This is a genomic window from Paenibacillus sp. FSL W8-0194 (genome assembly GCF_037969745.1).
GTDB lineage: Bacteria > Bacillota > Bacilli > Paenibacillales > Paenibacillaceae > Paenibacillus_AQ > Paenibacillus_AQ cookii.
On sequence record NZ_CP150205.1, the window covers coordinates 1,511,200 to 1,626,542 of the forward strand.

The following is a 115,343-nucleotide window of genomic DNA, read 5'->3' on the forward strand; positions in this document are numbered from 1 at the left end:
AGATGATTATCGACCACTGCCTGAACAAAATCGGGGATAAATTAATGCATTACCCGGCCGCCAAAGGCATGCACCATGCTTTTTACGCCGGTCTGGCCTATCACATCGTACGCATGCTGGAGTTAGCCGAGTTTATTTGCAAGCAGCGCCCTTTCCTCAATCGTGATTTGCTTGTGGCGGGCATCATCCTGCATGATATCGCCAAAACGGAGGAATTGACGGCGGAGCTGGGCATCGTCAGCGAATACAGCTTCACCGGCAAACTGCTCGGACATATTCCGCTTGCCGCCAGTTGGGTGACGGAAGCCGCGATGACGATCGGGGCGGACGTGAATTCGGAAAAAATCGTGTTGCTGCAGCATATGATTTTGTCGCATCATAATTTGCCGGAATGGGGCAGCTCCGTTCTGCCGCAAATTCCCGAGGCGCTTGCGCTGCACTTGATCGACCAGATGGATGCCAAGCTGCAGGCGGCGGAGGATGCGATCTCGATGATGCCGTCCACGGATGATTGGTCCGCGCCGGTAAGGGCGCTTGAGAACAAATCGTTTTACCGGGCCAAAGGAAACGAATGATGGGGGGGGAACTTCCGATGCAAAAAGCAGGCTATTCAGCTTCCGAAGGACACGCCGAAAAGGCGTTCATCCCAGACCCCGACGGTGGGGGAAAGCCGGCGCTCCGGGTCATGACGTACAACATTCATCATGGCGAAGGAATGGACGGCGCTTTGGACCTGGGGCGGATTGCCGCCGTGATTCGCGGCACCCGTCCCGATCTTGTGGCGCTGCAGGAGGTGGACCGCCATTTGTCCAGAAGCGGCAGCGTAGACCAGGCCGCGGAACTGGGAAGACTGACGGGCATGGACCACCGGTTCGCGAAGGCGATCGCTTTTGACGGAGGCGAATACGGAATAGCCGTTCTCTCCAAACTTCCGATTGCCTCGGCGCATACGCTGACGCTGCCGAACGAACCGGGAGGAGAGCAGCGCGTGCTGCTTGTCGTTCAGCTGGCTCCGGAACACGGCCTTCCGTCATTCGTGTTTGCTGATACGCATTTGGAATGGCAGGAAAACGCCGAGCTGGCCGAACAGATCCGGTTGGCGCAAGCAAACGCGATCCAAAATGAGCTCAAGGACAAAACGCCGTTGATTCTGGCTGGGGACATGAACGCGCTGCCGGATTCCGCGACGATGCGCGTTTTTGCGGAAAACATGGCGGACGCTACGGCCCACATCGGACCTACCCATGCCGAAGACGGCAAAATCGACTATATCCTGTTCGAGGAAAACAGCGGGTGGAGGCTGGTTGGCGCTCAGGCGATCGAAGAGGATACGGCGTCGGATCACCTTCCCGTTCTCGCTGTATTGGCGTGGGATCCGGTAAAGGCATGACGCAGCAAAAAAACCGAAACAGGTCTCTTGCGGAAAGAGTCCGTTTCGGTTCTATGAAAAAAAGAATGATGATTTGCATAATTTAATGAAACATGTTGCATGTGACATACGTATATGATACTATATAATGTACCCTTAAAATGATACCATATAGTCATTAACATTATAGCATATTTTCTCATTTGCGTCAATATTCATTTGAGGGCCGTCAGTGTCAAGCTAGCGTGGGCAGTCATTTAAGATGCCTGGAACGCGAACCCCGAAGGAACCTCTTCCTTGTAAGCGCTTTGCTTCGTTCTTTCATCAAACACAAGTGATTTGTCAGAATTTTTTGCCGTTATCCGCGAAGTGCTTTGAGTGCCATACCCGTTGTGCTGCTTTGCTTCGGTCCTTGCAGCATGCGAATCATTCCAGCGATACAACCCTTGACCTATTGCGTCACGTTCTTGAGCAATTGCCGCATGTTTATCGACTGCTGCGGCGTTGCCTGCTTACTCGCTTGTCCTTCAACCGTTCTTACCACCGTGCCCGCTTCTTGAATCCTCATCATCGTCCTCAGCATCGCCCTGACGCCTCGCTCACTCCAACTGTACCCGCCACGCTTCGTCCGCTTGGCGAATATACGCATCTGCGATTCCGCGCTTCCCATCGGGCGCATGCCGCTTGTGTCGATCCCCTTCGCCTGGAGTGTTTTTCGGTAGTCGTCCAAATGCTTCTCATGCCGCTTTAGAAATCTTTTATACGGCTTCCAATCCTTCCGGTTCTCTTCCGCTATCTCTTGCTCCGACACGCCTTCCAGGACCGCCATAAGCGCGGCTGCATCCTGTTTGGCCAAAGACCGTCTCACGGTCTCCCACACCTGCGGCAAATGACCAACAAAGCGTTTCAAATCACGCGCCACATGAAAGCGGTCCAGCATGTACAGACATTGGTGAAAGTAGGATGTACATTCCCCGATCCACGCCGCGCCGTCTCCGTTCACCACAAGCCACGTGTTCTCGTCGATTTCGTAACGCTCCACCAGAAAGTCCCCGAACCCTTCCCAGAAGTCGCCGCCGCTCGTATGCAGGTAATGCTGTTTGTTCTTCAGCTGTACCCGCTTGCCGTTCTTCTCCCAGCCTTCGTGTACGACTGCAATTGCGTTCTCCATCCCGCGCTTTTTGCTCCGCTGCAGCTTCGTGTACAGCCCATCCACTTCCACGAACAGCACGCGGGCAGCGCGCCGTTTCACCGCTGGCATCGGCTGTTGCGCACGCTCCATCAGTTTTTCCCTGATCGCTTGGTGGCTCAGCACATTGTAGCCCAAAAGCTGCTCCAGCCGCTTTGCGCTGTCCCGGTACGACGGTCCTTGGCTTGCGAATGCGATTGCTGTCTCTTCCAAATGCGGACTGACTTTCCCGCGCCCTTCGAATTGCAACAGCTGATCCAGCAGATACACGTGTTTGCCGCTTCTACGGTCACAGTACAATCTCCGCTTAAAGCGCACATTCCCGAACACTGTGTTGACGCTTGTTTCACGCTCGTCCTTTACTCGATAACGCTCTCGGTCCCGTTGCTCCAGGATCTGCTGATCCAGCGCCTCCAGCACCTGCTTCATCGCACGAGCGAATTCCTCCTGCATTTTCCGGAAAATCCATTGCTCAATCTCTTTCATCGTCGGCATTATTGTGGTAAAGTGGCTCACAGGAGCTTCCTCCTTCTTGGTGTGTTGTGCGTCAAACATCACTTTACCAAGGGAGAAGCTCTTTTTCTATATCCGCTTTTTCCAATTCCTACACCCACAGAGATTTTACACTATCACGGATCGGTCGGGGGCAACGCGACGTTTCTGCTCAATATTCCGCCGGATACGCGCGGTTTGTTCCATGAAAACGACGTGCAGCGCTTGAAAGAGCTGGGGGATTGGATCCGGGGAACGTTCGGAACGAACCTGGCCGCCGGCGCCCCGGTCCAAGCGAGCGAAGCGATGGCAGGGCATGAAGCCTTATACGCGGTGGACGGCGACCGGGATACGTTCTGGGCTCCGCAAGAGGGTACGGAGCAGGCCGTTCTTACGGTAGATCTCGGCACGGAGCAAACCTTCGACCATGTTGTATTGCAGGAATACCGTTACAGTCAGCGGGTGGAGCGGTTTGCGCTGGAATATATGGAGGACGGCGAGTGGAAAACGGCGTATAACGGCACGGTCATCGGCTACAAGCGGATCTGCCCTTTCCCGGCCGTGACGAGCCGTTATATCCGCCTGTCGATACAGGAATCGAGATGGTGGCCTAACCTTTCCGCATTCGAAGTGTATCACGGCGACCGGAACGCATGATCTGTACCTGCCCGGTATGTTATGATAGAGGGAGAGCTTGAAAGGGAGCAAAGACAAGCCATTTCATTTTCAAGGACGTGAACATAACATGGATTTATTTTCTTTCCAGCAGGAGTCGGACCGGGGCGGAAGGCTGCTGGCCGACCGGATGCGTCCCACCTCTTTGGATGAATATATCGGGCAGGAACATATCATCGGCCCCGGCAAGCTGCTGCGCAGGGCGATCGAAGCGGACCAAGTCACCTCGATCCTCCTGTACGGCCCGCCGGGATGCGGGAAAACGACGCTGGCGCATATCATATCGCAAAAAACGCAGGCGGACTTCGTCCGGCTGAACGCCGTGGACGCCTCCGTCAAAGACGTGCGGGAAGTCATCGACCGCGCCCAAAGCAACAAAGCGATGTACGGCACGAAAACGATCCTGTTCCTCGACGAGGTGCACCGCTTCAACAGCTCGCGGCAGGACGCGCTGCTGCCGGCTGTCGAAAAAGGGACGATCATTTTTATCGGGGCGACGACGGAAAACCCGTTCCATTACGTCAACGGGGCTTTGATGAGCCGCTCCACCCTGTTCCAGCTGCAGCCGTTGACGAAGGACCATTCGCTTGCCGCCATGAAGCGGGCGCTGGCCGATCCTGATAAAGGGCTCGGATATATGAAGCTGAAGGCGGACGAGGAAGCGCTGGACCATATCGCCACGATGGCGAATGGGGATATCCGCCGGGCGCTGACGGCGCTCGAGCTGGCGGCGATGACGACGCCGCCGGAGGACGACGGCACCGTTCACATTACGCTTGGCGTCGCCGAGGAGTCGATCCGCCGTCCGACCGTGCGGGCGGACGAGTCGACGCAATACGACGTGCTCTCCGCCTTTCATAAAAGCATCCGAGGCTCCAGCGATGCCGCTTTGTTCTGGTTTTTGTACGCGGTGGAGAAGCTGGGGATGGACCCGATGGTGTTCATCCGCCGCCTGATCGCCGCCAGCAGCGAAGACATCGGCCTCGCGAATCCGCAGGCCATGGTCCAGGCCGTCAGCGCGTTGGAGGCCTACCGGAACAACGGCTGGCCTGAAGCGAAGCTGAACATCGCCCAGGCCATCTTGTTTGCCGTGGAGAGCCCGAAATCGAATGCGGTGTATACGGCGATTTCGCGGGCGACGTCGGCGATCGAAGAGCTGAAATCGGCGGAGGTGCCGCTGCATTTGCGGGATACGCATTATAAAGGGGCCGTGAAGCTGGGCCATGAAGGTTACAAGTATCCCCATGATTACCCGGGGCATTACGTGAAGCAGGATTATTTGCCGAAGGAGATTGCGCGCCGCGTCTTCTACCAGGCGACGGAGCAGGGCAACGAGGCGAAAATCCAAATCAACCAGCAGCGCAGAAGAAACCAGTTTCTTTCCGGGGAATGATGATCGAATTACGGGGAAATCTTTACCAACGAGAAGGATTCCGCGGGAGTCGTAGAGAATGTTTTGCACAGGCGTCATGAAACGTCCGCCGAGCAGGTTCGGTATTCAGGGCGTTGCATGAAAAAAAGCCACCGCCGCCGGAAACAAGGGGCGGGTGGCTTTAACGTCTGTGCTTTATTTTTTTTGGAGTGCCGGCAGCTTGAACGGAACCTTTTCCACTTTGTCGATGGTGCCGCCGCCAAGGCAAACGTCGCCTTGATAAAACACGACGGCTTGTCCCGGAGTAACCGCTTTTTGTTTCTCGGCGAACCGCACGTGTACGGTCCCGTCTTCAAGCCATTCGAGCGTAACGTCCTGGTCGGGCTGGCGGTAGCGGAACTTGGCGGTGCAGCTGAAAGGCTCTGTGGGCACGTTCCCTTCGCCTGCGATCCAGTTCACGCCTGTGGCAATCAGCCCCGTCGAATACAGGCTCGGATGCTTGTCGCCTTGAACGACGTACAAAATATTTTGCTCCAGATCCTTGTCGGCCACGAACCACGGTTCGCCGTTTCCGGATCCGCCGATGCCGAGCCCTTGACGCTGTCCGAGCGTGTAATACATCAAGCCGTCGTGGCGGCCTTTGATTTCGCCCGTCGCGATATCCACCATATCGCCGGATTGCGCCGGCAAATACTGGCTAAGGAACTCTTTGAAGTTGCGTTCGCCGATGAAGCAGACGCCGGTGCTGTCTTTCTTTTTGGCGGTGTACAATCCCGCCGCTTCGGCAATCTTGCGTACTTCGGGTTTCGGCAGATGGCCGATCGGGAACATCGCTTTCGACAGCTGCTCCTGATTCAGCGCGTTCAGGAAGTAGGTTTGATCCTTGTTGCCGTCGACGCCGCGGAGCAGCTTGAAGACGCCATTCTCTTCGACGACGCGGGCATAATGGCCCGTGGCTACATAATCGGCGCCCAGTCCAAGCGCCTTGTTCAAGAATTCGCCGAATTTGATTTCGCGGTTGCACATGACGTCCGGATTCGGCGTGCGCCCCGACTTATATTCGTCGAGGAAATAGGTAAATACTTTATCGAAATACTCTTTTTCGAAATTGACCGTGTAATAAGGAATATCTATTTGCTCGCAAACGCGCCGGACATCCTCTGCGTCCTGTTCCGCGGTGCAGACTCCGAATTCGTCGGTATCGTCCCAGTTCTTCATGAAAATACCGATGACATCGTAGCCTTGCTCCTTCAGCAGGAGCGCGGTCACCGAGGAATCGACGCCGCCGGACATGCCGACGACCACGCGCGTGTTTTGATTGTTGTTTGCCAAAGTTAACTCACCATTTCTATTTTGAAATTGTGCCCATACCCGTATTTTAACACACAACGGGCCGGAGTTCATACCCGGATGGCCTTTGTCCGCATCAGGAGTACAATTTGCAGTTTTGCCCGAAATTATATATGATGGAGTTTTAGAAGTTTTTGCCGGGGGAAACCGATTTTTGCGCCGTCAAATCCATTGGGGAAAGGCTTGCCTGTCTTCCGTGGAAGTACAACGGTTGACGTTAACATACCAAAAAAACGCCGGATATGTTAACATAAGCAAAGGGTTATGATCGGAATACGCAGATATTATCCTCAGGATCTAAGGTGTCTGCAACGGATCCCGACATATATAAAAGAAAACATGAACTTTTGAAAGAGGTGCCACCTTTGAAGATATCGACAAAAGGGCGTTACGGCCTGACGATCATGATGGAGCTTGCGGCCAAATACGGCGAAGGCCCGATCTCGCTGAAAAGCATCGCCGAAAAAAACCAGCTTTCCGAGCATTATCTGGAGCAGTTGATCGCGCCGCTGCGCAACGCCGGGCTCGTTAAAAGCATTCGCGGCGCGTACGGCGGTTACGTGTTGTCCCGCGAAGCTTCGGAAATTACGGCGGGAGACGTCATCCGCGTGCTGGAAGGCCCGATTTCCCCTGTCGATTTTACGGAAGAAGACGATCCTGCCAAGCGCAACCTGTGGCTTCGCATCCGCGACGGCATCGCGAACGTGCTGGATTCGACCACGCTGCTTGACCTGATCTCCTATCAGGAGCAGGACGCCGCCGATAACTACATGTTTTACATTTAAAAGGAGATGCGAAAATGAACTCCATTTACTTGGATCATGCGGCATCCACGCCCGTCCATCCCGAAGTCGCGCAGGAAATGATGAACGTGATGACGGGGCAATTCGGCAACGCATCCAGCGTTCATGCCTTCGGCCGTTCCGCCAAACGGACGGTGGGCGGGGCTAGGGACAAAATCGCCAAATATTTGGGCTGCCACCCCGATGAGCTCGTGTTCACCGGCGGCGGAACGGAAAGCGACAACCTTGCGTTGTTCGGCGCGTTGGAGGCGATGGAAGGCCGGGATAAGCATGTCATTACTTCGTCCATCGAACACCATGCCGTGCTGCATGCCTGCGAGGAGCTGGAAAGGCAGGGCTACCGCGTCACGTATCTCCCGGTTGACGGGACGGGGCGGGTGCGGGTAAAGGATGTGGAACAAGCGCTGACGGAAAATACGGCGCTGATCAGCATCATGTACGCGAACAATGAAGTCGGCACGGTGCAGCCGATCCGGGAAATCGGCGAGCTCGCCCGAAGCCGCGGTATCCTGTTCCATGTGGACGCCGTTCAGGCATTGGGAGCGATTCCGATATCCTTGCGCGAGCTGCCCGTGGACCTGATGAGCTTTTCGGCCCATAAAATCAACGGCCCACAAGGGATCGGCGCTTTGTACGTGCGCCGCGGCGTCCACCTTGCGCCGAGACTGCACGGGGGGCTTCAAGAGAAAAAACGCCGCGCGGGCACGGAAAACATGGCGGGCATCGCCGGATTCGCCAAAGCCGTCGAAATTGCGGCGGAACAACTAGAGCCGCGCAGAGAGCATGACCTCATGCTCCGGGATACGTTTATCCGTTTGCTGGAACAGGAAATTGGACAAGACGCGTTTGTCGTCAACGGACATCCCTCTGAATTTTTACCTCACATACTGAATATCAGCTTCCCGGAAACAGACACGGAGACGCTCCTGATGAACCTGGACATGGAAGGCGTTGCTGCGGCCAGCGGCTCGGCATGCACCTCCGGTTCCCTTGAGCTGTCCCATGTGCTTCAAGCTATGAAACTTCCACAAAATGTTTTGCGCTCCGCGATTCGTTTTAGCTTCGGTTTGGGTAATACTACGGAAGATATGGAATACACCGCCCAAAAAATTGCAACCATTCTTCGTCGTTTACGTATTAGAAGTTAGGATTCTCTATGTATGGACAAGGAGGGAGGCGTGCTTCCATACCGTCCGGAACAAGGATCGGTGCCCGCAGGGGCATCCGTCCCGCCTCTCGCGGGATGCCTTCGTTTCAATACTCATGACGATAGGTGGGTCCTGGCATGAAGTTTCAAGAATTGATCGGCCTTGCCGTGTTCGATGTGGACGAAGGCAGGCAGATCGGCAAAATCAGCGATGTTTGGGTCAGCGGGGACTGGAGGATCCAAGCTTTGGAGCTTGAAGGCAGAAGCCTGTTTTCCAGTTCGGCCAAGTCCGTATCCTGGGAGGATATCGTGGCTTACGGCGAAGACGCTGTGATGATTCGGAATCAACAGGCTGTTCGAAAGACAAAGGCCGACGATATACAATACACGTTCCTGACGGGCAAAAATAAACTGAAGGACATGGACGTGCTGACCGAGGAAGGCGTTCTGCTCGGAAAAGCGACGGATGTTTATTTTGACCAGGAAATGGGAAATACAATACTAGGTATAGAAATCAGCGACGGTTTCGTCTCGGATTTGCTGGAAGGCCGGAAATGGCTGCCGCTTGCGGAGGGCATGTCCATCGGCAAAAACGCAATCATGGTGCCGCCGATGAGCGAAGAGCGCCTCGGAAAAACCATTCATTCTGTTAACGGATAGGTGATCTATGAATATGAGATGTCCCAACTGCAATTCCAAAGATATCGGTAAAATCGGTTCGCACCAATTTTATTGCTGGGGCTGTTTTATCGAACTGACGGTCAACGGAGATAAAATGTCCGTCTATCAAGTCGAAGAGGACGGCACGCTTAGTTCGCTGGACGATCTGTTTTTCGAGGAAATTCCTCAGGAATTCCCGCATCTGCACGCGTCCAATTGAAAGTGAACTTATGAACATGCTTTTTCGGCAAAAAAGAAACCTATCACTAGCGTTCGCTCGAAAGACGCGCGTTAGTGATGGGTTTCTTTTGCTTTATCGCTTGGCCGGGACGGGCTGGTCTTTCAAGGTTAATTTTTTCCTTTCGTACATATAATAACGTGTACAGCAAGTCCGAAAGGAGGAAAGCTTCCTTGGAGAACATGACCGGAAACAAGTGGTTCCGTCTGCTCATCTGGTTTATTCTCGGCCTGATCGCCCTTTATTTCATTTGGCTGCTTCGCCCGATGTTCATGAATATATACCATTTTTTCAAAGTGATTTTGGCTCCGTTTATCGTGGCGATGATCATCTCGTACGTGCTGAACCCGATCGTTTGCCTGCTGGCCGACCGCAAAGTGCCGAGGGGCATTGCCGTGCTGTTGATTTACGCCGTGTTCATCACCTGCGTGGCGGTCATCCTCATCAATATGATTCCGGTGCTGATCGAGCAAATGGAGGAGCTGAACGAACACCTGCCGGAAATGACGATGCATGCGCAAAGCCTCATGAACCGGCTGGACCAGAAGCTGCTCCCGGACGGGGTGATGGCCGGGGTGGACCGCTGGTTTTTGCAATGGGAAGACCGGCTGGCGGCGGGGATCTCCGATTTTATCGACAACATCGGTACGACGATTAATCTGGTGCTGAACATTTTTATCGTTCCGTTCCTCATTTTTTATATTTTGAAGGACTTCGACGTTTTTGAGCGGGCGATCGTTTCGTATCTTCCCCGTTCCCGGCGCAAAGCGACCGTAAGCGTGCTGAAAGAGATCGACCTGGCGCTCGGCAATTACGTACGGGGGCAGTTTATCGTCTGTTTCATCATCGGCGTGCTGGCGTATATCGGGTATATGATCGTCGGGATGCCGTATGCGCTTTTGATGGCCAGCATCGTCGCCGTGTTTAACATCGTGCCGTATCTCGGCCCCTTTCTGGGGGCGGCTCCCGCGGTCGTCATGGCTTCGACGATTTCATGGAAAATGGTTCTGCTGGTCATCGTCGTCAATTGGATATGCCAAATTTTGGAGAGCAACGTCATTTCTCCGCAGGTGGTCGGCAAAAAGCTGCATCTCCATCCGATCGTCATCATTTTTGCGCTGCTTGTCGGAGGGGAAATGGCGGGCATCGTCGGCCTTATTCTCGCCGTTCCCGTGTTTGCGGTGCTCAAGGTGCTGCTGCAGCATTTTTTCGCCTATTACATCAAGCGCAAAACGACCTGAACCGGATAGTGTAAAATCTCTGTGGGTGTAGGAATTGGAAAAAGCGGATATAGAAAAAGAGCTTCTCCCTTGGTAAAGTGATGTTTGACGCACAACACACCAAGAAGGAGGAAGCTCCTGTGAGCCACTTTACCACAATAATGCCGACGATGAAAGAGATTGAGCAATGGATTTTCCGGAAAATGCAGGAGGAATTCGCTCGTGCGATGAAGCAGGTGCTGGAGGCGCTGGATCAGCAGATCCTGGAGCAACGGGACCGAGAGCGTTATCGAGTAAAGGACGAGCGTGAAACAAGCGTCAACACAGTGTTCGGGAATGTGCGCTTTAAGCGGAGATTGTACTGTGACCGTAGAAGCGGCAAACACGTGTATCTGCTGGATCAGCTGTTGCAATTCGAAGGGCGCGGGAAAGTCAGTCCGCATTTGGAAGAGACAGCAATCGCATTCGCAAGCCAAGGACCGTCGTACCGGGACAGCGCAAAGCGGCTGGAGCAGCTTTTGGGCTACAATGTGCTGAGCCACCAAGCGATCAGGGAAAAACTGATGGAGCGTGCGCAACAGCCGATGCCAGCGGTGAAACGGCGCGCTGCCCGCGTGCTGTTCGTGGAAGTGGATGGGCTGTACACGAAGCTGCAGCGGAGCAAAAAGCGCGGGATGGAGAACGCAATTGCAGTCGTACACGAAGGCTGGGAGAAGAACGGCAAGCGGGTACAGCTGAAGAACAAACAGCATTACCTGCATACGAGCGGCGGCGACTTCTGGGAAGGGTTCGGGGACTTTCTGGTGGAGCGTTACGAAATCGACGAGAACACGTGGCTTGTGGTGAACGGAGACGGCGCGGCGTGGATCGGGGAATGTACATCCTACTTTCACCAATGTCTGTACATGCTGGACCGCTTTCATGTGGCGCGTGATTTGAAACGCTTTGTTGGTCATTTGCCGCAGGTGTGGGAGACCGTGAGACGGTCTTTGGCCAAACAGGATGCAGCCGCGCTTATGGCGGTCCTGGAAGGCGTGTCGGAGCAAGAGATAGCGGAAGAGAACCGGAAGGATTGGAAGCCGTATAAAAGATTTCTAAAGCGGCATGAGAAGCATTTGGACGACTACCGAAAAACACTCCAGGCGAAGGGGATCGACACAAGCGGCATGCGCCCGATGGGAAGCGCGGAATCGCAGATGCGTATATTCGCCAAGCGGACGAAGCGTGGCGGGTACAGTTGGAGTGAGCGAGGCGTCAGGGCGATGCTGAGGACGATGATGAGGATTCAAGAAGCGGGCACGGTGGTAAGAACGGTTGAAGGACAAGCGAGTAAGCAGGCAACGCCGCAGCAGTCGATAAACATGCGGCAATTGCTCAAGAACGTGACGCAACCGGTCAAGGGTTGTATCGCTGGAATGATTCGCATGCTGCAAGGACCGAAGCAAAGCAGCACAACGGGTATGGCACTCAAAGCACTTCGCGGATAACGGCAAAAAATTCTGACAAATCACTTGTGTTTGATGAAAGAACGAAGCAAAGCGCTTACAAGGAAGAGGTTCCTTCGGGGTTCGCGTTCCAGGCATCTTAAATGACTGCCCACGCTAGCTTGACACTGACCCTGAACCGCACTGGATTGACATTCCCCCGCTGCGCCGATATACTTGTGTAGAATATGTTCAAAATGGACAAAACGGCGATGAAATGAAGTACGGCTGAGAGGCTCCTTGGACAGAGAACGGATTCCTTCGCGCTGAAGCGCGGATGGCTGGAAGAATCCGCATGCGGGCGCTGCCGGAAAGCTGATTTCGGAGTGCGGGCAAACCCCGCCGGCTGGCCCCGTTACAGGCTATACGAGGAGATCGCTCCGACGGACGGGCATTCTGCGGAATGCAACAGGACGTTTCGGGCGATAACCAGGGTGGTACCGCGATATGATCGTCCCTGAAATTTTTCAGGGGCGTTTTTATGTTGTTTTCCCATAAATTGAAGCTGGAGGCTGTATAACCATGAAAGCAAGCGAAATACGTTCCAAATGGCTTGAGTTTTTTGCAAGCAAAGGGCATAAAATCGAACCGAGCGCCCCGCTCGTGCCGCATAACGACCCGTCCCTGCTATGGATCAATGCGGGCATGGCGCCGCTCAAACCTTATTTCGACGGACGGATCAGCCCGGAAAATCCGCGCCTGACCAACTCCCAGAAATGCATCCGCACCAACGACATCGAAAACGTCGGCAAAACCCGCCGCCACCATACGTTTTTCGAAATGCTGGGCAACTTCTCGATCGGCGACTACTTCAAGGAAGAAGCCATCACGTGGGCATGGGAGTTCCTGACCGGCAAGGAATGGATCGGCTTCGATCCGGAGCGCCTCTCCGTCACGGTATATCCGGAAGACGAAGAAGCATTTAAGCTGTGGAACGAAAAAATCGGACTGCCTGCCGAGCGCATCGTCAAGCTGGAGGATAACTTCTGGGATATCGGCGAAGGCCCTTGCGGACCTTGTACCGAAATCTTCTACGACCGCGGCGAGGCTTACGGCGACCTGTCCGATCCCGAAATGTATCCCGGCGGGGAAAACGAGCGTTTCCTCGAAGTATGGAACCTCGTATTTTCGCAGTTCAACCATAACAAAGACGGCTCCTATACGCCGCTTCCGAATAAAAACATCGATACCGGCGCCGGCCTGGAACGGTTTGCTTCCATTTTGCAAAATGTGGATTCGAACTTCGACACGGACCTGTTCCAGCCGATCATTCAACAAACGGCCAAGCTTGCCGGCGTGAACTACAATGACAGCGTGGAAAAAGACGTTGCGCTGAAGGTTATCGCCGACCATATCCGTACCGTGACGTTCGCCGTGGGCGACGGCGTGCTGCCGTCCAACGAGGGCCGCGGTTACGTCATCCGCCGTTTGCTCCGCCGCGCCGTCCGTTACGGCAAGGTGCTCGGACTCGACCGTCCGTTCCTTTACACGCTGACCGAAACGGTCGGGGACATCATGGGCGTCTACTATCCGGAAGTCGTCGAGAAACGCGAATTCATCGAAAAGGTGATCCGCACCGAAGAGGAGCGTTTCCATGAAACGTTGTCCGAAGGTTTGGCGATTCTCGAAGACATCAGCAAAAAGGCGCTGGAAAACGGCACGAAAGTCATCGGCGGCCAGGATGCGTTCAAATTGTACGATACTTACGGATTCCCGTTTGACCTGACAGAAGATTTCGCCCTGGAGCATGGCCTTACGGTCGACCGCGAAGGGTTCGACGCTTCCATGCAGGAGCAGCGCGACCGCGCGCGTGCGGCCCGCCAGGAAAGCGGCGGCATGAAGGTGCAGGGAGGCGCGCTCTCCGATTACACGGTTAAAAGCGAATTTGTTGGATATAATGACACCGTAGCGGAGTCCAAAATTTTGGCGATCATCGTGGATGAAGCCATGGTGGAGAGTGCCGGCGAAGGCGCGACCTGCCAGGTCATTCTCGAAAAAACCCCGTTTTATGCCGAAAGCGGCGGCCAGGTCAGCGACCAAGGGCTTCTGCGCGGCGGCAGCGTGACCGCAAAAGTGGAGGGCTTGTACAAGGCGCCTCACGGGCAGCACGTGCATATCGTAACTGTAGAAGCCGGGGAGCTCAAAGTGGGCGAAACGGTAAAAGCCGAAGTGGATCAGGCCAAACGCCGCGATATCGTCAAAAACCATACGGCAACCCACCTTCTGCATAAGGCGCTGAAGGAAGTGCTTGGAGAGCATGTCAACCAGGCCGGCTCTTTGGTGGAGCCGCAGCGTTTGCGCTTCGACTTCTCCCATTTCGGCAGCATCTCGGCCGAGGAGCTTGCGGACATCGAACGCCGCGTCAACGAGCAGATTTGGAACGCCGTGAACGTAAACATCGAATACAAGCCGATCGACGAAGCCAAAGCGATGGGCGCCATGGCCCTGTTCGGCGAAAAATACGGCGACATCGTGCGCGTCGTCCAGGTCGGCGATTACAGCCTGGAGCTTTGCGGCGGCTGTCATGTAGGCAATACGTCGGAGATCGGCATCTTCAAGCTGGTGAGCGAAAGCGGCATCGGTTCCGGCGTGCGCCGGATCGAAGCGGTAACGGGCCGCGCGGCGTACCAATTCGTCGAAAGCCAGCTGGATTTGCTGAAGCAATCCGCCGAAATGCTGAAGTCCAATCTGAACGACGTGCCGAAGCGCATCGAATCCGTTCATGCCCAGCTGAAAGAGCTGAGCCGCGAAAACGAATCGCTGCAAAGCAAGCTGAGCATGATCGAAGCGGGACAACTGACCGACCAGGTAAAAACGGTCGGCGGAAAAGAACTGCTCGCGGTTCGCGTTACGGTCGGCAGCATGGACGGGCTCCGCACCCTTGCCGATGAACTTAAAAACAAATTGCCGTCGGCCGTGCTCGTCCTGGGGGCAGCCATCGAAGACAAAGTGAACTTCGTCGTCTCGGTTCCGCAAGAGCTGACCAAAGCAGGCCTGCACGCAGGCAAGCTCGTGAAAGAAATTGCGGCCGTTTGCGGCGGCGGAGGCGGCGGCCGTCCGGACATGGCCCAAGCGGGTGCCAAAGACGCAAGCAAGCTCGATGATGCTTTGAAGCTGGCGGAGGAATTGGTCGCCAACGCATAAGATGCGTGAAGGTCCTGAAAAGAAAAATTTGTTTAATTTGTCCTTGGAGTTTCCTTACTGCGGGATGATTATGTTATATTAGAAGAAGATATGAAGCCTAAAGAATCAATTCGTCAACAGCGTGCTTCGGCACGCCGTTGAAGAAGCGAGGTGTCACAATATGGACTCCATGGATAAAACGATGAAGTTTAGCGTTAAAGGCGACGAAAAGGAAGCGTCTTCCAAAGACATCCTTTTGATGGTGTATGACGCATTGGTTGAAAAGGAATACAATCCGATCAACCAGATCGTCGGTTACCTCCTATCCGGAGATCCGGCATATATCCCCCGCCATAACAACGCAAGAAGTTTGGTCAGAAAAAAAGAGCGTGATGAGTTGATTGAAGAGCTGGTCCGGTTCTACTTAGCCAATCACCGATAGGAGAGCTTTAATGAGAATCATGGGGTTGGACTACGGCGACCGCAAAATTGGTGTTGCCGTCAGTGATTTATTCGGATGGACCGCGCAGGGACTGGAAGTGGTGGAACGGCGGCGCGACGGTTCCGAAGTATCGCGGATCGCGGAATTGGTCCGCGACTACGAGGTGGAGGAGATCGTCGTCGGACTGCCCAAAAACATGAACGGCAGCATCGGTCCCCGCGGTGAAATCTGTATCGATTTCGCTGACAAGCTAAAAGAAATGCTGAAATTACCCGTCCACCTGTGGGATGAGCGGCTGACAACCGTGTCTGCCGAGCGGACGCTGATCGAGGCTGACGTCAGCCGGAAGAAGCGAAAGCAAGTTGTGGATAAAATGGCTGCAAGCTTGATTTTGCAAAATTATTTAGACTCAAAGACTAAAGGGTGAGGGTGATCACAGATGGCCAATGAGCGTAATCTTTTTGAGGAAGAACCGGATATTATTTATATTCCCGATGACGAAGGCAATGAAGAAGAATTCGAAGTCATCATGAAATTTGAAGTCGATGGCTCGGACAACAAGTATATGATGGTCGTACCTCTGGAAGCGGGAGAAGACGAGGATTCGGACGAGGTGTATGCGTTCCGATACGAAGAGGACGGGGATGACCTCAAGCTCTACATGATCGAAGATGATGCGGAGTGGGAGATCGTCGAGGAAACCTTCAACACCTTGGTTGCTGAACTTGATGGAGGTAATGAGCATGAGTGATTTTTCTGCAGACCAGGCCGTGTGGACTTCCGTGCTGAAGGAAACGTTCGGTCCGACTGTAGAGCTGCAGGACGAAGACGGTTCCACCGAAGTTTACGACCTGGCAGCGGAATTTGAAGTGGGCGGCCAAACCTATGCGGTGCTGCAAAGCCCTGACGACCGAAGCGGCGAATACAACATTTTGAAGGTCGTGAAGTCGCCGGACGGGGATTTGGAGCTGGCCACCATCGATGACGACGACGAATGGGAAAACATTACCGAGCTGTACGACGAGATGACGTTCCCGGAAGACGACGAAAATTGATTCGGAGCATCTACAGCTTCCCTGAGAAGACAAAATTTCAAAATGAATACACAAAGAGGGCGGTGCAGACCGTCCTTTTTGGTTGTGAAGGGTTGGATTTTTTTGAAAGCTGTCAAAGTCGTAATTGTAATTCTGATTATTCTTCTGCTAGGAGCGGGCGGGGGAGCCTATTACGTGTGGAACGGACTCCAGCCGGTTCAAGCGTCGGACGAGCCCGTGAAATTCACGATCGAACCGGGCATGGGCACCTCCAAAATAGCCGATGTGCTTCAACAAAACGGACTGATCAAAAATGCTGCGGTTTTTAAAGGGTACCTGAAGTGGAAACGGGAAGGCTCGCGTTTTCAAGCAGGCATTTACGAAGCCAAGCCGGGCGCGACGTTGGACGAGCTGATCGCCAAGCTGAACAAGGGCGACGTGGTGAAGGAAGAGATGGTGCGGATTACGATTCCGGAAGGTTACACCGTCGAGCAAATCGCCGCAAAGGTCAGCGAAGCGACGGGGGCTCCGGCCGACTCGTTCCTGAAGCTGGCGGATCACCCCGGGAACGAAGCGATTGCGGCGTTTAAGGACGTCCCGGATAACGGCAAGCTGAAGCATGCGGCGGAAGGGTATTTGTTCCCGGATACGTACGATTTTAAAAAGGGAACGACCGAACCCGAAATGTTCCGGCGGATGATGGAGCAAACGCAAAGCAAGCTGGACGGTATCCCGAACCTGCAGGAAAAGCTGCGCGACCGCGGCCTTACGCTGCATGACATGCTGACGATCGCGTCGCTCGTGGAGCGCGAGGTTGTCGTGGATAAGGAGCGGCCGCTTGTGGCCGGGGTCATATATAACCGTCTCGACAAAAACATGAAGCTGGAAATCGACGCGACGGTGCAATACGCGCTGCCGGAGCCGAAAGAGCGGCTTCTGTATAAGGATTTGAAAGTCGAAAGTCCTTACAATACCTATTTGCATGAAGGGCTTCCGCCGGGGCCGATTTGCAGCCCCAGCTTGGCCTCGATCGAAGCGGCGCTGAATCCCGAGGCATCGGATTACCTGTATTACGTCACGAAAAAAGACGGCTCCCATGAGCACTTGTTTGCGAAGACGTACCAGGAGCATCTGAAAAACATCCAAAAAAGCAAAAGCGGCGCCAATAAAGGCTGAGCCCGGCAAGGGAATGCGATCGACCGGGGCACCAAAAATATTGGCAAGCTTCAAGCAAAAACCGCCCGTTGGGCGGTTTTTTTCATGGCATGGCATTCGGCTACTCGTTTTGAATGCTGTTCAAAGCGGCAAAGGCCATCGGGCCAAATCCTTCGGAGGCCTCTCCTTGCGGCATGGCGACGTGGAACACAAAACCGCTGCCGTCAAGCTCCTTTACGATGTACTCATAGGTTCCCGACGTACCGGAAGCGAGCAGGAACAGTTCGGCGTCTTTCATCGGGCCGGCCAAATCGTCGGAATGAAGCTGCCGGATGTTGCCGTGTTTTTTCAATGCTTCCTTTCCTTCGCGAAGCAGCTCGTCTTGGTTGTAATCGGAAGGCAATTTTTCGATCCGGACCGAATAGCGGGGATCGATGTTCATGTAGATCAGATGTTTCGCAGGATCAAAGGAAAGATGCTCCGGCACATAAAGCGAGTAACCTTCGGCCTGGGCCAGCTTGGCCGGCCGTTGTTCTTTCGAGCCTTCGACGGTGACCTCGAGCATGGTATCGCCGGGTCTTGCGGCCGCGCCGCCCTCGGAAGCCGCAGATTTGGAATCGCCCGATGACGGTTGGCCCTTCACTTGAGGGGACCTTTGCGGCTTGGATGCCACCTGCTCCGAGTTCGGATCGGTGGATGGAGGCTTTACGCCTTCTCCATCTGTCCCCGCATCGTCTTCATTTTGGCGTTGGCCGGCGTCGGCGTTATGTCCCGCTCCTTCTTTCAGATCGGTTTCAGGAATTATTCCGATTTCCGGCGGGTTATTTTGATCCTTCTGTTCGCCGGATTTTCCCGGCGCAATCGTTTGGGCTTCCTGCTTGCTTCCGCAACCGCTTAGGGAAACGGCAACCGCGAGGGCCAGCACGATGGAACTGATTTTGACGGTATGTTTCATGTTGCACCTCCGTTTATCGTCATAGACGAACCGAAGCGTCCGCAAGTTTCAATGCAATGCAGTCATCAACGCGTTCCATATTCGGGCTGGTTTCGGCATCTTATGAAGAACAATGGGCCAAATAGGCTGCTGGGCGGTTGCCAATCGTCCTTTTTAGTAGCACAGGAACGAAAAAATTATGAACTTTAGGAAAATAGTTATAAAGAATTTTGAAAAAAGCCAAAGGATAATGGTGGAAAATGTCGAAGAATAAAGTAGAAGTTTCTTTTACATAAGCCGTAAGGTATGAAAACATAATGGTAGGTGAGGAAATGGAAGAGGGTAAGCAAAAGAAAAACGAAGAAAGCAAAAACAAACGCCGGGGTTTCCCGCGCAAGAAAGAGAAGCAGGGGGAATCGGGCGTTGCGGTGCAGCCGCAAACGGACAAGCCTAAATTCGACATCCGCAGCGCGGGAGCGCAGCTGGGCAGAATGAATCCGGCCAAATCCGTCGGGGTCAAGCTATTTTTGATCTTTTTCACGGCCATCGTCGCCTTTGTCCTGATTTTAGGCCTTATGTCGTATAACAAGGCCCGGAGCACCATTCAGGCGAATGCTGCGAATTCGAACAAACAAACGATCATCCAAACGTCCGAGAAGCTGGATATCATCCTGAAGCAATACGAGGACATCGCGCTGCAGATCTTTTTCGATCCGGAAACGCAAAATCTGTTGACCGATTTGTCTGCCGGCCAAGCGAGCGCTTACGACCTGTTCGTGCTGAACGAAAAAATCGGCAAAAAACTGAGCAATCAGGTTAACAGCAACAATACCATTAAAGCGCTTTACCTGATCCCGCCGGAAGAAGGCCACAATCCGATCGTCAGCGGAAGCCCGGGCACGGACTCGACTCAAATCCGCGAAACGGCCTGGTATAAAAAAGTCCTGAACGAAAATAAATCGACGTGGGTGACGTCCGAAAAAGGAAAAGACGGCGGCATGAACTTTAAATTGGTTCGTCCGCTGCAAAGCCTGAGCCGCGGCGGAAAGCCGTACGTCGTTGTCGTCGAGCTGAAAACGTCGACGATCGAGGAGCAATTCAAAGCGATCAACATGGGCGAAGGCAGCAAGCTGCAGCTGATTTCGGGCGATAACAAAGTGGTTGCTTCCAACCAGGACGGGGAAGCAGGCCTGGATTCCGTGTTTACGTTCATGAAGGAACAAAAGGATGCGGCGAAAAGCCTCGATACCAAAGACGACAAGGGCCATAAAATGCTGGCCGTATACAACACGCTGGAAGTCAACGGCTGGAGGCTCGTAGGAACCGTTCCAACCGAGCTGCTGGTCAAAGATGCGCGGGGCATTTTGCTGATGACGCTCGGATTTGTGGTCGGGGTCGTGATCATTGCGATTCTCATCGGCTGGTGGATGGTTCTGATGATCGCCAAACCTCTCAGCGGCCTGAAAGACCTCATGATCGAGGGATCCAAGGGCAACCTGAAGGTTCGCACCAGCCATAAATCCTCGGACGAGATCGGCGAGCTTGGAGCCAGCTTCAACCTGATGATGGACCAAATCACGAAGCTCGTGGAACAGACGAACACGACGGCCAGAGCCGTTCTGGAGACGGCGGGCGAACTGACGGATGCCTCCCGCAAAACCGCGATCTCGGCCAAGGAAATCGCCATCGCCACGGAGGAAATCGCCAACGGCGCCAGCAGTTTGGCCACCGAAGCCGAACGCGGCAACGAGTTGACCGAAAATATTTCGCGGCAAATGCAAATCGTCGTCTCCGCCAATGAAGAAATGAGCAGCGCCGCCCATCATGTCGAGCAGTCGAGCCAGCGGGGAACCAGCCATCTCGGCGAATTGATGGAAAAAACGCATCAGACGGAGGATATGACCCGTTCGTTGATGGCGAAAGTCGATAATCTGAAGCAATCGACCCAATCGATCAACAAGGTGCTTGACGTGCTGCAAAACATTACGAAACAGACGAACATTTTGTCCCTTAACGCTACAATCGAAGCCGCCCGGGCAGGAGCCGCAGGCAAAGGTTTCATGGTCGTGGCCGATGAAATCCGCCAGCTTGCGGACCAATCGAGGCAGTCCATTAACATGGTCGGCCAGATCACCGGCAAAATCATGGACGAAATGAACGAAACGGTCCTGGCCCTGCAGGAAGCCCGTCCGTTATTCCAGCAGCAGATGGATTCGGTAAAAGAAACAAACGATATTTTCGTCTCCGTACAGGAGCAGATGGGCGATTTCACGAAACGCCTCGATTCCGTGACGCAATCGATCGAAACGTTGAATCAGTCGCAGGTCATTTTGTCCGAGGCGATGAGCAACGTAAGCGCGGTGGCCGAGGAATCCTCCGCCACTTCGGAAGAAGTCGCTTCGCTCAGCAATGAGCAGCAAAACATCGGGGACCACCTTGTTCAGCTTTCGGCGAAGCTGGAGAACGTTTCGCTCGAGCTGAAAGAAACGCTGTCCCGTTTTACGCTGTAATGAGTCTATGCGCAAGCCGTCCCGCCGGATTTTCCGGCTTTAGGGGACGGCTTTTTTTTGCATTCAAAAGTAGCGTCCCGCCAAGGCCGATTGGAACCGATGGAATAAGGACATAATGGAAAAAAACGTCGAAAAAGGACCGGTGCTCTATGTTATTGAAACAAAAACAGCGTATTTTTTACGGATTGGTCATCCTGACGGGGATTTTGGTCGTGCTTATTTTGCGCCTGGCGTATGTCCAGCTCGTGTTCCGCGCTTCGAGTCTGCCGGACAGCAAGTACACGCTGCAGGAAATGTCCGTGCTGCAAAGGGAACGGGGCGTCGTGCTCGATTCCGGAAGGGGGAACGTCTATGACCGCAACGGAAAACCGCTCACCGGAAAAACCGTTTCGGCGGCAGTGTTGTTCCCGGTGGACCGCAAGTCGCTCGAAAACAAAGACGGCCGGTTGAATCCCGTGGCCCGGGCGCTCGGCGTCGATTCGGAGCGGCTTGCGGCATTGTGGGGACGGCTAAGCGTGCCGATGCTGTGGAAAGGGGAGTCCGGCGGCGCGCCGCTGGCCCTAACGGAACAACAAGCCAAGCGGATATCGGCGCTGGAATTCAGCGGTCTCGAGGTTCTGCCCTACACGGAGCGGTATGAAAACCGGCCGAACGGCATGCAGTGGCTCGGATACCTGACGGATGTGCCGGGGCAAATGCAAATGCCCCATACCGGTTATGCTTTCCGCGAGGGGGCTGCGGGACTCGAAAAAACGATGGAGCCGATGCTGCGCGGCGTCGGACCGACGACCGTCTATTATACGGTCGATGGCTTGAACCGGGCGATTCCGGGCACGGGCATCCAATTAAAATCGCCCAACAATCCGTATTATCCGCTGCGGCTTACGTCCACGATCGACCTTGAGCTGCAGAGGGACATCGAAAAGCTGACGGAAAAAGCCGGGATGAAGGAAGGGGCCGTCGTTTTGCTCGATGCAAGCAATGCCGACGTCATTGCGATGGTATCCCGTCCTTTTTACAATCCGCTGAACGTCGATCCGAAGCAGGGGGCATGGAATAACCGGGCGGTTCAGGCGACCGCGCCGGGCTCGATTTTTAAGACGGTCACGGCCGCGGCCGCATTGGAAGCCGGAGTTACGAGCTTAGACGAATCCTTTTACTGTTCGGGCAAATATGCCAGATACGGGTTGTCTTGTTGGAAAGCGACAGGCCATGGGGCGCTGACGCTGGAGCAGGCATTCGCCCAATCCTCCAACGTCGTTTTTGCGGAGCTCGGGGAACGGATGGCCGGGGAAGAGCTGGAGTCGACGGCAAGGAAACTCGGACTGGGGCGGACGGTCGGATGGGAAGCCAAAGACATGCTTGGCATGCCTGTCATGAGGCCGTTTGATCATGAGGAGAAGGGGATGATATTTTCAAGCGAACAGGCGGCTTCGGACGGCGGGGTCCGAGCGCAATCCGGGATCGGGCAAAGGGATGTGCGCGTAACGCCGCTGCAGGCGGCCAACCTCGTGGTCACCCTGCTGCATGACGGGCAAGTCCGGGCGCCCCGGCTCCTGCATCACGTTTCCTACGCCAACGGCCAGCTCCTGAAGGAGTTCAAACCCCATTTTGCTCCTTCGAATGCCGGCAGCATCCGGCCGGAAACGGCCCGCCTGCTCACCGCGTGGATGAGAACGGTCGTGACGAACGGAACGGGGAAATCGCTGATGCATGCTAAGTGGAAGCTCGCTGGCAAGTCCGGAACGGCTCAAGTCAAAGTCCAGGGACAACCGCGCAACAATCAGTGGTTTATCGGTTATGGACCGGTAGAGCATCCCCGATATGCGCTGGCCGTGCTGTTTCAAAACATGAAAGAGGGAGGCAGCAATCAAGCTACCTCCCTGTTTGGGGATATTATGAATCTGCTCGCTTCCCGGAGCGCTTAGTTTCCTGCGGGGCAGGCGCGCTCATTTCGAACGGGGAGACGTCGAATTCTTCCTGCGGCAAGCGGATCCAGCGCTGCAAATACCCCTGCTGCAGGAGTTCCTTGAGCAAAATCAGCAGAACCGGCGAAAGGATGAGGCCGGCGACGCCGAAGATCGAAAGCGAAATAATCATGAACGACAACATGAGGAACGCGGACGAAATGCCGATGGAGTTGCCGGTAATTCTCGGCTCGAGCAGCTGGCGCGTCAGGAGGACGACCACCAGCAGGATGCACAAACCGATCGCCAAACTGATGTTGCCGACGATAAACAGGTACACGATCCACGGAATCAAAACGACCGGAACGCCCACGAGCGGCAAAATATCGAATATGGCGCAGACGAGCGCAAGCGAAAGTTCGTTCCCCGTGCCCAAAATCAGCAGGCCCGCGTAAATCAATACGAACGTGATCAACACCATGAGCATTTGCGCTCTGATGTAGGAGCCGATCGCTTTCAGCACGTACGTTTTCATAAACGTATAAGCGTTTTTTAACGTTTTCGGAGACTTGTCCTTCACGATTTTGCGCCAGCCGCCGATCTCCGTGCTGAGGAAAAAGGCGAGAATGATCGCGATGCCGAAATTGGCCATAAACGTGGAGAACGAGCTGAAGAGCGATACCATATACTTTAAGAAGCTGGTTGCCCATCCGGTCGCATACTCCGTGAATTTTTTAAAGTTTTCGTTCATCTTGTCGGTGATGTCCGGAGGAAGCGCCTCGATTTTATGCTGGAGGAATGCGGTCGTTTTTCCAAATGCCGTTTGGATCATTTTCGTGTATTGGGGCAAATTATCTTGGACTTGAGCGATTTGGGAAACCACGATCAGTCCGATGCCGAACAAAATCCCCAGGATGACAAGCACGAACAGCAGAACGGAAACAGCCGCTGCAATCGTTTTGGGAAGACCTCTCCGGTTCAGGAATTTGGCCAGAGGTTCGATCATGAAAAACACGAGGAAGGATAAAAAAACGGGCGCCGCGATCTGATACAGTTTGCTGAAGACATACATGACGAGCAAAACGGTCAGCACGATCATCCCGATGTCGAGAAAGGTCCTCCAATATTTTTTATACAGCGGAAGCATGAACAAAAATCACTCCTAAGCATATGTATTTGATGGGACAACTAAACTAAAATAAAAATATCAATTCGATGGTTAAAAAAATGCCTATTTCTTGAGCGGCTGTGATAAAATAAAAGATAGCGCCTTTATATTTTGCAGCACTTCCGCTCGAATATCGTCCGTATTTCTTTTTAGGCAGCGATAGCTGGTGCTCACATTCATTTTATAGAGATACCTGCCTTTCGGCAAGTCAAAGTCAATCAGAGAAAAGTGGGGATTATGACATGCAGACTTTGCTGCTTTGGTTGTTCTATATTTCATCTTTTTATGCGTTCATCCCTGGACTCATTACCCGCATATTCGGGTTCCGCGTTTTTCGGAGAGGTTCCACCGAGCATGAATACGCGCTGACCTTCGACGACGGCCCCGATCCGCATTACACGCCCCAGCTGCTGGATTTGCTCAAAAAATACGATGCCAAGGCAACCTTTTTCGTTGTCGGGTCTCATGCCGAACAAAATCCGGAGCTGGTGAAACGCATGTACGACGAAGGCCATCTGATCGGGATCCATAACTACGTTCACAAGTCCAATTGGTTCATGCGGCCTGCGACCGTCACGAAACAAATTATGAAGACCGATAAGATCATCCATTCGATCACCGGCGAGCGCTCCTCGTATTACCGTCCCCCTTGGGGGATCGTCAACCTCTTCGATTTGAACAAAAAACGCAGCGGCAATTTTAAAATCGTGCTCTGGTCCGCGATGTTCGGCGACTGGAGGGAAAGGATCGGTGCCGACAAGCTGACGGAACGGATGCTTCAGAAGCTTCATCCGGGAGAAGTCCTGCTGCTTCACGATTGCGGCACGACCGCAGGGGCCAATCCCGACGCGCCGCGGCAGATGTTGATCGCGCTGGAGCGCGTGCTGGAAGAAGCCAAACGCCAAGGCCTGAAAAGCATCCGGGTGGACGACATGATCAAAGCGAAGGAAACCGCTCCGGAAAAAAGCGTCCCGCTTTCCAAACTGGTGCTCGTCAAGCTGTGGCTCGTGTGGGAAACGGTATTCCACAAAATGTTCCGGCTGAAAACCGTCAACCCGTATGATCCAATGCTGCATTACAGGGTGCGCAAATACGGCGGACAGAGAATCGAGCTTGACGATGGAATGGTCCTCGAAAAGGGAGATCAGGTCGTTGAACTTCATTTTGACAACGAAAAACTGTTCCGCTTCGGGGTAAGGTCGCGTTCACCGGTCCATCTGGCCATTCATCTGATCCGCACAATGGAAAAGGAATTTCCGGCGCTTGCCCAGTGCATTTTGGAGGATCCGAAAGCCATGGATGCCAAGGCGCTTTACGGCGTGACCATGGTCAATCGCGGGCCGGAGCAGTTCGGGTTCCGGATCGTGGATTTGAAGGACGGGCTCTTTTCAACCTCTTCACGGCTTTATTTGAAATTTTTACTTAGCGTCATTCACCCGTCCGGACAATCCCGCCTGAAGGAGCAGTCGAAGCAGCTTGTTCCGAAAATGCTGCTGATGCCGATCGGCGAATTTTTGGAGCGTTATGCCGAAAGCGGCTCGCACCGCCGCCATCATGAATCCAAACGCAGACGCGGCGAACAGCCGGAGCCAAACGAACCGAGCGATCTAAGTTTGGCAGCGGCGCAAGGGCTTGAAAGCTCGACGCCGGCCATTTAATGCATGAAACGTCAAACCCCCGCCAATGAGCCAATGGGCTCGGCGGGGGTTTTGGTTGTGCCCGGCAAAAAAAGGGGCAGCGTCTCCGGTATCAAATACCGAAGCGCTGCCCCTTGAACATGTATGAATGATTAGATTTTCATGACGCCGCCTTGGCTGGCGTTGGTTACCAGTTTGGAGTAGCGGGCCAGATAACCTGTTTTGACTTTCGGCTCGAAGCCTTTCCATTTCGAGCGGCGGGCCGCCATTTCCTCGTCGCTGATATGAAGCTCGATTTTGCGGTTGTTGAGATCGAGCTCGATGATGTCGCCGTCTTCAACGAAAGCGATCGGGCCGCCTTCGGCAGCTTCCGGAGAAATATGCCCGATGCTGATGCCGCGGGAAGCGCCGGAGAAACGTCCGTCGGTGATCAAGCCGACTTTGGCGCCAAGGCCCATGCCGACGATTTGCGAAGTAGGCGCGAGCATTTCCGGCATGCCTGGTCCGCCTTTCGGCCCTTCGTAGCGGATGACGACGACCATGCCTTCCTTGACTTTGCCGTTTGCGATGCCTTCCAGCGCCTCGTCCTGGGAATCGAAGCAGATCGCAGGACCTTTATGGTATCCGCCGACCGACGGATCCACCGCGCCGACCTTGATGATCGAACCTTCCGGTGCCAGGTTGCCGTACAATACGGCCAAACCGCCGCGCTCGGAGTAGGGCTGGTCGATCGGATGGATGACGTTTTTGTCAAGAATTTCGCAGCCGGCCACGTTTTCGGCCAGCGTTTTGCCCGTTACGGTGATGCAATCGCCGTGGAGGGCGCCCGGTTTTTTCAGAAGCTCATGCAATACCGCGCTCACGCCGCCGGCCGTATGCACGTCTTCGATGAAGTAATCGGAAGCCGGTGCCAGCTTGGAAATGTGAGGCACGCGGTTCGCCACTTCGTTGATGCGTTCCAGCGGATAGTCGATGCCTGCTTCCTGGGCCAGCGCCAACGTATGCAGCACGGTGTTGGTGGAGCCGCCCATCGCCATGTCGAGGGCAAAGGCGTTGTCGATCGCTTCCAGCGTCACGATGTCGCGCGGTTTCAGGTCCATTTTGACGAGTTCCATCAGCTGGCGTGCCGATTGTTTCACGAATTCCCTGCGTTCTTCGGCGACGGCCAGGATCGTGCCGTTGCCCGGCATGGCCAGGCCGAGCGCTTCCGCCAGGCAGTTCATGGAGTTGGCCGTGAACATGCCGGAGCAGGAGCCGCAGGTCGGACAGCCGTATTGTTCGAGCTCGAGCAGGTCGTCGTCGGAGATTTTGCCGACCTGGTGGGCGCCGACGCCTTCAAACACGGAAGTCAGCGAAAGTCTGCGGCCTTTGCTGTCCACGCCGGCTTTCATCGGACCGCCGCTGACGAAGATGGTCGGGATGTTGACGCGCAGCGCGCCCATCAGCATGCCCGGCGTGATTTTGTCGCAGTTCGGGATGCAGACCATGCCGTCGAACCAGTGGGCGGATACGACGGTTTCCAGGGAGTCGGCGATAATTTCGCGGCTTGGGAGCGAATAACGCATGCCGATATGTCCCATCGCGATGCCGTCGTCGACGCCGATGGTGTTGAATTCGAACGGAACGCCGCCGGCTTCGCGGATCGCTTCCTTCACCAGCTTGCCGAATTCCTGGAGATGCACGTGTCCCGGAACGATGTCGATATAGGAGTTGCAGACGGCGATGAACGGTTTGCCGAAATCCTCCTCTTTGACGCCGGCTGCACGCAGCAAGCTGCGGTGCGGAGCGCGGTCAAAGCCTTTTTTGATCATGTCTGAACGCATTTTTTTAGGTGCCATGGTGTCTCTTCCCCCTACTTTAGAAAAATATGACTGCTTCTCGCTTTAGCGCGGTTACTGAGAAAAGTGCCCGAATAAACGATTTATATGAGTCTATCACAAAATGAAAGCTTTTTCTAGCAGTCAATCCGAAGCCAACCGCGGCGCAGCGGCGAAAAAGGGCGAAAAAGGTATCCCCGCCCGGCAAGCCGGAAGGAAGATGCCTTTTTTTGCCGATATCCCGGCGAAACCGAGACATTTCGCTGATTTGAGGCTCGCCCGCATCAAGTTTTCCCCAAGGCGATCCGTTCCAGGCGCAAGATCCATCCCACTTGGGGTTCGATGACCCGATAAGCAGCCTTTTTAACGAAAGGTTGGGCGAGAACGCAAGCCATCAGCACGGCTCCCGCAAGGAGGACGGCGGCCCCGGCCGGATGGCGGATATAGCCGTAAAGCCCCAAAGCTGCGGCCAGTCGGACGATGATGCCATGGAGGAGAAACACGTACAGCGTACGCCTGCCCAGATCGGTGAGGCGGCCATGGCGGAACGGGATCCAGCCGAGAAATGCCGCCCCCGACGCCGATTGCAGGCCGTACAGGGCAAGCCGGTAGACGCCGGCATACCATTCTCGATGCCCCAGCTGCAGGTAAGTCTGGCTGCCGAACAGCCAGCCCTCGGGCAAGCGGAGTCCGTGGAAAGCTATGACGGCAAGCAGGGCCGCGGATAGCGCCGCGGCGGCGATTTTTTTGAGGGGCGTAACCCGGCGCTTGAATGCGGCAAACGAAAAATGATAGCCGATCACGAAAAACGGCAGGTACACGAACGTCCGGCTTATGCTTAACCAGGTCCCGTCCAGCGGCAAATAACCGACCAGGACGCCCAGGATCAAGGAGATGGAGCATTGGGCTGCGGGAGCAAACCTGCGCATCGAAAGCATGAGCAGCCGCCAGGCCATATGGCTGGCCAAAAACCAGAGCATCAGGTAGGGAACGAAAAACGAATGGCGAATGTCCGGGACCTTAAATAAGGCCGCGTCCAGAAGCGAATACAGGCTTTGAAAAATGACATACTGCAGGCCGATCTGCAGCAGCGCCTTCCGGCCTTCCGGCCCGCCAAGCCCGCCTTTGGCAAAATACCCGGTGACGAACACGAACAGGGGCATATGATAGGTATAAATCCATGAATACAGCGCATGCAGACCGTCCATTTGGCGGATCAGCGGCTCGGCGGCATTGGCGATGCAGACGGTCAGGATCAGAATGAACCGCAAATTCAGAAAATAGGTTTCCCCTTCCCGGGGCAGCGTGTTGTCCATGATGATGACTCCCTCCAGATCGTTGACACCTTAAAAGTACTACGCTTTTCGGATTATTGTCGTGATTTATTTCACATATAAAACGCTGCCATTTCCTTAAAATATGCCAACCCGATGAAGGGTTTGCGTATTGACAACCCATCCTCCTGCGCCGACAATAGGTACAGACTTGAGGATTTTGCAAAAATCCAAAAAGCGGCTTTTAATTCAGCAATCGTTAGGGCGGGCGGTTCGGTTCGTCTATATATTGCTTAACCGGCACCCTGGAGCGGACGGAAACGAATTTTGCAAAATCCCGACTTCAATAAGGAAGGGGACTATTATGCAGCAGGATACAGCATTTGCGGGGCCTGAACTGGTTACTTTCGGCGAAAGCATGGGACTCTTTACGGCACAGGATACCCGGGGATTGGAGTACGCGTCGACGCTTCACAAATCGTTCGGCGGGGCGGAAAGCAACGTGGCGATCGGGGTCGCGCGGCTGGGCCGGCGGGCAGGCTGGTTCGGGGCGCTGGGCCGCGATCCGATCGGGACGATGATACATAAAGCGATTCGCGGCGAGGGCGTCGACGTGTCGCGGGCCGTTTTTAACGGCGAGGCGCCGACGGGACTGATGATTCGCGAAAACACGGCGGGCAAGTCGTCGGTATATTATTACCGCAAAAATTCCGCGGCAAGCATGCTCCGGCCGGAGCAGCTGGACGCGGCGTACATCCAGAGCGCCAACATCCTTCACGTGACGGGCATCACGGCCGCGATCAGCCATTCGGCTTTGGCCTGCGTCGACAGAGCGATGGATCTTGCGCGGGACGCCGGGGTCAAAGTAAGCTTCGACCCGAATTTGCGGCTGAAGCTGTGGACGCTGGAGGAAGCGCGCAGCGTGCTGCTGAGGCTGGCGGAGAAGGCGGATTATTTTCTGCCCGGGCTGGACGAGCTGAAGCTGTTGTACGACACGGAGGACGATAAGGCGGTATTCGAGCGGCTTTCCCGGCTGAACGCGGTTTCCGTAATCAAGGGCGGTCCGGATTTGACCTACGTGCTTGAGGATGGTACCCTGACGGAAGTTCCGTATTTCAAAGCGGACCAGGTGCTGGACACGGTCGGGGCCGGAGACGGCTTTTGCGCGGGTTTCATCGCCGGACTTTTGAAAGGGCATTCAACGGTGGAAGCGGTGCGTCTTGGAAATTTGACCGGCTCTCTGGTCATCCAGGCCGTCGGAGATTGGGAAGCGCTGCCAACGTGGGAACAGGTCGAGGCGAAACTGGAGCGCAGGATGCACATTGAAAGGTAATCATTCCATAGACATCGTGACAGGATTTCCATATAATGAGTGAAAAGGAGCGTATGATTGTGAAAAAACTCCAAATATTACAAAAAATCATCGATAACGGCGTCGTGGCCGTGTTGCGCGGCGATTCCGCCGACCAGGTGTTTGCGATGGCCGAGGCAGCGATTGCCGGGGGCATCAAAGTGATCGAGGTGACCTTGACGGTGCCGGGCGCGCTGCAGGCGATCGAAAAGCTGAGCCGCATGTACAGCTGGAAGACGGAAGATCCGGACAAATTCGCCGTCATCGGCGCCGGCACGGTGCTCGAGCCGCAAACGGCGAGAGCCGCGATCATGTCCGGGGCCGAATTCGTGGTCGGACCGTCGCTCAACCCGGAAACCGTTAAAATATGCAATTTGTACCGCGTGCCGATCATGCCCGGCGTCATGACCATCGCCGAGGTTCAGCACGCGCTCGAGCTGGGCGTGGACATCGTGAAGCTGTTCCCGGGGAACCTGTACGAGCCGGGGATCATCAAGACGATGAAAGGACCGATGCCGCAGGCGAACTTTATGCCGACGGGCGGGGTATCGCTTTCCAACCTGAAGGATTGGATTCAAGGCGGTGCGGTGGCCGTCGGGATCGGTTCGGATTTGACGAACGAAGCCGTCAAGACGGGCAATATGGACCTGGTGCGCAGCAAAGCCGAGCAGTATATGCAAGCTTACCGCGAAGCGAAACGTTAACACGGCCCGCGGTGCCCGCGAAGGCCGCAAGCAGCGGCGACACGCCGCTTTCCATGCGGCTTCTGGCAGCCTGCCTTCCCTGGAGGAGGCAGGCTGATCATGTCTTTCGTCCGCTTTTTTGCGTCATTTTCGGGCAAAAAGGTTACCGTTGTCTAAGGACCCCGTAAGGACGGATCCGATCAAGTGTGGAGGTGCACAAAGGGTGCAAAAGATCGAAACATTGGCCTCTTGGATTGAGCAAAGCGACAACATCGTTTTTTTCGGCGGAGCGGGTACCTCGACAGAGAGCGGCATCCCCGATTTCCGCTCCGCCGCGGGATTGTACCAAACGGAGCAGCATTCCCCGTACCCGCCGGAGCAGATGCTCAGCCGTTCTTTTTTCATGAAAATGCCGGAAATCTTTTTCGACTTTTACCGCAGCAAAATGCTTCATCCCGACGCCAAACCGAACGGCTGCCATAGATTGTTGGCCAAGCTGGAGGCGCAGGGCAAGCTGAAGGCCATCGTGACGCAAAACATCGACGGCTTGCATCAGCAGGCCGGGAGCGAGGAAGTTCTGGAGCTGCACGGCTCCGTTCACCGCAATTACTGCATGGGCTGCCGCCGTTTTTTCGGGCTGGAGCAGGTGATGGCGAGCAAGCATCTGGTTCCCCGCTGCCCGTACTGCCAAGGGATCGTGAAGCCGGACGTCGTTTTGTACGAGGAGGCGCTGGACCAGCAAGTGCTGATCAGCGCCATGGACGCGATCGCGAATGCGGATTTGCTGCTGATCGGCGGAACGTCGCTGACGGTGCATCCGGCCGCCGAACTCGTTTCTTATTTTAAAGGGACCCGCTCGGTCTTGCTGAACATGGACCCGACCCCGTACGACAAAAGGGCGGATTTGATCATCAACGATAAAATCGGCGAAGTCATGGATCAGGTGGGCCGGTTGTTGGGCATTTAAGCGTTTTTTTGCCGGACGCGATGCAAAAGAGCTATGCTTTTGAAAGCAAGCGGTAATGTACCTTAATAACAGAAAGGCGGATTGCTATGGCTTACACACCAAACGAAGCACGTTATGACGAAATGATCTATAACCGTTGCGGCCGTTCGGGCCTCAAGCTTCCTGCCATCTCCCTTGGCCTCTGGCATAATTTCGGCGGGGTGAACACGTTCGAAAATGCCCGGAGTATGGTTACGCGCGCGTTTGACCTTGGCATCACCCATTTCGACCTGGCGAACAATTACGGGCCGCCGCCAGGCTCCGCGGAAGAAACGTTCGGCAAAATATTAAAGCAGGATTTGCACGGGCATCGGGACGAGCTGATCGTGTCCACGAAGGCCGGATACCATATGTGGCCCGGTCCTTACGGGGAATGGGGCTCGCGCAAATACATGCTGTCGAGCCTGGACCAGAGCTTGAAGCGGCTTGGCGTGGATTACGTGGACATCTTCTACTCCCACCGTTTCGACCCGGATACGCCGCTGGAGGAAACGATGATGGCGCTGGACCATGCCGTGCGTTCCGGCAAGGCTTTGTACGTCGGCATTTCCAATTATTCCGCTGAACAAACTGCGGAGGCCATTTCGATCCTGAAGTCTTTGGGCACCCCGCTGCTGATCCATCAGCCCAGCTATTCCATGCTGAACCGCTGGATCGAAAACGGCCTGCAGGATGTTTTGGAGGACAACGGCGTCGGCAGCATCGCTTTTACCCCGCTTCAGCAGGGCTTGCTCACGAACAAATATTTGAACGGCGTTCCGGAGGACTCCCGGGCGGCCAGCTCGTCCGTGTTCCTGAACGCGCAGGACATCACGCCGGAGGCGCTGCGCAAAATCCGCGCCTTGAACCAGCTTGCGGCTGCCCGCGGACAAAGCCTGGCACAGCTGGCGCTCGCCTGGGTGCTTCGCGGCGGGAAGGTGACGTCGGCGCTGATCGGCGCAAGCCGTGTCAGCCAAATCGAAGATAACGTGGCGGCGCTGAAAAACCTGGACTTCAGCCAAGAGGAGCTGGACCGGATCGAGGCGATACTGAAAACGGAAAACGAGTCATGAATGTAAGCAACCCGCTGCTTCCTTTAGAGGAACAGCGGGTTTTTGCATGATGGATTCCGGTCTTAACGGCGGCTTTCCGGGCCTGCGCCCGGCGAAGCGGCGATCCGGTCGCGGTAGTGGCTCGGGGAATAGCCGCAAAGCCGTTTGAATTGCCTGGAAAAATAAAGGGCGTCCGTCAATCCGACGGAAGCGGCGATTTGCTCGATCGAGAGCTCGGGGCGTTCCCGCAGGAGTTGGCGCGATTTATCGATTCTCAGCTTAAGCAAATAGGTGACGGGGGACATGCCGGTTTCCTTTTTGAAAATCCGGGAGAGATAGGCGCGATTATATCCCAAGCTTTCGCTCATCTGTTCGATGGACACGGGATGCGCGTATTGGGCCGATAAATAATGGATCATTTGCTTGACGGTGCGCCGCACCTGGGATTCGGTACCGGTCAGGCCCGTTTCGTCCGTAAGCAGGTCCTTCGCTTCGGCAAAAATCAGATACAGATGCCCCAGCGCCGCCATATCCGCGCTTTCCTTCTTGCCGTAAAACGCTTGCGAAATCCGGCGGATCGCCTCGGGGATAAAGCTTTCGCCGCCCGTTGCGAGCACCGACTGCCCTCCGGCAAACCCGGCCGACTCGACAAGCGCCTTCGCCGCGCTTCCGGAAAACGCCGTCCAGCGGTAGCGCCACGGATCTTTTGCGTCGGACGCGTAGCTGACAAGGCGCCCCGGGTGGATCAGGAAGCAGCTGCCGGCCCCCAGCTCGTACGTATGCTGCTCGGACCGGAACTGGCCGCGGCCGCTTTCGACGTAATGCAACAAATAATAATCATATATTTTAGGCCCGACCACATGCTGCGGTTTGGTTTGGCTTTCGCCGGCAAACAGCACGCGCAGCGGGCTTTGTTCATGATAAACCGGATTGGATGCGACGCTGTAGCTTTCCTGAACGGCCATGGCCGGACCTCCTTTTAGACGGTTCAATTTTTTGCGGGATTCTTCCGCTTCACATGTTATTATAGATTTCGAAGTCACAAAAATCCATAGTAAGCAAACATAATTGCATTAACAGGGATGCCTTTGTTTTTTATACTTAAACCAGAACGTCACCATAAGGAAAGGATGGGTGCATCACAAATGAACATCGAATCGCTTAAAAAGCAGTTTATCGAAAAATACGGGGAATCCGCGCAGGACATCCGCGTATTTTTGGCACCGGGCCGGGTGAACCTGATCGGGGAGCATATCGATTATAACGGAGGATACGTGATGCCTGCGGCGCTGGAATTCGGAACCACGTTGCTTGCGCGCCGGCGGGAAGACGATCACATCCGTCTGGCCACGACCAATTTTCCGTACGAAAAAGAACTGAGCCTGAGCGAAATCGGCCGGGAAAAAACGGGGGAATGGGTCGACTACGCGATTGGCGTCATGGTTGAAAATAAACAGGAGGGCTGCCCGGTTACGACGGGGTACGACCTGCTGTATCACGGCGAAATTCCGAACGGCGCCGGCCTCTCTTCGTCGGCATCGATCGAAGTGGTAACCGCTTTTGCGCTGCAAACGCTGGAGGGCTGCGATCCGGACACGGTAAGCATCTCGCTGCTGTCGCAGAGGGCGGAAAACCGATACGTCGGCGTCAACTGCGGCATTATGGACCAGTTTGCCGTGGCGAACGGAAAACGCGACCACGCCATTTTGCTGATGTGCGACACGCTGGAATACAAACATGTGCCGTTTAGGACCGGGGCATATAAAATCGTCATCGGAAATACCAACAAACGAAGAGGCCTGGTGGATTCCGCATATAACGAGCGCAGGCAGCAGTGCGAGACGGCACTCGGGATTTTGAAGCAGCAAGCAGGCGGGCTCGAGTATTTGGCGGGGCTTACGCCGGAGCGGTTCGAAACGCTCAAAAACGGCATCGCCGATGAGACGGTGAGACGTCGGGCGCAGCATGTCGTGGAGGAAAACCAGCGGGTGCTGGATTCGGTGGAGGCGCTCAAAAACAACGATTTGCAGCGGTTCGGCGAACTGATGAACGCGTCGCATGATTCGCTCCGGGATTTATACGAGGTCAGCTGCGAAGAGCTGGACGTCATGGTGGAAGAGGCGCGGCGCATTCCCGGAACGCTCGGGGCGCGGATGACCGGCGCCGGATTCGGCGGATGCACGGTATCCCTGGTCCATGAGGATGACGTGGAAACGTTTGTGAGGCAGGTGGGCCAAGCCTATGAACAACGTACGGGCCTGAAGGCGGAGTTTTACGTTTGCGGTACGGGCGACGGCGTAAAAGAACTGAAGGAGGACAAATAAGATGGCGATTCTTGTAACGGGTGGAGCGGGGTATATCGGCTCCCATACGGTAGCGGCGCTTTTGGAACGCGGCGAGGAAGTGGTCGTGCTCGACAACTTGCAGACGGGGCACCGCGGGGCGCTGCTCGGCGGCAAGCTGTATGAAGGCGACTTGCGCGATAAGGAGCTCCTTGCGAAATGTTTCGCCGAAAACGACATCGACGCGGTCATCCATTTTGCGGCCAATTCGCTTGTCGGGGAAAGCATGCAGAAACCGGTGAAATATTACGATAACAACGTGTACGGGACGTTGTGCTTGCTGGAGGCGATGGATGCCGCAGACGTCCGCCGCATCGTGTTTTCTTCGACCGCAGCGACCTACGGCGAGCCGGAACGGGTGCCGATTCAGGAAAACGACCGGACGCAGCCGACTAACGTGTACGGCGAAACGAAGCTGATGATGGAACGGATGATGTCGTGGTTCGACCAGGTGCTTGGCATCAAATACGTCGCTTTGCGTTATTTTAACGCGGCAGGCGCGCATGACAGCGGCAAAATCGGCGAAGACCACCGTCCGGAAAGCCATCTGGTTCCGCTCGTGCTGCAAACGGCGCTGAAGCAGCGCGAAAGCATCGCCGTGTTCGGGGACGATTACCCGACGGAGGACGGCACCTGCATCCGCGACTACATTCATGTGAGCGATTTGGCCGACGCCCATCTGCTCGCGGTCGATTACCTTCGCAAAGGGGAAAGCAGCAACGTGTTCAACCTGGGCATCGGCACAGGTTTTTCGGTGAAGGAAGTGATCGAAACGGCGAAAAAGGTGACGGGCCTCGACATTCCGGTCGTCATGCAGCCGCGCCGCGCCGGGGACCCGGCCGTTCTGGTCGCATCCTCGCAAAAGGCGAGGGAAGTGCTGGGCTGGAACCCGAAACGGGAAAAGCTGGAGGAGATCATTCAAAGCGCCTGGAACTGGCACCAAAGCCGTCCGAACGGCTATGGCGAGGAATAAGGAGGCACGGCGGTGAACATGAACGAAGCAAACGGAACAACGGAACAACAACAGGCGCTCGTAGCGATCGAACAGCTTGTCCGCTTTGCGCTCGAACGCCGGCTCCTTGAGCCGCTCGACGAAGATTACGGCCGCAATCTGCTGCTGGAGCTGTTCGGCTTCAGCGAGCCGTACCTCGGGGACGACAAGCCGGAGCCGATTCAAGGCCCGCAGCCGGCGCTGGACGTCCTGATCGGCTACGGCGTCCGCATCGGGCTTATTCCTGAGGACACGGACACGTACCGGGATCTGCTTGATGCTAAAATTATGGGCTGCCTCATGCCGCGGCCTTCCGAAGTTACCCGGGAATTTTTGAAGCTGAAGGAAACGGAAGGGATCGAAGCGGCGACTAGCCGGTTCTACGAACTGTCGGTGGATGCCAATTATATCCGCATGGACCGCGTGAACAAAAACGTTTATTGGCGGCATGAATCGGGGTACGGCGACATCGAAATCACGATCAACTTGTCCAAACCGGAAAAAAGCCCGAAGGAAATCGCCATGGCGAAGCTGCTGCCGCCTCCGGTGTATCCGAAATGCCAGCTGTGCCGCGAAAACGTCGGTTATGCCGGCAGGGTCAATCACCCGGCCCGCCAAAACCTGCGCGTCATTCCGCTTGAACTAAACGGCGAGCCCTGGTTTTTCCAATATTCTCCGTACGTATACTATAACGAGCACTGCATCGTGTTCCATCGCGACCATGTGCCGATGAAGCTGACGAAGGACACGTTCCGCCGGTTGCTCGCTTTCGTGGACGAATATCCGCATTATTTTATCGGCTCCAATGCCGATCTGCCGATCGTTGGCGGTTCGATCCTGACGCATGACCATTTCCAAGGGGGACGCCATACCTTCCCGATCCAAAACGCGCCGAAGGAAGCGGTTTTTGCGCATCCTGATTATGACGGCATCACGGTCAGCATCGTCAAATGGCCGATGTCCGTGCTGCGCCTGACCGGAAAAGACCGCGGCGTGCTGCTGGAGCTGGCCGACATGGTGTATGAATCGTGGAAACGGTACAGCGATCCGGCGGCGGATATTTTGGCTTTCAGCGAAGAAGGCGGGAAGCAGGTGCCGCATAACACGGTGACTCCGATCGTGCGCCGGACGCCGGGCGGGGAATACGAGATGGACCTCGTGCTGCGCAACAACCGGACCAGCGAACAATTCCCGGCCGGGATATTCCACCCGCACGAGGAAATGCACCACATCAAAAAAGAAAACATCGGTTTGATCGAAGTGATGGGGCTGGCGATTTTGCCGGGACGACTGAAGGAAGAACTCGATTTGACGGCCGACATCCTTGCCGGGGACGAAGCGCTTTTCAAGGCCGTGAATGAGCAGGAAGACCATCCTTTACGTTTGCATAAGCCATGGATCGAGCAAATGGCGGCGAAATACGGCATCGGCCGCAGCAAGGAAGAAGCCTGGAAGCTGGTGCAGTCCGAGGTCGGGGACATTTTCGTCGAAATATTGGGCCATGCCGGAGTGTACAAAAGAACCGAAGCCGGGAAGGAAGCGTTTTTCCGGTTCGTGTCCCATCTGGGTTGCACGACGGTTCAATAAATCCGGGCCGTTTGGGGCATGCTGAATCCGTGCCGAAAAATTTCTGAAGCGATTCATCAAAAAAACGGGTCAAACCGCCTAAATCCTCGTATTCGGGGCTGGGCGGTTTGTTTTTTTTCGGAAGAGAGAGGTATAATAAACAAGCACAATCATTTTGACCCGGGAGGCGAATTTGCTGTGAATGCATTTGAATTCCATAATCCGACCAAGCTGATCTTTGGCAAAGGAAAGCTTGATACATTAAAAAGAGAAGTTCCGAAATACGGCAAAAACGTCCTGCTTGTATACGGCGGCGGCAGCATCAAACGCAGCGGCTTGTACGACGACGTGCATGCGCTGCTGAAGGAAATCGGTGCCGAAGTGACCGAGCTGAGCGGCGTGGAGCCGAACCCGCGTTTGGCGACGGTTCATAAAGGCGTGGATTTGTGCCGCGAGCATGGCATCGACCTGATTTTGGCCGTCGGCGGAGGCAGCGTCATCGACTGCGCGAAGGCGATTGCGGTCGGCGCCAAATACGACGGGGACATGTGGGATTTCGTCGAGCGCAAGGCGGTTCCGCAGGATGCGCTTCCGCTCGGCACCGTATTGACGATTGCGGCGACCGGTTCGGAAATGAACGGCGGCTCCGTCATTACGAACGAGAAAACTCAGGAGAAAATGGGCTGGGGCAGCCCGCACGCGTATCCCGCGTTTTCGATTTTGGATCCTGTGAACACCTTTACGCTGCCAAAAGACCAAACGGTCTACGGCATGGTCGATATGATGTCGCACGTGCTGGAGCATTATTTCCATACGGAAACGAACACGCCGGTACAGGACGGCTTCTGCGAAACGATTTTGCGCACGGTCATCGACACGGCTCCGCGCCTGATCAACGACCTGCAAAATTACGAGGACCGCGCTACGATCATGTACTGCGGCACGATGGCGCTGAACGGCATTTTGAACATGGGGTATGCCGGCGACTGGGCGACCCACAACATCGAACACGCCGTCTCGGCCGTTTACGACATTCCGCACGGCGGCGGGCTGGCGATTTTGTTCCCGAACTGGATGAAATACAACCTTCATGCCAATCCAAGCCGGTTCAAACAGCTTGCCGTCAACGTCTTCCATATCGATCCGTCGGGCAAAAGCGATGAAGAGGTCGGGCTGGAAGGCATTCAGGCGCTGCGCGATTTCTGGAGCTCCATCGGTGCGCCGAGCCGGCTCGCGGACTACGGCATCGACGACAGCCAAATCGAGGTCATGGCCGAAAAAACGGTCCGTTTCGGGCCATTCGGCAAGTTCAGAACGCTCAATAAAGAAGATGTCGTTGAAATTTACAAGCTGTCGCTGTAATCGCTAAAGGGACAGCCTCATTTTTAAGTCCATTTCAAGAAACGCGAATGACCCGCAAGAAGAACGCATGCTATGCGATTTCTTGCGGGTCATTTTTTACGTCGATCGTATTTTTCTTCGGCATCTGATGCGGACATACAGGCAATTACAAGCCCCTTGCCGGCTGATGGACACCGGCAAGGGGCTTGTAGAAATGCTGTCTGGGCTTAAACCGTCAAATCGAGGAAGAATCCGGCTTCTCGTCTTGGGTGCTGCCGGAGTCGCTTGGCGCCGGCGCGCCGTTACCAGCCGAATTCCCTTGGCCCCGGAATCCGCCCGGGCGACCTTGCCCGCGGCCGCCGCCGAAACCGCCGCCTCCGGTGGTCACGCCCGATTCGTTGACGTACGTGACCGCTTCGCCGAGCTTGAAGCTGACGATTTTCGTTCCGCCGGTCAGCTTGCCCTGGGCGTAAAGGCCGTCCTTCGCCGTAGCGCTGGATTGGCCGCCCGTATAGAAGGCGTACGTGTCGCCGGACTTCAGGTCCGGCGTGGAAATCACGATGGACTGAATGTCTTTCGCCGGAGCAAAGCTCAGCATCGGCGTTCCTTTGCCGTCGGTCAAAGTCACCAGCGTGCCGGCCTTCACCGTGCCCGGGAACGTCATGAGCACCGAACGCTGCGACGAAGATTCCGACGGAGCCTGGGCCATTCCGGCGCTTCCCGCGGCAACCAGCAGGCCGCCGGACTGCTCGAACGTGCCGTCATAGTCGAGGGCGCCGTTGCCGTTAGATGCCGGGCCGTTCACCAGCACCGTGCCGCCGGTCATCGTGATGGAGCCGTTGGCGTCGAGGCCGTCGCCGCCCGCGTCCACGGTCAGGTAAGCGCCGCTGATCGTCAGTTTTGCGGTGCCGGCGCTGCCGCCAGGTCCGCCGGGCATGTCTTGGCCTGCCGGCGGCTGCGGCGGCGTGCCTGCGGCGCTATCCGTGTTCTGGCTTCCGCTCTGCGAGGAAGTGCCGGCAGGAGCCTGATCGCCGCTCTGCGCCGAATCGCCGGCCGGCGGCTGGCCCGGCATGCCTTCCGGCCGCTGGCCGCCAAACATGCGGCCCGGTCCTTCCGAGCTGCCGCTTCCGTCGGAAGCGTTGACGCCGTCATCGCTGGCCACGACGCGCACTTCGCCGCCGGAGAGGGTGATGTCCGCGGCTTCGATGCCTTCGTAGCTTTCCTTGATGTTCACTTTTCCGCCGGAAACGACGATCGATACGTCGGCATGGATGCCGTCATCGCCGGTGGCAAGATCCAAATCGCCGCCCGAAATCAAGATGCTGCCGTTGCTGTGCACCGTATCGTCGGCCGAATCGATGTTGAACGTTCCGCCCGACACCGCAATGCCAGCCTCGGCCTTGAGCCCTTTCATGCTGGCGGATTCGCTCTCCTCATCCGCCGTCTGGGCTGCTTCCGTTCCGGCTGAGGCACTGCCGTCCTTGTTGGCGGCATTTTCATTCGCTTGGGACGCGGAACCGCTGCTTGAGGCAGACGGCTTGCCGCTATTCGTAGCGCCTGCTGCCGCATCTCCGCTGTCCTTGCCTTGAGCCTCGGCCTTTTCGCCTTGCGCTTCGGGCTCCGTCCGTCCACCGAAGTCCGGGCGTCCCATCGGCATTTCTTCCTCGTGCGGCTCGGCGTTCGCGCTGCCTCCTCCGGTTACCACGTCGTAGGTGCCCCCGTCGATCAGGAGCGAAGCGGCCGCCTGAAATCCGTCGCTGCCGGCTTCGATGCGGAAGGTTCCGTCCTCGATAAGCAGGTAACCCTTGTTCTTGTCGCCGTCATAGGTCGTCTTGAAGCCGTCGCCGCCGGCATTGACGTAAATGCTTCCGCCCTTGACCGCAGCCAGGTCGCGGCCGATGATTCCGTCGTCGGCGGCGTTGACGCTCAGCGTGCCGCCGACGATTTTGAGATCGTCCTTGCTCGTGATGCCGTCTTTATAATTTCCCTGCACGGTCAGCTGCCCCGTGCCGTTGATCGTCAGATCGTCCTGGCTGAACAGCGCCGCCGTCGGGGCATCTTCCGACGAATCCGCATACTTGGTTCCGTCGGACAAGGTGTTTTCCGTTCCTTTGGCCAGCGTCACCACCGTTTTCCCGGCCTTTTTGACCTGGATCGCCGGACCGTCCGGGCTCGCGATATGTGCTCCGTTCAGCACCAGGCGCACGACATCGTCTTCGCCAGCGTCAACCGCGATGCTGCCTCCGGTCAACTTACCGCTTACTACGTAAGTTCCGGCCGAGGAGATCGTAATCTTGCCGCCGCTCGCCTTTGCGCCCGCTCCGTCAACGGCCGCGCTGGCGCCGTTCAGCGTCACCTTCGTGGCCTTGCTCTCCTCCCAGTCCACGGTCGTATCGTCGCCGTCATATTGGACAAGATCTTTTATTTTCAGGCTCGCCAGCTGGGCATTGGCCTTGCTTGCATCCACGGCTGCTTCCGCCGCTGCCGTGTCCGTTGATGTGCCGTCCGTCGCCGCCTTCGTGCCCGCGGCACTGGTCGTGCAGCCGGAGGCCAGCATGGCGGACAGGATCAGAATTGCCGCAAATTTCGTTTTATAGGATGGTTTCATGGTTCGACCTCTTTTCAATTTAATATTCCTGCATCGCAGGGTTCATCGTCAGCGTAATGTCCAAGTTGCCGTTTCGGGTCCGGATGGCGTCCAAAAATTCCTTCTGGTTCGTCTGCGGCCCCATTTTTATCGAATACACCACCTCATACAAACTTCCGAGCTCGGCCGTTTTGACTTTTCTCAGCTCATACTCGACGTGGTGCCTGCGGAATACCTCTTCAAACGCTTCTTCGTAACCGAGATTTTCCGGGATGGTGATTTTGAGCGTTTTCGGATGATCCTTTCTTGTGCCGAACTTGGCTTTGCCCAGCCCATACATCAGCAAGCAAAGAATGATAGTAAACAAAACGGCGTAACCGAATGCCCCGACCCCGGCGGACAGCCCGGCCGCCATCGAAAACAACACGTAGGATATGTCCTTGGCATCCCCCGGCGCGCTTCGGAACCGAATGATGGAGAAGGCCCCCGCCAGGCTGAACGCCCGGGCGATGTTGCTGCCGATCAGCATGATGATGATCGCCACGATCGCCGGCAGGATGACCATCGTCAGCGTGAAGCTTTGCGAAAAAGCAGGCTGGGTTTTCATGTACGTAAAGCTGATGATGGCGCCCAGGACAATGGCGACGGCCAAGGTCAAAAGCGCGCGGGGTAACGATAGAGCGGTGTCCGCGGCGGACGCGTTCAAAATGGAATCGATCATAAAACAACTCTCTCCCTTTCCACGACTTGCGCATTTGCGTTTCGAATCGATTTTTTGTACTCATTCCCGTATTTGGAAAAGCTGGTGCGGTACAATCGGTGCTCGGACAGCATTTTGGACAGCCACACCGGCACCGTTTTTTCGGCTTTGACTTCCATCAGCCATTGGCCCCGTTCCAGCAGCGGGTCGCCGTAATCGCCGGCTTCCAATCGAAGGTCATGGCGGCGCGAGCGGATGTGGGTATCGAAAGTGATCCGCAGATCCCGGTTGCCCTTGCAGAACAAGGCGATGCGGTCGTACGCCAGATAGACCATCGGCTGCAGCTCGTACCTGCTCAAAAAATATTCGATTTCGCCGATGACCTGCTTGTTCATGCCTTTCCGGAAGGCGGGCGGGGTGCCCGTCCGGACGAATTCGTAGGCTTCGCTCAGCTTGAGGGCGGTCCTTCTTTTGTTCACCAGGCCGAACACTTTTTTCTTCAGCTCCAAATAGACCTTGGCATCGCTGCCCGGCACGCCGTACGACCGGATCCGCAGCTTTTCCCTGTATTTGGGCTTGGCCAAACTGGTACGGATGAGTGTGTGATGTTCGGTGTCGTAATACAGGTTGCTGATGGTGTAAAACTTGTTGTCCTTGTTGTTTTCATCCGGTTCCATATAAGCCATCAGGTCGTTGTAAATGTTGTAAAAAGCTTTGGTGTCCATCAGGTACTTGTTTTCGTACCGGTTAAAAACTTCAATCGCCATCGTCATTTCGCTCCTTTCGTCAGTAACGCCTCGCGGGGCATCGCCCTTTCATGTCTGTAGCTTAACGGCACAACCTTTAACGAAACTTAAACACGGCGATAACATTCCGTTTACACAGCGAAAATATAACGTTTGCCACTAACGGCGGGGGATCGGGAAAGACCCGGAGGAAGAAGACGTTTAGCGAACCGCCATCCGCAGCGGAACGAAGGTTCTTGGGCCGGAGCATTTTGCGCTTATTAAGGTTGGTTAAAGGTTCGTTCCTTATCGTAGGGATAGACGATTCATCAGAGAGAATGAGGGAGATTACGACTATGCGCATATTAATCGTTGAAGACGAGGTGTATCTGGCGGAGGCGCTGACGCAAATTTTGAAAAAAAACCATTATTCCGTGGACGCCGTTCACGACGGCCAAACGGGATTGGATAACGCCCTCAGCGGGATTTACGATTTGCTGCTGCTGGATATCATGCTGCCGGAGATGGACGGAATCACGCTGCTGCGGACGATCCGGGCCGAAGGCATCGCCACGCCGGTCATCATGCTCACGGCCAAAGGAGAAATTTCCGACACGATCGCGGGGCTCGACTGCGGAGCCGACGATTACGTCGCCAAGCCGTTTTCCACCGGCGAGCTTTTGGCCCGAATCCGTGCGGTTCTGCGGCGAAAAGGAGAGGTCGTGCCTGAGGACGGCCTGAAATTCGGGGACATCGAGCTGAATACGTCCATGCTGAAGCTGAGCTGCAGGGGCAAGGAACTGAAGCTGATTTTGAAGGAAAGCGAGCTGCTGGAGCTGCTGATGCTGAGAAAACAGGCGGTCACCTCCAAAGAGCAAATCATCGAAAAATTATGGGGCTTTGATTCCGATGCCGAACATAACAACGTCGAAGTGTACATTTCGTTTTTGCGGAAAAAGCTGGCTTTTCTGGGCGCGTCGGTGCGGATCACCACGATCCGGGGCGTCGGTTACGTGCTGGAGGCGGTTTCGTGATGTTCAAAAAGCTGCGCAACCGGTTTCTGCTGATGAACATGGCTATCATTACATTCATCATGCTGGTCGCTTTTACGGCAATTTACATGATCACGTACCAAAACGTCCGCCGCGATATCGGCATGGAGCTGCAGCGCGTATCGGAGTTTTATCATAAGGGGGGAGGACCGGGCAAAAAAGATCCGGCAAAAGCTTCGGCGCTGCCGTCAGCGCAGGAAGGGAGCTTGGAAGCCGAGGCGAAAGGCGATGACAGCCCGGATCCATCCTCGCCGCCGCAAGGGAGCGGCGCTGCCGTTGCTGGGCCATCTGCAGAAGGCTCTTCCCGCCCCATGGAGAAAGGCCAAGTGCCGCCTCCCGAACTTTCGGTTTCCTTCGAGCTGAAAACGGATCGGGAATGGAATCTAATCAAGACCTATTCCCGCTTCGAAATGAGCCAAGACTTCTATGACGCGGCCAAAAACCAAGCCGTACAAAATCCGGTCCGGAGCGGCCGTTTCAATATGGACGGGACGCGCTGGGCGTATAGCGTACAGCCGACGCCAAGCGGATATTCCGTCGTGTATTTGGACGTGACGGCGCAGCTCAAAATCACCACCAATCTGATCTATACCTTTTTGGCGGTGGCCTTGGTGATGCTGGCCGTGATCTATTTGACGAGCCGCTATTTTGCCAATCGTTCGATCGAACCCGTCCGCAAAGCGTTTGAGAAGCAGCAGCAGTTTATTGCCGACGCCTCCCATGAGCTTAAAACGCCGCTGGCCGTCATCAACACCAACGCCGAGGTGCTGCTGGCGAACAGCGAAGACTCCATCAAGTCCCAATCCAAATGGCTGCACCATATCAAATCGGAAACCGAGCGCATGAAGGCGCTCACCAACGATCTGCTGTACCTCGCCCGAATGGACGACGCCCGCGGACATCTGATCTTCGTCCCGTTTGATCTTAGCGAAGCGGTCGAAAGCGTCATTTTGACCATGGAAGCGGTCATATACGAAAAAGAGCTCGCGCTCACGTATGAAATCGAACCCCGTTTGAGCATGACGGGGAGCAGCGAGCAGGTGAAGCAGGTCGTGATGATTTTGCTCGACAACGCCGTCAAATACGCCAATCCGAGGGGGGCCATCCATCTGGAACTGAAAAAGCAGCATCACCGCCCGCTGCTGAAGGTGACCAACACGGGCGAAGGCATCGCCCCGGAACATATAAAACATATTTTCGACCGCTTTTACCGCGCCGATGCCTCCCGCTCGCGGAAGCACGGCGGGTACGGCCTTGGCCTGGCGATCGCCAAATCGATCGTGGAGGGCCATAAAGGGAAAATATTCGTCAAAAGCGTCCCTAACGAACAGACGAGTTTTTATGTGCAGTTGGGGTAGGAGGGGAGAGCAGACCATCGAAACAAAAGGGATTCCAAAGGGTTCCCGCCGACAACCGTTTCGTTTCGCCAAGATTTTATCAGCGAGGAAATATTTGAAACAATTCGAGTCTTATTACGTATATCCTTATATAGGCAGTTTGAACATATCTGGGGGATTTTGCAAAAATCCAATGTGAAAGCGAATTTCCAAGCGGCAATAGGTGGATCGAAGGGGTATGTTTCCACAATTGCGATCCGGAAGCGGACGGATTGACGAATTTTGCAAAATCCCGGCATGGGAGGATGCGACCATGGAAACGCTTTTCTGGAGCTGTCTGGCAGGCGGAATTCTGTTTGCGGTGGTCAGCGTCGTTTTGGGGGATCTGGTCAGCCATGCCCTTGACGGGCTGCTCGACTTTTTGTCGGTCGATTTCCTGAAACCGATGGTCATCGCAAGCGCTGTGACGGTGTTTGGAGGTGCCGGCGTTTTGCTTGAGCGCTATACGGGATGGGGAGGCTTCGTGGTCGTTTTGCTGTCGATTGCTGCAGCGGTGATCATTTCGGCGCTGGTCTATTGGTTTTACGTCAGGCCGATGGACAACAGCGAAAACTCCACCGCTTATTCCATCCGCGAGTTGTCGGGCCGCATCGGCGAGGTCACCATACCGATTCCCGAATCGGGCTTCGGCGAGGTCATGATCAAGCTTGGCGCCGGGAACACGCTCCACATCGCTTCGAGTTTCGATCGCTGCCTGTTGGCCGCAGGCACCAGGGTGGTCGTCGTTGACGTGCTTGACGGGGTACTGCGCGTCGCCAAATTAGACGAGAGAAAAGGAGATGTTGTTTAATGGATTTGCCGGATTACATGCTCATTCCCATCATTGTCGTCGGGGTTATTATCGTGCTGGGGCTGGCATTCTGGGCCCGCTACAAGACGGTTGGGCCGGACGAAGCCATGATCGTGACGGGTTCCTTTTTGGGAAGCAAAAACATCGCGGAAGACGAATCGGGACGCAAGATCAAAATCGTCCGCGGGGGCGGCGCGTTTATTTTGCCCGTATTCCAGCAGTCGGAATTTATTTCGCTGCTTTCCCACAAGCTGGACGTATCAACGCCCGAGGTTTATACCGAGCAAGGGGTGCCTGTCATCGCCGACGGCGTTGCGATCATCAAGGTCGGCAGTTCGATCGAAGACGTCGCGACCGCGGCCGAGCAATTTATCGGCAAGCCGATCGACGCGCTGAAGGGCGAAGCCCAAGAGGTGCTGGAAGGCCATCTGCGGGCGATTTTGGGCTCCATGACCGTGGAGGAAGTATACCGGAACCGCGACAAATTCGCGCAGGAGGTCCAAGGCGTGGCGGCCCGCGACTTGAAGAAGATGGGGCTGCAGATCGTTTCCTTCACGATCAAGGACGTCCGCGACAAGCAGGGTTACCTCGACGCGCTGGGCAAGCCGCGGATTGCGGCAGTGAAGCGGGACGCCGAAATCGCGGAAGCCGAAGCGATGCGGGATGCGCGGATTCAGAAGGCGAACGCGGAAGAACAGGGGCAAAAGGCCGAGCTGCTGCGCGATACCAACATCGCCGAAGCGACCAAGGAAAAAGAGTTGAAGGTTGCCTCCTTTAAGAAGGAGCAGGACACGGCGAAGGCGGAAGCCGACCAGGCATACCACATTCAGGAAGCACGCGCCAAGCAGACGATGGTCGAAGAACAGATGAAGGTCGAGCTGGTCCGCAAGGAACGCGAAATCGACCTGCAGGAAAAAGAAATCATGGTCCGGCAAAAGCAATACGACGCCGAAGTGAAGAAAAAAGCGGATGCCGACCGTTACGCCGTCGAGCAGGCGGCCGAAGCGGACAAAGCTCGCAAAATGCGCGAAGCGGACGCTTTGCAGTATTCCATTGAAACGCAGGCCAAAGCTTCCGCGGAGCAAAAACGGCTGGAAGGCCAGGCGATCGCCGATGCGGAGCGGGCCAAAGGTACCGCCGAAGCGGAAGTCATCCGCCTGCGCGGTTTGGCCGAAGCCGAAGCGAAGGAAAAGCTGGCGGAAGCGTTCCAGAAGTTCGGCGAAGCGGCGGTGCTCGACATCATCGTCAAAATGCTGCCTGAGCTGGCCGGCAAAATCGCTCAGCCGATCTCGTCGATCGACAAGCTTACCGTGGTGGATACGGGCAAAGGCGAAGGCGCGGCCCGCGTAAGCAACTACGTGACCGAGCTGATGTCCACCGCGCCGGAAATGCTGAAAAGCGTGTCCGGCATCGACGTGGAGGGACTGATCAAAAACCTGACGGGCAAATCGAAACCCGCTCCGGTGGCGGCCCAGCATGCGCAGCAGGAACGCGAGCTGGTGAACCTGGAGGCGGGCGCGGCCAAGGAGGAGTAGTATCTCGCTGCTGCTGCCTCTTGGCGGTTGACTGAGCAAACGAGGGATTAGGAGGGAGCGGCAGGCCTTCAATGCCCCATTTGCCGAAGGCATGTTTCGGATCTGGCGCATGGCCAGTCATATATCCATGAAAAAGGCGGTCCAAGCGAATAGGCTTGGGCCGCCTTTTTGATTTGTTTTCCCCGCTTCTAAGGGGTGTTTAACTGCAGGCGCAGTTCAGCACCGGCTTGCGCGCGGCCGTCGTTTCGTCCAAACGGGTGACCGGCGTGCTGTAAGGGGCGTTAAGCAGCAGTTCCGGCTGCTCTTCGGCTTCCTTGGCGATTTGGATCATCGTGTCGATAAAGGCGTCGAGCGTGTCTTTGCTTTCGGTTTCCGTCGGTTCGATCATCATGCATTCGTCCACGTTCAGCGGGAAGTAGATGGTCGGCGGATGATACCCGAAATCGAGCAGCCGTTTCGCCACGTCCAGGGTGCGGACGCCGTATTGCTTGAGCGGCGTGCCGGACATGACGAATTCATGCTTGCAGACGCCCGGATACGGAATGTCGTAATAGGGTTCGAGGCGTTTCATCATGTAATTAGCGTTCAGCACGGCGCATTCGGATACGCGGCGCAGACCTTCGGGCCCGTAGCTGCGCATGTACGCATAGGCGCGGACGAGAATGCCGAAGTTGCCGTAATAAGCCTTCACGCGGCCGATCGACGATTCGCTGTCGCCTTCCAGCGTATACGACCCGTCTTCCTTTTTCGAGACGAGCGGCAGGGGCAGGAACGGCACGAGCAGGTTTTTGACGCCGACCGGACCGGCGCCGGGACCGCCGCCGCCATGCGGCGTGCTCATCGTTTTATGCAAATTCAGGTGTACCACGTCAAAGCCCATGTCGCCGGGGCGCGCAATGCCCATGATCGCGTTGGAATTGGCGCCGTCGTAATACAGAAGCCCGCCGGCTTCGTGAACGATCGCCGCAATTTCCTGGATCTGCTCCTCGAACAGGCCGAGCGTGTTCGGGTTGGTCAGCATCAGCGCCGCGGTGTCGCTGCCGACCGCCGCGCGCAGCGCCTCCAGGTCGACGAGTCCCTTGTCCGTGGACGGAATCGTAATCGTTTTGAGTCCGGCCACGGAGGCGCTGGCCGGGTTGGTGCCGTGGGATGAATCCGGCACGATCACCTTGTCGCGATGTTCCCCGCGGCTTTCATGATACGCACGGATCATCATCAGCCCGGTCCATTCGCCGTGCGCGCCTGCGGCAGGCTGCAGCGTGACGGCATCCATGCCGGTAAGCCCCGCCAAGTCCTGCTGCAGCTGGTACATCAGCTCGAGCGCGCCTTGGATGCTTTCTTCGGGCTGGTAAGGATGGATTTTGGCGAAGCCCGGGTAACGCGCCACGTCTTCGTTAACCTTCGGATTGTATTTCATCGTGCAGGAGCCGAGTGGATAAAACCCGTTATCCACGCCGAAATTGCGGCGCGACAGCTCCGTGTAGTGGCGGATGACGTCGACCTCGTACACCTCCGGCAGCGCCGCGGGTTCGCTGCGCAGCATGGCGGCCGGTATGAGGGATTCGGCCTCCGCCTCGGGCACGTCGAGCTCCGGAAGGGAGTAGGCGATGCGTCCGGGGTGGCTCAGCTCAAATATCAACGCTTTTTCCTGTATCATAAACAGCCCTCCAGCAATGAAACGAATTGGTCGATCTGTTCTTTCGTACGGCGTTCGGTGACGGCAACCAGCATATGTCCTTCAAGCTCCGGATAAGCGCGGCCGAGATCGTACCCGCCCAGGAAGCCTTGCTTCAGCAGTTTTGCGTTGACATCCGCGACGGATGTGCCGGCAGGCAGCTTGATCACGAATTCGTTGAAAAAAGGAGAAGCGTACGGCAGCGTCACGCCGGGCACTTTCGCAAGTTGTCCCGCGGCATAATGGCTTTTTTGCAGGTTCAGCCGGCCGACCTCGATCAATCCCTGCTTGCCCATGACGGACAAGTATACGGATGCGCAAAGTGCAAGCAGCGCCTGGTTCGAGCAGATGTTGGAGGTCGCTTTTTCCCGGCGGATATGCTGTTCGCGGGCCTGAAGCGTCAGGACGAAGCCGCGTTTCCCGTTCCGGTCGACCGTCTGGCCGACGATGCGGCCCGGGATTCGGCGCATATGCTCTTGGGACACGGCGAAAAATCCGCAGGTCGGACCTCCGAACGAAGCCGCGATGCCAAGCGGCTGGGCGTCTCCGACGACGATGTCGGCGCCGAGTTTGCCCGGCGCTTCCAGCAGCCCGAGCGACAGCGGGTTGGCGCTGACCACCATAAGCCCTTTGTGGTTGTGGATCAAGCGGCCGATGGCCGCGAGATCTTCGACCGCTCCGAAAAAGTTCGGGTTTTGCACGAGTACGGCCGCGGTATCGTCCGAAACGGCTTGGGCCAGCTCGGCCATGTCCGTCACGCCGTTGTGCGTGCCGACCTCGACGATGTCCAGACCGAGTCCCCGCGCATACGTATGAAGCACTTGTCTCGATTCCGGGTGAACCGCCGCGGAGACGACAAGCTTGGTCCGCTTGGTGGCGGCGCTCGCCAGGGAGCCGGCTTCCGCGAGGGCCGTCGCGCCGTCGTACATGCTGGCGTTGGCGACCGCCATGCCCGTCAGCTCGCAAATATAAGACTGGAACTCGAAGATCGCCTGCAGCTCGCCTTGGCTGATTTCAGGCTGGTACGGCGTGTAAGCCGTATAAAATTCGGATCTGGATACGACATGGTTGATGACGGAAGGAATATGATGATCATAAAGTCCGGCGCCAAGGAAGCTGGGGTATTGGTCGGTGTTCGCATTTTTGGCGGCAAGCGCGGACAGATGGGTCGTGAGGGCGTACTCGTCCAGCCGCTTGGAGACCGGAAGCTCGCCTTTGAAACGGATTTCTTCGGGAATATCCTTAAAAAGATCTTCAATCGAATTCGCTCCGACGGTTTTCAGCATTTCCTGCTGATCCTGCTCGGTCATCGGCAGATAACGGTGCTTCACTTGGAGTCAGCTCCTTTTCGGGCTCGTTTGTAGAATGGAACGGGAACAACTTCGGCTTTCAGGCGTTTGCCCCGCACATCGACCTCGACCTGCGTGCCGACGGCGGCAAAACGGCTATCAAGGAGCGCCAGCCCCAAATTCCGTTTCAGCGTGGGGGATTGGGTGCCGGTCGTAATTTCTCCGATGCGCTCGCCGCCAGCATAAACCGCGTAATGCGAGCGGGGGATGCCGCGGTCGATCATTTCCACGCCGACCAATTTGCGCGGCACGCCGTTTTCCTTCTGCCGCTGCAGAGCGTCTTTGCCAATGAAATCGCCTTTGCCCAGCTTCACGAAAAAGCCGATGCCGCCTTCCAGCGGCGAGATGTCCTGGGACAGCTCCTGCCCGTAAAGCGGCAGCTTGGCTTCGAAGCGGAGCGTGTCGCGGGCGCCGAGGCCGGCCGGGATCAGGCCGAAGGCAACGCCGCGCTCAAGCAATCCGGTCCAAACGGCCGGCGCATCTTGGGCAGGCAGATAAATTTCGAATCCGTCTTCGCCGGTATAGCCGGTGCGGGAGATGAGGACGGACGCGCCAAACAGCGATACGTTTTGCAGAAAATGAAACGCGCCGAGCTGCGTCAAATCGCAATCGACAAGGGGGGCGAGAATGTCTTCCGCTTTGGGCCCCTGCAGCGCGAGCAGAGCCGTATCATCGGATTTGTCGGTCATTTGGACCCCGTCCGCAAGATGCCGGCTCAGCCATTCCCAGTCTTTGCGGATATTCGAAGCGTTGACGACAAGCATATAGGATGCCTCGGCCAGCTTGTAAACCAGCAGATCGTCGACGACGCCTCCGTCCGGATAACACATGGCGCTGTATTGCGCCTGCCCGGGGACGAGAGCGGTTACATCATTGACGGTCACGCGCTGAAGGAAGCTTTCGGCCTGCGGGCCGCTGACGAAAAATTCGCCCATGTGGGACACGTCGAATAAACCTGCGGCTTCGCGGACGGCTTCATGCTCCTTATGGATGCCGCTGAACTGGACGGGAAGCTCCCAGCCGCCAAAATCAATGCAGCGCACGCCCGGAATGTCGGCATACAGCGGGTATAGCGGGGTTCGTTTAAGCTCGGACACGTTTCCATCACCTTCTCTTTCCATTTTTCGAAAGCACAAAAAGGACAGGCAAAAGAACAAGCATGCCGATCATCGGCATACGGATCCTCTTGCTCTGTCCTTGGTACCTGAGAGTTACTTTGCTTGACGGCTCATCGCGGGTGCAAGGCTGCGCGCCGCTGTCGTGCCGGTCAACAAATTTCCCCTTGGGTGATTCTTTTCGCTCAAGAATTCTCTCCAGAGATGCGTCCGATAATGGTCCTTTTGCCTGAGAGATTCACCCGTTTTCACGCGGGCTTACTCCTTCGGCGTCACCGGTAAACAGTAATCTCTCCCATTACCTTCATCCGCTATTGAATTGTCTACTACCATTAATACTCAAAGCCTTGCGGAATGTCAACAACATTATCCGGGGGAAAGGCCGAAGCTTGGCAGGGCGGACGCCCGACGGCAAAAGTATCGGAAAACATTGAATTTTAACATACTTTTTCCGCGTTCGCCGCGATACAATGATATCGGCATGACCCATTACGAGCTGTAATCCGGGGAGGATGAACACGTGGAAAAAATCGTCGGCGTGGATATCGGCTGCACGAAAATGTACATGTACGCGGAGCATGAAGGAAAAACGTTCGAAAACAAAGTGCCGACCGGGCTGGATTGCCCGCGGGAGCGGCTGAAGCAGGAGCTCGACGCGTTTATCGAGCGCCTTCCGTTCGAGCCGGAAGGGGTCGGCATGGCGGTGCCGGGCCTCGTGGAGGGGGATCACCGCGTTCAGTTGTCGGACGTCCGCTCCTTAAGCGGAATTACCGCCGATGATTTCGGGCAGGGAAGGTTTCCCGTCCGGCTTATAAATGACGTCAAATCCGCTACGATTGCGGAAACGGTCCATTATAAGGACAAAGACACGCTAGCGGTGATTATGGCCGGTTCCGGCACGGCGCTCGGCGTCTATTCGAAGGGGCGGATGTTTACGGGGGCACACGGTTTTGCCGGGGAACTGGGCTACTGCATCATCCAGACGGCAGAAGGTCCCCAAAGGCTGGACAGCATCGCGGGGGGCATCGGCATTTTGCAGCAGGCCGGCTGCGGCATTGATGAGTTCCTGGAGCGGATCAACCGAAACGAACCGGCCGCCATGCAGCTGATAGCCCGGGCGGGCGAACATTTCGGAATGGCGTTGACGAACGTGATCCACCTGTTTAATCCGGATGTGATCGTGGTCGGCGGCAGCACCGCCACCTATCCCGGGTATATGGAGCATGCGCTCGAAACGGCGCAAAAACATACCCTTCCGGACATGTTCAGCGCTTGCCTGATCGCCCCGGCCAAAGACAATAAACGCATCGTCGCCCTCGGCGCCATGGAATACATGCGCAGCGGCATGCGGATTTAGGCGGCCGGAAGGCGGAAGAACGACGGGAAAACCGCGGAAAACAAGAGGGTTGTCGCTGTTCGGGGAAATCAGGTTCCTGTTATATTGACAGCGCCGTTTGCTCTGCTTTATTCTTAAGGTGATTAGGATTGTAAATGGTTTCAATCATGAATGGACATTTATATACAAGCGGATGATGGCGAACGGGAGAGACTGCCTTTTTCGTAAGGCGGCACCGAAGGAGCAAGCTGCGGGAGGGCACAAACCGGCGGCTAATCTCTCAGGTACAAGGAACCGTCGCCGGACGCGGCTCTGGAGAGAGCGTCAGCCACCCAAGGGGAACGCGGAAACGGCAGGTTTCCGTCCAAACTCTCAGGTACAAGGGACAGAGAAAAGGTGCTGCATACCTTTTTTGCTGTCCTCTTTTTTGTTGCCCTTGTTCGTGCGATGTTGAACACCGTGAAACTTCCTGACTTGAATGACCTAAAACAGGAGCGTGGAGTTAGTGAGATTCAAACATGTATTTTCCATCATCGGCCCGTCCATGGTGGGTCCTTCCAGTTCGCATACCGCGGGCGCCGTGCGCATCGGCAGGGTGGCGCGCCAACTGCTCGGATGTCAGCCGGAGAAGGTCGAGGCCACTTTGTACGGTTCTTTTGCGGAGACGTATTGGGGACATGGAACGGACCTTGCCTTGACCGCGGGGCTGCTGAACTTCGACACGGACGATGAACGGATCCCGGAGGCGGACATCGAAGCCGAAAAAGCCGGGATGAGCATCGAATGGGTTCAGGGGAAAGGCAACGGTCCGCACCCGAATTCCGTCAAACTCAAGCTTTGGGCCGGGGAACGGAAGGCGGAGATGGTCGCGGCTTCCATCGGGGGAGGAACGATTGCCGTTTATGCCTTGAACGGATTCGACGTGCAGATGACCGGCGAATACCCGACGATCGCGGTGACGCATACCGACAGCCGCGGCGTGATTGCCGGCCTGACAGGCCTGCTCAGCCGGGAAGGCGTCAACATCGGTTACATGGACGTGGACCGTAAGGGGCGCAGCGAAGCGGCCATGACGGTGTTCGAGCTGGATTCGGCGCCCGCCCCCTCCGTTCTGGAGGAGATGGCCCGCCTTCCGCATATTTTGGAAGTGACGATGATCGATTTGACCCAAAGGAGCTAAATGCGATGAGATTCGAGACGCTGGAACAGCTGGCAGACATATGCCTGAAAGAAAACAAAACAATCGCCGAGGTGATGCTGGAGGATCAGGCCAAGGAAACGGGCGTTCCCGCCGAAGACGTATTCCGGCAGATGGCCGAATACTACCAGGTGATGAAGGAAGCCGTCCGCAAAGGGCTGACCGGCAACACGAAATCCCGCAGCGGCCTGACGGGGGGCGACGCCAAGAAGGTTGCGGATTACATGCGGCAGGGCGATACGTCGCTCGGCGAGCCCTCCGCCATGGCGATGGCTTACGCGCTCGCCGTCTCCGAAGTGAACGCCTCGATGGGGAGAATCATCGCCACGCCGACGGCGGGCTCCTGCGGCATCATTCCCGGCGTGTTCGTCAGCTCGCAGGAACGCTTCGGCTGGGAGGACGACAAGCTGGTGCGCGGCTTATTTACGGCCGGGGCGATCGGGTACGTCATTGCCAACAACGCGTCGATTTCCGGCGCGGAAGGCGGCTGCCAAGCCGAGGTCGGATCGGCGATCGGCATGGCGGCCGGGGCGATGGTCGAACTGAGGGGCGGCTCGCCGCTTCAGGCCGTCCACGCGGTCGGCCTGGCCTTGAAAAACTGCCTCGGCCTCATTTGCGATCCCGTTGCGGGACTCGTGGAAATTCCGTGCATCGTCCGCAACGGCCTCGGCGCCGTCACCGCGCTGGCAGCCGCCGATATGGCCCTTGCCGGCGTCGGCAGCGTCATTCCCGCCGACGAGGTCATCGGCGTCATGCTGGAGGTCGGCAGCGCCATGCCGAGCAAACACCGGGAAACGGGCAAAGGCGGCCTTGCCGCCACGCCTACCGGCCGCAGGCTGACCCGAGAGCTGGTCGAGCAGCGCCGCCGCAAAGCCAAGGAAGCCAAAGAAACCAAGCAGCCGCCGTCAGACACCCCATAATGGCTCATTAGCAACCCTATTTCGAAGGATGACGACAAGAATCGAAGGAGAGTCGAAAAACGATGAGCAATGTGAAAGAAAACCGTTGGTACAGCAAGGATCACGAATGGGTCGAAAAGGTAAGCGGAAACGTCGTGCGCATCGGCATCAGCGATTTCGCCCAGCATCAGCTTGGCGACATCGTATTCGTGGAGCTTCCCGAAGAAGGCGCAAGCGTACAGGCTGAAGAAAGCATCGGCACGATCGAATCCGTCAAAACCGTGTCGGACCTTTTCAGCCCCGTCAGCGGTCAAATCGCCAAAATCAATCCGCGGCTCGGCGACGAGCCGGAGCTCGTCAACAACGAGCCGTACGACGGCGGGTGGATGGCTGAAATCGAAGTCGAAGGCGATCTGGAGGAGCAGCTCTCGGCTTTGCTCAGTCCGGAGCAATACGCAGAGTTTCTCGAAGAGTAGCTTTCAATCCGAAAAAACGGAGGGGAAAGGCGTCGGATCCGGCATGATCCGGCGCCTTTTTTGCGCCTGAATCCGCGCTGAAGCGCCTGAATAAGCGGGAGGGCCGAAGTCCGCCTTAAAGGGCCTGCAGCCGCGACGCCCCGCCTAAATGGCGGCGCAGCTGCGCCGTTGCCGCCTTCCGCAAGCCCGCAACCACGATCCGCCTATTTTGACGGCGGCACGCTTCAAATTGGGCTCTTTCGATGCATACAAACCTGTACATTTGGCAACAAAAGCACATAGGATAGGTTAGGCTTTTTGACGTAGGGATGATGCAAAATCCGGTTCCGGCCGCTCCCGGAAACAGTATGTAGCCGAACCAAACTTTGTCGCTGTCTATTTCGGACTGAAAGTCTGTTTTGGGGATTATGCAGCATCCTTGCGTGCATCGAATGTCATAGCTTACGGTGGTGTAATCATGAGGGAAATCACGGAGTATTACGGCGGACGGGATTTGGGCTGCACGTATAGCAAAACGGAAAGCGTTTTTAAGCTGTGGGCGCCCGGGGCCGCAAAAGTGACGCTCGCGCTTTATGAGGATGCGGGTTGTTATAACGCGGACGGCGAGGTCTTCGATCATGCGGGCGGACTCGAAGTCGGGATGAAAAAGTGGAAGGACGGCGTATGGTTTTTGCGATTTTCCGGCGATCTTGCCGGCCGCTATTATATGTACAAAATCGAGCACCCGGATGGAACCGTCCGCTATGCCGCCGATCCGTATTCGAAAGCCGTCAGCGCCAACGGCGCCAGGTCGGCGATCGTGGACATGGAAGCCTGGAACCCACCCGGCTGGGAAGCGGACCGCAGGCCGCCCATGGCCGGGTGCAAAGACGCCGTTTTGTATGAACTACATGTGCGCGATTTTTCGGCCGACCCTGGCGCCGGTTTTCAACATAAAGGAAAATTTAAAGCGTTTACGGAAACGGGACTGCGCGATAAGGACGGCAATGCGATCGGCATCGACCATCTGGAGGAGCTTGGAGTCACGCATGTCCACCTGCTGCCGGTATTCGATTTCCAAACGGTGAACGAACTGCAGGCGGACGATCCCGGCGCTTCCGGGCCGAAGTACAATTGGGGGTATGATCCGCAGCATTTTAACGTGCCGGAAGGCTCCTACGCGACCGATCCGACCGTGCCGGGTCTCCGGATCCGCGAATTCAAGGAAATGGTCATGGCGCTGCACGGCAAAGGGATCCGCGTCGTGATGGACGTCGTGTACAATCATACCTACAGCGTCGAGGACGGACCGTTCGAGGCGGTCGTGCCCGGGTACTTCTACCGCAGGGACGCCGAAGGCAGGCTGGCAAACGGTTCCGGCGTCGGCAACGAGCTGGCGACCGAGCGCCCGATGGTCCGGAAATTCATCCTCGATTCGGTTCGTTATTGGGCGGACGAATATCACATCGACGGATTTCGCTTGGACTTGATGGGACTGATCGATACCGATACCGTCAAGCTGATGGTCGAAGAGCTGCGCCGCGAGGCGGACCCGGCCATCATCGTCTACGGGGAGCCCTGGACGGGCGGGGAATCTCCGCTTGCGCGGCAAACGTTGAAAGGCAGCCAGAGGAATCTCGGCTTTGCCGTATTCAACGACCATTTCCGCGGCGCGATCAAAGGGGACAGCGACGGCGAAGGGAAAGGTTTTGCCACGGGCGGAACGGGCACGGAAGCGGCGGTCCTTGAAGGGGTCAGGGGATCGATTTGCGATTTCGCGGATGCTCCGCTCGAATCGGTCAATTACGTGACCGTTCACGACAATTTGAATTTATGGGATAAAGTGCTGGCGACGCAGGGGCTGCGGGACGAGGCCAATTTTCCGGACATCCGAAACGGGGAACTCGTTCATGAAGGGAGCCTGCATGAGGCCGTGGAAAAATCCGAGCCGTACCGGAGCATAGACGGCGAGAACATCATGAAAAGCGAGACGGTAAAACGCGCCCTCCTGGCCAACGGCATCGTGCTGACCTCCCAAGGGATTCCGCTCATTCATGCCGGTGACGAGCTGCTCCGCACGAAATACGGGGATCATAACAGCTACCGCAGCGGCGATGCCGTCAATGCCATAAGGTGGGAAAACAAGCGGAGGTTTAGGCCGGTTTTTGACTATTACCGGGGCCTGATTGAGCTTCGGAGAAGCCACCCCGCCTTTCGCTTGACCTCCCGGGAGCAGATTGACAATCATTTGGAAACGCTCCGCTGCGGGGACCAGGTGGTCGCTTTTATGCTGAAGGACTTTGCGGGCGGCGACGCTTGGAAAAACATCATCGTCGTCTATAACGCGAACAACCATGAGATTAAGCTGGACGTTCCTTTTTCCAAAACCGGCTGGAAGGTCGCGGTAAACGAAGAGCGTGCCGGGAACGAGGCGCTTGATTGGATCTGGGACGAACAGGCGGTTGTTCCGGCTCTATCCATGAAGGTGTTGTTCGAGGATGCGGGCGGCATCAGCCAAGCCCATCGATTTCTGCTTACGCGTTGACTGCCGCCGCGTTTTTCCGGTTTTCGGTCCGGGGGCGCTTTGGCCGGATGCTTCGGATGCGACGGCTGAAAAAACAGGATGGAAGAGATTGCCACATGCCGGAATTCATGTTATAGTAAATTTCAATTTCATAGCAAATCACTAGGGGTGCCTGACGGCTGAGACGGAAGTGCGATTTCCGGACCCTTTGAACCTGATCTGGAGCGATGCCAGCGGAGGGAAGTGGTAAGAACAACGTTTTATGCTTGCGCCTTATGCGTTTTTTTGGGGCGCAAGGCTGTCGACGTGCGGAAAAGGCCACTTTCTTTCGGGAAAGCGGCCTTTAATTTTTTTTGCGGGAGTTGAGGTCCTGTGGCAGGGAGGGAACTGCATGTCGTTTCGACGGGAAGGCAGCCGCTGGATGAGCTGGCGAGAATTGCCGGCCTCATCCATCCATACGTGGATGCGTTTCATGTAAGGGAACGGGCCAAAACGGCGCGCGAGCTGCTGGAGGGAATCGGAATGCTGCTGGCTGCGGGGGTTCCCGCAAACCGCATCGTGGTGAACGATCGGGCCGACGTCGCGGCTGCCGCCGGGGTGCGGGGCGCGCAGCTCGGGCATCACAGCCTGGATGTATCCGATGTGAAGAAGTGGTTTCCGCAGCTGCGGATCGGCCTGTCGGTCCATTCGCTGCACGAGGCCGTGGAGGCCGAGGAGAAAGGGGCCGATTACGTGATTTTCGGGCATGTCTATGCGACGGCATCCAAGCCCGGTTCTCCGGCCCGCGGACCCGGGGAACTGAGGCTGCTCGCGAGCCGCGTCCGCATTCCCGTTATCGCCATCGGCGGGGTGAAGCCGACGAACGTGGCGGAGACGCTTGAAGCCGGCGCGGCGGGCGTGGCTGTCATGAGCGGGATTTTGGAAGCGGCAGACCCGGTCAGCGCTGCTGCCGCTTATTATCAATGTTTACATAACGGGAGGGAAAACCATGGTCCATCAAGCTGACGTTGCTGACGTCGTCGTGGTCGGAGGCGGCGTCATCGGCGGTTCCATCGCGTACCATCTGGCAAAGAAGGGCAGGCGCGTATTGATTCTGGAGCGGGAGACAATCGGCTCCGGCGCGTCGGGCGCGGCGGCCGGCATGCTCGGCGCCCAGTCGGAGACGCACCGGGCGGACGTGCTGTTCGACCTCGCTCGGCAGAGCCGGGCGATGTTTCCCCGGCTGGCGGAGGAGCTGAGGGAGCTTACCGGCATCGACATCGGACTGGTGCAGAAAGGGCTTTTGAAGGTGGCGTTGACGCCGGACCAGGCCGCCGATTGCCGGCGGATGATCGCCTCTCAACGCCAAGCCGGGGAAACGGCGGCGTGGCTTACGCCTGCCGAAGCTAACGAGTTGGAGCCTAACCTGACGGGCCGCATCGAAGGCGCGATGCGGATTCCCGGGGACGGGCAGGTGTCGGCGCCCGAATTGACGGCCGCCTATGTCCGGGCAGCCGTCATGCTCGGCGCCGAAGCCAAGGAGAATTGCAGCGTTCGTTCGCTGCGGCTGGAACGGGGGCGGGTTACCGGCGTCGTCACGGATGAAGGGACGATAAGCTGCGGACAGGCGGTCATCGCTGCAGGCGTCCACGGCCAGCGGCTGCTGGCGCAAGCGGGAATCGAAACCGGCGTATACCCGGTGAAAGGCGAATGCTTTTCGGTCGTAACGGAGGTCCCTTTGGTAAGCCATACCATATTCACCGACGGCTGTTATTTGGTGCCGAAGCGGGGAGGGAGACTCCTCGTCGGAGCTTCCATGGTCGAGCGCAACGATGAGCTGACGGTGTCCGTCGAAGGTTTGATGGGGCTGCTGGCCAAAGCTGCCGCTCTCGTGCCGCGGATAACGGCTGCCAGGTGGGAGAAGGCGTGGGCAGGGCTGCGGCCGCAAACCCGCGACGGCCTCCCTTATCTCGGAGCGGCTGCAGGCTGCGACGGTTTGTTCGTCGCCGTAGGGCATTATCGCAACGGCGTACTGCTGAGCCCCATTACCGGGGCGCTGATCGCCGAACAGATGAGCGGCGGGCAGCCCGCATTCGCAGGCTGGGAATGTTTTGCGCCCGAGCGGCATGGGGCCGTCAGGCAGCCGGAAGGGAGGGGCGTTCATGCTGGATCTGATCGTTAACGGGGAAGCCGTGCAGGTGCCGGAGTCGGTCGCGACGGTATCGCGGCTGTTGGAACATTTTGGCCTGGATCGGCAAGTCGTCGTCGTGGAAATCAACCAGTCCGTACTCGGGAAAAACGAACATGCGGACACAGCCGTCCGAAACGGAGACCGGATCGAGCTGGTGCATTTTGTGGGAGGAGGATAAGGAACATGTTAACTATCGGACCGCATCAATTTCAATCGAGATTGCTGCTGGGAACGGGTAAGTTCCCGGACTTTGAGGTGCAGAAGGCAGCCGTAAACGTATCCGGCGCCCAAATCTTGACGTTTGCCGTTCGGCGGATGAACATTTACGAACCGGACCAGCCAAATTTTTTGGAGATGATCGACATCGAACGGTTTACGCTGCTGCCCAATACGGCAGGCGCGCGGACGGCGGAGGAAGCGGTGCGCATCGCAAGGCTCGCCAAAGCCTCCGGATTATGCGACATGATCAAGGTCGAGGTGATCGGCGACATGAAGACGCTGCTCCCCGATCCGATCGAAACGCTGCGGGCTTCGGAAATGCTGCTGGAGGAAGGGTTCATCGTGCTGCCCTACACGTCGGACGACGTGCTGCTGGCGAAGCGGCTGCAGGAACTCGGCGTGCACGCGGTGATGCCGGGAGCCTCGCCGATCGGCTCCGGCCAAGGAATCGTGAACCCCTTGAACTTGAGCCTTATCATCGAGCAATCGACCGTGCCCGTCATCGTCGACGCCGGCATCGGCACGCCGTCGGACGCGGCCGTCGCCATGGAGCTTGGCGCCGACGGCGTGCTGCTTAATTCGGCGGTTTCGGGCGCCAAGGACCCGGTAAAAATGGCCCTCGCCATGAAGCTCGCCATCGAAGCGGGGCGGCTCGGCTACGAAGCCGGCCGCATTCCGAAAAAGCGCTGCGGGACCGCCAGCAGCCCGCTCGAGGGAATCAGCGTCACATGAGCGGGGACGGGATGCATAACGATCGGTATTCGAGGCAAGCGTTGTTCCCCAAAATCGGTCCGGACGGCCAGCGGAAGCTTGGAGAGGGGCATGTCCTGATCGTCGGCGCGGGAGCGCTGGGGTCGGTAAGCGCGGAAACGCTTGTGCGCGCAGGCGTAGGCACCGTCACCATCGTGGACCGCGACTACGTGGAGACGAACAATCTGCAGCGGCAGCAGCTGTACTGCGAAGAAGACGCCCTGCTGCGCCTGCCGAAAGCGGCGGCGGCCAAAGCCCGCCTGGAACGCATCAATTCGGACATCGATATCCGGGCCGTCGTCGCCGACGCCGCCGCTGCGGAAATCGAAGGGCTGGCGCAGGGCGTGGACGTCATCCTCGACGGGACGGACAACTTCGAGACGCGGCTCGTGATCAACGATTTGTCCCAGAAGCTGGGCATTCCATGGATTTACGGCGCTTGCGTCGGCAGTTACGGCATAACCTTCACGATCGTGCCCGGCCGAACGCCATGTCTCTACTGTTTGCTTGGGAAGGTGCCGACCGGCGGCGCAACTTGCGATACGGCCGGCGTCATCGCTCCGGCGGCGCAAATGGTCGCGGCTTACCAAGCCTCCGAAGCGCTTAAGCTGTTGGTAGGCGATCGGGATGCTTTGCACGGCAAGCTCGTTTCGTTCGATTTATGGACGGGCGCCCATGCCGCGATCCGGGTGGGGGGCATGAAGAAGCCGGATTGCCCGTCATGCGGAAAACACCGCACCCACCCGTACCTGCAGCCGGCCAATCAGTCCCGGACAGCCGTGTTGTGCGGCCGGGATACAGTGCAAATTCGTCCGCCCGCACCGGTCCGGCGCGATTTGAAGGAGCTGGCGCGCAGATTGTCCCGGCAGGGCGGCGAGGTCAAGGAGAACCCGTATCTCGTGTCTTTTGCGGCGGGAGGATGCCGGTTGACGGTTTTTTGGGACGGGCGGGTGCTCGTGCACGGAACGAAGGACATCGCGGAAGCCAAAAGCTTGTACCACCGCTATTTAGGCTGAGTCCGAAGGGGCGGAGGGAACATTCGGCGCCGATGTTTCCGGTTTGACAAGCGGCGGCTTGAAGGATAAAGTAAAGGGTGAAAAACGAACTTCATACGAAATCCACTGGGGGAGCCGCGAGCAAGCGGCTGAGACAAGGATGCTTGGACCCTTTGAACCTGATCCGGATCATACCGGCGTAGGGAAGTGGAACGGACTTCGCCTATCCCATGCCTTTTCATGCTGATAGCGTTTCGGAGCCGCTCCATTTCGGGGCGGCTTTTTTGAGTTTGATCGGCCGCTTCCGGCTTCTTCTTGTTTGGATTTCATCCAAATTCATTCGGAGGTGTTGGCATGACCCGTTTTACCGATGAGCTTCGAAACGAAGCGGATCCGATTTTTCGCGCCATTTTTGACCATCCGTTCGTGCGCGGCATTGCGGAGGGAACTTTGCGGAAGGAGCAGCTGATCCATTACGTGAAGCAGGATTTCGAGTATTTGAACGCCTATATCCAGTTATACGGAATCGCGATCTCGAAATGCGACAGCCGCGACACGATGGCCCTTTTTAACGAGCAAATTTCGTTCATCCTGCACAGCGAAACGCATCCGCACAACAATTTTTGCAGCGTGACGGGCGTTTCGTACGAACAATTGCAGGGTTACCCGCTTGCCCCGTCGGCGAACCACTATGTCCGCCACATGCTGAGCGTGGCCCATGGAGGAACGCTTGAGGATATTTTGGCGGCGATGCTGCCGTGCCCTTGGACGTATACGGAGATCGGCGCCAAATTGCTGGCGGAAGTGAAGCCGGACCGTTCCCATCCGTTTTACGATTGGATGCACTTTTACGGCCGCTTCGAAGGCGGGATTACGGATAAGATGCGTCTGCTGCTGGACGAGCGGGCGCAAGGTTTGTCTTCCGACCGGAAAAAACGTCTCAAGGAGCATTTCGCGGCAAGCTGCCGTCTGGAGTACATGTTCTGGGACATGGCATATACGCTGGAAGAATGGCCGGTTCCCATGATCCCGGCGGAAGGGGTGGGACGATGATCGAGGATATGCAGCATTTGCCCGGCATCGTCAAGCGGCGCAGGCCTCTCGTGCACAACATCACGAATATGGTGGTGACGAATTTTACGGCGAACGGATTGCTGGCGATCGGAGCGTCCCCCGTCATGGCCTATGCCCGGGAGGAAGTTGCGGATATGGCGAAAATAGCGGGCGCGCTGGTGTTGAACCTGGGCACGCTCAGCGCCGGGCTGGTCGAAGCCGCAATCATTGCCGGCCGGTCGGCGAATTTGCACGGAGTGCCGGTGATTCTCGATCCGGTAGGCGCAGGCGCCACTCCGTTCCGGACGAAAGCCGCCCTGGAGATCCTGCGGGAAGTCCGCGTCGCCTTGGTTCGCGGCAATGCGGCCGAAATCGCGAACCTGATCGGCGAAACGGCGGCCATCAAAGGCGTGGATGCGGAAGAGTCCGAATCGGAGCCTCCGGTCGACCTCGCGGTGCGGGCCGCCTGCCGTCTCGGCAGCGTCGTGGCGATCACCGGCCGGGAGGACGTCATTACGGACGGATTGAAGGGATACGTGGTCCGGGGCGGACATCCGATGCTCACCCGCGTAACCGGGACGGGTTGCCTGTTGACGTCGGTCATCGGCGCGTTTGCCGCCGTTGAAACGGATTTGTTGACGGCCGGGGCGGCTGCGCTTGCCTTTTACGGGGCGGCGGCATCGCGGGCGTACGCGGCGGCAGGCGGCCGCGGGCCGGGAAGCTTTCAAGCCGCGTTCCTTGACGCCTTGTCCGAAATGGATCAATATCCGCTTCCGGAAGAGGCGCTTAGCGAGCACCCGGTTTCGGCCGGAAGGGGGTTCGTGCAATGAGCGTTCCGAAAGCCTTGACGATAGCCGGTTCGGACAGCGGCGGCGGAGCCGGAATCCAGGCCGACCTGAAAACGTTCCAGGAGCTCGGCGCATTCGGAATGTCGGCGATTACGGCGGTTACGATCCAAAACACGCTGGGCGTGGACGGCGTCTATCCGCTGCCGGCCGCAGCCGTTGCCGGGCAAATCCATGCCGTGGGGACGGATCTTGGCCCGGACGCAGTCAAAACGGGCATGCTGTTCAGCGCCGACATTATCGAAGCGGTTGCGGATCAGATCGAAACATTCGGATGGAACCGGGTGGTCGTCGATCCGGTCATGATCGCCAAAGGCGGGGCGGAACTGCTGCGGGACGATGCCGTCGAGGCGTTGACGCGCAGGCTGCTGCCGCTTGCGCTCATCGTCACCCCGAATATACCGGAGGCGGAAGTGCTTGCCGGGCGGCCGATTGCCTCGATGGAGGAGCGCCGCGAAGCAGCAATAACAATCGCGGAGTTCGGCGTCAAAATGGTCGTCATTAAAGGGGGCCACGATCCGGCGTCGGACGAGGCCGTCGACCTGCTGTACGACGGGGAGTCGTTTACGGAGATCGCGCGGCCCAGAATAGCGACGAAACATACGCACGGAACGGGCTGCACGTTTTCCGCGGCCATTACGGCCGAACTTGCGAAAGGGGCGTCCCCTGGCGAAGCCGTACATACCGCAAGGGATTACATCCAGGCCGCCATCGAGGAGGCGCTTGGTATCGGAGGAGGCAGCGGCCCGACCAATCATTGGGCGTACCGGCGCAGGAAGGAGCTGGTCCGGTGAAACGCTTTGAACCGGCCGATTTGAAGGAAAGGCTGAAGCTTTATCTTGTCGTCGGCAGCGTCAACTGCAGGCAAGATGCGGCGGAGGTCGTGGAGGAAGCCATCCGGGGCGGGGTCACGATGGTACAGCTTCGCGAGAAAGGGCGGAATGCGCTCGCGGGGAACGCCAAGGCCGAGCTGGGCGGACGCATCCTTGCGGTTTGCCGGCGATACGGCGTGCCGCTTATCGTCAATGACGACGTCGACCTGGCGCTTGCTTTGGACGCCGACGGCGTGCACATCGGACAAGAGGACGAGCCGGCGGACCGGGTGAGGGAACGCATCGGGAACAAAATTTTGGGCTTGTCCGTGCATACGCTTGAAGAAGCCAAGCTTGGCGCGGAGCTGAGTGCCGATTATTTCGGGGTCGGCCCGGTTTTTCCGACCGTTTCCAAAGAGGATGCCCGCCCGGTTCAAGGCACGGCAATGCTGCGGAATATCCGGCGGATGCATGCGGCCATGCCGGTCGTCGGCATCGGAGGCATTACCGCAGCCCGCGCCCCTGAGGTGATTCAAGCGGGGGCGGACGGCATCGCGGTCATTTCAGCGATTACGCAAACGCCCGATCCGTACCTGGCGGCGATGGAGCTGTCCCGCGCGTTGACCGTATCCATGGCCGGACGAAATCCCCAAGCTTAACATATCCCGGTTTGACGTCCCGAAGGATGGATCCGGAATCCTTGATGATCGCGGATATGAATCCAACAACAAGGTAACGCTGCGCATCAGCTCGAGAATGTACCGCATGACAGGGCATGTTGCACCGAAAAGGAAAACCATGCATACGTCTTTGCTTACAGGCTGAATTGGCAAGGGGTCATTCGAAGATGAACGCACTCAGACTTACCGCCCGGTTCAGTCCGGCCCGTCCGGGGCAAAATAGGGAAGGATGCGCCAATGCTTCGGCAGAAGGGAATCCGTCATTTACAATCCGCTCCTTTATTTGTTAAAGTAAAGGGCAGATTCCCTCATAAACAGGGTTCATTTCATTCTACAGTATGTGCAATCCTGGCACGGAAAGAAGGCAGAACATGACGGAAGCAATGTTGTCCCCTTTGGTAAAAACCTTGGACCTGCAGCCCCATCCCGAGGGCGGTTGGTACAAGGAGCTTTGGAAATCTTCGTTCGAGATTCCTCAAGCGGTGCTTGACGCCAAATATTCGGGTTCGCGGCCGGCGGCCACGTCCATTTATTTCCTGCTGCACCCGAACGAATTTTCGAAATGGCATCGCGTCTACTCCGACGAATTGTGGCTGTGGCATGCCGGAAGCCCGCTGCAGCTCGTGCTTGGCGGAGACGGAGAGAACCCGGGAGAGCGGAAGGAAATCGTGCTTGGCATGGACCTGGAGAAAGGACAAGTTCCCCAAGCTTTGGTGCCGGCCAACGTATGGCAGGAAGCGCGCCCGCTCGGGAACGAACCGGTTCTCGTCTCCTGCGTCGTATCGCCCGGCTTTCATTTCGACGATTTTACGATGATCGATTAACACAGCGGTCCTGCGCCTGAATAGGAAACCCTGCTTGCAATCCACGTTGCGGCAGGGTTTTTGCGTTTTTCGCCGAACAAGGCGATATCGCTTCCCTATCCCCCCGACCCAGGCAACTTTCCAAGAATTGTTGAACTTTCCCTCACGGATGAAGTATATTACATCATGTTATAATGTAACCGATTCCACATACGGAATGAACGCCGATACGGGGGATATAAACATGAAGAAGTTGATGATGATCTACATTTTGCTTATCGCCGCTTTCGTCGGATATGTCGTGATGTACCGGCTTGAAGACCAGCGCCGCAGCAACGCCTGGCAGGACGGGGGCCTGCACGGCAGCATCGGCGAAAATTATGTCATGGTCACCTTTCAATCCGGGATGGAATATTGGAAAAACATTCTTAAAGGATTCGAAGACGGAGGCGATGCCCTTGGCGTCTCCGTCGATTATCGCGGCTCCACGCAATATGACGTAAAGGAGCAGATCACGGTGCTGGAGCAGGTCATCGCCAAAAAACCGGCAGGCATTGCGTTGTCCGCCATCGACTCCAGGGCGTTGACCTCGACGATCAACAAGGCGGTGGACGCCGGCATTCCCGTCGTTTTGTTCGACGCCGACGCTCCGGACAGCAAAGCTTATTCATTCCTCGCCACGAACAATTACGACGCGGGGGCCGCGGCCGCCGACCAAATGGCCCTCATCTTGGGGCGGGAAGGCGAGGTCGGCATCATTACGCAGCCCGGACAGCAGAACCATGACGACCGGATGTCAGGGTTCCGCGACACGATCGCCGCCAAATATCCGGCCATGTCGGTCGTGGACGTCAAGGAGGGGAAGGGCGATACGATGATTGCCAAAAACGGCGCGTCGGAAATGCTGAAAAAACATCCGGCGTTAAAAGGCATCTTCGCCACGGAAGCGAGCGGCGGAGCCGGGGCGGCGGATGCGGTCATCGCCGCGAACAAAACCGGCAAGGTCAAAATCATCGGATTCGATACGAATAAGGCCACCTTGGACCGGATTTCCGACGGAACGATTTCGGCCACGATCGCCCAAGGCACTTGGAATATGGGGTATTGGTCGCTGCAGTATCTGTTTCATCTGCACCACGGTCTGACGGTCCCCGCCCCGACGCTCGGGAATGACGTTTCTCCCCTGCCGCCGCGGGTGGACACGGGGGTAACGATCGTAACCCGGGAGAATGTGAAGGATTATTATGCGAAATAAACGGAAGGGAACATGGAGGGACAAGTTGATGCAGTGGGGCCGCTTCAGCGACTTGCCGCTCCGGTACAAGCTTAGCGTCCTGTTTCTGATGGTCGGCATCCTGCCGTCGATCGCGCTCGGCGTGCTGGTCAACTTCACGGTGAACCGGATCGTGGACCAGCAGGTGACGGCGAACACGATCCAATTGATCGGCAAGGTGAACCAAACGCTTGATAACGATATGGAGAACCTGCAAAACATCACGTACCTGATCGGGTTCGATCCGAAGATCAAACTGTTTCTGGACGGCCGGATGCCTTCGGCTCGCGGCGGCACGGCGGCAGGCGGGCAAAAGCCGGTGCTTGACGATAAAAACGGCGAGTTGTACGCGGTTAAGCAGTATTTGCAAGGGTTTACGACGCTTTACCCCGAGATTGCGGCGATCCTGGTCGTAAACGGCAGCGGGGATTACGTCAGCAACGAAATGTATGCCCGGTCTCCGGAGAACCTGACGCGCGATGACTGGTACATGGAAGCGGCCAAACATGAAGGTTTGTTTACGGTGCTTGGCCATCCGCAGCAGCGCAACGTAACGACCCATGTCCATTATGCGAATGACGAGCTGGTTTCGGTCGTCCGTTCGTTTGTGGATCCCGATACCCGCAAGGTTACCGGGGCGGTGCTGATCGACCTGAAGCTGCGGGCGGTCGCGAAGGCGGTCCGCGACGTGACGCTTGGGAAAAACGGGTATCTTATGGTGACGGAAAAAAACGGCTCCCCGATCTATGCGCCGGACGACCCTCTCGTACCGGAGGTGCCTTCGGCCTGGTTTCCACAACAGGATAGCGGCGCGTTCGTAAAAGAGGCGGGGGGACGCCGCCTGCAATTCATCTACGGCACGTCCTCGTTTACGGGTTGGCGGACCATCGGCGTCTTCGAAACGAATGAAGCGATATATGAGGTCCGGGAAATCCGTTTTTATCTCATCTGCTTTTTGTTCGTCGTTTGCCTGTTCGGCCTTACGGCTTCCTATACGCTTTCCCAGTCCATTTCCCGGCCGATCCGCCAGCTGATGTCTTTCATGCAAAAGGCCGAATCCGGGGATCTGACCGTCCGCTACCTTCGGCACCGGCAGGACGAGGTCGGGATGCTGGGACGCAGCTTTAACCGCATGCTGCTGGAAATACGCAAGCTCATCAAACTGAACGAGCTGCGCGAGCGGCAGAAGCGCGAAGCCGAGCTGCGAAGCCTGCAGGCGCATATCAAACCGCATTTTTTGTACAATACGCTCGATACGATCCATTGGATGGCCAAGAAAAAAGGGGCGGACGACGTGTCCGACATGGTCGAGTCGCTGTCCACGCTTTTCCGGATCGGACTCAGCAAGGGAAGCGACATCATCCCGATCCGGGACGAGTGGACGCATATATCGAGTTACCTGCAAATCCAGAAAACAAGGTACCGCGACAGGCTGCGATGCGATTTCCTGCTTCCCCGGGAAGCGGAAGGTTTGTTCGTGCTGAAGCTCCTGCTGCAGCCGATCGTCGAAAACGCGATCTATCACGGCATCAAAGCCCGCAGAGGCCCCGGCCATATCCGGATTGCGGCATCCGTGGACGAACACGCCCTGTTGCTGACCGTATCCGATGACGGGGCCGGCATTCCGCCCGACAAGCTCGGGGATCTGCGCCGTCAGCTGCGGGATCCGCTGTCGGCGATGGAAGAAAACGCCGGCGGGGGCGGGCCGGCCGGACGCAGCTACGGCATGCTGAACGTGCAGGCGCGGATTGTCCTCACCTTCGGGGAGGAATACGGCATTTCGATCGAAAGCACGGAGGGGAAAGGGACAAGCGTGACGATCCGTCATCCTCTGCTCCATGAAGCCCCTTCGCCAACCGAAAACGATGGGGGAAACATGTGATGAACAATCTGTACCAAGTGCTGATAGCCGACGATGAACCGATCATTCGTGAAGGGATCATCGACGCCGTGGATTGGGAAAACCTCGGCATGGAGGTAGCCGCCGAAGCCGAGGACGGGGAAGAGGCGCTCGACATTGCCCAAGGGCGCCATATCGACATCGTTTTGGTCGACATGAACATGCCGATCATGGACGGCATCACGTTCATGAAAAAACTGAAGGAGTCGCAGCCCGCATGCCGTTTCGTCATCATTACGGGTCACGACGAGTTCGCTTACGCGCAGGAAGCCATCCGGCTCGGGGTGAAGGACTATATCCTTAAACCGGTCAATGCCGGCCATTTAAGGGAAGTGCTGCAAAGCGTCAAGGAGGAGCTCGACGAGCTGCATGTCCGGGACCATTACCTGAAAAAAGCTTCCGAGCAGATCGAAAAAAATATTCCCGTGCTGCGGGAACGGTTTTGCCGGGAATGGATCCAAGGGCTCATTGGCGACACGGAGGCGGCGGAGCAGCTTGAATTTTTAGGCCTTCCTTCCAGGCTGCCCGTGCAGGTCGGCGTCGTCCGCTGGCCGGAAACATCGGTGAATCAGCCTTTGATGAAGGAAAGCGAAAGGCAGCTGTTCCTGTTCGCCATCGAAAACATCGTCGCGGAGTTCGTCCAGCAGGCGGACCATTTGCTTTTCCGCGAACATACGGGATTGATCGGCATTTGCCTGTGGGACGAGACACCGGTGGAAATCGCGGCGGAAATCGAGCAGGCGGTGCAGAACTTTTTGAAAATGACGGTCCACGTCCATTTGGAAGCGGTGAAGGAGGGGCCCGGAGCGGTGGCGGAAGCTTACGACGCCTGCCGGGAAGCCGTCTTCCGCGAAGCGCAGCTGTCGCCGCTCGTCCGGAGGGCAAGGCAGCTTATCCATGAGCAATACGACCAGCCGGGACTGACGCTGGAGACTTTTGCATCCAGCCTGCAAGTGTCCCCGGTGTATTTGAGCCGGCTGCTGAAAAAAGAGCTGGGAACGTCTTTTGTAAGCTTCCTGACGCAGACCCGGATCCGGAAAGCGATCCAGCTGCTGAATTCCACCAATATGACCATGTACGAGATCGCGGAACGGGTCGGTTACGAAAGCCAGCATTATTTCAGCACCGCCTTCAAGAAGGTGATGGGCGTTTCGCCCAACCGTTACCGCAAAGGAGAAGCGTTCCAAGACATGTAGCCGCTTTAGGCAATCATCCCACATATTCCGGAGAGTATCCCTTCCGGCCGTTTGACGGTCGGCGGAGGGGTGCTCTTTTTTTTTATCCGCAGCATGCCTCCCACGGAGACGTTTTTAAACATTTGGAATTTGGAAGATCGACAAAGGTATGAAATTTATAAAAAATGGTCGATCCGGTGAAAAGACCCCGCCCGGCCTTCAAGTGTATTCTTTTTAATACAGAGAGGCCTTACGGCCGGGCAGGTGTAAGCGCTCTCGGATGCAGCATTCAGGAAAGGAGATTGAACCGATGAAGAAAGCATTAGCAGGACTTTTGATCGCATCGATGCTGATGGTCCTGACGGCCTGCAACCTGGCCGAATCGGGAGCCGGCGACAAAAATAAAGGTTATGTCGGACTGGCCATGCCGACCAAATCGTCGGAGCGCTGGGTTGCCGACGGACAAAACATGGAGCGGCTGTTCCAGGAAAAAGGATACAAGACGGATCTGCAGTTTGCGGAAGACGTGGTGGAAAATCAAATCTCGCAGATCGAAAACATGATCACCAAAGGCGTCGACGTCATTGTCGTGGCTTCGATCGACGGCAACACGCTGACCGATGTCATCAAAAAAGCCCATGACCAGGGCATCAAGGTGATCGCCTACGACCGGTTGATCCGGAACACCGAATACTTATCCTATTACGCCACCTTCGACAATTTCAAGGTCGGCGTGCTGCAGGCGTCCTATATCGAGCGAAAGCTCGGACTGAAAGAAGGGAAGGGGCCGTTCAACATCGAGCTGTTCGGCGGGTCGCCGGACGATAACAACGCTTATTTCTTCTACGACGGCGCCATGTCGGTCTTGAAGCCGTACATCGATTCCGGGCAGCTGGTCGTCCGCAGCAAACAAACGACGATGGCCCAGATCGCGACGCTGCGGTGGGACGGTTCGCTTGCGCAAGCGCGGATGGATAACCTGCTCAGCGCAAACTACTCGGGCGCGCATCTGGATGCGGTCCTGTCCCCGTACGACGGCATCAGCATCGGCATCATATCGTCCCTCAAAGGCGTCGGATACGGAACCGCGAAAAAGCCGATGCCGGTCATTACCGGACAGGACGGCGAGCTAGCCTCCATCAAGTCCATCGTCGCCGGGGAACAGACCCAAACGGTATTCAAAGATACGCGGAAGCTTGCGGAGCAGGCGGTCAAAATGGCGGAAAGCATCCTGAAAGGCGAAGAGGCGGAGGTCAACGACACGAAGTCCTACGACAACGGCGTGAAGGTCGTTCCCGCGTACCTGCTTCCTCCTGTTTCCGTCGATGCGTCCAACGTCGAAAAGGAGCTGGTCGAAAGCGGCTATTACACCAAGGAGGAAATCGGCCTGAAATAAGCCGTTCACATACTCGAAGGATCGGAAGGTGAAATCCATGTCGGAATACATTCTTGAAATGCGGAACATCACGAAAGCGTTTCCCGGCGTCAAAGCGCTCGATAACGTCAACCTGAAAATCCGGGAAGGCGAAATCCATTCGTTATGCGGGGAGAACGGAGCGGGCAAGTCCACGCTGATGAAGGTGCTCAGCGGCGTGTACCCGCACGGCTCCTACGAAGGGGATATTTTGTTCAAAGGCAAAACCTGCGAATTCAAAAACATCAAGCAAAGCGAAGAGCTCGGCATCGTCATCATCCATCAGGAGCTGGCCCTCATCCCTTACCTGTCCATCGCGGAAAACATTTTTCTGGGCAACGAGCGTTCCCGCAAAGGTTTGCTGAACTGGAACGAAACGATCACGGGAGCCCGCGAGCTGCTGGAAAAGGTGGGGCTGAACGAGCACCCGAACACGCTGGTGGGCAATATCGGGGTCGGCAAGCAGCAGTTGGTGGAAATCGCCAAAGCGCTCTCGAAAAAAGTGAAGCTGCTCATTTTGGACGAACCGACGGCCGCGTTGAACGAAGACGACAGCGAGAACCTGCTGCGGCTGATGCTGGAGTTCAAGAAGCAGGGCATATCCTGCATTCTCATTTCCCATAAGCTGAACGAGGTGTCGAAGGTGTCGGATTCGATCACGATCCTGCGCGACGGCAAAACGATCGAAACGCTGGACATGAAAAGCGGCGAGGTGAACGAAGACCGCATCATCCGCGGCATGGTCGGGCGGGATTTGACGAACCGGTATCCGGAGCGGACGCCAAACATCGGCGATTGTATTTTGGAAATCAAGGATTGGACGGTGTACGACGAGGTGCGGAGCGACCGGAAGGTGCTCGATAACGTCAACCTGCACGTTCGCCGCGGCGAAATCGTCGGGATTGCCGGACTAATGGGCGCCGGGCGGACGGAGCTTGCGATGAGCGTCTTCGGAAAATCTTACGGACGGAACATCAGCGGCACCCTGTACAAGGACGGCAAGCCCATCGAAAACAACTCGGTCACCCAGGCCATAAACAACGGATTCGCGTACGTGACGGAAGACCGCAAACATTACGGGCTGATCTTGATCGACGACATCAAGCGGAACATCTCGCTTACCGGCCTATCCAAGCTGGCGAAAAAAAGCGTGATCAACGATAAGCAGGAGATTCTGGTGGCGGAAGACATGCGGAAAAAGCTGAAGATCAAAGCCCCGGACATTCTGCAAAAAACCGGCAATCTCAGCGGCGGCAACCAGCAGAAGGTGGTCCTCAGCAAATGGATCTTTTCCGAACCGGACATCCTCATTCTGGATGAGCCGACGCGCGGCATCGACGTCGGGGCCAAATACGAAATTTATACGATCATCAACCAGCTGGCCGACGAAGGAAAAGGCGTCCTGGTCATCTCCTCCGAGCTGCCGGAAATTCTGGGCATCTGCGACCGGATCTACGTGATGAACGCCGGGCGGATCACCGGGGAAGTCAGCCGGGAAGAGGCTTCGCAGGAAACGTTGATGAGATACATGACCAAGACAGGAGGTCCAAAGCATGGAAACGTTAGTTAAATTGTTCAAAAATAACATCCGCCAGTACGGAATGATTATCGCGCTTGTCGTCATCATGATCTTTTTCCAGTTGATCACGGGCGGCCTGCTGCTTGAACCGATCAACATTACGAACCTCATTTTGCAAAACAGCTACATTCTCGTCCTCGCCATCGGCATGGTGCTGGTGATCATTACGGGACATATCGACCTTTCGGTCGGATCGGTGGCGGCCTTCGTCGGTGCCGTCGCCGGTATCATGATGGTGGATATGCATCTGCACCCGGTCGTCGCGGTCATCGCTTCCCTGATCGTCGGCGGGCTGATCGGCGCATGGCAGGGCTTTTGGGTCGCTTACGTCAAAATCCCGGCTTTTATCGTCACGCTTGCGGGCATGCTGTTGTTCCGGGGATTGACCATGATCGTGCTGAAAGGCCAATCCATCGCGCCGTTCCCGGCTGGCTTTCAAAAGATCAGCTCCGGTTTCATCCCGGATTTGGGCAGCGGCAGCATCAACGTGGTGGCGATTGCGGCCGGCGTCATTTGCACCGTCATTTTTGTCATCAATGAACTTCGCGACCGGCAGTCCAAGAAAAAATACAACTTCGACGTTTTGCCCGGCGGCTTGTTCATCCTCAAGCTCGTCATCATCGCGGCCGTCATCATGGCGTTTGCGTTTATGCTGGCCAGCTACGCGGGATTGCCGAACATTCTGATTCTGCTGCTTGCGCTCATCCTCATCTATTCCTTCGTCATGAACAAAACGGTGATGGGACGCCATATTTACGCGATCGGCGGCAACGAAAAAGCGGCGGGATTGTCCGGCGTCAAAACGAAAAAGGTGACGTTCTGGGTGTTCGTCAACATGGGCGTCATGGCCGCTATCTCCGGTCTCATCTTCGCGGCGCGCCTGAACGCGGCCACGCCGCGGGCCGGCACCAACTTCGAGCTTGATGCGATCGCCGCAAGCTTCATCGGCGGCGCTTCGGCGACAGGCGGCATCGGAACGGTGTTCGGGGCGATTATCGGCGGCCTGGTCATGGGCATCCTGAACAACGGCATGTCGCTCATCGGCCTCGGCATCGACTGGCAGCAAGGCATCAAAGGGCTTGTGCTTCTTGCGGCCGTCGCCTTCGACATTTATAACAAAAAGAAAAGCAGCGTATCGTAAATCGACGCCAGACGGGGGCAACAGCCTCCGTCTATTTTTTTGTTCGGGCCGCAAATTCATAGGCGCAATGTTTGATTTGGCTCCATTATGGGTAATACATAAGTATGCCGTTTCGATAGAGAAGGCGGCAGATTTGGCGATATCCAAGGAGGTAATGCTAGATGTCACAGACACTTACGGCTGAGCCGCGAAAAGATACCAAGCATTCGAGCTTGCGCAAGTTGAGGGAAAGCGGGCGCATTCCGGCCGTCGTGTACGGATCCCAAACGGAAAGCATTCCGCTCAGCGTCGATGTCAAGGAACTGATGAAGGTGGCCCGGACCGGACGCACCGAAATGTTTACGCTGAAGGTCGAAGGTTCCTCCGATTTTAACGTCATCATTAAGGATTTCCAGAAAAAAAGCGGGGCCGTGAGCCACGTCGATTTCTTGCAAATATCCGCGAATAAGCGGCTGAAGGTCCGCGTGCCGATCGAGTTCCTCGGAACCGCCGAAGGGACGAAAGCCGGCGGCGTGCTTCAGCATCAGGAAACGGAGCTTGAGGTCGAGGCGCTTCCGGCGAATTTGCCGGCCGCGATTCAGGTGGACATTTCGCACCTCAACATGGGCGACAAGCTGGTCGCAGGCGACATCAAGCTTCCTGAGGGCGTGACGCTGGTGGCGTCCCCCGAGGAACTGATCGCTTCCGTCACCGCTCCGCGTGCCGTGCTGCAAGCCGAAAACGAAGCGGAAGCCGAAGGCGAAGCAGCCGCGGATGCTGCGGGAGAAGCGGTCAAGGAATAAGGCCGCCTCAAGGCCGTTCATCGAATGGACCGCAGGCTGATCCCCATATGAAACCAGCCCGTCTCTGGAATGAGGCGGGCTGGTTTTTTATATATGCTGCCTGCTAAAAACCGGCCGTTCGCGGGCTTCGTTTTATTCGGAATGAAGCAGCCATTCCTCGTACAGCCGGTGAAGATGTTCCTCCAGCCGTTCGCGTTGTTCGTGAAGCTCCGCCAGCCGGATCGCGTCGCAGGCGACCTCGTCGTCCATCATTTGCGAATCGAGGCGCTGCAGCTCCCGTTCGGCGGCTTGGATTTCCTCTTCCCGGTTTCGCCGCGGCGCATTCGGAGGGGATACGCGCTGCTTCCCGGGAGCCGGGGCAGGAGCGGCTTCGGTTTCGCGCACGGCCCCCGGCTTTTCCGAAACCGCCTGCTGCCGGTATTCCTCCAGCCCCCCATGGATGACGCGCAGCCCGCTTTCCTCCAGGCTCCAAATCGTGTCGGCAAGCCGGTCGATAAAATAGCGGTCATGGGATACGGCAAGGATGGTTCCGGGAAATTCCTCCAGCGCTTCCTCGAGCACTTCCCTGGAATCGATATCCAGATGGTTTGTCGGTTCGTCAAGAATGAGCAGATTGGGCTTCAGCTCCATCAAAACGGCAAAACGCAGGCGCGTCCACTCGCCCCCGGAGAGGTTCGACACGTTTTTGAACACGTCCGGCCCGTAGAACAGGAAACGCGCCAGCTTGCCGCGGGCTTCGCCTTCTTCGACCCCCGCTTGTTCGCGGAAAAATTGGAGCACCGTCTGCCGGTTGTCGTCCGGATGCTCCTGTTGGGCGAGATAGCCGATGACGACGCGCGAACCTAAAGCGATCGAACCTTCCGTCACCTCTTCGCGTCCCATAAGCATGTGGAGCAGGGTGCTTTTGCCGCAGCCGTTCGCCCCGAGCAGCATGACCGTTTCGCCGTAGCGGAGCAGTCCGTTCGCATGCCGGAACAGGAAACGTTCCCCGAACGCCTTGCCGACCCGGTCAAGATATACGACCTGCTTGCCCGAGCGGTCCTCCTGGCGGAGCTCCAGCCCCATTTTTTTGCGCTCCAGCACGGGCCGTTTCAGCTTGACCATGCGATCCAGCGCTTTTTGCATGGAAGCGGCGCGGCGGTGAAAACCGGGATTCGGCGGATTGGACTGGTTGCCCCATTCGATCAGCTGCTTGATGCTTTCCTGCATTTTTTTGATCTTTTTCTGCTGTTCCTGGTACTGCGCGAATTGCAGCAGCAGACGTTCTTCCTTTTCCTTTTGGTAGCCCGAATAATTCGTGTGGTAAATGAAAGCTTCGCCGTCCTCGATTTCGACGACCTTGGTGATCACGCGATCGAGGAAATAACGGTCATGGGAAATGACGAGCACCGTGCCGGCGTATTCCGCCAAAAACTGTTCCAGCCATTCGAGCGCCGCCATGTCCAGATGGTTCGTCGGTTCATCCAGGAGCAGCAGATCCGGCCGTTCGAGCAGCAGCGAAGCGAGGCCGATTTTCGTTTTCTCCCCGCCGGAAAGGGAGGAGAAGGCTTGCGGCAGCTGGTCTGATGGAATCCCCAGGCCGGCCGTGATTTTGGCGATGGAGGCTTCGATTTCGTAGCCGTTTGCGCGTTCGAACCGCTCCTGCAGCTTGCCGTATTCGTCAAGCCAGCCGGCCAGCGCCTTGGGATCGCCGCTTTGCGCCGGATCGGACATCAGCGCCTCGAGCGCCCGCATCCGGCCCTGCCATTCCAGGACATGGGCAAACGGACGCAGGAGCACGTCATGAACCGTTTCTTCCGCGGCCGCTTCCGGAATTTGGGCGAGCATGCCGACTTTCGTTCCTTTCGAGATGGCGATTTGCCCCTGATCCGGGGTTTCGTTCCCGTTCAGGAGGCGGAGCAGGGTGGTTTTGCCGCTGCCGTTGCGGCCGATGAGCGCGACCTTTTCCCCGCGGGATATTTCGAAGCTGATATCGGAGAGCACCAGTTCAGCGCCATGGTATTTTTGTACGTTTTTGCATTGAATCATCATTTGTTTTTTCCTCCATAGATGCCGGGACCTACAGAAAAAAAGCCGCAGGGAAATGTCCCTGCGGCTTAAGCGTTCAACGCAACATCATCCGTTGAAGTTAAGGTAGGAGCGGCATTTCGCAATTTTTTGAAGCAACCGGATATTTAAAAATGGACAGACTGATCCCGTGAAATACCGCTGCATAAAAAATTCCGGACAATGCCATGGGTAATTGGTTGATCCGGTCGTTCGAAAAATTGCGCACCACTGCTACCTCACCTCCTTCAAAATATAGATACGCTCATTTTAGCGGCTTTGGACGCAAATGGCAATAGGCTAAAGACGCCATATTCCCGATTGATGCCGACGGCATCGTCACAAGCCTTCCTTTGGGCTGTATAATGGAATAAAACACTGCAAGCAGATTCAGGGGGAAATGATGAACAAAATTATGTTTACCGGCGGGGGCTCCGCAGGTCATGTCACCGTAAATTTGGCGCTGATGCCGCTTTTTTTGGAAGAAGGCTGGACCGTAGAATACGCGGGGTCCGTGGCGGGCATCGAAAAAGACCTGGTAAGCGCCCTGCCCGACGTGAAATATTTTCCAATCTCGACAGGCAAATTAAGACGGTATTTCGACATCCAAAACGTAAAGGATCCGTTTAAGGTAGCCAAAGGCGTGTACGAGGCTTACCGGTTGATCCAAAAGCGCAAGCCGCAGGTCGTCTTTTCGAAAGGCGGGTTCGTGTCCGTCCCCGTGGTGATCGGGGCGTGGTTGAACAATGTGCCCGTCGTGATCCATGAATCGGATATTACGCCGGGCCTTGCGAACCGCATCTCGATTCCGATGGCGTCCGTCGTCTGCACGACGTTCCCGGAAACGGCCGAACAGATGAATACGGCTAAAAGCCGTTACGTGGGCGCGGTGGTGCGCCAGGAACTTCACCAAGGCCATGCGGACCGGGGCAGGGATTTTTGCGGTTTCCAAGCGAACCAGTTCGTGCTGCTGGTCATGGGCGGAAGCCTGGGAGCCCGCAAAATCAACGAGGCGGTCAGATCGGCGCTGCCTACCCTGCTGAGATATTTCCAAGTCGTCCACATATGCGGCAAAGGCCAGGTCGACCCGAGCATGGACAGACCCGGTTATATTCAATACGAATATATCAACGAAGAGCTGCCGGACGTCATGGCCATGGCGGATCTGGTGGTTTCCCGCGCGGGATCGAATTCGATCTTCGAGTTTTTATCGCTGCGCAAGCCGATGCTTCTTATTCCGTTGTCCAGGCAGCAGAGCCGGGGGGATCAGATCCTGAACGCCCGCTCGTTCGAAAAGGCGGGATACTGCAAAGTTCTGGAGGAGGAAGAACTGAACGGGGACACCTTGTTCTCGGGAGTGATGGACGTATTCAAAAGCCGGAAAGAAATCGTTGAGAACATGCGGAGCAACCCGAGTTCCGATGCGCTTTCTGAGGTGTTCCGCTTGATCAAAGAGACGGCCAACCGCCGATAAGGAGAACAAGAGTTCTCGGTTTCGCGGGATATATGGTATATTGGTAAGACAGAGACCAAATACGCTTCGGAAAGGATACATTCATGCTGGCATTTACCGCTGAACGAATCAGGACATTGTGCGGCGTCACGGGCTATAAACGCGGCGAGGCGATGGTCGAGCAGGGACAGGTCATGGTCGCGGAGCGCGACGACGAGGACCGCTGCAGCCGGGCCGTCGTGCAGGACCATGAAGTATATCACGTCCATATCGACATTGACGGGGCGGACTTCCATGCGGAATGCGAATGCGGCGCTTACGGCGGTTATTATCCGTACTGCAAGCACATTGCGGCCGTGCTGATTCTGATGCTGGACGAGGAGAAAAACGGAGCGCGGGAGAACCGGGGAAAAGGCGAAGTGGTGCCGCTCCCGACGCCCGGCGTGACTTCACGAGACATCCGATTGACCGGCGGTTTGATCGATTTGTTCGGCAAAGCCGCGGACCAAAGGCGCATCAAAGCGGGGCAAAGGCTTGCGAACGCCTTGAAGGAAACCCTTAGCGTCGAATTCATATGCCAAATCACCGACGAATACCTGCCCGAGCCCAAATTCAAAATCGAAATGAAGGTGGGGCTGAAGCGGACGTACGTCGTCCAGAACATCCGGCAGCTGCTGCTGCATATCGAAGAAGGACGGCCGCTGCCGTTTACGAGGCTGTTTACGTACGATCCCGCGGAGCATACGTTTCGGGACGAAGACTGGGCGGTTATCGAGCAGCTGCTGCGCATTGCCGCCAGCGAATTCGCATACGACGAGACGGGCCGGTATTATGCCGGATTCGCCTCATCGGGAAACCAGCGGCTGCTGACGGTTCCGCCTCTGGCATGGGAGACGCTGCTGCCGCGGCTGATCGCCGCCGGCGCCTTCCTTGAACGGGACTTCGGCGAGCCTGCGCGGATGGAGGCGGCGGAGGGGAGTCTTCCCGTCTCGTTCGAAATCGGCGGCGGCACGGGCGAGGCCTACGGCCTTGAAATCCGGGGCCTCAAAAGGGTGACGGTAATGAACGCCTACCGCTGCGCCGTGTTGGAGGGGAAGGTGTACCTGCTGCCGGAACGGGAGCTTTATCTGCTGTCCGAGATGAAGTCGCTCCTATACCGTCACGATCATACGAAAATCCACGTATCCCCGCATCAAATGGATGCGTTGATGGAGAAGGTCGTCCCGGGATTGCGCAGCATCGGCCGGGTGTCCGTGGATCCGGCGATCCGTGACCGCATCGTCCAGCCCGCGTTGTCCGCGAAACTCTATCTCGACCGGGACGAGTCCGCGCTGCATGCCAGAGCGGAGTTCGTGTACGGCGGGATCGTGATCGACGCGTTAGCGGGCGATTGGGAAACGCGGAAACATGCCGACCTGATCCTCGTCAGGGATTCGGAAAAGGAGAAAAAGCTGCTGGACGCGCTGAACGAAAGCGACTTTATCCGCCTGGACAAAGCGTGGCAGCTGGATTTGGCGGAGGAGGACAGCGTATACGACGTGCTGTTCCATCTGCTTCCGAAGCTGGATTCGTGGGTCGAGGTCTATGCGACGGACAGCGTCAAGCAGATGATCCATACCGGCCGCAAGGCGCCCAAAATCAAGGCGGATACCAACGAGACGACCAATTGGCTGGAGATCAGCTTCGAGCTGGACGGCATTAGCGAAAAGGAAATCCGCAACATATTACTCAGCATCGTGGAAAAAAAGAAATTTTACCGGCTTGCCGAAGGCACGTATTTGTCGCTTGAGGGAGAGGCTTTCCAATTGTTCGGCGAGCTGTACGACGAGCTGGGCATGAGGAAAGGGGACCTTGCCGGAAGCCGCATGGAGCTTCCCCTGTTCAGGAGCCTTCAGCTGCGGGACCGGGATCACGGCAGCCTCAAGCTCGGAAAATCGCTGCGCGTCCTGCTTGACCATATGCTCCATCCGCAGCACGGGGAGTTTGAGGTTCCGGCCGAACTCGCCTCCGTCATGCGCGATTACCAAAAAGAAGGCTTTCAATGGCTGAAAACGCTCGGCTCTTACCGATTCGGGGGCATTTTGGCCGACGACATGGGGCTGGGGAAAACGCTGCAGAGCATCGCCTACCTTTTGTCGGAGGCTCGCGGGCAGGCGCATGGCAAACCTGCGCTGATCGTTGCGCCGGCGTCGCTCGTATACAACTGGGAGCAGGAATTCCGCCGCTTTGCCCCGTCGCTTAAGGTAGAGGTGGCCCTGGGCGCAAGGAAGGAACGAAGCGAAATGCTGCTGCGCATGGCGGATGCGGATAGCGAAACGGACGTACAGGAGGGCGGCGAAGACGCCGCCGGGGAATCCGATGCCGACGTCATCATCACCTCGTATCCTTCGCTGCGCAAGGATATCCGGATCTACAGGGAAATGGCGTTCAGCACCCTCATCTTGGACGAGGCGCAAGCGATCAAAAACGCCTCGACCCAGACCGCCCAGGCGGTCCGCGAAATAACCGCCGGATGCAGATTTGCGCTGACAGGCACGCCGATCGAAAATTCGGTGGACGAGCTGTGGTCGATTTTCGACGCCGTTTTTCCGGGGCTTTTTTCGGGCTTGAAAAATTTCCGCGGGTTGCCCCGGGACCGGATTGCCCGGATGGTGCGGCCCTTCATTTTGCGGCGCTTGCGCTCGGAGGTGCTCGAAGAGCTGCCCGAACGCATCGAAACGGTGCGGCACTCGGAGCTGTCCAGGGATCAGAAAAAGCTGTATGCCGCCTACCTGGAAGAGTTCAAGGAGGAAACGATCCGCGACCTTGAATTCGAAGGCTTTCAGCGCAGCCGGATGAAAATATTGGCCGGCATCACCCGGCTTCGCCAGCTGTGCTGCCACCCGGCGCTGTTCGTCGACGGCTACGAGGGGGAATCCGGCAAGTTGCAGCAGCTGCTCGAGGTAGCGCAGGACTGCCTGGAAAGCGGCAGGCGCATCCTCATTTTCTCCCAGTTTACGAGCATGCTGCGCATCATCCGCAGCGAACTCGGCAAGCTTGGCATTCCCGCATTTTACCTGGACGGCCAAACGCCGGCCAAAGAGCGGGTGGACATCTGCAGCCGCTTTAACGCCGGCGAACACGACGTGTTCCTGATCTCGCTGAAAGCCGGCGGCACCGGACTGAACCTGACCGGAGCGGACACCGTCATTTTGTACGATCTGTGGTGGAATCCCGCGGTCGAGGAGCAGGCGGCGGGCCGTGCCCACCGGATGGGCCAAAAAAACGTGGTGCAGGTCATCCGGCTCGTCACGAAAGGTACCGTCGAGGAGAAAATGGTGGAGCTGCAGCAGCGCAAAAAAGACTTGATCAAAGAAGTGATGGAACCGGGGGAACAGAGCCAAACGGCGCTGACGGAGCAGGAAATCCGCGAGCTGCTGGCGCTGTAGCGAAAAACGCTTCCCTCACTACGACGCAACGCTTGGCGCGAGCCAAGCGTTTTTTTATGGGTTCGTTGGTGCGAAGCCCTAAAAAAGGATGTACTTTTAACGGATTTATGAAGGAATTTCGGAGGGTATGGCGAAATGTAACCAGCATAAGGACTAGTATATTTGACCTATTAATCTGTGATTCATCATAGATTTTATATGAGGAGAACGACGATATGGGGTACAAACCAGACCTAATGACAGAACAACATCCTGAGCCAACGTTCAGGGAGCTGTTTTTTCATCGCCAAAAGACAAGCGGACCGTGCCGCAGGCGCGAGGAGATTTTGGCCCGGCATGTTTGGCGTCAAAAAGGGCCGGAAGGGGGCGAAGCCGGCAAAGCCGCTTTGGAAGCGGAGAGGTACGCTGATCGGCTGGAGCTGATCAAATCCGTTCACCACGTTTGCGGCGAAGCGGTCGACTGGAGCCGGATCGCTTCATTGGCGCCTCCGTTCCGCCGAGGGGAAAAAGGTCCGCGCGAACAGGCGGCGGAAACGCGTTATGCCGAGTTTAAGCCGACGCGGCTGCAGAAGCTTCTGAAACAGGATGCCGCCATCCGGCAGGAACTGGAGGAGCAGCTGGCGCAGGCAAAGGAGCAGGACCGACGGGAATATGCCGCATGGAAACACGCGACCGATTTTGCCCGCGACATTATGGAAGGCCATCGCACCGCGTATCTGCGGGTGATGGAGGAATTTGCCCCGCTGAATGACCTGCTGGCCCTTGGAAGCGGATTGGAATTCGTGGTTCTGGACCCGAAGACGGTTGAAGTCGAATTGGACGTCCATTCGGGGCAGATCATTCCGCATGAATCCAAACGGCTTACGGAAGAAGGGGAACTGGCGGCTGCTCCGCTCGAGGCGGAGGCTCGAAACGCCTTGGAATACGAATACGTTTGCGGCTGCGTCCTGCGGATCGCCCGGGAGCTGCTTATGATATTGCCCCTCGAAACGGTGCTTGTCCATGCCCGCGACACGAAAATGAACCGGGACTCGGGACAGGAGGAGTATGTGACCGTGTTGTCCATCCGCCTCGACCGGGACACGTTGTCCCGGCTGGACGTAGCCCCGGGGTCTTATTTGCAGCTGCTGGGGCATTTTACTCACCGTGTCCGGTTCGATCCGGCGGTCGGTTTTGCTCCGGTGGAGCCGCTCGAAGCTTAGGTATAGGCATAGGGGGAGGTCGTCCCCCGTTCCGCTTGAACCGGCTTGCGCCCAGGCGGCGGCCGTTTTTTCGCGCGCTCTTTTTCAATCCGAAGCCTTCCACGTCCCAAGCAAGATTGGTACCTTTTCCTCTTGAAGAACCGCCCGGAGCATTTGTTAATATATAAAGCAAACGCCTTGAAAATAGAAAAAACGGGCATTGGGGAAAAGAAACGATGGGAGTGAGCGGATGAAAAAATGGATGCTGGCGCTGGGGACTCTCCTTTTGGCCATCGTCATCGCGGGATGCGATAATGATGCCTATTCCATGGATCGCGTCGATTCGAAAGCATATATTACGCCTGACGGGGACTTATATGTGGAAGAGCTGTTCACGTATACGTTTAAAGGAAATTACGAAGGTGTGACCCGGGCCGTTTCTCCGGGAGAGCACGACGGGATCGAATTTTTCGAAGCTTATGTTCCGCCGGAGGGCAAAAAGCTCGGGGAGTTTTCATATGAACATTTGGAACGCCTGAAGACCGAATGGAACGGCGAAAATGAAACTTACTACGTCTATGATGCCGCCAAAGACGAAACGAAGCGGGTTTATTACCGCTACCGGATCGACAAGGCCGCCGTTAGATACAGCGATGTGGGACAGCTGGATTGGCGCTTTTTCAAAAACAACAAGCAGGAGCTGCATCACGTCACGCTCGATGTGTTTTTGCCTTCCGGTGACGGCAAGGCCGATGTCCATGCCTATTTGCTTGACCGCACGGGCGGGACGGTCACGGCCGGGGGCGAACCGGCGGTTCATTATGAAAACCCGGTGCTGTCCGAACGCGGGGATGCGCATTTGTCGATCTTTTTTCCGCAGGAGCAGCTGTCGCAGATGACGGCGAGCGAAAAAAAGGTCTCTGCTTCCGAGCTTCTTCAAAAAGAGCAGAAGGCGGAAGCGCGGCTCAAGGCGCGCGATGCGAAGATGCGGCAAGCCGGCAACGTCATTCGCGTCCTGACGGCGGTCGCCCTGCTGGGCGCCTTGATGTACAACGTGCTGTCCGTCAGAACCCTGTCGGCCTGGTTCGGACATAGAAGCGTAACGAAGCGGGAGCTGGAAGAACTGGACCCCCTGATGAAAACCTATGTTCTTCGCAAAGGAAAGCTGAAATCCCAGGATTTCATCGCGGGGCTGCTGTCTTTGCGGAGCAGGGGGCACGTGACGGTCAAAGAGGTCCAAGCGTCCAAACGCTTTTTGGAGGAGCCGACCGCTCCCGACGCGACGCTGGAATTTACGCTTCGAGGAAAAGCGGATCAGCTGAATGCCGCCGACCGGCAGCTGATCCATTGGCTTTTCGGCGAAAAAAGGGCATTTCGTTTGGATTCGGTCGCCTTTCCGACCTTTAAGGAAAAACAGGATCAGAAGCAGATTATGAAATATCGCCTTCAGGCGGCGAAACACGCCAAAAACTTTCAACAATGGTGCAGCATTCTGGCGAAGACGGAGCCGTACGCCCGCGAGGTCAGATTTAACGGGCTTCTTAAACTGCTTGCGCCGCTGACCGTGATCGTTCATTACGGGCTGCTTCTTTACCTGTTTTACGCCGATGCCGCATCCGCTGCGGCCATCGTCACGGTTGCCGTGCTGATCGGGATTGCCGGCATTTTTACCTGCGTCAAATCCAAAAACAAATGGTGGCTGGTCGCCTATCTGACCGGCTGCTTCTTCGCCGGAGCCCAGCTGACGCATGAGCAGGGGATGGATGCGTACCTGATCTTCGTGCTGAGCTCGCTTCTGTTCGCGGCGCTGATGCCGAGAACGATCCTGTCGACGGAGATGCTGAAATACCGTTTCGCGCTTAAAAAATCAAAAAAAAGACTGGCCAAGGGCGGAGACGCTCCAACCGGAGACGCGGCCGCGGCGGAACGGGAGGCGGAGGATGCGGTTCTGCTTGGGGTTGTGCCGAAATACTTAAAAAATATGGAGAAAAAAGAGGCGGCCGGCACGGTTTTATCCGCCGCGGCATTGCCGGTTCTGCTGCATGCCGAATTGCTGTCGTCGCTTGCGTATACGCAAAGCCACTTGAACTTCATCCCTCCCCGCCCTCTCTATAGTTCCGGCGACAGCGGGGGAGGTTACGACGGCGGCGGTGGAGGCGGCGACGGCGGGGGGACGGGAGCGTTTTAGCCATGGAAATTGTTGCATCCGGACCTGGATGCGGAAGCATCGTTTACGCTGTGCAGGGGCAGACGTCCCTGCATTTTTATGCCAAAAATTTGTGCTTTTCCTCACATCGAATGGCATGTATCCGCAATTCCGTTTATAATAGAGGTCAGAAATAGAAAAGACACTATATTGCTTCTTTGGGAGGATTATATGAAACAAATTACGGTTGGTATTGTGGGATACGGAAATCTCGGGAAAGGCGTGGAGAAATCGATCCGGCAAAACCCGGACATCCGGCTTGAAGCGATTTTCACCCGCCGCGAGCCCAACGGCGTAGAGGCTAGCGTGCCGGTTGTACATATTTCGGAAGCGGAAAAATATATCGGCAAAATCGACGTGATGATTCTGTGCGGAGGATCTGCGACCGACTTGCCTGAACAGGGACCCCAATTCGCGAAATGGTTCAATACCGTCGACAGCTTCGACACGCATGCGCGCATTCCCGAATATTTTGCGGCCGTCGACGCCGAAGCGGCTGCGTCCGGCCATGTCAGCGTCATTTCCACGGGCTGGGATCCGGGCCTGTTCTCGCTGAACCGGATGCTGGCGGAAGCCATCCTGCCGGAGGGCAAGGAATATACGTTCTGGGGACGCGGCGTCAGCCAAGGCCACTCCGATGCGATCCGCCGCGTGGAGGGCGTTAAAAACGGCGTGCAGTACACCATTCCGGTCGAAGAAGCGGTAGCCAAAGTGCGCGCCGGGGAAAATCCGGAGCTGAGCACCCGCCAAAAGCATCTTCGCGAATGTTTTGTCGTTGCGGAGGAAGGCGCGGATGTGGCCCGCATCGAAAAAGAAATCAAAGAAATGCCGAACTACTTCGCCGACTATGACACGACCGTGAACTTCATCAGCGAAGAGGAGCTGAAGGCGAACCACTCGGCGATGCCTCACGGCGGTACCGTGCTTCGCAGCGGACGCACCGGCGAAAACAGCACCCAAATCATCGAGTTCGGCCTCAAGCTGGACAGCAACCCCGAATTTACCGCGAGCGTGCTGGTCGCTTATGCGCGTGCCGCAGCCAAGCTGTCCGCTCAAGGAGACAAAGGCGCCAAAACGGTGTTCGATATTCCGTTCGGCCTGCTGTCGCCGAAATCGGCCGAGCAGCTTCGCAAAGAACTGCTGTAATTTTCGGACAAGCCTATCGCAAGGGCATCATTCCTACCGGAGTTTGAGGGTGGATGATGCCCTTTTTCACAAGGAACGGATCGGGTCGAAAGGAGGACTGATGGCCGAATGCTGGACCCGCGTTCGCTTTATTTGCGCAGCATGATGCTGAAAAGGGACGAGGTGCCGTCCTTCCGGACGTATCCATTTAACCTTCCCGCGGTGCATGATCTGGCCAGCCTGTCGTTCCGGAAGCCGGTCACGTTTATCGTCGGCGAAAACGGCTCGGGCAAATCGACACTGGTCGAAGCGTTGGCCATCGCGTGGGGGTTCAACCCGGAGGGCGGGACGCAAAACTTCGCATTTGAGACGATGGCTTCCCATTCGGAGCTGTATCGGTATTTGCGGCTCGTTCGCGGCGCGGTGCGGCCGAAGGACGGATTTTTTTTCCGGGCGGAAAGCTACTATAACGTGGCGACGACGATCGACAAGCTCGATCTCGAGAGGGGCAGCGGCCCTCGCATCAAGGAATCCTACGGCGGCAAGTCGCTCCATGAGCAGTCCCACGGCGAAAGCTTTTTCGCAACTTTCATGCATCGCTTCGGGGGACGGGGGCTTTACTTGATGGACGAACCGGAGGCGGCGCTTTCGCCGCTGAAGCAGATGTCGATGTTGTCCCGCATCCATCAGCTTGTCAAGCAAAATTCGCAGCTGGTCATCGCCACGCATTCGCCGATTTTGATGTCTTATCCCCATGCGGAGATTTGGCTGCTCGACGAATCGGGAATGCGCGAGGTGGAGCTGGAGGAAACGGAACATTACATCATTACCCGCCAAATGATGAACGACCGCGAGAAGATGCTGGAGATTTTGCTGGAGGAAGAAGGAGAACGGTAGCCGGACGTTGTCCCAAAACGTCCCGACCCAACGGGAACCCATGTTGTTTTCTCGCGGTAACGGCCGGCAAGGCATACAAAAACGGCTTGTTCGTTTTGAACGAACAAGCCGTTTTTTTGGAACCTTTCTTTACGCGTTGACGCCGAGAACCGCTTCGCGGCATTCATCCGAGCAGAAGGATTGATGTTTTTCCTCGCAATCCGGGCAGCATACATGCTGCTTGTTGCAAACCGGGTTCGCGCAGTTGATGTAACGGTCTTCCGTCGTGCCGCAGTGATGGCATTTTGCGATCACCACGTCTTCTTCCGTGCGGTTGATCGGAACCGAAATGCGCTCGTCGAACACGTAACATTTTCCGTCCCACAGATGTCCTTTGACTTCCGGATCTTTACCGTAGGTCACGATGCCGCCTTCAAGCTGGTTGACATCCTTGAAGCCTTCGTGAATGAGGAATCCGGTGAGTTTTTCGCAGCGGATGCCGCCCGTGCAGTACGTAAGCACCTTCTTGTCCTTATATTCGCTGAGGTTGTTCCGGATCCATTCCGGGAACTCGCGGAAGGACTTAACTTCCGGACGAATCGCGCCCCGGAAATGGCCGATCTCGTATTCATAATCGTTCCGTCCGTCGATCACGACGACGTCGTCTCTTTGCAGCAGCTCATGCCATTCCTTCGGAGACAGTCTTTTGCCGCCGATCACGTTCGGATCAAGCGGTTTTTCGTAACGGAACGTAACCAGTTCTTTTCTGTGGCGCACGAAAATCTTTTTGAATGCATGGCCGTCGGCTTCGTCGATCTTGAAGACGATGTCGGAGAACAGCGGGTTCGCCTTCAAATCGTTCATGTACTTCTCGGTTTGTTCCACCGTTCCGGACAACGTTCCGTTAATGCCTTCCGAGGCAATCAGAATGCGTCCTTTCACGCCCAGATCCTTGCAGTATTGAAGATGCTCAGCAGTAAACTGCTCCGGATCTGGAATCTGTACGAACTTATAATATAGCAGAATACGGTAATCTTTGGATGCTGTCATTCTTTCTTCACCTGTCTTGTAAATTTATCTTAAAAAAGAGGATGCTGCGAACTTCGCAGAGTCGCTTCCGCCGGACCGAAACGGGGAGTCCGTTGGTCGGCCGGCACCGGGAGCGGCTGGACGAACGCTGCAAAATCCTGTTAAAAAATCTTTCGTTTCCGCGAAGCCGGTCATCCTAAAACCGCAAAAACCACCTCAAAAGGCGGTCCGCTTTTGTGAAAATGCGCCTAAAACGCTTTTCTAATCTATTGTAGATGAACGTGACGCGGATAGTCAACTTAAAAAGGCAATGTTCCCATTATTGGCACAAACATTTGCGGCGATTCCGGGACGGGCGGTTTTTCAGAAGAGAATAATTTCGAGAAAATGTAGAAGATAATCGATAGAGCATCCCCTTGAAGACCGATATAGTAAGGTTATGCCGCTTCCAAAAAACGGTACGGTACAATAGGGGGGCATGCCGATGTCGGAAAGAGCTTTCAAGGAATCGTTCCGCTGGAATCCGCTGCGGTCGATCGGAACGAAAATCGCGCTGATGATGATTGCGGCCGTCATGGTTTTTGTGGCGGTGACCGGCGCGGTATCTTATCGCATTTCCAAAAGGGCGCTGGAACGCGAAGTGACGGGGGCGTATTTGGAAACCGCGGTGCAAACGAGCCAAAAGCTCGACTTTTTGTTTCATTCCTTCGACAAGATTCTAATGCAGATGCTCGTGGATAAAGCGATGCAGGAGACGGTCCTGGATTTGCTTCAGCAAAAAAACGAACCGGCGGAATATACGCGGCTGGCCGATCGGTTGGATGAAATTTTGCAGTCGTATATGTTTTCGGATGCGTACATCACTTCGATCGAGGTGCTGGAAACCGACGGTACGGTCATTCCGACGCGTTCCGGCCTGCTGGCGAGCAAAAATTACGGCAACGAGGACTGGTTCAAGCAAATTGCCGAAAATGGCGGCCGCTCCGTCTGGATCCACCACAATCTGGACGGAAACCGGAATACGAATCCGACCATTACGCTCGGCCGGGTCATTACCGGCGAAGGGGCCTCGCGGGGTTACTGCGTCATCCTGATCGATATCGATCTGGCTGCGATCAAGGATCAGGTGGAGCATGTGGGGATGGGCGACGGCGGCAGCATCCAGGTCATCAGTCCCCAAAATCAGGTGATCTACAGCGAAAGTGCCTCGCAGCTGGGACGTACGTCCGGTATTTCGCTGCCTCCCGAAGGGATGAGCAAGCCGAAATACGCATTCCTTGCGCCGGACCGGTCGAAGCAGGTGGTGATGGCCAAGTCGGAAATCAACGGCTGGTTCACGATCGGGATGATTCCGGTCGGCGAGATGGTGAAGGATACGAAACGCATCTTTCAAGCGACGATATGGGTGCTGGCCTGCGCATTTGCGCTTGCCGTCGCCATCGGATGGCTGGTCGCCCGGATGATCGGCAAACCGCTTGGCCGCCTGCGGGAATTGATGAAGCAGGGAGCGGACGGGAACCTGCGGGTTCGAACCGATGCCGTCTCCAGGGACGAAATCGGACAGGTCGGCCGAAGCTTCGACGAAATGATGCGGCACCTGACCGGTCTGGTCGAGCAGGCGGAGCGGTCCGCGGACGAGATGCGGGAGATGGCGGGGGAGCTTTCGTACGTGTCCCTGAACACGGCGGAAACGGCCAAGGAAATCGCGTCCGCCACCTCCGAAATCGCTCGGGGTGGAGAAGGGCTGGCAAGCGAGGCAGAACGCGGGAAGCAGCTTGCGCAGCGGTCCAAAGAACAGACCGAAATGCTGGTGCGAACGAGCAGGGACATGCGCATGCTGGCGGAGGACGTCAACGCAACGAGCCGGACGGGAACGGAATATATGGCCGGATTGATCGCCAAAACCGGGGATATGGAAGAACGAATCGGCATCATGACCGGGAAAGTGGCCAAACTGCAACAAAGCACGGAATCCATCTCCCGAGTGCTCGAAATGTTGACGCAGCTGATGAAGCAGACGAACATCCTGTCATTCAACGCAACGATCGAAGCGGCCCGGGCCGGGAGCTACGGCAAAGGTTTCAAGGTTGTAGCGGACGAAATCCGCGAGCTCTCCGAGGAGGCGAAGCGATCCGTGGACGCCGTCCGTCCGATCACCGGGGCCATACTTCGCGAGATCGGCGAAACCGCGCAGGTTTTGCAGGAGTCCGGCCCGATTTTCATGGAGCAAATCGCCTCCGTGAAACAAGCCGACATGCTGTTTAACCAGGTTGGCGCGCAAATGAACGAGCTGATGCGGCATTTGGCGCTGGTGAACGGCTCCATCCTTGAATTGGAGCAGTCCCAGCTTCTGCTGTCGGATGCGATGGCCGGCGTGAGCAGCGTGTCGGATCAATCCCTGGCAACCTCCGAAGAGGTGGCTTCGCTCAGCACGGAACAGCTTGGCATCAGCTCGGGGCTGGTCCAGCTGTCCAGAAAACTCCAGGTGCTGTCAGGAACGTTAAAAGACTCCCTATCCCGGTTCAAAACCTGAGCCGGCGGGAGTCTTTTTTTTCTGGCATCGCCTATGGCATCGCTGCAGGTTCGGGCTCCGGGGAATGCGGCGGGCCGAGCTTGCCGTTTTCCCTGCCGGCGCATTTTTGGAACACGGGGATCGCGATCAGGCAGGCGACGGCCAAACCTGCGATAACGACAAAGGCAGCGCCTTTGATTTCGGTCAGCGAAAAGGTAAGTCCCAGCAGGACGCAGCGGGTCAGTACCAGGATGCATTCCCGCCACACCAGAAAGCTGCGTTTGGTCCCGGGGGACAAATGTTTGATGTATTTGAACTGCTGCGCATTCCATACGATCGAGAAATAAAACATCCCCACGGAGGTGAGCAGGTTGGAGGCGATCAGCATGGCGGGATGATGCAGCAGCGCGATCAAAAAGCCTGCGGCAAGCAGCAGCGTGCCGATCCAGAGCCAGCGCATTTCATGGAGGCGGATTCTCCGGTACAGCCATAATCCAAGCAAAGAGGATAACGTGTACAATAGATTCAACACGGCGATCAGCATCTTGTTTTGCGTGACCGAAAACGTAAAAAGCAATGCGAACATATTTTGAAACTGCAAAAACAATCCTGCCGCAAGCAGGGAAAGCAGGACCCATTTGGCGCCCGGATAGCTGAAGGCGGTCCGGAAGCCCAAGGCGTAAAAAGGCTCCTTGATCCGCTGCGCGTGGGCTGCCGGCCGAACCTGCACGTATATTTTCGGCATTTTTGCCGAATAGGCGAGCATGGCCGCAATAAAAAGAAGCATGGCGACAAAGGAGCCGTTGTAGCCGAACCATTCGATCACTGCGGCGGAAAAAATCGGCACGGCCATGTTCAAAACCTGCGAGGTAATATTGACGGCGGCGAAATACGGCGCGAGCTCGTTTTCCTTGCCCTGCAGCGCGATGCTCAAATTTTGCGAGGATTGGGATAAACCGAACATCATGCCGACCGGGACGCCAAGCAGCACGATCCAGAGCATGCGGGACTCCAAATGGACGGTCATCAAATATAAGAACGCCAAACCGCCGCATAAGGCGGACAAAGCGAGCAGCGGCCTGATGGAGAAGCGGCTGTTCATCCTCGAGGCCAGCGCAAACGTCAGCCCCCAGCAAACGTACATCGATGCGTTATAAAGGGAAACGTCGCCAATGCCATGATCGGATTCCCAAATGTAGAGATTGACAAATATCGAAATATAGATGGAGATGATCGAACTGAGGATGTTCATGACCAGCAGTTTTCGGATTGTCTTTGACACGTAAGTACGCTCCCTTTTTCGCCCTTGGAAAAAAACAATAACCTTAGCATGGAAAAACCAAAACTAAGGCTTGTTCATCCGCTTTTTTAATGTGTGCGAAGCTGCATCCGGCTGACCAAGCTTGGCCTTATTTAATGGCGCCGGCCGTAATTCCGCTCGCGATCTGGCGCTGGAAGAACATGTAGACGACCAGCACCGGTACCATCGTAATGAGCAGTCCCGCGAACAGCGGACCCCATTCGGTACGGTACTGCATCTGCGCCTGCATCATCGCGATCCCGACGGGAAGCGTATAATGGTCCGGATCGTTGACGAGGATCGTGCCGATGATGTATTCGTTCCAGATGTTCAGCACGTTGACGATGCCGACCGTAATCAATCCGGGCTGGGAGAGCGGAAGCATCACCCTGAAAAAGATGCCGAAATACGAGGCGCCGTCAATCGCGGCCGCTTCTTCGAGTTCTTTAGGCAAACTTTTGAAAAAGCCGACGAGCACGAAAACGCCGAAGGCGATCAGGGTGGAGGCATACACCAGGATCAGTCCGAAGGACGAGTTGGTCAGATGCATCGAATTGAGCAAGAAAAACAGCGGAATCAGCGCCAGGCTGAACGGGATCATCATGGACGCGATATAAATGAGATAAAGCACGTTGCTGCCTTTAAACGGGTATCTTGCAAGCACGTAAGCCGTCGAAGCGGCCAGAAACAACCCCAGCAGCGTCGAGCCGATGGTGACGACGACGGAATTCACGAAATATTTATCGAAGCTGAATTCGCTCCATACGTAGGTAAAGTTGCTCCAGAGGAGCGGAATGTCCGGCAGGGACCAGGGCATTTTGCGGAAAAACTGATCGTTGTTTTTGAGCGCGTCGAGCAGCGTCCACAGCAGCGGATAAAGCACGGACAGCCCCCAAATGACGAGAATGGCATAAAACAGGATTTTATAGATAGGATGTAAACCGCCTGATTTCATAATACGTTCCTCCCGGGCATATAAGATCAGCTGATTTCGATCGTTTCCTGGCGCATGAGGCGCTGCAGGACGACGGTCGTGATGAGCGAAACGATCAGAATCAGTACGCCGATGGCTGCGCCGTAACCGAAATGGTATTGGCTGAAAGCCATTTGGTACAAGTAGGAACCCATGACCTGGGTCGAGTTGTCCGGACCGCCGTTTGTCATGATCATGACGATGACGAACGAGCCGTTCAGCGTCGTCATCATGATGTTCAGGATCGATACCTTCATTTGTTCCCAGATGAGCGGCAGCGTGATATGGCGGAACTGGGCCCACTGGCCCGCGCCTTCAAGGCTGGACGCTTCGTAATAGGATTCCGGTATGCCCTGGATCGCCGCAATGAGCAGAATCATGTAAAAGCCGATGCCGGCCCAGATCGCCGGAGGCAGGAGCATCCAAATCGTATGGCTGGTAAAGCCGAGCCAGGTGATGTCCACCTTTTCTTTCGTGAACAGCGACAGAAACGCGTTCAAAAAGCCGATTTGCGGATTGTAAATGAAGTTCCATAAGACGCCGATGACGACGACGGAAATGACGTTCGGGATAAAAAAGATGGACCGGAAAAAGTTCGACAGCCTGAACCGGAAGCGGGTCAAGGCGACGGCAAAGAAGGTGGCCAAAATCATAATGCCGATGATTTTGCCGACGACGAGAAAGTAGTCGTTGCCCATGGCGTTCCAGATGATCGGGTCATGAATCATTTCCTTGAAGTTGTCGAGCCCGATAAACGTTTTGTTGTCGGACGAGCCCGACCAATCGAACAACGAATAATACATCGCCTGCACGACGGGATAAATCGTAAACAGGCAGAAGAACAAAAAGGTGGGGAGAATGAACGCCGCGATAAACAGGCTCCGCTGCCACTTGGTAGTTCCCAATCTCATCCGTTAAACCTGCCTTTCAAAATAAGATAAGGAGGATGGCCGAAGAGTAAATCCCCGTCATCCTCCGTCCTGATCGTCAAAACCCCAATGGATTCAATTTTTTATTTGTTGGCTTTTTTTGCCGCTTCGACCACGCGTTCCACCCATTGCTCAGGGGTGATTTTGGCGATGGTCAGCGCGTCGGTCGCATCCTGCATGGCCTTATCGACGTCAGCGTTGAAGGTGATGGCAGGCACGACGACCGTGTTCGGGTCGGTCAAATATTTGGCCGCGTCCTTCACGTGGCTCGGCGCGTTGGAATCGCTGATGTCGCCTTTGATGTTGGAAGGAGCGCCGCTAAGCTCGGCCCATTGGGAAGCTTGCGCTTTCGAGAAAATAAACTGCAGGAACGCTTTCGCCGCTTCCTTGTTTTTCGCGTTTTTGGCGATCGCTACGTTCGCCGTGGACGTGTTGGCCACGACTTTGCCGCCGTTGTCCTGCGTAAGCGAAGGAATGAAGCCGAAGGCGAATCCGCCCGGAATGTCTTTCGCCATTTCGTTCGGCAGCCAGAGGCCGTTCGGGATGAACGCGTCCTTATGCTGCAGGAACAGCATTTGGGAATCGGTATGGTTGATTTGGATGGAAGCTTTGTCGATGAACCCTTTGTCGCGCAGCTCCACGATTTTGTTCAGGGCCGCCAGGACGGCAGGGCTTTGGAAGGCTTCCACCTTGGATGCCGCCATGTCCTGAAGGATCGATATGTCGTTGTTATTCGCAGACACGATGGCCGGATACAGGATCGCGCCGTTGATGTAGTACGGGTATTTGCCCGTATGGATAAACGGCGTCACGCCGGCCGCTTTGATCTTGTCGCTGACGGCCATGAAGGACTGCCAGTCGGTCGGCTCTTCCCAGCCTTTTTCTTTGAAAAGGGCTTTATCCCAGAAGACGCCCCAGGAATTCAGAACGAGCGGAATGTCGTAGACCTTGCCGTCGAACAGCTGCGGGGGCTGGGCCAAAATATCGGAAATTTTGTCGCCGTCGATATTTTTGGCGTCCTTAATCCAGTCGGTCAAATCCTCCAGCTGCCCGTCTTCGACCATTTGCCGGTCGTTCAGGTTCGGTCCGTCGATGTAGACGAAATCCGGCGGATTGCCTCCAACCCAGCGCGGTTTCATCTGATCGTTGATTTTCGGGCCGCCGCTTTCCTTGATTTTCAAATCCGGATTTGCGGCCTGAAAATCGGCGATGACTTTTTTCCACCATTTATCGCCGTAGCCGCCGACGAAATATTGGATTTCGAATTCGCCCGTCAGTTTTTTGGCTCCGTCGTCGCTGCCCGTTTTGGCTCCGCCATCCGTATTGGTTGCCGCCGGTTCTTCCGTTTTGGCGGGTTCCGTCTGTTTCGCTTCTTCCTTGGAACTGCCGCAGCCTGCAAGCGGGGCGACGGCCATCAATGCCGCGATGCCAAGCGCAGCCAATCTTGTTTTAGACACCATAAAAGCTAACCCTCCCTTGGAATCGTGTTCAAACGCCATATTGTCTGCTGCCCTCGAATTACAGCGCCTACAGTAATCATAAAGAGAGAGGCTCCATCACTCTATCGAAATTCTTCCATGAATTCTTTGTTATTTTCTCTTTCCGGAAAATTGGGTTCTATGCTATATGAATGAAAATAAGCGATGCTGCCGCTGCGGATCCGGATCGTTCTTCCGATCACTGTTGCCCCAAATTTTATTGAATGATATCTTTCCAAAAAGTAAAAATTCGGGGACAAAGGCGACCGCTATCGCTTCTTCAGATCGATTCCGTCTCCTCCGATACCGCTTTTTTCATCAGCATTTCTTCTCGTCAAAGCGCAAAAAAGCCGGACCCTGTGTCCGGCTTTCCTCGCTTTGCATCGTTAATTTTTATAATATCAGATGGAATAACTACAGAGTGCGTCGATAAATGTTATTTCTTATGCTGCTTCATCAGCTTCCGCTGCTCCTCCTCGGCGAATTTCTGCAGTTCGTCGAGCGCCTGCTGCGGCGACATATGGTCGTGAAGCACGGCGTCCCCCATTTTCCGGGCCGTATCCATCACCGCCTGCCATTCGGGCTGCTGGATCGGGTAAAAGCTGGCTTTCCGCAGCGCGGCCAAATCGGCTTTCATCTCTTGGTTGGCCGACCCCAGGCGTTCCCCGGTCAGCTGCGTGACGGGAAGGAAACCCTCCTGCTGGATGATCTCCTCATAGACGGGGCTGGAATACAGGTAATCGAGAAATTTCGAGATGGCCTCTTTGTTCGTGTGGTCGGTTTTGAACGACACGAGCATGTCGTGCACGCCGAAGTTGATCGGCTTCACCCCGTCCTTAACGGGGATGGGCCCCTTATCGTATTCGAGGTTCGGGAATTCGCGCGGAACGACCAGATTGAAATAGTTGCCCGAAATCATCATCCCGAGCTTGCCGTCGCCGAGGACGCGCTGCTTCTCGTCCCGGGTCGTCACCGTCGGGTCGGCATCGGTCAATCCCTCGGCGTACATATCCCTCAAAAAGGTAAGGCCTTCCACGTTTTGGGGCGAGTTGATGGTCCATTTTCCGTCTTTGATCCACCCGCCGCCGGCGCCCAGGAAAAAGTAGGAGAGGTAGGCCTGAATTTCGTTGTCGGTCAGATCCACCCCGAACCCGCGGGCTTTGCCGGAGCGTTTGATTTTGCGGGCATCTTCCTTGAGCTCGGACCACGTTTGCGGCGGCGCTTCGATCCCCGCTTCGCGGAACAACGCCTTGTTGTAATACAGCTTCCTCGTCGAAGAGACGTAAGGGATGGCGTATTGCTTTCCGTTCCAGTTGTCCAGCTTGAGCAGGTCGGGATAAAATTTCTTTTTCAGCTCCGGCGACATCAGGTCATCCATGTCGTTCAGCAGGCCGTCGCTTGCAAAATGCGTGTACACGTTGGTGTTCAGCAGATCCGGCGGCTGGTTTTTGCTGATCATGGTCGTATAAATGATGTCCAGGATGTCCCAGTTGGCGACTTGAAGATTGATCACGATGTCCGGATTTTTCAGCATGAAGTCCTGCACCAGGTTTTCGAGCAGCGGCCTCGTTTGCGAGCTGTATTCCGAGGCGATGAAATTGATCACCGCCGGCGGATTGTCTTTGGGCTTCAGCGCCGGCTTCGGCGGATTCGTGCCGGAACAGGACAACAACAGCGGGGAGAGGAGCATGAACGAAATCGACAGCTTCGCCAGATTAAGCAGCAGGCGGGAGTTCATCGGCGCTCACACCTTTCATAAGGATCGCTAGCATGATTCATTTATCGATAAACGGAAACAAAAGCTTCTGGTTTTCCTGGGAGTACATATTTTCTTTCGTGACGACGATCGAATTCGTATACGTCACCGGCTTGACCTTTTTGCCGTCCAGCATGTCGAGCGCCGTTTGCACACCGAGGTAGCCGATGTTGAACGGCTGCTGGACGACGGTGGCGTTTAACGTGCCTTCTTCGAGCAGGCGGATTTCGTAAGCGGACGTGTCGAAGCCGATCAGCTTGATGAGCCCGATTTTGCTCGCATCCTTGATCGCTTTGGCGGCTCCCAGCGCCGCCGATTCGTTTAAGGCAATGATGGCGTTTAAATCGCCGTGGTCCCGCATCATCGTTTTGGCGATCAAATACGCGCGTTCCTCCGAATCCGAGCAGTAATACGTGCCGTACACGCTTTGGCCATAGGGAAGGAGCGCTTGGCGAATGCCCTTTTCCCGTTCCGCCGAAACGCCCGACGCGGCAAAATCACTGATAATGACGGATTTGGGGCGGTTCCCCGTCTGATCGAGCGTCACTTTTCCCGCCTGAACGCCCGCGGCGGTGTGGTCGTTGGACACGAAAGCCGGCGCGGAACCGAGCTTGACCGGCGTATCGATGATGACGAGGGGGATTTTGGCTTCCTGTATTTTTTGCAGCCGCTCGGTCACCCTGTCGTCATTGATCGGAGCGATCACGACCGCCTGCGGTTTTTGCGCCAATATTTCCTCCAGCAGCTCGACCTGGCCGTCCACGTCGGTCTCCTGCAGCGGGCCGGCAATGGCGATCTCTGCTCCCGCCTCTTTGGCGGCGGCTTTCGCTCCGCTGCTGACCGTCTGCCAAAAGTCCGAGCGGATGTTATGTTCCTTCAAAATGACGGTAATGCTCCGTTCATGCTCCGGCGCCGGGATAAACAGCTTGAAATACAAAATGACATACACGACGGACGCGATAAAAATAATGGTCAAGAGCAGCGTGGCACGTTGAATTCGCATGGGCGCTACTCCTTTATTTTCGGAATGGCGATCGTGACGACCGTGCCTTCTTCCGGCTCGCTTTGGATTCGGATGCCGTACTCTTGCCCGAAAAACAGCTTGATTCGCTCATGGACGTTGCCGATGCCGATGCCGCTCGTCGATTTGGCGCCTTGTTTTTTGTCGTGCATCGTCCAGATGTTTTCAAGCTGCTCCGGCGTCATGCCCATCCCGTCGTCCTCGACCTCGAAAAGGATCGTCTCGTTTTGCTCGCGGCCGCGGATCGTGATTTTCCCGGGTTCGGGTTTGTTGCGGATGCCATGGTAAATAGCGTTTTCCACGAACGGCTGAAGCAGGATTTTGAGCGTTTTATAGTGCATGATGTCCGGGGAAACGTCGATCTCGTATTCCAGCTGCTCGCCGTATCTCATTTTTTGGATCAACAAGTAGTTGGTGATGTGTTCCACTTCGACGCGGATCGGCACAAGCTCCTTGTCTTTGGTAATGCTGGCCCGGAACAGCTTCGCCAGGGCGGAAGTCATCAGGACGACCTCCTCGTGTTTTTTCTGCTCGCCCATCCAGATGATTGAATCGAGCGTATTGTACAAAAAATGCGGGTTGATTTGGGATTGCAGCAGCATCAGCTCGCTTTTTCGCTTGCTTTCCTGGTTGTCGATGATTTCCTCCATCAGGTTTTTGATCTGCGCCGTCATCAGGTTGAAGGACCGACCGAGCTGCCCGATCTCGTTGATCGGTTCGATGTTGGTACGCACGTCGAAATTGCCCCGTTCCACTTTTTTCATGTCGCGCTGCAAAATGCGCAAAGGCTTCGAGATGCGGTAGGACAAAAACAGCGACAGCAGCAGGGAAAAGAGAATCCCGATGAGGGCGTACATCAAAATCGAATTGCGGATCATGCCCTCGTTGGCGATCAAATCGTCCGTGTAAGCGACGCCGACGATTTTCCAGCCGAAATTCGTATCCTGAACGGAATAAACGCGTTTGCCCTTGTCGTCGTCGACAGTGAAGGAGGTGCCGCTTTTGGCCGACGCCGCCCGCGAAATCTGCTCCGAGCGCAAATTGCTGTAGATGAGCTGCTGCTGCGGATGGTAGACGATGTTTCCGGATTTATCGACGATAAAGACGTACCCCTTTTTGCCCATGTTGATTTGGCTGCAAATGTCGTTGATGATGCTCAGGTTCAGATCGACGAGGAAAATGCCTTCGCCCCGGATGCCGTCGGTGCTTTTGAGCTCCCGGCTTAAGGAGACGACCCAGCGGTATTCGTTTTGGATGATGTTTTGGACGTGGGGAGGCGAGATGACGGATTGGCCGCCTTTCCGCTTCGCCTCCTTGTACCAGGATTGCTCCTCCAGCTTGACGTATGGATTGAGCAGGGTGATTCGCCGGTCCGACACGTTAAATCCGTTATAACCGAACACCATGATCGCCGAAATGTCTTTGCGGGAGTACAAAATCGCCTGAAACAAGTCGGAAATCCGCTTTTCGTACGGCATGCGGTCGCTTTTGCTGATGAAGCTGTTGTCCGAAATGTAATATTTGACGTCTTTGTTGGTCATGGCGAGCATGCTGATGTTTTCCATGTTGTCGATGTACGACTGGATGTTGGAATTCACTTGCTTGATGATTTCCTGCACGTAGCTTTGCGAGTTCGTCTCGACCGCATCCACCGACAACCGGTAGCTGTTCAAGCTGATGACCATGACCGTCACCAGGATCAGGCATGAAAACGTGAAAAAGATGCTCGACTGGATGCTCTTGAACGGCGGAAACGGAATGATCGAAGTTCGTTTGTTCGGTTTGAGCATCACGCCCGGCTCTCCTTGGCGAATTTGTCGCGGTATTCCCGCGGCGTCATGCCGACGTGCTTTTTGAACAAAATGCTGAAGTAATTCGGGTCGCCATACCCGACCTTGCCGGCGATTTCGTAAAATTTCAACATCGTGTGCTGCAGCATTTCCTTGGCTTTGTCCATGCGGACCCGGGTCAAATATTCGACGAACGTTTCGCCGGTATGCTGCTTGAACACCAGGCTGAAATAGCTTGTGCTCATCAGGCAATGGCGGCATATATCCTGCAGCGACATTTTTTCTTCCGCATAGTGGGTTTCGATGTATTCGACCGCTTTCCGGACCTGCGCCAGCGTGTGATGGTTGCGGTTTTCGGCGATGGCGGACATGACGGAAGACACCGCTTCTTCAAGCCATGCCCCGATTTCGTCCAGCGTTTTGTAGCGGTCGGCGTCGGTCAGGCGGATCGGCCGGGCGTTGTCGAGCCCAAGCTCCTGCGCCGTATTCATCAGCGACAGGACGACCTTTTGGATATGCAAAATGCAGGCATCGAGCGGAGCCATGCTTTCCTTCAAATCCGCGACGAACCGCTTAATGAGCTCCCGGACCTCCTCCAAGGAGCCGGTTTTGACGGCGGAAGCGAGCTTGCGGTCCCAATCGCCGCGGAGATGGTTTTCGTAGGCAGGCCGGTCTTCGAAGTCCAAAATGCTGAGGACGCGGTTTTTGCCGAGCAAAAACCGGTAATCCAGGGCCGAGAGGGCGCTTTTATAGGAGGCCGGAAGCTCCTCCGCGGTTTTGACCGCTTGTCCGACGCCGATGCTGACCGTAAATTTCAAAAATTTTTCGATGTAAAACCTGGCTTCTTCGGCGATGCGGTAAGCCCGCTCGTAAAGCCCGGCTGCTTCGGCGTTGCCGGAGACGACCAGCACGAGACGTTCCTCCCGCGTCCGAAACAGCAGCAAATTTTCGCGTTCGGCGATCTCCTCCAGCACGTTGTAGGCTGCATAGCGCAAAATTTCGGTATCGTTTCCCGTTTCCGCCTGAAGCTGCCGCGCGCCGAAATCGTCGATGTCCGCCACCATGACGAGCTGAAGCGGGAGGAGGGGGTTAAGCCCGAAGTAGCGAAAACGTTCCTCGATTTCGGCCGGCCTTAAGCCGCTGACGACGAGCCGCTCCAAAAAACGTTCCTTAAGCAGCGGCAGGCTTTGCTTCAATTGGCTGTACAATCGGCTTAAATCCTCGTGCTGCCGGGCCGTCTCGTCCATTTCGCATTTGACCTTCCGCAGCAGCTCGCGCATTTCATGGGCCGTAATCGGCTTCAAAATAAAGTCGGATACCTTCAGCCGGATGGCCTGCTGCGCGTATTCGAACTCGTCGAAGCCGGTCAGGATGATGATTTTGACGTACGGATATTTTCGGGTTACGTTTGCGGCCAGCTCCAGTCCGTCCATAAACGGCATGGAGATATCGGAGATGATGACGTCCGGCACCGTATGCTCCATCACCTCCAGCACTTCCCGGCCGTTCGCGAAATCGCCGATCAGCTCAAAGCCGTGCTCCTGCCAGTCGATCGTCCGCTTCAAGCCGTCCCGGACGACCGCTTCGTCGTCGACGATAAAAACTTTGTACATGGTGTCACCCCTTGTCTGATCGCGTTCATCTGGAATAATTATACTTTAAAAGGATTTTTATGAATACAGCGGATTCCCGTACCGTTCCGGCTCTTGGGGGCTTCCGAAGTTTATCATGAAAGCGCTGTCGTTTTTAAGAGAAATATAATATAAAACCGCGAATTTAAAAAGAGGGGAATGGAGGCAGCCGAAATTCGGGGCCGGTAGGCCGGGCGAAATCGGTTTTGACAGGATTTGGGCGCTGTGATTTAATTAGTGAATATGTGACCATTCCGCATAAGTGCAAAAATACAGGAGGTGAACCAGGTGGCGACGATTAAAGATGTGGCAAAACACGCGAACGTATCGACCACCGTGGTGTCCAAAGCGCTGAACGGGTATGCCGACGTCAGCGAGGAAACGAGAAAAAAGGTGCTGAAGGCCGTTGAAGAGTTGAATTATTCGCCGAACATGCTGGCTAAAAACCTGAAGCAAAAGGTGACGAAATCCATCGCCCTCATCTTCTCCAATTTCGAGTATTCCAACGGCAAAGACGGCGTGCTGTTCAAAATGATGACGGGGATTTTCGAAGCGGCCTCCCATTACAATTACGAGGTGCTGCTGTATACCCGCAGCTTGTCCGAGCAGCAGGATAAGTCGTATTGGCAATTTTGCAAAGAACATAAAGTATCCGGAGCGGTCATCACCGGCTTGAAAACGACGGACCCCTATTTCCTCGAAATCGTGGACAGCAACTTCCCGTGCGTCGTCATCGACGCGGATTTAACGGGCTCGAACACGGGATCCATCATGACGGACAACGTCGCTGCGGCGAAATGCGCCGTTCAATATTTGATTGACCGCGGCCACCGCCGAATCGGAATGGTCAACGGCCATAATTATGCGGTCGTGAGCAAGGAACGCCTTGAAGGATACCGCCAGGCGCTGGAGGACAACGGGATTCCATACGATCCGTCCCTGGTGGTCAATGGGGATTACACCGAAGAATACGCCTATGAAATGGCCGATTCCTATGTGCAGGAGCATCCGGAGATGACGGCCGTTTTTTTTGCGAGCGATTTGATGGCCATCGGATTCATGAGCCGGTGCCGCGAGCTGGGGATTCCTATTCCGGAAAAGCTTTCGGTTATCGGTTTTGACGACATCGTGTTATCCAGCTATACGACCCCTAAGCTCACGACCATTCATCAGGATTTTGAAAAAATGGCTTTTTTGGCTTTTGAACAGGTCATCCGCATTCTGGAGAAAAAGGCGGCGGGGCAGCACCAAAAAATTCCGTTCCATCTGGTTGACAGGGAATCCGTGGCGGTGCTATAATCAGCCCGGAAGCGCTTTCTAAGATCGTAAATTATTTTTTTAAGCGTTCCGAAATCGATTTCGGAACCGTAGAATCAAGGCTTTTAGACAGATGGGAGTTGGGATGCATGCTAAGCTACAACGCGCAAAAGCCGGAGCTCGAACAGTGGAGTTTCACGGAAACGTCGTTCAACCCGCTGGCCCAAGGCAAATGCGAATCGGTGATGTCACTGGGGAACGGATACATGGGGCTCCGCTCCGCTACGGAGGAGGCTTACGTCGGGGGAACCCGGAACTTGTTCGTGAACGGCACGTTTAACCGGTTTGACGACTTGGAGGTTACCGAGCTGCCGAACGCGGCAGACGTCACGCAAATCGAAATGCTGATCGACGGCCGGCGGTTTTCACTGGAGACCGGGGACGTGACCGAATACGCCCGGACGCTTAACCTCCGCGACGCGGAATTGACCCGCTCTTTCGTGTGGAGGAGCCCGGACGGGAAGAGGATCCGGTTCGAGTTCAGCCGTTTCGTGTCGATGGATGACCTCCATTTGATCGGGATGAAGCTGCGAATGACGCCGCTTGACGAGGGCATCGCGCTCCGGCTCGCTTCCGGCATCAATGCGCAGGTCGCCAATTCGGGGAGCCAGCATTTCCATGAAGGCGAGAAAAGGATCTTCGACAAAAAATATCTGCAGCTCGTGCAGACGACGACCGAGTCCAAGGTTGATTTCGTTCTGAGCGCCCTGCATCGATTCCGGATCGACGAGGTGCCGTTCGAGCCCGAGCCGCAGATGGAGATCGAGCGGCGCAAGATGGAAATGGCGTACCGTTTCGATGTGAAGGCCGGGCAGGCGCTTGAGATGCATAAATTCGTCCAGGTGCATACGAGCCGCGATGCGGATATCGAGGCAGCCGGGGACCTTAAAAACCTGCGCGCGCATTCGCTGGAAGCGCTTAAGAAAGCGGAGGAGGCCGGATACGAGCGGCTTTTCGAGCGGCACCGCCAGGCGTGGGCGGATATTTGGCAGCGGCACCGCTTCGACATCGAATCCGAAAGCCCGTTCGACCTGCTCGCGCTCCGGTTTGCGATCTATCACCTGACCATCATGACGCCCGCGCATGACCGCCGCATGGGCATCGGCGCGAAGGGTCTCAGCGGCGAAGGATACAAAGGGCACTCGTTTTGGGATACCGAAATTTTCATTCTTCCGTTTTTTATCTACAGCGATCCGAAGGTGGCCAGAACCCTTCTGGAATACCGGTATCTTGGACTCGAGGGCGCAAGAAAAAAAGCGAAGGAAAACGGCTTCCAAGGCGCGATGTATCCTTGGGAGGTCGCTTGGCCGAGCGACGGGGAAGCGACTCCCGTATGGGGAGCCGTCGATGTCGTCACGGGGAAACAGACGAAAATCTGGTCGGGATTCATCGAGCAGCACATTACGGCCGATATTGCCTACGCGGTATGGCATTATTACCGGGCGAGCGGCGATCAGCGGTTCATGGACGATTACGGCTATGAAATGATTTTCGATACCGCCGTGTTTTGGACAAGCCGCCTGGAGTGGAACGAAGCGGCCTCCAGATACGAGATCAACGGGGTCATCGGCCCGGATGAGTATAAGGAACACGTGGACAACAACGCTTTTACCAATTACATGGCGCATTTTAACCTTCAGCTTGCCATCCAATATTACGATGAGCTTAAAAACCGCGATCCGCAGCTGCTGCAGCGGCTCGAATCCAAGCTGGGGCTGGAGCGCGGACCGGAGGAATGGCGGGAGAAGGCGGATGCTCTTTACCTTCCGCAGCCGGATGAACGCGGAATCATCGCCCAAGACGATACCTACCTGCAAAAACAAGAGCTGGATTTGACGCCTTATAAATCGCAGGCGAAGGTGGGGACCTTGTTCCAGGATTACAGCCTTGATCAGGTCAACGAAATGCAGGTATCGAAGCAGGCGGACATCCTGATGCTGTTCTATTTGCTGGAAAACCGGTTCGCGCCGGAGCTCAAGCGGGCGAATTACGATTATTACGAGCCCAAAACGCTTCATGATTCGTCGCTTTCCTTTTCGACGCACAGCATTTTGGCAAGCGATTTCGATGACAAAAAGCTGGCGTACGAGCTGTTCCGCAGAGCCGCCGAAATCGATTTGGGTCCGCATGAACACTCGTCGGATGCAGGCATTCACGCCGCTTCGCTCGGCGGGATCTGGCAATGCGTCGTCATGGGATTCGCCGGGGTCCGCATGCTGGACGGCATGCTGCACGTGCATCCGAAAATGCCGGATGCGTGGGAGCGTTTGTCCTTCCCGCTGTTCTGGAAGGGCACGAAATTGCAGTTTAACATAACGAAGGATGAAATGGAGATTCTGGCCGACACCCAAGAAGTGATAGAGCTTGTGATCTACGGCCAAAAGATGAGTTTTCAAGGCCGATTGCAATTCGAACGGATGCACATCTAATTATTTTTCATTCAGGGAGGTCAAACGGTTATGAAAAAATGGTCTGCAGGTCTTGCGTTTTTGTTGATGTTCAGCATGGTGCTGAGCGCATGTTCTTCGGGTTCTTCCAAGGACGCCGCATCCGGCGGCGGGGAAAGCGGCGGCTCTTCGGAAAAGACCGTCGAGCTGAAATTCACGACATGGGGGGAACTGTCGGCGGATTCCGTAGAGAAAAAGCTGGCCGACCAATTCAACGAAACCCACCCGAACATCAAGGTTACTTTTGAGCCGGTTCCGGGCGACGGTTACGCCACGAAGCTGACGACTTCGCTTGCGGCCGGCCAGGCGCCCGACGTATTCCTGATCGGCGAAGGCGATTACTTCAAATACGTTGACAAAGGCGTCGTCGAGCCGCTGGACGATTACGTCAAAAACGACGCCTCGTTCAAAACGGACGCCTTTCAGCCCGACCTGATCAACATGGGAAAAATCAACGGCAAGCTGTATTACCTGCCCAAGGATTTCAACCCGCTTGCCCTGTGGTACAACAAACGGATGTTTGACGAAGCGAAAATCCCTTATCCGAGCGACAAATGGACATGGGACGACATGATCGACGCCGCCAAAAAGCTGACCAAAAAGGACGGCAAAGGCAAAGTGACGGAATTCGGCTTCAACGCCACGAAATGGGAATACCCGATTTACATCTACCTCTGGCTGAACGGCGCCGACATCGGCAACGAGGACGGGACGCAAGCCGAAGGCTTCATGAACAGCGACAAGACGATTGCCGCGATGGAAAAATACGTGGCCCTGACAAAAGGAGAGGACCGCGTGTCCCCGACGCCGCAGGATACCGAAACGCTTGGCGGCGACTCCTCCATGTTTATGACCGATAAGCTGGCGATGATGATTACTGGACGCTGGGTAAAAAGCGACCTGGACAAATCGGACGTGAAGTACGGATCGGCCCTGATTCCTTCCGGCGCAAACGGCGAGCGCGCCAGCATCATCGCCGCCGCGGGCTGGGCCATGAACGCAAACGGCAAACATAAAAAAGAAGCGTTTGAACTGATGAAATGGCTGTCGGGCACCGAAGCGCAAAAAGCCCGTTCCGAAAAAGGCCAGGTGCTGCCTGCGACGGTCGCCGAGCTCGACCAGGTGAAGAGCACGGAGGTGGTCGACAAACCCGTGATTGAAATGATGAACTTTGCGAAAAAACCGATCTCGATGCGTTCCGCCAATGCTCCGATATTCACGGAGGAGTTCAATAAGGCGATGGAAAAAATATTGCTGGACAAATCCACGGTGAAGGAAGCGTTGGACGAAGCAGCCAAGGCGGTCGACGGCAAAATCAAGAAATAACGGGAGCGGGTGAGGCGGTTCGAAAGCCGCTTCACCCTTTAAGCTATTTTCGGATGAGGCGGCCGGTTCGAATCCGGCCGGCATCCGCATCGTCAAGGAGGTCTCCATGCGAAATTCACGTTCGGAAAAAGCCGGCTATTTGTTCATCCTTCCTTGGTTTTTGGGCTTATTGCTTTTTACGCTGGGGCCGATGGTGTTTTCACTGATCCTGTCCTTCAGCAAATGGGACATCATTACGGGCATTAGCTCCATCGAGTTTGTCGGCCTGGATAATTTTAAAGCCATCTTCCATGATGAATTGTTTTACCAATCTCTGAAAGTCACGTTCATTTTTGCGCTCGTCTCCGTGCCGCTGTATCAAATCGTGTCCATTTTGATCGCGCTGCTGCTCAATATGCGCACGCGGGGCATGAAGCTGTTCCGCCTGATCTATTTTATGCCCTCCGTCATCCCTGCGGTGGCGGTGTCCATGATGTGGATCATGATCTTTAATCCGGAATACGGAATTTTGAACCGGGCCTTGGCTTGGTTCGGCATCGAAGGGCCGGCCTGGCTTCAGGATCCGAGCTACGCGCTGGGGGCGCTGATCGTCATGGGGATCTGGGGCGTGGGCAACACCATCATCATTTATTTGTCCGGCCTCCAGGGCGTTCCGGAAGAGCTGTATGAAGCTGCCCAGCTGGACGGGGCGGGGCCCCTCCGGCGGTTTGCGAGCGTAACGGTGCCCATGATTTCGCCGACGATCTTTTTCAACCTGATCATGGGGATCATCGGCGGGTTCCAATACTTTACGCAGGCGTTTGTCATGACGAACGGAGGTCCCCTCAACTCTACCCTTTTCTACAACCTCTACTTGTACAACAAGGCTTTCGTCAGCTTCGAGATGGGATATGCTTCGGCTTTGTCCTGGATTTTGTTCGCCATCATCCTGCTTTTCACGCTGATCGTCATCCGCAGCTCATCGATGTGGGTCTATTACAATGGCGATGACGAACGGGATTAAGGAAGGAGGAAAAGAAAGCGATGATCAAACACCAACGTTGGAATGCCGGACGGCTGGTCGCGTTGCTGCTTCTTGTCGCAGGAGCGGCCATCGTGCTTGTCCCGCTGCTGTGGACCGTGTCCACCTCGCTGAAATCGCCGGCCGAAGTTTTCCAGGATTCTTTCGTTCCCAAGGTATGGCATTGGGAGAATTACAAAAATGCGGTGACGGCTGTTCCGTTTTTTCTGTTTCTAAAAAATACGCTGATCATTTTGATCCCGGTCATGATCGGAACGGTGTTCTCTTCCGCGTTATGCGCGTACGGTTTCGCCCGTTTCCGCTTCAAAGGCAAGCGTTTTTTGTTCCTGGTGCTGCTGGCGACGATGATGCTGCCGGGCCAGGTCACGATGATTCCGATGTTTATCATGTTCAAAGAAGCCGGCTGGGTCGATACGTTCCTGCCGCTCATCATCCCGTCGTTTTTCGGGGGAGGGGCCTTCAACATTTTCCTGATCCGGCAGTTCATGCGCGGCATTCCGAGGGATTTGGACGAAGCGGCGTTTATGGACGGCGCGTCCCGCTGGGGCATTTTTACGCGGATCATGCTGCCGCTCAGCAAGCCGCCGCTCATTGCCGTATCGATCTTTACGTTTATGGGCGTATGGAACGATTTTCAGGGGCCGCTCATTTACCTGAACACCAATACGAAATATACCCTCGCCCTGGGCTTGTCCATGTTCAAGGGGCTCTATAACGTGGAATGGAATATGCTGATGGCGGCCACGGTGCTGATCATGCTTCCGGCCATCATCGTGTTTTTCTTCCTGCAAAAATATTTTATCGAAGGCATATCCCTCTCGTCCGCGACGAAGGGGTAAGTCCGAAAGAGCGATGGAGACTACGGAAGGAAGAGGAGAAACTGATGAAAAAAGCAAGCAGCAGACACCCGTTTCCAATCTATTTGAACGCAGGGGAATATATGAAGGTCATCGGAACGCAGGACGGCTGGTTTCCGGATTTCGGGCACCATGTCGCCGGGGAAATGGGCGGCGTTTGGCTCCATCCCATCAAACTGCTTGACGGGTTTTGGCTTCGGATGAAGGATATAAAGCGCGGGATTTCGGTTTGGGCGAAAGCCGACGAGTTCGTCAATTACGCATGGGGCAGCGAATTCCGTTACGACCATGGCCTCGGCCATATCCCCGTTTCCATGAAGCGGACCCAGTTCGCCCCGGAGCTGGAAAAAGGGATGGTTGTCCGTTACGAGCTCCATAATTATTCGGACGAGCAGGTCGAGCTGGAGCTTGAGCTGCTCTGCCGGACCGATTTGCGGCCCGTATGGTTTTCGGAGGAGATCGGCATCCGGGACGGCGAAGCGGACCGGTTCGAGGAAGTTACGGATTGGGACGGCATCGCGAAGGACAGCGGGAACGACTGGTACGTCAAATTCGGGGCCGAGATGCCCGGGATCACCGGACAGCAGCTCCGTACAGGCGACGGTCTGATCGGTCCGGAATGGACGGCAGGACAAGGCACCGGGCTTTCGATTTCAGCCGGAAAAACCCTTGCTCCGAAAGAGACGTACGTTTTTCATGTATATATTGCAGGCTCCTACGCCTCCAGGGAAGACTGCGAGGCGACTTACGGCAACCTGAAGGACTTTGACGGGTTGCTTGATGCGAAAAAACGGAAAATGGCGCAGATCGATGCAGCCTCGCATTTTGAGGTGGAAGGCGAAGAGCGGCTGAACGACATTTTCGCCTGGGTGAAATGGAATACGCAATGGCTCGTCCAGCGCGTGGATTTTATCGGCCGCGGTTTGACCGCGGGTTCGCCGCATTATCCATGGTGGTTCGGGTGCGACAATTCGTATTCTGTTCAAGGTTTGATGGCGGTCGGGGAGTTCGAGCTGGCCCAGGATACGGCCGAACTTTTGCGGCGCTTTTCCAAGGACGCCAACGGCAACGGCCGGATCGTGCATGAAATCACGACGATGGGCGCGGTGGCCAATCCGGGCAATACGCAGGAGACCGCCCATTTTATCGCCATGGTTTGGGATATGTTTTGCTGGAACGGAGATCACGCATTTTTGCGGGAGTACTACGAATGCTGCGTTCAAGGCTTGGATTGGCTGCTGCGGGAAATGGATCCGGACGGGGATTTGTTCCCTTCGGGTTACGGCATCATCGAAATATCCGGCTTGAACATGGAGCTGATCGACTCGGCCGTTTATACGGCGCAAGCCGCTTGGGCATTGGCTCAGATGAGCCGGGTGATGGGGGATGCCGATCGGGCGGATCGCTACGAAGAACTGGCCGACCGGATGAAAAAAGCGATCAACGACCAATATTGGTCCGAGCAGGAGGGGCTTTTTACGGATGCGGTTGCGCCTAAAAAAGATATCCTTCCGAAGGTGGATCATTTGGTCCAAAACGCCGCCAAACACGGGATATCCGGTTATCGGGAATATTTGGACGGCCTGCTTGCCGCATGCGGGGACGAGGAAGAGGACCGGGGCTGGCTTTTGAACAAAAACTGGGTGATCGTCACCCCGATGGAAACGGGAATCGCCGATCGGGAGAAGGGGATTCGCGCGCTGAAACGGATGCGATCCGCCGAGTTCGTCGGGGATTACGGGACGTATTTGTCCGGGTTGTATCAAAGCGAAACGATGACGATTTCCACGGGCGTCCATGCGACGGCGGAAGCGATGTACGGAAACGCGGATGCGGCGCTTTGTTTGCTGCAGCGGATGATGCGAACCTTTTCGATGGCGCTCCCCGGCTCGATGAGCGAAATGTCTCCGGATTACGGCTGTGCCGTTCAGGCTTGGACGCTGTATGCGATGGCAGTCCCGATCATCCGGCATTTCGTAGGGGTCAAGCCGCTGGCCCATTTGCGGACGGTTCATATTGCGCCGCAGATCCCGGCGGCCTGGGAAGGCAAACCGGTCACGTTGACGCAGCTGAGGATCGGCGACACGGCCATGGACATTCGGCTGCTCGTCCGCGAAGGGACGCTCCATGCCGATATCGCCAATCCGTCCGGGTACAAGGTCGTGCTGGAATGGAACGGACAGACCCGGATCTTCGAAGAAACGCAAATCTTGCTTCATTTATAAAGCGATCAAATATAAAGCGATCAAATATAAAGCGATCAAACTTACAAAAAACATCATGGATTAGGGAACCGGGAGGCATATCATGGAACTGCAGGCTGTATTATTTGATCTGGACGGGGTTGTGACCGATACCGCAAAATACCACTTCACGGCTTGGCGGAACCTGGCCCGGCGGATCGGCATCGACATCGACGAGGATTTTAACGAGTCGCTCAAGGGCATCGAACGGATGCAATCGCTTGAGAGAATCCTGGTTCACGGGGGACGGGAGCAGGATTATTCCCAGGAAGAAAAGGAGCGCCTTGCCCAGGAAAAAAACGAGGAGTACGTCTCGCTGCTGGCGGGCTTGACCCCCGAGGATACGTACCCGGGCATCAAGGAGCTGCTGCTTGAACTCCGGGAACGCCGCATCCCTGCGGTGATCGCGTCGGCCAGCAAAAACGCGCCGCTTATTTTGGAAGCGCTCCGCCTGAACGAACATTTCCATGCGATCGTGGACCCCGGCGGCATTCCGGGCAAACCGGCGCCGGACATTTTCCTGCAAGGCGCGAAGCTGGCCGGGGCGGATCCCGCCCATTGCATCGGCATCGAAGATTCGCAGGCGGGCATCGAAGCGATCAAAGCGGCCGGCATGCATGCCGTCGGGATCGGGGAAGCCGGCATTCTCGCTCCTTCCGGGGCGGATCTCGTTTGCTCTTCCACGAAGGAGCTGACGCTGCGGCTTCTTCTGGATTCATCGGGAATGGCCTACAAACGTTAAGGTTAAAAAAGAAAGTCCGCGGCATGTTGCCGCGGACTTCTTTCGTTTCATTCAAGGCCTATTCATTTGGCCTTCGAACCGTTCGGCGCTCCGGCATGCGCCCATGCTTTTTCGCGATATTCCATCGGGGAGATGCCTTCGTGCTCGCGAAAGACGCGGTTGAACTGCTTCACGCTTTCGAAGCCGACCTGCGCCGCGATTTCGTACACTTTGCCGTGGCTATGCTCGAGCAGTTCCTTGGCTTTTTCGATGCGGATTTTTTTGACGTAGGGCACGAAGCTCATGCCGGTAAACTGCTTAAAGGTTTCGCTGAAATAGGAGTAATTCAGGGACACGTGGTTGGAGACGGTCGCCATGTTGAGCGGCTTGTCATAGTGCTCCCGGATGTAGTCGACCGCCGCTTTCATTTCGGCATGCCCGACATGGGCCTCCTTGACGTCTTTTACGTAATCGTCCAGCCGCAGCAGCAGCGCTTCCGCGTCATGAATGTAACCGTACACGGTTTCGCTGTGATAGAGGTAGCCGATTTTTTTATAGATTTTCAAAATTTCCACCGAAGCTTCTCCGTAATCGGCGAACACCCGGTCGATCACCATCTCGTTCAGCATCCGGCTGAGACGCTCCAGGTAGGCGATGTCGCGGCGTTTGATTTCGCCGAGGTCCATGATCTCGTGCCACAGTTCCTTGACGTCCTGTTTCCTTCCGGTCCCGAGCAGGTTGGCCAGCCTGCGGAAAGGCTCTTCCGGGACGGGATCCGCTTTCGGGAGACGGCGGACGTCCGCATAATAAAAGACGCCGCCGCCCGGTCGCGCATGCAAAAAGGCATATTTGAGCGCCTGTTTGGCCTCTTGGTAACCGCGTTTGAGCTGAGCGGCCCCCGCCGCCTTCAAGCTGACGCCGATGTCGGCCCGAAGGCCTTTGCCTTGGACATCCCGGGCAAAATCGGCCACGGCTGCCTCATCGCCGGCCAGGACGACGAGATTCCGGTCCTTATCCTCGAAGCAGATGGACTGCCTGCTCTTCCAATAAGCCTCGGCCAGCTGCGCCAAAGCCCCGCTCGGCGGATCTTCTTTCCGGACGACGGCGACGCAGTAAGGCGCAGCGGCGGGATCGAGGCCGGCTTTGGCGCAGCGGCGCTCGATTTCATCCTCCGGAATGTCCGGATGAAGCAAAATATAATTGAGCTGGTCCGCGGCCTGCTCCTCGCGGTATTTGCCGAGCGCTTCGAGCTCGCGCGCCACTTGCTCCTCCTGCCGCAATTCGGCGATCATCCGGTTCAACGCCCGGAACAATTCCTCGCGCACGATCGGTTTCAGCAAATATTCCCGCACCTTGTGCGCGATCGCTTCCTTCGCATACTGAAAATCGTCATACCCGCTTAAGATGATCACCGCCGGAGGGAAAGGAAGCTCGCCCAGCTTCCGGATCAGCTCCAGGCCGTCCATGCCCGGCATGCGGATGTCGGTGACGACGATGTCCGCTTTTTCGGCCCGGTGCATCTCCAGCGCCTCCTCGCCTCCGGCGGCCAGGCCGATGCTGAAACGGGAAGGGTATTCCCTTTCGATCATGGCTTTCAGCCCGATCCTTATATTTCGTTCATCATCGACGATCAAGAGTCTGTACATGTACGGTTTCGCCTCCGATCAGGTTAAAGTAGGGGAGCTTGATCATGACCCGGGTGTACCGATGCTCCTCGCTTTCGACCCAAAGGCCGTATTCGCTGCCGTAAAACAGCTGCAGCCGCTGATGGACGTTGCGGAGGCCGATGCCGTTCCCGCCGGCGTCCCGGCCGGACGTTCCGCCGGAATCCGCCGAGGTTTCCATGCTGCGGCCGTCGTCCGATGCGCGTATTTTTGCGTTCAGCCGCCGCGTTTTTTCCGGGGACATCCCCGCGCCGTTATCTTCGATCACGATCATTTGCGCCCGCTCGTCCGTATAGGTGGTCAAGGTGATGGTCAAATCGCCCTCGCTTGCGGCATGACCGTTCAGGCCGTGCTTGACCGCGTTTTCGATGATCGGCTGCAGCGACATTTTCAGCACCTCCAGGTCGAGATCCCGTTCCGTCAGCTCGGCATTGAGCACGATACGCTGGTCGAACCGCAGGTTCATCAATGCGACATAATGCCGCGCATGGTTCAATTCCTCCCGCAGGCGCACGTATTCGCCGCTCCATCTCAGGTTGTAGCGCATCATGCTGCCGAGCGACGTCAACGCGTCCGATATGGGCCGCTGGTTTTCGACCTCGGCGAGCATTTTGATATTTTCGAGCGTGTTGTAAAGGAAATGGGAATCGATTTGGTTTTTCAGGGTTTTCAGCTCGGCTTCCTTCGTCGCCGCCTGCTTGTTGACCGCATCGGCGATCAGCTCGTTGATTTTGCCCATCATTTTGCGGAAGTGGAACGTCAACTCGCCGACTT

At 56.1% G+C, this 115,343-nt stretch carries 91 protein-coding genes, 1 pseudogene and 4 riboswitches (2 of these 96 only partly in view); of the genes and pseudogenes, 67 read left to right on the plus strand and 25 right to left on the minus strand.

Annotated features, from left to right (window positions below; translation table 11 throughout):
• Positions 1 to 575, plus strand: partial view of an HD domain-containing protein gene (locus MKY58_RS06560; protein WP_339323919.1) — the 3' portion only. It extends 388 nt beyond the left edge of the window; only the last 575 of its 963 coding nucleotides appear in the window; the start codon falls outside the window, past its left edge; it ends in the stop codon at positions 573 to 575.
• A 17-nt stretch (positions 576 to 592) separates the two neighbouring features.
• A complete protein-coding gene (locus tag MKY58_RS06565; protein ID WP_339323920.1) occupies positions 593 to 1,390 on the plus strand; it encodes an endonuclease/exonuclease/phosphatase family protein in 798 nt (265 codons plus the stop codon).
• 337 nt (positions 1,391 to 1,727) lie between these two features.
• Here MKY58_RS06565 and MKY58_RS06570 read toward each other — a convergent pair.
• Positions 1,728 to 3,074 (minus strand): annotated as a pseudogene (locus MKY58_RS06570) (ISLre2-like element ISTco1 family transposase).
• 174 nt (positions 3,075 to 3,248) lie between these two features.
• On the opposite strand from MKY58_RS06570, the gene MKY58_RS06575 reads away from it, so the two are divergent.
• Both MKY58_RS06575 and MKY58_RS06580 read left to right on the plus strand, forming a co-directional pair.
• The gene (locus tag MKY58_RS06575; protein WP_339323921.1) at positions 3,249 to 3,707 is read left to right on the plus strand and encodes a discoidin domain-containing protein; all 459 of its coding nucleotides are present in this window, start codon (positions 3,249 to 3,251) and stop codon (positions 3,705 to 3,707) included.
• 88 nt (positions 3,708 to 3,795) lie between these two features.
• Complete coding sequence (locus tag MKY58_RS06580; RefSeq protein WP_339323922.1) at positions 3,796 to 5,118, plus strand: replication-associated recombination protein A; 1,323 nt, start codon at positions 3,796 to 3,798, stop codon at positions 5,116 to 5,118.
• A gap of 174 nt (positions 5,119 to 5,292) precedes the next feature.
• Here the strand turns inward: MKY58_RS06580 and mnmA are convergent, their stop codons facing one another.
• Positions 5,293 to 6,429 (minus strand): tRNA 2-thiouridine(34) synthase MnmA, encoded by a 1,137-nt coding sequence (gene mnmA, locus MKY58_RS06585; RefSeq protein ID WP_339323923.1) that lies wholly within the window; start codon positions 6,427 to 6,429, stop codon positions 5,293 to 5,295.
• A gap of 383 nt (positions 6,430 to 6,812) precedes the next feature.
• Between mnmA and MKY58_RS06590 the strand changes: the two genes are divergently transcribed.
• From MKY58_RS06590 to mltG, 12 genes are all read left to right on the plus strand, one after another.
• Entirely contained in the window at positions 6,813 to 7,232 is a 420-nt protein-coding gene (locus MKY58_RS06590; RefSeq protein ID WP_339323924.1) for an Rrf2 family transcriptional regulator, read from the plus strand.
• A 14-nt stretch (positions 7,233 to 7,246) separates the two neighbouring features.
• Positions 7,247 to 8,398: a cysteine desulfurase family protein gene (locus tag MKY58_RS06595; RefSeq protein ID WP_339323925.1), complete on the plus strand. Its 1,152-nt coding sequence runs from the start codon at positions 7,247 to 7,249 to the stop codon at positions 8,396 to 8,398.
• Positions 8,399 to 8,535: 137 nt separating this feature from the next.
• The gene (locus tag MKY58_RS06600) at positions 8,536 to 9,057 is read left to right on the plus strand and encodes a PRC-barrel domain-containing protein (protein WP_339323926.1); all 522 of its coding nucleotides are present in this window, start codon (positions 8,536 to 8,538) and stop codon (positions 9,055 to 9,057) included.
• A 13-nt stretch (positions 9,058 to 9,070) separates the two neighbouring features.
• The gene (locus MKY58_RS06605; protein ID WP_036711266.1) at positions 9,071 to 9,277 is read left to right on the plus strand and encodes a hypothetical protein; all 207 of its coding nucleotides are present in this window, start codon (positions 9,071 to 9,073) and stop codon (positions 9,275 to 9,277) included.
• 191 nt (positions 9,278 to 9,468) lie between these two features.
• Positions 9,469 to 10,536 carry an AI-2E family transporter gene (locus MKY58_RS06610; RefSeq protein ID WP_212951756.1) on the plus strand — a complete coding sequence of 356 codons (1,068 nt, stop codon included), beginning with the start codon at positions 9,469 to 9,471 and terminating at the stop codon, positions 10,534 to 10,536.
• 119 nt (positions 10,537 to 10,655) lie between these two features.
• Positions 10,656 to 12,002, plus strand: coding sequence for an ISLre2-like element ISTco1 family transposase (locus MKY58_RS06615; RefSeq protein WP_339320778.1), 1,347 nt, complete (start codon positions 10,656 to 10,658; stop codon positions 12,000 to 12,002).
• 519 nt (positions 12,003 to 12,521) lie between these two features.
• A complete protein-coding gene (gene alaS / locus MKY58_RS06620; RefSeq protein WP_339323927.1) occupies positions 12,522 to 15,143 on the plus strand; it encodes an alanine--tRNA ligase in 2,622 nt (873 codons plus the stop codon).
• A gap of 160 nt (positions 15,144 to 15,303) precedes the next feature.
• Positions 15,304 to 15,564, plus strand: a complete 261-nt coding sequence (locus MKY58_RS06625; protein WP_036711271.1) for an IreB family regulatory phosphoprotein — start codon at positions 15,304 to 15,306, stop codon at positions 15,562 to 15,564.
• 10 nt (positions 15,565 to 15,574) lie between these two features.
• On the plus strand, positions 15,575 to 15,991 hold the full coding sequence (gene ruvX / locus MKY58_RS06630; RefSeq protein ID WP_212951753.1) for a Holliday junction resolvase RuvX: 417 nt from the start codon (positions 15,575 to 15,577) through the stop codon (positions 15,989 to 15,991).
• Positions 15,992 to 16,003: 12 nt separating this feature from the next.
• Positions 16,004 to 16,315 carry a DUF1292 domain-containing protein gene (locus MKY58_RS06635; RefSeq protein WP_339323928.1) on the plus strand — a complete coding sequence of 104 codons (312 nt, stop codon included), beginning with the start codon at positions 16,004 to 16,006 and terminating at the stop codon, positions 16,313 to 16,315.
• Positions 16,308 to 16,619 carry a DUF1292 domain-containing protein gene (locus MKY58_RS06640; RefSeq protein ID WP_339323929.1) on the plus strand — a complete coding sequence of 104 codons (312 nt, stop codon included), beginning with the start codon at positions 16,308 to 16,310 and terminating at the stop codon, positions 16,617 to 16,619. The genes MKY58_RS06635 and MKY58_RS06640 overlap by 8 nt, the downstream gene beginning before the upstream one ends.
• Positions 16,620 to 16,721: 102 nt before the next feature.
• Positions 16,722 to 17,774: an endolytic transglycosylase MltG gene (gene mltG, locus MKY58_RS06645; RefSeq protein ID WP_339323930.1), complete on the plus strand. Its 1,053-nt coding sequence runs from the start codon at positions 16,722 to 16,724 to the stop codon at positions 17,772 to 17,774.
• Positions 17,775 to 17,874: 100 nt separating this feature from the next.
• Here mltG and MKY58_RS06650 read toward each other — a convergent pair whose 3' ends face one another.
• Positions 17,875 to 18,708: a hypothetical protein gene (locus MKY58_RS06650; protein ID WP_339323931.1), complete on the minus strand. Its 834-nt coding sequence runs from the start codon at positions 18,706 to 18,708 to the stop codon at positions 17,875 to 17,877.
• Between the two features lie 311 nt (positions 18,709 to 19,019).
• Here MKY58_RS06650 and MKY58_RS06655 point away from each other — a divergent pair, with 311 nt between their 5' ends.
• On the plus strand, positions 19,020 to 21,197 hold the full coding sequence (locus tag MKY58_RS06655) for a methyl-accepting chemotaxis protein (RefSeq protein ID WP_339323932.1): 2,178 nt from the start codon (positions 19,020 to 19,022) through the stop codon (positions 21,195 to 21,197).
• A 149-nt stretch (positions 21,198 to 21,346) separates the two neighbouring features.
• Positions 21,347 to 23,125, plus strand: a complete 1,779-nt coding sequence (locus MKY58_RS06660; RefSeq protein ID WP_339323933.1) for a penicillin-binding protein 2 — start codon at positions 21,347 to 21,349, stop codon at positions 23,123 to 23,125.
• Here the strand turns inward: MKY58_RS06660 and MKY58_RS06665 are convergent.
• Entirely contained in the window at positions 23,094 to 24,251 is a 1,158-nt protein-coding gene (locus tag MKY58_RS06665) for an AI-2E family transporter (protein ID WP_339323934.1), read from the minus strand. The genes MKY58_RS06660 and MKY58_RS06665 overlap by 32 nt on opposite strands.
• 263 nt (positions 24,252 to 24,514) lie before the next feature.
• Here MKY58_RS06665 and MKY58_RS06670 point away from each other — a divergent pair, with 263 nt between their 5' ends.
• On the plus strand, positions 24,515 to 25,930 hold the full coding sequence (locus MKY58_RS06670; RefSeq protein ID WP_339323935.1) for a polysaccharide deacetylase family protein: 1,416 nt from the start codon (positions 24,515 to 24,517) through the stop codon (positions 25,928 to 25,930).
• Positions 25,931 to 26,061: 131 nt separating this feature from the next.
• Here MKY58_RS06670 and ilvD read toward each other — a convergent pair whose 3' ends face one another.
• Together ilvD and MKY58_RS06680 are read right to left on the minus strand one after the other, a co-directional pair.
• Positions 26,062 to 27,747 (minus strand): dihydroxy-acid dehydratase, encoded by a 1,686-nt coding sequence (gene ilvD, locus MKY58_RS06675; RefSeq protein WP_339323936.1) that lies wholly within the window; start codon positions 27,745 to 27,747, stop codon positions 26,062 to 26,064.
• A 263-nt stretch (positions 27,748 to 28,010) separates the two neighbouring features.
• Positions 28,011 to 29,042, minus strand: a complete 1,032-nt coding sequence (locus MKY58_RS06680; protein WP_339323937.1) for an acyltransferase family protein — start codon at positions 29,040 to 29,042, stop codon at positions 28,011 to 28,013.
• A gap of 322 nt (positions 29,043 to 29,364) precedes the next feature.
• On the opposite strand from MKY58_RS06680, the gene MKY58_RS06685 reads away from it, so the two are divergent.
• From MKY58_RS06685 to mgrA, 4 genes are all read left to right on the plus strand, one after another.
• Positions 29,365 to 30,333, plus strand: coding sequence for a sugar kinase (locus MKY58_RS06685; RefSeq protein ID WP_339323938.1), 969 nt, complete (start codon positions 29,365 to 29,367; stop codon positions 30,331 to 30,333).
• Between the two features lie 59 nt (positions 30,334 to 30,392).
• A complete protein-coding gene (locus tag MKY58_RS06690) occupies positions 30,393 to 31,055 on the plus strand; it encodes a bifunctional 2-keto-4-hydroxyglutarate aldolase/2-keto-3-deoxy-6-phosphogluconate aldolase (protein ID WP_036711292.1) in 663 nt (220 codons plus the stop codon).
• Between the two features lie 202 nt (positions 31,056 to 31,257).
• Positions 31,258 to 32,001, plus strand: coding sequence for an NAD-dependent protein deacylase (locus tag MKY58_RS06695; protein WP_036711296.1), 744 nt, complete (start codon positions 31,258 to 31,260; stop codon positions 31,999 to 32,001).
• Between the two features lie 86 nt (positions 32,002 to 32,087).
• A complete protein-coding gene (mgrA, locus tag MKY58_RS06700) occupies positions 32,088 to 33,092 on the plus strand; it encodes an L-glyceraldehyde 3-phosphate reductase (protein ID WP_339323939.1) in 1,005 nt (334 codons plus the stop codon).
• Between the two features lie 62 nt (positions 33,093 to 33,154).
• Here the strand turns inward: mgrA and MKY58_RS06705 are convergent, their stop codons facing one another.
• Entirely contained in the window at positions 33,155 to 34,036 is an 882-nt protein-coding gene (locus MKY58_RS06705; protein WP_212947403.1) for an AraC family transcriptional regulator, read from the minus strand.
• Between the two features lie 180 nt (positions 34,037 to 34,216).
• Here MKY58_RS06705 and MKY58_RS06710 point away from each other — a divergent pair, with 180 nt between their 5' ends.
• From MKY58_RS06710 to MKY58_RS06725, 4 genes are all read left to right on the plus strand, one after another.
• Positions 34,217 to 35,395 carry a galactokinase gene (locus MKY58_RS06710; protein WP_339323940.1) on the plus strand — a complete coding sequence of 393 codons (1,179 nt, stop codon included), beginning with the start codon at positions 34,217 to 34,219 and terminating at the stop codon, positions 35,393 to 35,395.
• Position 35,396: 1 nt separating this feature from the next.
• Complete coding sequence (gene galE, locus MKY58_RS06715; RefSeq protein ID WP_339323941.1) at positions 35,397 to 36,386, plus strand: UDP-glucose 4-epimerase GalE; 990 nt, start codon at positions 35,397 to 35,399, stop codon at positions 36,384 to 36,386.
• A gap of 18 nt (positions 36,387 to 36,404) precedes the next feature.
• On the plus strand, positions 36,405 to 37,991 hold the full coding sequence (locus MKY58_RS06720) for a UDP-glucose--hexose-1-phosphate uridylyltransferase (RefSeq protein WP_339325071.1): 1,587 nt from the start codon (positions 36,405 to 36,407) through the stop codon (positions 37,989 to 37,991).
• Between the two features lie 177 nt (positions 37,992 to 38,168).
• Positions 38,169 to 39,332, plus strand: coding sequence for an iron-containing alcohol dehydrogenase (locus tag MKY58_RS06725; RefSeq protein WP_339323942.1), 1,164 nt, complete (start codon positions 38,169 to 38,171; stop codon positions 39,330 to 39,332).
• Positions 39,333 to 39,546: 214 nt separating this feature from the next.
• On the opposite strand, the gene MKY58_RS06730 is transcribed toward MKY58_RS06725, so the two are convergent.
• The 3 genes from MKY58_RS06730 to MKY58_RS06740 are packed head-to-tail and all read right to left on the minus strand — an operon-like array spanning position 39,547 to position 43,365.
• Positions 39,547 to 41,919, minus strand: coding sequence for a carbohydrate-binding domain-containing protein (locus MKY58_RS06730; protein ID WP_339323943.1), 2,373 nt, complete (start codon positions 41,917 to 41,919; stop codon positions 39,547 to 39,549).
• Positions 41,920 to 41,938: 19 nt separating this feature from the next.
• A complete protein-coding gene (locus MKY58_RS06735; protein WP_339323944.1) occupies positions 41,939 to 42,619 on the minus strand; it encodes a DUF4956 domain-containing protein in 681 nt (226 codons plus the stop codon).
• Entirely contained in the window at positions 42,616 to 43,365 is a 750-nt protein-coding gene (locus tag MKY58_RS06740; RefSeq protein ID WP_339323945.1) for a polyphosphate polymerase domain-containing protein, read from the minus strand. The genes MKY58_RS06735 and MKY58_RS06740 overlap by 4 nt, the downstream gene beginning before the upstream one ends.
• Before the next feature lie 314 nt (positions 43,366 to 43,679).
• Here MKY58_RS06740 and MKY58_RS06745 point away from each other — a divergent pair, with 314 nt between their 5' ends.
• The 4 genes from MKY58_RS06745 (at position 43,680) to MKY58_RS06760 (ending at position 48,097) form a co-directional block, all read left to right on the plus strand.
• On the plus strand, positions 43,680 to 44,357 hold the full coding sequence (locus tag MKY58_RS06745) for a response regulator transcription factor (RefSeq protein WP_339323946.1): 678 nt from the start codon (positions 43,680 to 43,682) through the stop codon (positions 44,355 to 44,357).
• A complete protein-coding gene (locus tag MKY58_RS06750; RefSeq protein WP_339325072.1) occupies positions 44,357 to 45,733 on the plus strand; it encodes a HAMP domain-containing sensor histidine kinase in 1,377 nt (458 codons plus the stop codon). Before MKY58_RS06745 ends, MKY58_RS06750 begins: the two co-directional genes overlap by 1 nt.
• 292 nt (positions 45,734 to 46,025) lie before the next feature.
• A complete protein-coding gene (locus tag MKY58_RS06755; RefSeq protein WP_339323947.1) occupies positions 46,026 to 46,562 on the plus strand; it encodes a protease in 537 nt (178 codons plus the stop codon).
• The gene (locus MKY58_RS06760) at positions 46,562 to 48,097 is read left to right on the plus strand and encodes a flotillin family protein (protein ID WP_339323948.1); all 1,536 of its coding nucleotides are present in this window, start codon (positions 46,562 to 46,564) and stop codon (positions 48,095 to 48,097) included. Before MKY58_RS06755 ends, MKY58_RS06760 begins: the two co-directional genes overlap by 1 nt.
• 199 nt (positions 48,098 to 48,296) lie before the next feature.
• Here MKY58_RS06760 and gcvPB read toward each other — a convergent pair whose 3' ends face one another.
• Genes gcvPB through gcvT form a run of 3 tightly spaced genes read right to left on the minus strand, consistent with a single transcriptional unit; the run spans position 48,297 to position 52,218 of the window.
• Positions 48,297 to 49,754, minus strand: a complete 1,458-nt coding sequence (gene gcvPB, locus MKY58_RS06765; RefSeq protein WP_339323949.1) for an aminomethyl-transferring glycine dehydrogenase subunit GcvPB — start codon at positions 49,752 to 49,754, stop codon at positions 48,297 to 48,299.
• A complete protein-coding gene (gene gcvPA / locus MKY58_RS06770) occupies positions 49,751 to 51,103 on the minus strand; it encodes an aminomethyl-transferring glycine dehydrogenase subunit GcvPA (RefSeq protein ID WP_339323950.1) in 1,353 nt (450 codons plus the stop codon). The genes gcvPB and gcvPA overlap by 4 nt, the downstream gene beginning before the upstream one ends.
• A complete protein-coding gene (gcvT, locus tag MKY58_RS06775) occupies positions 51,100 to 52,218 on the minus strand; it encodes a glycine cleavage system aminomethyltransferase GcvT (protein ID WP_339323951.1) in 1,119 nt (372 codons plus the stop codon). Before gcvT ends, gcvPA begins: the two co-directional genes overlap by 4 nt.
• Before the next feature lie 225 nt (positions 52,219 to 52,443).
• A riboswitch (glycine riboswitch) is annotated at positions 52,444 to 52,544 on the minus strand.
• A gap of 212 nt (positions 52,545 to 52,756) precedes the next feature.
• Here gcvT and MKY58_RS06780 point away from each other — a divergent pair.
• The 22 genes from MKY58_RS06780 to MKY58_RS06885 all read left to right on the plus strand — a co-directional run bounded on the left by MKY58_RS06780 (position 52,757) and on the right by MKY58_RS06885 (position 76,239).
• A complete protein-coding gene (locus tag MKY58_RS06780) occupies positions 52,757 to 53,593 on the plus strand; it encodes an ROK family protein (RefSeq protein ID WP_339323952.1) in 837 nt (278 codons plus the stop codon).
• 173 nt (positions 53,594 to 53,766) lie between these two features.
• A riboswitch (glycine riboswitch) is annotated at positions 53,767 to 53,878 on the plus strand.
• Positions 53,879 to 54,077: 199 nt separating this feature from the next.
• Positions 54,078 to 54,752 (plus strand): L-serine ammonia-lyase, iron-sulfur-dependent subunit beta, encoded by a 675-nt coding sequence (gene sdaAB, locus MKY58_RS06785; protein ID WP_036714675.1) that lies wholly within the window; start codon positions 54,078 to 54,080, stop codon positions 54,750 to 54,752.
• A 5-nt stretch (positions 54,753 to 54,757) separates the two neighbouring features.
• The gene (gene sdaAA, locus MKY58_RS06790) at positions 54,758 to 55,690 is read left to right on the plus strand and encodes an L-serine ammonia-lyase, iron-sulfur-dependent, subunit alpha (RefSeq protein ID WP_339323953.1); all 933 of its coding nucleotides are present in this window, start codon (positions 54,758 to 54,760) and stop codon (positions 55,688 to 55,690) included.
• Positions 55,691 to 55,752: 62 nt separating this feature from the next.
• Positions 55,753 to 56,145, plus strand: a complete 393-nt coding sequence (gene gcvH, locus MKY58_RS06795; RefSeq protein ID WP_339323954.1) for a glycine cleavage system protein GcvH — start codon at positions 55,753 to 55,755, stop codon at positions 56,143 to 56,145.
• Between the two features lie 457 nt (positions 56,146 to 56,602).
• The gene (gene pulA / locus MKY58_RS06800) at positions 56,603 to 58,669 is read left to right on the plus strand and encodes a type I pullulanase (protein WP_339323955.1); all 2,067 of its coding nucleotides are present in this window, start codon (positions 56,603 to 56,605) and stop codon (positions 58,667 to 58,669) included.
• A 133-nt stretch (positions 58,670 to 58,802) separates the two neighbouring features.
• Positions 58,803 to 58,907: riboswitch (TPP riboswitch) on the plus strand.
• A 113-nt stretch (positions 58,908 to 59,020) separates the two neighbouring features.
• On the plus strand, positions 59,021 to 59,653 hold the full coding sequence (tenI, locus tag MKY58_RS06805) for a thiazole tautomerase TenI (protein WP_339323956.1): 633 nt from the start codon (positions 59,021 to 59,023) through the stop codon (positions 59,651 to 59,653).
• A complete protein-coding gene (thiO, locus tag MKY58_RS06810) occupies positions 59,637 to 60,809 on the plus strand; it encodes a glycine oxidase ThiO (RefSeq protein WP_339323957.1) in 1,173 nt (390 codons plus the stop codon). The genes tenI and thiO overlap by 17 nt, the downstream gene beginning before the upstream one ends.
• Positions 60,793 to 60,996 carry a sulfur carrier protein ThiS gene (gene thiS / locus MKY58_RS06815; RefSeq protein ID WP_339325073.1) on the plus strand — a complete coding sequence of 68 codons (204 nt, stop codon included), beginning with the start codon at positions 60,793 to 60,795 and terminating at the stop codon, positions 60,994 to 60,996. Before thiO ends, thiS begins: the two co-directional genes overlap by 17 nt.
• A gap of 5 nt (positions 60,997 to 61,001) precedes the next feature.
• Positions 61,002 to 61,769 (plus strand): thiazole synthase, encoded by a 768-nt coding sequence (locus MKY58_RS06820; protein WP_339323958.1) that lies wholly within the window; start codon positions 61,002 to 61,004, stop codon positions 61,767 to 61,769.
• An 11-nt stretch (positions 61,770 to 61,780) separates the two neighbouring features.
• Positions 61,781 to 62,803, plus strand: coding sequence for a ThiF family adenylyltransferase (locus MKY58_RS06825; protein WP_339323959.1), 1,023 nt, complete (start codon positions 61,781 to 61,783; stop codon positions 62,801 to 62,803).
• A gap of 97 nt (positions 62,804 to 62,900) precedes the next feature.
• Positions 62,901 to 63,005, plus strand: a riboswitch (TPP riboswitch).
• 131 nt (positions 63,006 to 63,136) lie between these two features.
• Positions 63,137 to 63,835 carry a thiaminase II gene (tenA, locus tag MKY58_RS06830; protein WP_339323960.1) on the plus strand — a complete coding sequence of 233 codons (699 nt, stop codon included), beginning with the start codon at positions 63,137 to 63,139 and terminating at the stop codon, positions 63,833 to 63,835.
• On the plus strand, positions 63,832 to 64,665 hold the full coding sequence (gene thiM, locus MKY58_RS06835) for a hydroxyethylthiazole kinase (protein WP_339323961.1): 834 nt from the start codon (positions 63,832 to 63,834) through the stop codon (positions 64,663 to 64,665). The genes tenA and thiM overlap by 4 nt, the downstream gene beginning before the upstream one ends.
• Positions 64,662 to 65,474: a bifunctional hydroxymethylpyrimidine kinase/phosphomethylpyrimidine kinase gene (gene thiD / locus MKY58_RS06840; protein WP_339323962.1), complete on the plus strand. Its 813-nt coding sequence runs from the start codon at positions 64,662 to 64,664 to the stop codon at positions 65,472 to 65,474. The genes thiM and thiD overlap by 4 nt, the downstream gene beginning before the upstream one ends.
• Positions 65,471 to 66,151 carry a thiamine phosphate synthase gene (thiE, locus tag MKY58_RS06845; protein ID WP_339323963.1) on the plus strand — a complete coding sequence of 227 codons (681 nt, stop codon included), beginning with the start codon at positions 65,471 to 65,473 and terminating at the stop codon, positions 66,149 to 66,151. Before thiD ends, thiE begins: the two co-directional genes overlap by 4 nt.
• A 392-nt stretch (positions 66,152 to 66,543) precedes the next feature.
• On the plus strand, positions 66,544 to 66,996 hold the full coding sequence (locus tag MKY58_RS06850) for a cupin domain-containing protein (protein ID WP_339323964.1): 453 nt from the start codon (positions 66,544 to 66,546) through the stop codon (positions 66,994 to 66,996).
• A gap of 223 nt (positions 66,997 to 67,219) precedes the next feature.
• Positions 67,220 to 68,230 (plus strand): substrate-binding domain-containing protein, encoded by a 1,011-nt coding sequence (locus tag MKY58_RS06855; protein ID WP_339323965.1) that lies wholly within the window; start codon positions 67,220 to 67,222, stop codon positions 68,228 to 68,230.
• A 28-nt stretch (positions 68,231 to 68,258) separates the two neighbouring features.
• Positions 68,259 to 70,130, plus strand: a complete 1,872-nt coding sequence (locus MKY58_RS06860; RefSeq protein ID WP_339323966.1) for a sensor histidine kinase — start codon at positions 68,259 to 68,261, stop codon at positions 70,128 to 70,130.
• Positions 70,130 to 71,344, plus strand: a complete 1,215-nt coding sequence (locus tag MKY58_RS06865; protein WP_339323967.1) for a response regulator — start codon at positions 70,130 to 70,132, stop codon at positions 71,342 to 71,344. Before MKY58_RS06860 ends, MKY58_RS06865 begins: the two co-directional genes overlap by 1 nt.
• Before the next feature lie 289 nt (positions 71,345 to 71,633).
• The gene (gene chvE, locus MKY58_RS06870; protein ID WP_339323968.1) at positions 71,634 to 72,719 is read left to right on the plus strand and encodes a multiple monosaccharide ABC transporter substrate-binding protein; all 1,086 of its coding nucleotides are present in this window, start codon (positions 71,634 to 71,636) and stop codon (positions 72,717 to 72,719) included.
• A gap of 37 nt (positions 72,720 to 72,756) precedes the next feature.
• Entirely contained in the window at positions 72,757 to 74,307 is a 1,551-nt protein-coding gene (gene mmsA, locus MKY58_RS06875; RefSeq protein WP_339323969.1) for a multiple monosaccharide ABC transporter ATP-binding protein, read from the plus strand.
• Positions 74,291 to 75,457, plus strand: a complete 1,167-nt coding sequence (gene mmsB, locus MKY58_RS06880) for a multiple monosaccharide ABC transporter permease (RefSeq protein WP_339323970.1) — start codon at positions 74,291 to 74,293, stop codon at positions 75,455 to 75,457. Before mmsA ends, mmsB begins: the two co-directional genes overlap by 17 nt.
• A gap of 161 nt (positions 75,458 to 75,618) precedes the next feature.
• The gene (locus tag MKY58_RS06885; RefSeq protein WP_339323971.1) at positions 75,619 to 76,239 is read left to right on the plus strand and encodes a 50S ribosomal protein L25; all 621 of its coding nucleotides are present in this window, start codon (positions 75,619 to 75,621) and stop codon (positions 76,237 to 76,239) included.
• Positions 76,240 to 76,371: 132 nt separating this feature from the next.
• Here MKY58_RS06885 and MKY58_RS06890 read toward each other — a convergent pair whose 3' ends face one another.
• A complete protein-coding gene (locus MKY58_RS06890; RefSeq protein WP_339323972.1) occupies positions 76,372 to 78,270 on the minus strand; it encodes an ABC-F family ATP-binding cassette domain-containing protein in 1,899 nt (632 codons plus the stop codon).
• Between the two features lie 415 nt (positions 78,271 to 78,685).
• On the opposite strand from MKY58_RS06890, the gene MKY58_RS06895 reads away from it, so the two are divergent.
• From MKY58_RS06895 to MKY58_RS06920, 6 genes are all read left to right on the plus strand, one after another.
• The gene (locus MKY58_RS06895; RefSeq protein WP_339323973.1) at positions 78,686 to 79,759 is read left to right on the plus strand and encodes an undecaprenyldiphospho-muramoylpentapeptide beta-N-acetylglucosaminyltransferase; all 1,074 of its coding nucleotides are present in this window, start codon (positions 78,686 to 78,688) and stop codon (positions 79,757 to 79,759) included.
• Between the two features lie 83 nt (positions 79,760 to 79,842).
• Positions 79,843 to 83,166, plus strand: coding sequence for a DEAD/DEAH box helicase (locus MKY58_RS06900; protein ID WP_339323974.1), 3,324 nt, complete (start codon positions 79,843 to 79,845; stop codon positions 83,164 to 83,166).
• Between the two features lie 215 nt (positions 83,167 to 83,381).
• On the plus strand, positions 83,382 to 84,368 hold the full coding sequence (locus MKY58_RS06905; RefSeq protein WP_339323975.1) for a hypothetical protein: 987 nt from the start codon (positions 83,382 to 83,384) through the stop codon (positions 84,366 to 84,368).
• 229 nt (positions 84,369 to 84,597) lie between these two features.
• Positions 84,598 to 86,535, plus strand: coding sequence for a DUF2207 domain-containing protein (locus MKY58_RS06910; protein WP_339323976.1), 1,938 nt, complete (start codon positions 84,598 to 84,600; stop codon positions 86,533 to 86,535).
• 189 nt (positions 86,536 to 86,724) lie between these two features.
• On the plus strand, positions 86,725 to 87,699 hold the full coding sequence (locus MKY58_RS06915) for a diaminopimelate dehydrogenase (RefSeq protein ID WP_339323977.1): 975 nt from the start codon (positions 86,725 to 86,727) through the stop codon (positions 87,697 to 87,699).
• A 108-nt stretch (positions 87,700 to 87,807) separates the two neighbouring features.
• Positions 87,808 to 88,575: an AAA family ATPase gene (locus tag MKY58_RS06920; protein WP_339323978.1), complete on the plus strand. Its 768-nt coding sequence runs from the start codon at positions 87,808 to 87,810 to the stop codon at positions 88,573 to 88,575.
• Between the two features lie 129 nt (positions 88,576 to 88,704).
• Here MKY58_RS06920 and MKY58_RS06925 read toward each other — a convergent pair whose 3' ends face one another.
• On the minus strand, positions 88,705 to 89,604 hold the full coding sequence (locus tag MKY58_RS06925) for a rhodanese-related sulfurtransferase (protein ID WP_339323979.1): 900 nt from the start codon (positions 89,602 to 89,604) through the stop codon (positions 88,705 to 88,707).
• A 463-nt stretch (positions 89,605 to 90,067) separates the two neighbouring features.
• Here MKY58_RS06925 and MKY58_RS06930 point away from each other — a divergent pair, with 463 nt between their 5' ends.
• Positions 90,068 to 92,116, plus strand: a complete 2,049-nt coding sequence (locus tag MKY58_RS06930; RefSeq protein ID WP_339323980.1) for a methyl-accepting chemotaxis protein — start codon at positions 90,068 to 90,070, stop codon at positions 92,114 to 92,116.
• A 31-nt stretch (positions 92,117 to 92,147) separates the two neighbouring features.
• On the opposite strand, the gene MKY58_RS06935 is transcribed toward MKY58_RS06930, so the two are convergent.
• The 8 genes from MKY58_RS06935 to MKY58_RS06970 form a co-directional block, all read right to left on the minus strand.
• On the minus strand, positions 92,148 to 93,377 hold the full coding sequence (locus MKY58_RS06935) for an MFS transporter (RefSeq protein WP_339323981.1): 1,230 nt from the start codon (positions 93,375 to 93,377) through the stop codon (positions 92,148 to 92,150).
• A 127-nt stretch (positions 93,378 to 93,504) separates the two neighbouring features.
• Positions 93,505 to 94,350 (minus strand): carbohydrate ABC transporter permease, encoded by an 846-nt coding sequence (locus tag MKY58_RS06940; RefSeq protein WP_339323982.1) that lies wholly within the window; start codon positions 94,348 to 94,350, stop codon positions 93,505 to 93,507.
• A gap of 26 nt (positions 94,351 to 94,376) precedes the next feature.
• Complete coding sequence (locus tag MKY58_RS06945) at positions 94,377 to 95,279, minus strand: sugar ABC transporter permease (RefSeq protein ID WP_036712436.1); 903 nt, start codon at positions 95,277 to 95,279, stop codon at positions 94,377 to 94,379.
• Between the two features lie 101 nt (positions 95,280 to 95,380).
• Positions 95,381 to 96,757: an extracellular solute-binding protein gene (locus MKY58_RS06950; protein WP_339323983.1), complete on the minus strand. Its 1,377-nt coding sequence runs from the start codon at positions 96,755 to 96,757 to the stop codon at positions 95,381 to 95,383.
• Positions 96,758 to 97,211: 454 nt separating this feature from the next.
• Positions 97,212 to 98,513: an extracellular solute-binding protein gene (locus MKY58_RS06955; RefSeq protein ID WP_339323984.1), complete on the minus strand. Its 1,302-nt coding sequence runs from the start codon at positions 98,511 to 98,513 to the stop codon at positions 97,212 to 97,214.
• A 37-nt stretch (positions 98,514 to 98,550) separates the two neighbouring features.
• The gene (locus tag MKY58_RS06960; protein ID WP_339323985.1) at positions 98,551 to 99,534 is read right to left on the minus strand and encodes a substrate-binding domain-containing protein; all 984 of its coding nucleotides are present in this window, start codon (positions 99,532 to 99,534) and stop codon (positions 98,551 to 98,553) included.
• A 5-nt stretch (positions 99,535 to 99,539) separates the two neighbouring features.
• Positions 99,540 to 101,342, minus strand: a complete 1,803-nt coding sequence (locus MKY58_RS06965) for a sensor histidine kinase (RefSeq protein ID WP_339325074.1) — start codon at positions 101,340 to 101,342, stop codon at positions 99,540 to 99,542.
• Positions 101,342 to 102,955, minus strand: a complete 1,614-nt coding sequence (locus tag MKY58_RS06970) for a response regulator transcription factor (protein ID WP_339323986.1) — start codon at positions 102,953 to 102,955, stop codon at positions 101,342 to 101,344. Before MKY58_RS06970 ends, MKY58_RS06965 begins: the two co-directional genes overlap by 1 nt.
• A gap of 306 nt (positions 102,956 to 103,261) precedes the next feature.
• Here MKY58_RS06970 and MKY58_RS06975 point away from each other — a divergent pair, with 306 nt between their 5' ends.
• From MKY58_RS06975 to pgmB, 7 genes are all read left to right on the plus strand, one after another.
• Positions 103,262 to 104,272: a LacI family DNA-binding transcriptional regulator gene (locus tag MKY58_RS06975; RefSeq protein ID WP_339323987.1), complete on the plus strand. Its 1,011-nt coding sequence runs from the start codon at positions 103,262 to 103,264 to the stop codon at positions 104,270 to 104,272.
• Between the two features lie 107 nt (positions 104,273 to 104,379).
• Positions 104,380 to 106,719: a glycoside hydrolase family 65 protein gene (locus MKY58_RS06980; RefSeq protein WP_339323988.1), complete on the plus strand. Its 2,340-nt coding sequence runs from the start codon at positions 104,380 to 104,382 to the stop codon at positions 106,717 to 106,719.
• Positions 106,720 to 106,749: 30 nt separating this feature from the next.
• Positions 106,750 to 108,063 (plus strand): sugar ABC transporter substrate-binding protein, encoded by a 1,314-nt coding sequence (locus MKY58_RS06985; RefSeq protein WP_339323989.1) that lies wholly within the window; start codon positions 106,750 to 106,752, stop codon positions 108,061 to 108,063.
• 106 nt (positions 108,064 to 108,169) lie between these two features.
• Positions 108,170 to 109,066 (plus strand): sugar ABC transporter permease, encoded by an 897-nt coding sequence (locus tag MKY58_RS06990; protein ID WP_339323990.1) that lies wholly within the window; start codon positions 108,170 to 108,172, stop codon positions 109,064 to 109,066.
• Between the two features lie 20 nt (positions 109,067 to 109,086).
• Positions 109,087 to 109,923: a carbohydrate ABC transporter permease gene (locus MKY58_RS06995; RefSeq protein WP_339323991.1), complete on the plus strand. Its 837-nt coding sequence runs from the start codon at positions 109,087 to 109,089 to the stop codon at positions 109,921 to 109,923.
• Between the two features lie 44 nt (positions 109,924 to 109,967).
• Complete coding sequence (locus tag MKY58_RS07000) at positions 109,968 to 112,166, plus strand: glycogen debranching protein (protein ID WP_339323992.1); 2,199 nt, start codon at positions 109,968 to 109,970, stop codon at positions 112,164 to 112,166.
• An 82-nt stretch (positions 112,167 to 112,248) separates the two neighbouring features.
• On the plus strand, positions 112,249 to 112,926 hold the full coding sequence (pgmB, locus tag MKY58_RS07005) for a beta-phosphoglucomutase (protein ID WP_339323993.1): 678 nt from the start codon (positions 112,249 to 112,251) through the stop codon (positions 112,924 to 112,926).
• Positions 112,927 to 112,988: 62 nt separating this feature from the next.
• Here pgmB and MKY58_RS07010 read toward each other — a convergent pair whose 3' ends face one another.
• Together MKY58_RS07010 and MKY58_RS07015 are read right to left on the minus strand one after the other, a co-directional pair.
• Entirely contained in the window at positions 112,989 to 114,551 is a 1,563-nt protein-coding gene (locus tag MKY58_RS07010; protein ID WP_339323994.1) for a response regulator, read from the minus strand.
• Positions 114,526 to 115,343: the 3' end of a sensor histidine kinase gene (locus MKY58_RS07015; RefSeq protein WP_339323995.1), read on the minus strand. The gene runs 1,120 nt beyond the window's last position; only the last 818 of its 1,938 coding nucleotides appear in the window; its start codon lies beyond the right edge, outside the window; it ends in the stop codon at positions 114,526 to 114,528. The genes MKY58_RS07010 and MKY58_RS07015 overlap by 26 nt, the downstream gene beginning before the upstream one ends.

Excerpts from the sequence above, each read along its gene's own strand:
- MKY58_RS06565 (WP_339323920.1), top strand. The coding sequence starts at position 593 with ATGCAAAAAGCAGGCTATTCAGCTTCCGAAGGACACGCCGAAAAGGCG.
- MKY58_RS06580 (WP_339323922.1), top strand. The coding sequence starts at position 3,796 with ATGGATTTATTTTCTTTCCAGCAGGAGTCGGACCGGGGCGGAAGGCTG.
- MKY58_RS06595 (WP_339323925.1), top strand. The coding sequence starts at position 7,247 with ATGAACTCCATTTACTTGGATCATGCGGCATCCACGCCCGTCCATCCC.
- MKY58_RS06600 (WP_339323926.1), top strand. The coding sequence starts at position 8,536 with ATGAAGTTTCAAGAATTGATCGGCCTTGCCGTGTTCGATGTGGACGAA.
- MKY58_RS06605 (WP_036711266.1), top strand. The coding sequence starts at position 9,071 with ATGAGATGTCCCAACTGCAATTCCAAAGATATCGGTAAAATCGGTTCG.
- alaS (WP_339323927.1), top strand. The coding sequence starts at position 12,522 with ATGAAAGCAAGCGAAATACGTTCCAAATGGCTTGAGTTTTTTGCAAGC.
- MKY58_RS06625 (WP_036711271.1), top strand. The coding sequence starts at position 15,304 with ATGGACTCCATGGATAAAACGATGAAGTTTAGCGTTAAAGGCGACGAA.
- ruvX (WP_212951753.1), top strand. The coding sequence starts at position 15,575 with ATGAGAATCATGGGGTTGGACTACGGCGACCGCAAAATTGGTGTTGCC.
- MKY58_RS06635 (WP_339323928.1), top strand. The coding sequence starts at position 16,004 with ATGGCCAATGAGCGTAATCTTTTTGAGGAAGAACCGGATATTATTTAT.
- MKY58_RS06640 (WP_339323929.1), top strand. The coding sequence starts at position 16,308 with ATGAGTGATTTTTCTGCAGACCAGGCCGTGTGGACTTCCGTGCTGAAG.
- MKY58_RS06650 (WP_339323931.1), bottom strand. The coding sequence starts at position 18,708 with ATGAAACATACCGTCAAAATCAGTTCCATCGTGCTGGCCCTCGCGGTT.
- MKY58_RS06655 (WP_339323932.1), top strand. The coding sequence starts at position 19,020 with ATGGAAGAGGGTAAGCAAAAGAAAAACGAAGAAAGCAAAAACAAACGC.
- MKY58_RS06660 (WP_339323933.1), top strand. The coding sequence starts at position 21,347 with ATGTTATTGAAACAAAAACAGCGTATTTTTTACGGATTGGTCATCCTG.
- MKY58_RS06665 (WP_339323934.1), bottom strand. The coding sequence starts at position 24,251 with ATGCTTCCGCTGTATAAAAAATATTGGAGGACCTTTCTCGACATCGGG.
- MKY58_RS06670 (WP_339323935.1), top strand. The coding sequence starts at position 24,515 with ATGCAGACTTTGCTGCTTTGGTTGTTCTATATTTCATCTTTTTATGCG.
- ilvD (WP_339323936.1), bottom strand. The coding sequence starts at position 27,747 with ATGGCACCTAAAAAAATGCGTTCAGACATGATCAAAAAAGGCTTTGAC.
- MKY58_RS06680 (WP_339323937.1), bottom strand. The coding sequence starts at position 29,042 with ATGGACAACACGCTGCCCCGGGAAGGGGAAACCTATTTTCTGAATTTG.
- MKY58_RS06685 (WP_339323938.1), top strand. The coding sequence starts at position 29,365 with ATGCAGCAGGATACAGCATTTGCGGGGCCTGAACTGGTTACTTTCGGC.
- mgrA (WP_339323939.1), top strand. The coding sequence starts at position 32,088 with ATGGCTTACACACCAAACGAAGCACGTTATGACGAAATGATCTATAAC.
- MKY58_RS06705 (WP_212947403.1), bottom strand. The coding sequence starts at position 34,036 with ATGGCCGTTCAGGAAAGCTACAGCGTCGCATCCAATCCGGTTTATCAT.
- MKY58_RS06710 (WP_339323940.1), top strand. The coding sequence starts at position 34,217 with ATGAACATCGAATCGCTTAAAAAGCAGTTTATCGAAAAATACGGGGAA.
- galE (WP_339323941.1), top strand. The coding sequence starts at position 35,397 with ATGGCGATTCTTGTAACGGGTGGAGCGGGGTATATCGGCTCCCATACG.
- MKY58_RS06720 (WP_339325071.1), top strand. The coding sequence starts at position 36,405 with ATGAACGAAGCAAACGGAACAACGGAACAACAACAGGCGCTCGTAGCG.
- MKY58_RS06730 (WP_339323943.1), bottom strand. The coding sequence starts at position 41,919 with ATGAAACCATCCTATAAAACGAAATTTGCGGCAATTCTGATCCTGTCC.
- MKY58_RS06735 (WP_339323944.1), bottom strand. The coding sequence starts at position 42,619 with ATGATCGATTCCATTTTGAACGCGTCCGCCGCGGACACCGCTCTATCG.
- MKY58_RS06740 (WP_339323945.1), bottom strand. The coding sequence starts at position 43,365 with ATGGCGATTGAAGTTTTTAACCGGTACGAAAACAAGTACCTGATGGAC.
- MKY58_RS06745 (WP_339323946.1), top strand. The coding sequence starts at position 43,680 with ATGCGCATATTAATCGTTGAAGACGAGGTGTATCTGGCGGAGGCGCTG.
- MKY58_RS06750 (WP_339325072.1), top strand. The coding sequence starts at position 44,357 with ATGTTCAAAAAGCTGCGCAACCGGTTTCTGCTGATGAACATGGCTATC.
- MKY58_RS06755 (WP_339323947.1), top strand. The coding sequence starts at position 46,026 with ATGGAAACGCTTTTCTGGAGCTGTCTGGCAGGCGGAATTCTGTTTGCG.
- MKY58_RS06760 (WP_339323948.1), top strand. The coding sequence starts at position 46,562 with ATGGATTTGCCGGATTACATGCTCATTCCCATCATTGTCGTCGGGGTT.
- gcvPB (WP_339323949.1), bottom strand. The coding sequence starts at position 49,754 with ATGATACAGGAAAAAGCGTTGATATTTGAGCTGAGCCACCCCGGACGC.
- sdaAA (WP_339323953.1), top strand. The coding sequence starts at position 54,758 with ATGAGATTCGAGACGCTGGAACAGCTGGCAGACATATGCCTGAAAGAA.
- gcvH (WP_339323954.1), top strand. The coding sequence starts at position 55,753 with ATGAGCAATGTGAAAGAAAACCGTTGGTACAGCAAGGATCACGAATGG.
- pulA (WP_339323955.1), top strand. The coding sequence starts at position 56,603 with ATGAGGGAAATCACGGAGTATTACGGCGGACGGGATTTGGGCTGCACG.
- thiO (WP_339323957.1), top strand. The coding sequence starts at position 59,637 with ATGGTCCATCAAGCTGACGTTGCTGACGTCGTCGTGGTCGGAGGCGGC.
- MKY58_RS06820 (WP_339323958.1), top strand. The coding sequence starts at position 61,002 with ATGTTAACTATCGGACCGCATCAATTTCAATCGAGATTGCTGCTGGGA.
- MKY58_RS06825 (WP_339323959.1), top strand. The coding sequence starts at position 61,781 with ATGCATAACGATCGGTATTCGAGGCAAGCGTTGTTCCCCAAAATCGGT.
- tenA (WP_339323960.1), top strand. The coding sequence starts at position 63,137 with ATGACCCGTTTTACCGATGAGCTTCGAAACGAAGCGGATCCGATTTTT.
- thiM (WP_339323961.1), top strand. The coding sequence starts at position 63,832 with ATGATCGAGGATATGCAGCATTTGCCCGGCATCGTCAAGCGGCGCAGG.
- thiD (WP_339323962.1), top strand. The coding sequence starts at position 64,662 with ATGAGCGTTCCGAAAGCCTTGACGATAGCCGGTTCGGACAGCGGCGGC.
- MKY58_RS06850 (WP_339323964.1), top strand. The coding sequence starts at position 66,544 with ATGACGGAAGCAATGTTGTCCCCTTTGGTAAAAACCTTGGACCTGCAG.
- MKY58_RS06855 (WP_339323965.1), top strand. The coding sequence starts at position 67,220 with ATGAAGAAGTTGATGATGATCTACATTTTGCTTATCGCCGCTTTCGTC.
- MKY58_RS06860 (WP_339323966.1), top strand. The coding sequence starts at position 68,259 with ATGCAGTGGGGCCGCTTCAGCGACTTGCCGCTCCGGTACAAGCTTAGC.
- MKY58_RS06865 (WP_339323967.1), top strand. The coding sequence starts at position 70,130 with ATGAACAATCTGTACCAAGTGCTGATAGCCGACGATGAACCGATCATT.
- chvE (WP_339323968.1), top strand. The coding sequence starts at position 71,634 with ATGAAGAAAGCATTAGCAGGACTTTTGATCGCATCGATGCTGATGGTC.
- mmsA (WP_339323969.1), top strand. The coding sequence starts at position 72,757 with ATGTCGGAATACATTCTTGAAATGCGGAACATCACGAAAGCGTTTCCC.
- mmsB (WP_339323970.1), top strand. The coding sequence starts at position 74,291 with ATGGAAACGTTAGTTAAATTGTTCAAAAATAACATCCGCCAGTACGGA.
- MKY58_RS06885 (WP_339323971.1), top strand. The coding sequence starts at position 75,619 with ATGTCACAGACACTTACGGCTGAGCCGCGAAAAGATACCAAGCATTCG.
- MKY58_RS06890 (WP_339323972.1), bottom strand. The coding sequence starts at position 78,270 with ATGATGATTCAATGCAAAAACGTACAAAAATACCATGGCGCTGAACTG.
- MKY58_RS06895 (WP_339323973.1), top strand. The coding sequence starts at position 78,686 with ATGATGAACAAAATTATGTTTACCGGCGGGGGCTCCGCAGGTCATGTC.
- MKY58_RS06900 (WP_339323974.1), top strand. The coding sequence starts at position 79,843 with ATGCTGGCATTTACCGCTGAACGAATCAGGACATTGTGCGGCGTCACG.
- MKY58_RS06905 (WP_339323975.1), top strand. The coding sequence starts at position 83,382 with ATGGGGTACAAACCAGACCTAATGACAGAACAACATCCTGAGCCAACG.
- MKY58_RS06910 (WP_339323976.1), top strand. The coding sequence starts at position 84,598 with ATGAAAAAATGGATGCTGGCGCTGGGGACTCTCCTTTTGGCCATCGTC.
- MKY58_RS06915 (WP_339323977.1), top strand. The coding sequence starts at position 86,725 with ATGAAACAAATTACGGTTGGTATTGTGGGATACGGAAATCTCGGGAAA.
- MKY58_RS06920 (WP_339323978.1), top strand. The coding sequence starts at position 87,808 with ATGCTGGACCCGCGTTCGCTTTATTTGCGCAGCATGATGCTGAAAAGG.
- MKY58_RS06925 (WP_339323979.1), bottom strand. The coding sequence starts at position 89,604 with ATGACAGCATCCAAAGATTACCGTATTCTGCTATATTATAAGTTCGTA.
- MKY58_RS06930 (WP_339323980.1), top strand. The coding sequence starts at position 90,068 with ATGTCGGAAAGAGCTTTCAAGGAATCGTTCCGCTGGAATCCGCTGCGG.
- MKY58_RS06940 (WP_339323982.1), bottom strand. The coding sequence starts at position 94,350 with ATGAAATCAGGCGGTTTACATCCTATCTATAAAATCCTGTTTTATGCC.
- MKY58_RS06945 (WP_036712436.1), bottom strand. The coding sequence starts at position 95,279 with ATGAGATTGGGAACTACCAAGTGGCAGCGGAGCCTGTTTATCGCGGCG.
- MKY58_RS06950 (WP_339323983.1), bottom strand. The coding sequence starts at position 96,757 with ATGGTGTCTAAAACAAGATTGGCTGCGCTTGGCATCGCGGCATTGATG.
- MKY58_RS06955 (WP_339323984.1), bottom strand. The coding sequence starts at position 98,513 with ATGAACTCCCGCCTGCTGCTTAATCTGGCGAAGCTGTCGATTTCGTTC.
- MKY58_RS06960 (WP_339323985.1), bottom strand. The coding sequence starts at position 99,534 with ATGCGAATTCAACGTGCCACGCTGCTCTTGACCATTATTTTTATCGCG.
- MKY58_RS06965 (WP_339325074.1), bottom strand. The coding sequence starts at position 101,342 with ATGCTCAAACCGAACAAACGAACTTCGATCATTCCGTTTCCGCCGTTC.
- MKY58_RS06970 (WP_339323986.1), bottom strand. The coding sequence starts at position 102,955 with ATGTACAAAGTTTTTATCGTCGACGACGAAGCGGTCGTCCGGGACGGC.
- MKY58_RS06980 (WP_339323988.1), top strand. The coding sequence starts at position 104,380 with ATGCTAAGCTACAACGCGCAAAAGCCGGAGCTCGAACAGTGGAGTTTC.
- MKY58_RS06985 (WP_339323989.1), top strand. The coding sequence starts at position 106,750 with ATGAAAAAATGGTCTGCAGGTCTTGCGTTTTTGTTGATGTTCAGCATG.
- MKY58_RS06990 (WP_339323990.1), top strand. The coding sequence starts at position 108,170 with ATGCGAAATTCACGTTCGGAAAAAGCCGGCTATTTGTTCATCCTTCCT.
- MKY58_RS06995 (WP_339323991.1), top strand. The coding sequence starts at position 109,087 with ATGATCAAACACCAACGTTGGAATGCCGGACGGCTGGTCGCGTTGCTG.
- MKY58_RS07000 (WP_339323992.1), top strand. The coding sequence starts at position 109,968 with ATGAAAAAAGCAAGCAGCAGACACCCGTTTCCAATCTATTTGAACGCA.
- pgmB (WP_339323993.1), top strand. The coding sequence starts at position 112,249 with ATGGAACTGCAGGCTGTATTATTTGATCTGGACGGGGTTGTGACCGAT.
- MKY58_RS07010 (WP_339323994.1), bottom strand. The coding sequence starts at position 114,551 with ATGTACAGACTCTTGATCGTCGATGATGAACGAAATATAAGGATCGGG.